The organism is Streptomyces sp. NPDC126499, assembly GCF_040302485.1.
Lineage (GTDB): Bacteria > Actinomycetota > Actinomycetes > Streptomycetales > Streptomycetaceae > Streptomyces.
On sequence record NZ_JBEOUO010000015.1, the window covers coordinates 110,090 to 199,558 of the forward strand.

Annotated in this window: 85 protein-coding genes and 1 pseudogene (1 of these 86 running past the window's edge); 37 read left to right on the plus strand and 49 right to left on the minus strand. The window is 73.7% G+C overall.

From position 1 onward, the window contains the following. From ABTZ91_RS22780 to ABTZ91_RS22790, 3 genes are all read left to right on the plus strand, one after another. Positions 1-1,850, plus strand: the 3' portion of a protein-coding gene (locus tag ABTZ91_RS22780; RefSeq protein ID WP_407078008.1) for a SpoIIE family protein phosphatase. It extends 691 nt beyond the left edge of the window; 1,850 of the gene's 2,541 nt are visible here — the last part of the coding sequence; its start codon lies off the left edge, out of view; it ends in the stop codon at positions 1,848-1,850. A 112-nt stretch (positions 1,851-1,962) separates the two neighbouring features. Then, positions 1,963-2,217 (plus strand): type B 50S ribosomal protein L31, encoded by a 255-nt coding sequence (locus tag ABTZ91_RS22785; RefSeq protein WP_352079034.1) that lies wholly within the window; start codon positions 1,963-1,965, stop codon positions 2,215-2,217. An 87-nt stretch (positions 2,218-2,304) separates the two neighbouring features. Further along, on the plus strand, positions 2,305-3,066 hold the full coding sequence (locus ABTZ91_RS22790) for an alpha/beta fold hydrolase (RefSeq protein ID WP_352079035.1): 762 nt from the start codon (positions 2,305-2,307) through the stop codon (positions 3,064-3,066). Positions 3,067-3,152: 86 nt separating this feature from the next. Here ABTZ91_RS22790 and ABTZ91_RS22795 read toward each other — a convergent pair whose 3' ends face one another. Beyond that, positions 3,153-3,653 carry a peptidylprolyl isomerase gene (locus tag ABTZ91_RS22795; protein ID WP_352079036.1) on the minus strand — a complete coding sequence of 167 codons (501 nt, stop codon included), beginning with the start codon at positions 3,651-3,653 and terminating at the stop codon, positions 3,153-3,155. Between the two features lie 97 nt (positions 3,654-3,750). Then, positions 3,751-3,972 carry a hypothetical protein gene (locus ABTZ91_RS22800; protein WP_352079037.1) on the minus strand — a complete coding sequence of 74 codons (222 nt, stop codon included), beginning with the start codon at positions 3,970-3,972 and terminating at the stop codon, positions 3,751-3,753. 193 nt (positions 3,973-4,165) lie between these two features. On the opposite strand from ABTZ91_RS22800, the gene ABTZ91_RS22805 reads away from it, so the two are divergent. After that, positions 4,166-4,690, plus strand: a complete 525-nt coding sequence (locus tag ABTZ91_RS22805) for a hypothetical protein (RefSeq protein ID WP_352079038.1) — start codon at positions 4,166-4,168, stop codon at positions 4,688-4,690. A 49-nt stretch (positions 4,691-4,739) separates the two neighbouring features. Here the strand turns inward: ABTZ91_RS22805 and ABTZ91_RS22810 are convergent, their stop codons facing one another. Together ABTZ91_RS22810 and ABTZ91_RS22815 are read right to left on the minus strand one after the other, a co-directional pair. Further along, a complete protein-coding gene (locus ABTZ91_RS22810; RefSeq protein WP_352079039.1) occupies positions 4,740-5,630 on the minus strand; it encodes a YhjD/YihY/BrkB family envelope integrity protein in 891 nt (296 codons plus the stop codon). Positions 5,631-5,702: 72 nt separating this feature from the next. After that, positions 5,703-6,185 carry a helix-turn-helix domain-containing protein gene (locus ABTZ91_RS22815; RefSeq protein ID WP_352079040.1) on the minus strand — a complete coding sequence of 161 codons (483 nt, stop codon included), beginning with the start codon at positions 6,183-6,185 and terminating at the stop codon, positions 5,703-5,705. 112 nt (positions 6,186-6,297) lie between these two features. Between ABTZ91_RS22815 and ABTZ91_RS22820 the strand changes: the two genes are divergently transcribed. Continuing rightward, entirely contained in the window at positions 6,298-6,786 is a 489-nt protein-coding gene (locus ABTZ91_RS22820; RefSeq protein WP_352079041.1) for a PaaI family thioesterase, read from the plus strand. A 22-nt stretch (positions 6,787-6,808) separates the two neighbouring features. On the opposite strand, the gene ABTZ91_RS22825 is transcribed toward ABTZ91_RS22820, so the two are convergent. Then, on the minus strand, positions 6,809-7,186 hold the full coding sequence (locus ABTZ91_RS22825) for a luciferase family protein (RefSeq protein WP_352079042.1): 378 nt from the start codon (positions 7,184-7,186) through the stop codon (positions 6,809-6,811). A 321-nt stretch (positions 7,187-7,507) separates the two neighbouring features. On the opposite strand from ABTZ91_RS22825, the gene ABTZ91_RS22830 reads away from it, so the two are divergent. From ABTZ91_RS22830 to ABTZ91_RS22845, 4 genes are all read left to right on the plus strand, one after another. Next, positions 7,508-8,029 (plus strand): SMI1/KNR4 family protein, encoded by a 522-nt coding sequence (locus ABTZ91_RS22830; RefSeq protein WP_407078012.1) that lies wholly within the window; start codon positions 7,508-7,510, stop codon positions 8,027-8,029. A gap of 105 nt (positions 8,030-8,134) precedes the next feature. Beyond that, positions 8,135-9,004 (plus strand): MoxR family ATPase, encoded by an 870-nt coding sequence (locus ABTZ91_RS22835; RefSeq protein WP_352079044.1) that lies wholly within the window; start codon positions 8,135-8,137, stop codon positions 9,002-9,004. Beyond that, positions 9,001-10,404, plus strand: a complete 1,404-nt coding sequence (locus ABTZ91_RS22840) for a VWA domain-containing protein (RefSeq protein WP_352079045.1) — start codon at positions 9,001-9,003, stop codon at positions 10,402-10,404. Before ABTZ91_RS22835 ends, ABTZ91_RS22840 begins: the two co-directional genes overlap by 4 nt. Before the next feature lie 78 nt (positions 10,405-10,482). Beyond that, complete coding sequence (locus tag ABTZ91_RS22845) at positions 10,483-11,067, plus strand: nucleosidase (protein ID WP_352079046.1); 585 nt, start codon at positions 10,483-10,485, stop codon at positions 11,065-11,067. 402 nt (positions 11,068-11,469) lie between these two features. Here the strand turns inward: ABTZ91_RS22845 and ABTZ91_RS22850 are convergent, their stop codons facing one another. The 4 genes and pseudogenes from ABTZ91_RS22850 to ABTZ91_RS22865 all read right to left on the minus strand — a co-directional run bounded on the left by ABTZ91_RS22850 (position 11,470) and on the right by ABTZ91_RS22865 (position 15,323). Continuing rightward, entirely contained in the window at positions 11,470-12,615 is a 1,146-nt protein-coding gene (locus ABTZ91_RS22850) for a PP2C family protein-serine/threonine phosphatase (RefSeq protein ID WP_352079047.1), read from the minus strand. Positions 12,616-12,654: 39 nt separating this feature from the next. Then, positions 12,655-13,569, minus strand: a complete 915-nt coding sequence (locus ABTZ91_RS22855; protein ID WP_352079119.1) for an MFS transporter — start codon at positions 13,567-13,569, stop codon at positions 12,655-12,657. Between the two features lie 495 nt (positions 13,570-14,064). Next, positions 14,065-14,652 (minus strand): annotated as a pseudogene (locus ABTZ91_RS22860) (MFS transporter); the annotation flags it as partial. Next, on the minus strand, positions 14,649-15,323 hold the full coding sequence (locus tag ABTZ91_RS22865) for a TetR/AcrR family transcriptional regulator (RefSeq protein ID WP_352079048.1): 675 nt from the start codon (positions 15,321-15,323) through the stop codon (positions 14,649-14,651). The pseudogene ABTZ91_RS22860 and the gene ABTZ91_RS22865, both read right to left, overlap by 4 nt. A gap of 339 nt (positions 15,324-15,662) precedes the next feature. Here ABTZ91_RS22865 and ABTZ91_RS22870 point away from each other — a divergent pair, with 339 nt between their 5' ends. From ABTZ91_RS22870 to ABTZ91_RS22900, 7 genes are all read left to right on the plus strand, one after another. Beyond that, a complete protein-coding gene (locus ABTZ91_RS22870) occupies positions 15,663-16,247 on the plus strand; it encodes a TMEM165/GDT1 family protein (protein WP_352079049.1) in 585 nt (194 codons plus the stop codon). A 180-nt stretch (positions 16,248-16,427) separates the two neighbouring features. Beyond that, a complete protein-coding gene (locus ABTZ91_RS22875; RefSeq protein ID WP_352079050.1) occupies positions 16,428-17,045 on the plus strand; it encodes a TetR/AcrR family transcriptional regulator in 618 nt (205 codons plus the stop codon). After that, positions 17,029-18,681 (plus strand): acyl-CoA dehydrogenase family protein, encoded by a 1,653-nt coding sequence (locus ABTZ91_RS22880; protein ID WP_352079051.1) that lies wholly within the window; start codon positions 17,029-17,031, stop codon positions 18,679-18,681. Before ABTZ91_RS22875 ends, ABTZ91_RS22880 begins: the two co-directional genes overlap by 17 nt. 241 nt (positions 18,682-18,922) lie before the next feature. Then, on the plus strand, positions 18,923-20,248 hold the full coding sequence (locus ABTZ91_RS22885) for an amidohydrolase (protein ID WP_352079052.1): 1,326 nt from the start codon (positions 18,923-18,925) through the stop codon (positions 20,246-20,248). A gap of 69 nt (positions 20,249-20,317) precedes the next feature. Further along, positions 20,318-20,623: a polyprenyl synthetase gene (locus tag ABTZ91_RS22890; RefSeq protein WP_352079053.1), complete on the plus strand. Its 306-nt coding sequence runs from the start codon at positions 20,318-20,320 to the stop codon at positions 20,621-20,623. Continuing rightward, a complete protein-coding gene (locus ABTZ91_RS22895; protein ID WP_352079120.1) occupies positions 20,616-21,659 on the plus strand; it encodes a polyprenyl synthetase family protein in 1,044 nt (347 codons plus the stop codon). Before ABTZ91_RS22890 ends, ABTZ91_RS22895 begins: the two co-directional genes overlap by 8 nt. 89 nt (positions 21,660-21,748) lie before the next feature. Continuing rightward, positions 21,749-22,915 carry an oxygenase MpaB family protein gene (locus tag ABTZ91_RS22900; RefSeq protein WP_352079054.1) on the plus strand — a complete coding sequence of 389 codons (1,167 nt, stop codon included), beginning with the start codon at positions 21,749-21,751 and terminating at the stop codon, positions 22,913-22,915. Here the strand turns inward: ABTZ91_RS22900 and ABTZ91_RS22905 are convergent. Then, a complete protein-coding gene (locus ABTZ91_RS22905; protein WP_352079055.1) occupies positions 22,912-23,796 on the minus strand; it encodes an EamA family transporter in 885 nt (294 codons plus the stop codon). The genes ABTZ91_RS22900 and ABTZ91_RS22905 overlap by 4 nt on opposite strands. Positions 23,797-23,933: 137 nt before the next feature. Between ABTZ91_RS22905 and ABTZ91_RS22910 the strand changes: the two genes are divergently transcribed. Both ABTZ91_RS22910 and ABTZ91_RS22915 read left to right on the plus strand, forming a co-directional pair. Continuing rightward, positions 23,934-24,266, plus strand: coding sequence for a cupin (locus ABTZ91_RS22910; RefSeq protein WP_352079056.1), 333 nt, complete (start codon positions 23,934-23,936; stop codon positions 24,264-24,266). A 232-nt stretch (positions 24,267-24,498) separates the two neighbouring features. Then, positions 24,499-26,190, plus strand: coding sequence for a PHB depolymerase family esterase (locus tag ABTZ91_RS22915; protein ID WP_352079057.1), 1,692 nt, complete (start codon positions 24,499-24,501; stop codon positions 26,188-26,190). Here ABTZ91_RS22915 and ABTZ91_RS22920 read toward each other — a convergent pair. From ABTZ91_RS22920 to ABTZ91_RS22930, 3 genes are all read right to left on the minus strand, one after another. Further along, entirely contained in the window at positions 26,187-26,756 is a 570-nt protein-coding gene (locus ABTZ91_RS22920) for an MBL fold metallo-hydrolase (protein WP_352079058.1), read from the minus strand. The genes ABTZ91_RS22915 and ABTZ91_RS22920 overlap by 4 nt on opposite strands. Positions 26,757-26,896: 140 nt before the next feature. Beyond that, positions 26,897-27,544, minus strand: a complete 648-nt coding sequence (locus ABTZ91_RS22925) for an SRPBCC family protein (RefSeq protein ID WP_352079059.1) — start codon at positions 27,542-27,544, stop codon at positions 26,897-26,899. Positions 27,545-27,588: 44 nt separating this feature from the next. After that, the gene (locus ABTZ91_RS22930) at positions 27,589-28,095 is read right to left on the minus strand and encodes a TetR family transcriptional regulator C-terminal domain-containing protein (RefSeq protein ID WP_352079121.1); all 507 of its coding nucleotides are present in this window, start codon (positions 28,093-28,095) and stop codon (positions 27,589-27,591) included. 201 nt (positions 28,096-28,296) lie between these two features. On the opposite strand from ABTZ91_RS22930, the gene ABTZ91_RS22935 reads away from it, so the two are divergent. The 4 genes from ABTZ91_RS22935 to ABTZ91_RS22950 all read left to right on the plus strand — a co-directional run bounded on the left by ABTZ91_RS22935 (position 28,297) and on the right by ABTZ91_RS22950 (position 31,952). Beyond that, the gene (locus ABTZ91_RS22935; RefSeq protein WP_352079060.1) at positions 28,297-29,475 is read left to right on the plus strand and encodes an FAD-dependent monooxygenase; all 1,179 of its coding nucleotides are present in this window, start codon (positions 28,297-28,299) and stop codon (positions 29,473-29,475) included. 40 nt (positions 29,476-29,515) lie between these two features. Continuing rightward, positions 29,516-30,103, plus strand: coding sequence for a PadR family transcriptional regulator (locus tag ABTZ91_RS22940; RefSeq protein WP_352079061.1), 588 nt, complete (start codon positions 29,516-29,518; stop codon positions 30,101-30,103). Between the two features lie 144 nt (positions 30,104-30,247). Then, positions 30,248-30,706, plus strand: coding sequence for a peroxiredoxin (locus ABTZ91_RS22945; RefSeq protein ID WP_352079062.1), 459 nt, complete (start codon positions 30,248-30,250; stop codon positions 30,704-30,706). Positions 30,707-30,848: 142 nt separating this feature from the next. Then, positions 30,849-31,952, plus strand: coding sequence for a nuclear transport factor 2 family protein (locus ABTZ91_RS22950; RefSeq protein ID WP_352079063.1), 1,104 nt, complete (start codon positions 30,849-30,851; stop codon positions 31,950-31,952). A 70-nt stretch (positions 31,953-32,022) separates the two neighbouring features. On the opposite strand, the gene ABTZ91_RS22955 is transcribed toward ABTZ91_RS22950, so the two are convergent. The 3 genes from ABTZ91_RS22955 to ABTZ91_RS22965 all read right to left on the minus strand — a co-directional run bounded on the left by ABTZ91_RS22955 (position 32,023) and on the right by ABTZ91_RS22965 (position 33,892). Then, the gene (locus ABTZ91_RS22955; RefSeq protein ID WP_352079064.1) at positions 32,023-32,394 is read right to left on the minus strand and encodes a peptidase inhibitor family I36 protein; all 372 of its coding nucleotides are present in this window, start codon (positions 32,392-32,394) and stop codon (positions 32,023-32,025) included. Further along, positions 32,391-33,101 (minus strand): hypothetical protein, encoded by a 711-nt coding sequence (locus tag ABTZ91_RS22960; RefSeq protein WP_352079065.1) that lies wholly within the window; start codon positions 33,099-33,101, stop codon positions 32,391-32,393. The genes ABTZ91_RS22955 and ABTZ91_RS22960 overlap by 4 nt, the downstream gene beginning before the upstream one ends. Positions 33,102-33,481: 380 nt before the next feature. Then, entirely contained in the window at positions 33,482-33,892 is a 411-nt protein-coding gene (locus ABTZ91_RS22965; protein WP_352079066.1) for a hypothetical protein, read from the minus strand. A gap of 102 nt (positions 33,893-33,994) precedes the next feature. On the opposite strand from ABTZ91_RS22965, the gene ABTZ91_RS22970 reads away from it, so the two are divergent. Then, entirely contained in the window at positions 33,995-34,528 is a 534-nt protein-coding gene (locus tag ABTZ91_RS22970) for a DUF6328 family protein (protein ID WP_352079067.1), read from the plus strand. Between the two features lie 50 nt (positions 34,529-34,578). On the opposite strand, the gene ABTZ91_RS22975 is transcribed toward ABTZ91_RS22970, so the two are convergent. The 8 genes from ABTZ91_RS22975 to ABTZ91_RS23010 all read right to left on the minus strand — a co-directional run bounded on the left by ABTZ91_RS22975 (position 34,579) and on the right by ABTZ91_RS23010 (position 43,323). Beyond that, positions 34,579-36,126: an ATP-dependent DNA ligase gene (locus ABTZ91_RS22975; RefSeq protein WP_352079068.1), complete on the minus strand. Its 1,548-nt coding sequence runs from the start codon at positions 36,124-36,126 to the stop codon at positions 34,579-34,581. 130 nt (positions 36,127-36,256) lie between these two features. After that, the gene (locus ABTZ91_RS22980) at positions 36,257-37,420 is read right to left on the minus strand and encodes a DUF6397 family protein (RefSeq protein ID WP_407078009.1); all 1,164 of its coding nucleotides are present in this window, start codon (positions 37,418-37,420) and stop codon (positions 36,257-36,259) included. A 108-nt stretch (positions 37,421-37,528) separates the two neighbouring features. Then, positions 37,529-37,942 carry a roadblock/LC7 domain-containing protein gene (locus ABTZ91_RS22985; RefSeq protein WP_352079069.1) on the minus strand — a complete coding sequence of 138 codons (414 nt, stop codon included), beginning with the start codon at positions 37,940-37,942 and terminating at the stop codon, positions 37,529-37,531. Between the two features lie 40 nt (positions 37,943-37,982). After that, entirely contained in the window at positions 37,983-38,666 is a 684-nt protein-coding gene (locus tag ABTZ91_RS22990; protein ID WP_352079070.1) for an ATP/GTP-binding protein, read from the minus strand. After that, on the minus strand, positions 38,647-39,063 hold the full coding sequence (locus ABTZ91_RS22995) for a DUF742 domain-containing protein (RefSeq protein WP_352079071.1): 417 nt from the start codon (positions 39,061-39,063) through the stop codon (positions 38,647-38,649). The genes ABTZ91_RS22990 and ABTZ91_RS22995 overlap by 20 nt, the downstream gene beginning before the upstream one ends. Beyond that, positions 39,060-39,509, minus strand: a complete 450-nt coding sequence (locus ABTZ91_RS23000; RefSeq protein ID WP_352079072.1) for a roadblock/LC7 domain-containing protein — start codon at positions 39,507-39,509, stop codon at positions 39,060-39,062. Before ABTZ91_RS23000 ends, ABTZ91_RS22995 begins: the two co-directional genes overlap by 4 nt. Further along, on the minus strand, positions 39,506-42,253 hold the full coding sequence (locus ABTZ91_RS23005) for a nitrate- and nitrite sensing domain-containing protein (RefSeq protein WP_352079073.1): 2,748 nt from the start codon (positions 42,251-42,253) through the stop codon (positions 39,506-39,508). Before ABTZ91_RS23005 ends, ABTZ91_RS23000 begins: the two co-directional genes overlap by 4 nt. Positions 42,254-42,393: 140 nt before the next feature. After that, entirely contained in the window at positions 42,394-43,323 is a 930-nt protein-coding gene (locus ABTZ91_RS23010; protein ID WP_352079074.1) for an MHYT domain-containing protein, read from the minus strand. Between the two features lie 191 nt (positions 43,324-43,514). Between ABTZ91_RS23010 and ABTZ91_RS23015 the strand changes: the two genes are divergently transcribed. From ABTZ91_RS23015 to ABTZ91_RS23030, 4 genes are all read left to right on the plus strand, one after another. Continuing rightward, positions 43,515-44,117, plus strand: a complete 603-nt coding sequence (locus ABTZ91_RS23015; protein ID WP_352079075.1) for a methyltransferase domain-containing protein — start codon at positions 43,515-43,517, stop codon at positions 44,115-44,117. 128 nt (positions 44,118-44,245) lie between these two features. Beyond that, positions 44,246-46,585 (plus strand): InlB B-repeat-containing protein, encoded by a 2,340-nt coding sequence (locus ABTZ91_RS23020; RefSeq protein WP_352079076.1) that lies wholly within the window; start codon positions 44,246-44,248, stop codon positions 46,583-46,585. Positions 46,586-46,699: 114 nt separating this feature from the next. Further along, the gene (locus ABTZ91_RS23025) at positions 46,700-47,629 is read left to right on the plus strand and encodes a hypothetical protein (RefSeq protein WP_352079077.1); all 930 of its coding nucleotides are present in this window, start codon (positions 46,700-46,702) and stop codon (positions 47,627-47,629) included. Positions 47,630-47,959: 330 nt separating this feature from the next. Beyond that, a complete protein-coding gene (locus tag ABTZ91_RS23030) occupies positions 47,960-49,309 on the plus strand; it encodes a tannase/feruloyl esterase family alpha/beta hydrolase (protein ID WP_352079078.1) in 1,350 nt (449 codons plus the stop codon). Between the two features lie 33 nt (positions 49,310-49,342). Here ABTZ91_RS23030 and ABTZ91_RS23035 read toward each other — a convergent pair whose 3' ends face one another. Both ABTZ91_RS23035 and ABTZ91_RS23040 read right to left on the minus strand, forming a co-directional pair. Next, positions 49,343-49,888, minus strand: a complete 546-nt coding sequence (locus ABTZ91_RS23035) for an MOSC domain-containing protein (RefSeq protein WP_352079123.1) — start codon at positions 49,886-49,888, stop codon at positions 49,343-49,345. A 186-nt stretch (positions 49,889-50,074) separates the two neighbouring features. Then, a complete protein-coding gene (locus ABTZ91_RS23040; protein ID WP_352079079.1) occupies positions 50,075-51,202 on the minus strand; it encodes an acyl-CoA desaturase in 1,128 nt (375 codons plus the stop codon). A 266-nt stretch (positions 51,203-51,468) separates the two neighbouring features. Between ABTZ91_RS23040 and ABTZ91_RS23045 the strand changes: the two genes are divergently transcribed. Next, positions 51,469-54,504, plus strand: coding sequence for a DEAD/DEAH box helicase (locus ABTZ91_RS23045; protein WP_352079080.1), 3,036 nt, complete (start codon positions 51,469-51,471; stop codon positions 54,502-54,504). Beyond that, on the plus strand, positions 54,501-55,880 hold the full coding sequence (locus tag ABTZ91_RS23050) for an SWF or SNF family helicase (RefSeq protein WP_352079081.1): 1,380 nt from the start codon (positions 54,501-54,503) through the stop codon (positions 55,878-55,880). The genes ABTZ91_RS23045 and ABTZ91_RS23050 overlap by 4 nt, the downstream gene beginning before the upstream one ends. Positions 55,881-55,938: 58 nt before the next feature. Here the strand turns inward: ABTZ91_RS23050 and ABTZ91_RS23055 are convergent, their stop codons facing one another. The 8 genes from ABTZ91_RS23055 to dnaK form a co-directional block, all read right to left on the minus strand. Next, positions 55,939-56,751 (minus strand): hypothetical protein, encoded by an 813-nt coding sequence (locus tag ABTZ91_RS23055; protein WP_352079082.1) that lies wholly within the window; start codon positions 56,749-56,751, stop codon positions 55,939-55,941. A 120-nt stretch (positions 56,752-56,871) separates the two neighbouring features. Further along, positions 56,872-57,726 carry a bifunctional 5,10-methylenetetrahydrofolate dehydrogenase/5,10-methenyltetrahydrofolate cyclohydrolase gene (locus ABTZ91_RS23060; RefSeq protein WP_352079083.1) on the minus strand — a complete coding sequence of 285 codons (855 nt, stop codon included), beginning with the start codon at positions 57,724-57,726 and terminating at the stop codon, positions 56,872-56,874. Between the two features lie 201 nt (positions 57,727-57,927). Then, positions 57,928-58,383, minus strand: a complete 456-nt coding sequence (locus ABTZ91_RS23065) for a CBS domain-containing protein (protein WP_352079084.1) — start codon at positions 58,381-58,383, stop codon at positions 57,928-57,930. A 126-nt stretch (positions 58,384-58,509) separates the two neighbouring features. After that, positions 58,510-61,182 carry an ATP-dependent chaperone ClpB gene (clpB, locus tag ABTZ91_RS23070; protein ID WP_352079085.1) on the minus strand — a complete coding sequence of 891 codons (2,673 nt, stop codon included), beginning with the start codon at positions 61,180-61,182 and terminating at the stop codon, positions 58,510-58,512. A 6-nt stretch (positions 61,183-61,188) separates the two neighbouring features. Further along, a complete protein-coding gene (locus ABTZ91_RS23075) occupies positions 61,189-61,503 on the minus strand; it encodes a chaperone modulator CbpM (protein ID WP_352079086.1) in 315 nt (104 codons plus the stop codon). A 42-nt stretch (positions 61,504-61,545) separates the two neighbouring features. After that, entirely contained in the window at positions 61,546-62,550 is a 1,005-nt protein-coding gene (locus ABTZ91_RS23080; RefSeq protein WP_352079087.1) for a DnaJ C-terminal domain-containing protein, read from the minus strand. Positions 62,551-62,668: 118 nt separating this feature from the next. After that, a complete protein-coding gene (locus ABTZ91_RS23085) occupies positions 62,669-63,412 on the minus strand; it encodes a nucleotide exchange factor GrpE (protein ID WP_352079088.1) in 744 nt (247 codons plus the stop codon). 49 nt (positions 63,413-63,461) lie between these two features. Beyond that, complete coding sequence (gene dnaK / locus ABTZ91_RS23090) at positions 63,462-65,381, minus strand: molecular chaperone DnaK (RefSeq protein ID WP_352079089.1); 1,920 nt, start codon at positions 65,379-65,381, stop codon at positions 63,462-63,464. Between the two features lie 164 nt (positions 65,382-65,545). On the opposite strand from dnaK, the gene ABTZ91_RS23095 reads away from it, so the two are divergent. Further along, positions 65,546-65,971 carry an Hsp20/alpha crystallin family protein gene (locus tag ABTZ91_RS23095; protein WP_352079090.1) on the plus strand — a complete coding sequence of 142 codons (426 nt, stop codon included), beginning with the start codon at positions 65,546-65,548 and terminating at the stop codon, positions 65,969-65,971. A 222-nt stretch (positions 65,972-66,193) separates the two neighbouring features. On the opposite strand, the gene ABTZ91_RS23100 is transcribed toward ABTZ91_RS23095, so the two are convergent. The 3 genes from ABTZ91_RS23100 to ABTZ91_RS23110 form a co-directional block, all read right to left on the minus strand. After that, positions 66,194-66,556, minus strand: a complete 363-nt coding sequence (locus tag ABTZ91_RS23100; RefSeq protein WP_352079091.1) for a DUF5335 family protein — start codon at positions 66,554-66,556, stop codon at positions 66,194-66,196. Between the two features lie 13 nt (positions 66,557-66,569). Then, entirely contained in the window at positions 66,570-67,043 is a 474-nt protein-coding gene (locus ABTZ91_RS23105) for a hypothetical protein (RefSeq protein WP_352079092.1), read from the minus strand. A 171-nt stretch (positions 67,044-67,214) separates the two neighbouring features. Then, positions 67,215-67,610, minus strand: a complete 396-nt coding sequence (locus ABTZ91_RS23110) for a hypothetical protein (RefSeq protein WP_352079093.1) — start codon at positions 67,608-67,610, stop codon at positions 67,215-67,217. 207 nt (positions 67,611-67,817) lie between these two features. Between ABTZ91_RS23110 and ABTZ91_RS23115 the strand changes: the two genes are divergently transcribed. Continuing rightward, on the plus strand, positions 67,818-68,195 hold the full coding sequence (locus ABTZ91_RS23115) for a J domain-containing protein (RefSeq protein WP_352079094.1): 378 nt from the start codon (positions 67,818-67,820) through the stop codon (positions 68,193-68,195). Positions 68,196-68,242: 47 nt separating this feature from the next. Here ABTZ91_RS23115 and ABTZ91_RS23120 read toward each other — a convergent pair whose 3' ends face one another. From ABTZ91_RS23120 to ABTZ91_RS23130, 3 genes are all read right to left on the minus strand, one after another. Continuing rightward, entirely contained in the window at positions 68,243-68,647 is a 405-nt protein-coding gene (locus ABTZ91_RS23120) for a ChaB family protein (protein ID WP_352079095.1), read from the minus strand. Positions 68,648-68,689: 42 nt separating this feature from the next. Beyond that, a complete protein-coding gene (locus ABTZ91_RS23125; RefSeq protein WP_352079096.1) occupies positions 68,690-69,481 on the minus strand; it encodes a VOC family protein in 792 nt (263 codons plus the stop codon). A 389-nt stretch (positions 69,482-69,870) separates the two neighbouring features. Beyond that, positions 69,871-71,652, minus strand: a complete 1,782-nt coding sequence (locus ABTZ91_RS23130) for an FAD-dependent oxidoreductase (protein WP_352079097.1) — start codon at positions 71,650-71,652, stop codon at positions 69,871-69,873. A 287-nt stretch (positions 71,653-71,939) separates the two neighbouring features. Between ABTZ91_RS23130 and ABTZ91_RS23135 the strand changes: the two genes are divergently transcribed. Continuing rightward, positions 71,940-73,055 (plus strand): AI-2E family transporter, encoded by a 1,116-nt coding sequence (locus ABTZ91_RS23135; RefSeq protein ID WP_352079098.1) that lies wholly within the window; start codon positions 71,940-71,942, stop codon positions 73,053-73,055. Between the two features lie 24 nt (positions 73,056-73,079). Here the strand turns inward: ABTZ91_RS23135 and ABTZ91_RS23140 are convergent, their stop codons facing one another. The 6 genes from ABTZ91_RS23140 to ABTZ91_RS23165 form a co-directional block, all read right to left on the minus strand. Then, on the minus strand, positions 73,080-73,766 hold the full coding sequence (locus ABTZ91_RS23140; protein WP_352079099.1) for a hypothetical protein: 687 nt from the start codon (positions 73,764-73,766) through the stop codon (positions 73,080-73,082). Between the two features lie 156 nt (positions 73,767-73,922). Then, positions 73,923-75,461, minus strand: a complete 1,539-nt coding sequence (locus ABTZ91_RS23145) for a DHA2 family efflux MFS transporter permease subunit (protein WP_352079100.1) — start codon at positions 75,459-75,461, stop codon at positions 73,923-73,925. Positions 75,462-75,715: 254 nt separating this feature from the next. After that, the gene (locus ABTZ91_RS23150) at positions 75,716-76,258 is read right to left on the minus strand and encodes an ATP-binding protein (RefSeq protein ID WP_352079101.1); all 543 of its coding nucleotides are present in this window, start codon (positions 76,256-76,258) and stop codon (positions 75,716-75,718) included. A 183-nt stretch (positions 76,259-76,441) separates the two neighbouring features. After that, positions 76,442-76,864, minus strand: a complete 423-nt coding sequence (locus tag ABTZ91_RS23155) for an STAS domain-containing protein (RefSeq protein WP_352079102.1) — start codon at positions 76,862-76,864, stop codon at positions 76,442-76,444. A 38-nt stretch (positions 76,865-76,902) separates the two neighbouring features. Then, positions 76,903-79,407, minus strand: coding sequence for a SpoIIE family protein phosphatase (locus ABTZ91_RS23160; protein WP_352079103.1), 2,505 nt, complete (start codon positions 79,405-79,407; stop codon positions 76,903-76,905). A gap of 44 nt (positions 79,408-79,451) precedes the next feature. Then, positions 79,452-83,744, minus strand: coding sequence for a HAMP domain-containing protein (locus tag ABTZ91_RS23165; RefSeq protein ID WP_352079104.1), 4,293 nt, complete (start codon positions 83,742-83,744; stop codon positions 79,452-79,454). Positions 83,745-84,230: 486 nt separating this feature from the next. On the opposite strand from ABTZ91_RS23165, the gene ABTZ91_RS34170 reads away from it, so the two are divergent. The 3 genes from ABTZ91_RS34170 to ABTZ91_RS23180 all read left to right on the plus strand — a co-directional run bounded on the left by ABTZ91_RS34170 (position 84,231) and on the right by ABTZ91_RS23180 (position 86,351). After that, positions 84,231-84,404: a hypothetical protein gene (locus ABTZ91_RS34170; RefSeq protein WP_407078010.1), complete on the plus strand. Its 174-nt coding sequence runs from the start codon at positions 84,231-84,233 to the stop codon at positions 84,402-84,404. Further along, positions 84,401-85,330, plus strand: coding sequence for an anti-sigma factor RsbA family regulatory protein (locus tag ABTZ91_RS23175; protein ID WP_352079106.1), 930 nt, complete (start codon positions 84,401-84,403; stop codon positions 85,328-85,330). The genes ABTZ91_RS34170 and ABTZ91_RS23175 overlap by 4 nt, the downstream gene beginning before the upstream one ends. 418 nt (positions 85,331-85,748) lie before the next feature. Beyond that, the gene (locus tag ABTZ91_RS23180; protein ID WP_352079107.1) at positions 85,749-86,351 is read left to right on the plus strand and encodes a TIGR03086 family metal-binding protein; all 603 of its coding nucleotides are present in this window, start codon (positions 85,749-85,751) and stop codon (positions 86,349-86,351) included. A gap of 107 nt (positions 86,352-86,458) precedes the next feature. Here ABTZ91_RS23180 and ABTZ91_RS23185 read toward each other — a convergent pair whose 3' ends face one another. Continuing rightward, a complete protein-coding gene (locus ABTZ91_RS23185) occupies positions 86,459-86,827 on the minus strand; it encodes a PRC-barrel domain-containing protein (protein ID WP_352079108.1) in 369 nt (122 codons plus the stop codon). 227 nt (positions 86,828-87,054) lie between these two features. Between ABTZ91_RS23185 and ABTZ91_RS23190 the strand changes: the two genes are divergently transcribed. Next, positions 87,055-87,312: a WhiB family transcriptional regulator gene (locus ABTZ91_RS23190; protein WP_352079124.1), complete on the plus strand. Its 258-nt coding sequence runs from the start codon at positions 87,055-87,057 to the stop codon at positions 87,310-87,312. A gap of 108 nt (positions 87,313-87,420) precedes the next feature. Here ABTZ91_RS23190 and ABTZ91_RS23195 read toward each other — a convergent pair whose 3' ends face one another. Next, positions 87,421-88,233, minus strand: coding sequence for an RNA polymerase sigma factor SigF (locus ABTZ91_RS23195; RefSeq protein WP_352079125.1), 813 nt, complete (start codon positions 88,231-88,233; stop codon positions 87,421-87,423). A 210-nt stretch (positions 88,234-88,443) separates the two neighbouring features. Between ABTZ91_RS23195 and ABTZ91_RS23200 the strand changes: the two genes are divergently transcribed. Beyond that, on the plus strand, positions 88,444-88,617 hold the full coding sequence (locus tag ABTZ91_RS23200; protein ID WP_352079109.1) for a CsbD family protein: 174 nt from the start codon (positions 88,444-88,446) through the stop codon (positions 88,615-88,617). 177 nt (positions 88,618-88,794) lie between these two features. Here ABTZ91_RS23200 and ABTZ91_RS23205 read toward each other — a convergent pair whose 3' ends face one another. Beyond that, the gene (locus tag ABTZ91_RS23205; RefSeq protein ID WP_352079110.1) at positions 88,795-89,193 is read right to left on the minus strand and encodes a hypothetical protein; all 399 of its coding nucleotides are present in this window, start codon (positions 89,191-89,193) and stop codon (positions 88,795-88,797) included. Positions 89,194-89,469: the final 276 nt, after the last annotated feature.

The following is an 89,469-nucleotide window of genomic DNA, read 5'->3' on the forward strand; positions in this document are numbered from 1 at the left end:
AGGACGCGCCGTCCCCGTGGACCGTCGAGGCGCTGACCGCCCGGCTCGTGCCCGAGGACACCTACGCCCTGTGGGCGCTGGCCCGGCAGGCGGCGGGCTCGGGCGGCCCGGCCGCGCGCAGGATCAGGCTGAAGGGGCCGGACGGCGGCCTGCACCTGCTCGAGGTGACGGCCCGCCCGGTCGCGCACGGGCAGAACGGGAACGTGCTGACCGGCTCCCTGGTCGACCTCGGCACCGGTCTCCTCGGCTCCGACGCCACCGACCGGCTGCCCCGCGCGATCCTGGCCATCGACCGGCTCGGGCGGATCACGTACGTCAACGCGCGTTCGGAGTCGCTGCTCGGCCTGCCGCGCGACACACTGGCCGGACGGCCCCTGTGGGAGGCCCTGCCCTGGTTCACCCACCCCTATCACGAGGAACAGTTGCGCGGGGCGCTGCTGTCCGACGAGCCGATCCACTTCCTGGCCCATCCGGGGCACGGCGCGTGGCTGTCGGTGTCCCTGTATCCGGGGCAGGACGGGGTGACCCTGGTGCTCGTCCCGGAGGACGACCCGGCGGGCCGGCCGCCCGGCGCCGGGAGCGTGACGCGGGCCGACGAGGCCGACGGGCTGTCCTCGCCGGAGGGCAGGGCCGCGGCGCTGTACCGTCCGGTGGCCCTCGCCATCGCCCTGTCGGAGGCGGTGACGGCGCGCCAGGTGTCGGCGGTGGTCACCGAGGAGCTGCTGCCGGCCTTCGGCGGCCGGCAGCTGGCGATCTATCTGCTGAGCGAACGGCATCTGTACCTGGCGTGGGAGACGGGTTTCCCGCCGGGCTTCCTGGAGCCCTTCGACGGGGTCGGCCTGGACGCGCGGCTGCCCGGTGTGGAGACGCTGACGTCGGGCCGGCCGTTGTTCTTCGAGTCGATGGACCAGCTCGGCGCCGCGTATCCGGGGCTGCCGCTGGACGCGCACAGGGGGGCGCGGGCGTTCCTGCCGCTGATCGCCTCGGGCCGGCCGGTGGGCTCGTGCATCCTCGGTTTCGACGGGCCGCGCGGCTTCACCCCGGAGGAGCGCACGGTGCTCACCGCGCTCGCGGGCCTGATCGCCCAGGCGCTGGAGCGGGCGCAGCGCTACGACTCCGAGTCGGCGCTCGCCCGGGGGCTGCAGGACGCGCTGCTCCCCCACCGGCTGCCGGTGCACGAGGGTGTGGAGACGGTCGGCCGCTATCTGCCGGGCACCCAGGGCATGGACGTGGGCGGCGACTGGTACGACGTGATCGAGACGGACCACGGCCGGCTGGCCCTCGTCATCGGGGACGTGCAGGGGCACGGGGTGGCCGCGGCGGCGACCATGGGCCAGCTGCGCAGCGCGGTGCGGGCCTTCGCGCTGGGCGGGCACGCGCCCGAGGAGGTGGTGCGGGGCACCAACCGGCTGCTGATCGACCTGGATCCGGGGCAGTTCGCGAGCTGCTGCTATGTCGTCCTCGATCCGGAGACGGGTGTGGCGTGGGCGGCGCGGGCCGGCCATCCGCAGCCGCTGCTGCGCAGGACGGACGGCTCGACCGTCGGGGTGGACCTCGCGGGCGGGGTGGTGCTCGGGGTGGACGCCGGCGCCACGTATCCGGTGACCCGGCTGCGGCTCGGGCCGGGCGAGGTGCTCGCCCTGTTCACGGACGGTCTGGTGGAACGGCCCGGCACGGACATCGACGAGGGCGTCGAGCGGCTGCGCCGCGCCCTGGCCGCCACCGGCTCGGCGCCGCTGCCGGAGACCGCCGACCGGCTGATCCGCGAGGCCCGTCAGTCGACGGACCGGCCGGACGACATCGCGCTCCTCCTGGCGGCCCGGTGGGGGACGCGCGGGCACCGGGCGTGACGCAGGGCGGGGTGGCGTCACCCGGGTGGGTGTGCGGCGCTGGTCGTGGGGGCGGCGCGCGGGGAGGCTGGTCGCACCGGGGGAAGACTGGCAGGCCGTCCGAGGAGGACATGTGCAGCAGGACAAGCAGCCGGACTACGGGCCCGTGGTGTTCCGCGACCGGTCGGCCGGGTTCGCGTTTCTGACCCGGTCCACGGCGAGCAGTGACCAGACCATCGAGTGGGACGACGGCAACACCTATCCGGTGGTGGACGTCGAGATCTCCTCGGAGAGCCACCCGTTCTACACGGGCAAGGCGCGGACGGTCGACAGCGAGGGCCGGATCGCGAAGTTCGAGCGGCGCTACGGCGAGGGCGGGGGTTCGTAGCGGGGGGGCGTTGTCAGTGGTGCCTCGTAGGGTGATCGGGACCGGTGGGGAGCCGGTCTCACGGGGTGTCACGGGAGGCGAGCGGTCGTGCGGGAGCTGTTTCTGGCGGAGGCGCGGGGGTGTGTCCGGTGGATCGATCTGCCGGGCGGGGCGACGGGGCCCGCGCGGGTGTACGTGCACGGTCTGGGCTGCACCGGTGCGTCCGACTTCGCGCACGTCGCGGTGCGTCCGGAGCTCGCCGGACGGCGTTCGCTCCTCGTCGACCTGCTGGGCTTCGGTCTGAGCGACCGGCCGCGCTCCTTCGACTACCGCATGGAGTCGCAGGCTGCGGCGGTGGCCCGGATCCTCGATCACGAGGGGTTGTCCGGGGTCGAGCTGGTCGGGCATTCGATGGGCGGGGCGGTCGCGATCCATCTGGCCGCCTCGCGGCCGGACCTGGTGGACCGTCTGGTGGTGGCCGAGCCCAATCTGTACGCGGGCGGAGGCGCGTTCTCCTCTCCCGTCGCCGCCCAGGACGAGGATTCCTTCGTACGGGAGGGCTTCGCTGCCATGGTCGCCGGTCAGGACCGCGCGGACTACGCGGCGCGGCTGCGGCTCGCCGATCCGCTGGCCGTGCACCGCAGCGCGGTGGCGCTGGTGGAGGGTTCGGTCCCGGCTGCGGCGGAGCTGTTGTTCGCCCTCCAGCGGCCGCGGGCCTTCCTGGTGGGCGAGTTCAGCCTCCCGGACGCCGACGCCGAGAAGGTGGCGGCCCAGGGCATACCGGTGTTCGAGGTCCCGGCCGCCGGGCACAACATGACGATCGACAACCCGGACGGCTTCGCCCGGGCCCTCGCCCGCGCCCTGGCCTGAGCCGGGCCCCGGCCGTGCCGCCGCCCCCGGGCCGGTGGTGCGGCCGGGGGCGGAGGGCGGTGTTCGGCGCGGGCCGTACGGGCGGATCAGGCCTCGACGACGCCGGACTTGGCGACGCGGATGTCGGCCTTGGTGCGGCCGGAGGGGGAGCCCAGCTTCTCGATCCGGTCGACGACGTCCTGGCCCTTGACGACCTCGCCGAAGACGACGTGCTTGCCGTCGAGCCAGCTGGTGACGATGGTGGTGATGAAGAACTGGGAGCCGTTGGTGTTGCGGCCCGCGTTCGCCATCGAGAGCAGGTACGGGCGGTCGTGCTTCAGCTGGAAGTTCTCGTCCTCGAACTTCTCGCCGTAGATGCTCTTGCCGCCGGTGCCGTTCTCGTTGGTGAAGTCACCGCCCTGGAGCATGAACTCCGGGATGACGCGGTGGAACGGGGAGCCGGCGTAGCCGAAGCCGTTCTGGCCGGTGGCGAGCTCGCGGAAGTTGCGGGCGGTCTTCGGGACGACGTCGTCGAAGAGCTTGAACTCGATCCGGCCGGCCTCTGCGCCGTCGATGGTGATGTCGAAGTAGACGTTGCTGTTGCTCATGGGGACATCCTGTCATTCCCCGCGGACCGCTCGCACACGGGCGTGCCCCGCACGCCTGGGGAGGGGGCCGTACGGGGCACGGGCGGGGAGCGGAGGGTCAGAGGAGTCCGCCGGCCTGCGGGGCCTGGAGGCCGCCACCGGCGCCCTCGACGGTCTCGCCCACGAGGGAGCCGACGCCCTGGTCCTCCTGGAGGAGGCCGGTGACTCCGCCGGCGGGGCCGCCGGACTCGGCGGCGGAGGCGTCCTGGGGCGGGCTGACGAGGGCGGTGACGACGCCTGCGGCGAGGGAGGCGATGGCGAGCATGCTGCGCTTCTTCATGCCCTGGTCAACTACCGAGGGGCCGCGAGGTTACGGCGTCGGCGGCACCGATTCCGTCCCCTCACCCGGCGCATGATGAAGCGGCTCCGGAATTTCCCATAAGGGAGCATTTCGGGCGGAACCATCCGGTCGAGGCGGATGTCTCTCCCAGTGACACCCCTGTCCCCATCACAGAACGAGTCCGGGGGACGCCATGTTCCATCGCCAGACCCTCGCGGCCGCGGCCGCGGGCATCCTTCTCACCGCCGGGATCGGCGCCACGGTCCCCGCGGGCGCCACGGCCACTGCCTCCCGTACGACGACCGCCCCGGCCATGGCCCAGGTCGTCGACGTCCGGTGGGGCGGCCACTCCACCTTCGACCGGCTCGTGATCGACGTCCGGGGCACGATGCCCCCGGTGAGCGTCGAGCCGGTGAAGGAGCTGCGCTACGACGGCTCGGGCAACAAGGTGCCGCTCGCCGGGAAGTACTTCCTGGAGATCCGGCTCTCCCCCGCCGTGGCCCACAACGAGGCCGGCAAGTCCGTCTACCAGGGACCCCGGCTGCTCAAGATCCACCTTCCCGCGCTCAAGGGCGTCGCCCTCACCGGCGACTTCGAGGGCGTGGTCACCGTCGGAGCCGCCTTCGCCACCAAGCCCGTCTACAAGACCTTCGTCCTGCACCAGCCCGAGCGCTTCGTGCTCGATGTCGCCCGTCCCGCGCCCGTCTGCCGCGGGTGATCCGTCCGCCCACGGGGCGGTGACCGTCCTCGCGGCGGCCACCGCCCCGTCAGTGCGGGCCGGTGGCCGGCGGCCCGGCTTCCCAGGGTGCGCGGTCGAGCCGGCGCAGGACGAGTCGTTCGTGGACGAGCCGCCCGACCAGGGCGGCGCCGTAGACGACGAAGCCGACACCGACGAGCCAGGACTGCAGGACGAGGACGGTGCCGAACTGGCCGTAGGTGACGGCGTTGGAGGCGATGAGCGGGGAGAAGACGAACTGGGAGAAGATCCGCAGGCCGAGCAGCCCGACGGCGGTGAGCAGCGAGCCGGGCAGCAGGGCGCGCCAGCGGATGCGGCCGCAGAGCAGGAAGCGTTGCGACCACCAGAAGAACAGGAAGGTGCCGGTGACGTCGCCGAGCGCGACGAGGACGGTGAGGCCGGGCGACAAGCGCCCGGGGGCGGTCGTGGCGACGAAGAGCAGGAGGGCCGCGACGAGGACGGCGAGCCAGACGACGTGCCGCCACATGGTGTGCCAGCGCGCGGTGGGCAGGTCCCAGACGCGCTCGTAGCCGGTCTGCACGGCCGACCCGAAGGTGACGCCGAAGGCGGCGAGCGCGGCGAGACCGAAGGCGGTCGTGCGCTGCAGGGCCTGTCCCGGCTTCCCGAAGAGCTGCTCGACCTCCTCCTGGGAGACCTGGGAGACGCCGAGGCCCTGCACGAGCCAGCGGGCGAAGCCCTGGCCGCTGGCGAGGTCGGCGGCGGCGACCACGATGAGGAGGGGCACGAGGGTGAGCAGGCTGAGGGCGGCGAACCCCATGGCGCGGTGCATGAGTTCCATCTCGCGCCCCCGGTTCCAGGTGAGTCCGACCGGTGAGGACATGAGGCGCGTGTGGAGCCGGTGGAACCAGTGTCCGTGCTCGGCGGGGGCACCGTCGTGCGGCGCACCGGAAGTGGGGGGCATGCCTCGTCGAGTACCCGCCGGTGGGCCGATTGCGTCCGGCGTGCGGCCGAACGGGTGCGGGGGCGGGCCGCGTCAGTGCGCGCGGGGCCTGGCACCGGGGCCCGGGCGGACGGTGACCTCGTACGGGGTCAGGGTCGTGTGGTCCTCGCCGCCGCAGACGACCTCGACCCGGACCGGGGCGCCGCAGTGCTCGTGGCGGATGTCGAGCGGGGTGCCGGCCGGATCCGCGGCGTGCGTGTCGCCCCACTGCTTGAGGGCGAGGAGGACGGGCCAGAGGTCGCGGCCCTTGGGGGTGAGGCGGTACTGCGAGCGGGTGCGGGCGCCGGGTTCGCGATAGGGCTCGACGCACAGGACGCCGGCGGCGACGAGTTTGCGCAGCCGGTCGGCGAGGACGGCCTCGGAGAGTCCGAGGTGGCGCCGGAAGTCGTCGTAGCGGCGCACCCCGTTGAAGGCGTCCCGCAGGATCAGCAGGGACCACTTCTCGCCCACCACGTCGAGCGTGCGGCGGACCGGGCAGTTCTCGGTGTCCGTCTCCAGGTACTGCGTCAGCTGCATCGTCCCACTGTAGCCAGCTGACTTCGGCGTTGACAGTCAGCCGACGAGCCCTCTAGCTTCGATCTTCGAAGTCAGATCGAGGGGCGCGGGCCCCGGGCGGAGGGAAGCGGCGATGGAGCGGTCACGGACGGTGCACTGGCAGGACGCGGCGGCCACCGCCGGCGCGGCGGGAACGATGGCGGGTCTGGACTTCCTCCGCGAGATCGCCGCGGGCCGGCTGCCCGGCGCCCCCATCGGCGCCCTGCTCGGCTTCACGCTGGAGGAGGTGGAGGACGGCCGGGCCGTGTTCGTCTTCGAGCCGGGAGAGGAGCACTACAACCCCATCGGCAGCGTGCACGGCGGGATGTACGCGACGCTGCTCGACTCGGCGGCCGGGTGCGCGGTGCACTCGACCCTGCCGCAGGGCATGGCGTACACCTCGCTGGATCTGTCGACGCGCTTCCTCCGCCCGATCACCCTGGAGACGGGCAAGGTCCGCGCGATCGGAACGGTCCTGAGCCGGGGACGCCGTACGGCCATGGCCGAGGCGGGTCTGTACGACGCCCAGGACCGGCTGCTCGGCCACGCGACCAGCACCTGCATGCTGTTCCCGGCGGCCTGACCGGGCGGGTGCGGGAAGCCGTTCAGGAGCAGGCGAAGGGGCGGCCGGTGCGGGTGCAGTGGTCGGGGGCCTGGTCGCCGGCGGGGTAGGGCTCGCCGGTGGCCTGGAGGGCGGCACTGACCAGGGTCGCCAGCAGGTCGATGTCCGAGCCCGTGTCCAGACGGACCGTCACCCAGCCGGAACCGGCGCGCAGTCGCAGCGCGCTCGAGCCGAGGAGGGCGGGCCGCAGCCGGGCGATCATGGCGCGGGTGAGGTGGACGTCGGCTTCGTGTTCGCCGTGGAAGTGCACGATCTGCTGCGTCGCGGTGCGCAGTCCGAGCTCGGCGCCGCAGGCCGCGCGGTCGGCGATCAGCGAGGGCCAGCTCATCAGGCGTTCACTGGCGTGCCTGGCTGTGTTCATACCGAGGAGCCTGCCGCTCCTGGGGGACCTGCACAAGCGTCCTGGCGAAAGAATCCCGCCGAGGCCGGAAATCGTCGATGAGCCTCGGCTCACGGGGCGTTCACGGACGCGCGCGGCCGGCACGGCGACGTCGTCCTCCGCCGTGTGCGCGTCGAGCCGCCGCAGCACCTCGTCGACGACCGCCTCCGGCCCTGATCCGGCCGGAACTCGCGGCTCGGCGAGCCGTACGGCGTGGTCGTTCCATCAGCGCTCCGCCCGCCCCGCGCGCGGCACCCCTGGTCAGGGGGCGTTGTCAGTGGGCGGCGTTACGGTTTCCGCGTGATCGATTCTGACGACCGTACCTTCCCCGAGGCCCTTGTCGCGGTGGCCGCGATTCCCTTCGCCTTCGACGGCGGTGACGGCGCCGACTACGAGCCGTACGCCGCTTTCCCGAGCGCCGAGGAGACCACCGAGTGGATACGGGCATGGACGGGCAACCAGGAGCTCGACGGCGACGCGTTCCTCCCCTTCGGCATGGACGGCACCGGCGGCCAGGTCGCCTTCCGGCGGGTCCGCCCGGGACGGCCCCTGGTGGAGCAGCCGGTGGTGTTCCTCGGGTCGGAGGGCGAGGTGCGGGTGCTCTCCCAGGACCTCTCGGGGTTCCTGTGGCTGCTCGCCGAGGGTTTCGGCCCGCTGGACTTCGTCTGGTCCCAGGAGCGGTCCCCGCGCCCCAGCGCCGAGCTCGCCGCCATCGCCGAGCGGCATGGCGGCGCGGCCTCGCGCCGCCCGGCGGCGGAGATCGTGGCGGCCGCCGCGGCCGAGTTCCCCGGCTTCGAGGACGAGATGTGGGAGATGTGCCGCTGAGGGCGTCCCGCGCGAGGGCGGTCACACGGAACCGTGGCAGGGCGGCGTACCGGTCGGTAGGCTGCCCCTACTGACGGGTAACACATGGAACTCGGGGGGACGGCCATGACGACCGGGTACTTCAGCTCCGTGGACGAGGTCGCCGCGCGGCTCGCCGGCACCGGCTATCTGGCCTCGCCCGCCGTCGCCACCACGGTGTTCCTCGCCGACCGCCTCGGCAAGCCGCTGCTCGTCGAGGGACCGGCGGGCGTGGGCAAGACGGAGCTGGCCAAGGCGGTCGCCGAGGTCGCGGGGGCACGGCTGGTGCGGCTCCAGTGCTACGAGGGCGTCGACGAGGCCCGCGCGCTGTACGAGTGGAACCACGCCAAGCAGCTGCTGCGGATCACCGCGGGCCGGGACGAGAGCTGGGACGAGACCCGCACCGACATCTTCGGCGAGGAGTTCCTGCTCTCCCGCCCGCTGCTGACCGCGATCCGCTCCGACGAGCCGACCGTGCTGCTCGTCGACGAGACCGACAAGGCCGACGTGGAGGTCGAGGGGCTGCTCCTGGAGGTGCTGAGCGACTTCCAGGTGACGGTGCCCGAGCTCGGGACCATCACCGCCACCCGCCGCCCCTTCGTCGTGCTCACCTCCAACGCGAGCCGCGAGCTGTCCGAGGCGCTGCGCCGCCGGTGTCTCTTTCTCCACATCGGTTTCCCCGACGAGGATCTGGAGCGCCGGATCGTACGGAGCAAGGTGCCGGGCATCGACGAGGCGCTGGCGGCGTCGGTGGTGCGGGTCGTCGGCGCGCTGCGCGCGATGGACCTGCGGAAGGCACCCTCGGTCGCGGAGACCGTCGACTGGGCCCGCACGCTCCTCGCGCTCGGCGCCGGCACGCTCTCCGAGGAGGTCGTGCGCGACAGCCTCGGTGTCATCCTCAAGCACCAGGAGGACATCGTGACGGCCTCGGCCAAGCTCGACCTGGACGCGGTGTGACCGCGGCGCCAGACGGGGTCGCGGACCGGATCACCGGCCTGGTCGGGGCCCTGCGGGCGCACGGCCTGGGCATCGGCACGGGCGAGACCGTGGACGCCGGCCTCGCCCTGGAGGCCGTCGGCTTCGACGACCGGGAGCGGATGCGCGAGGCGCTCGCCGCGACCCTCCTGCACGGCGAGGCGCAGCGACGCGTGTTCGACCGGGTCTTCGACCTCTACTTCCCGCTCGGCGAGGGGCGGCCACAGGAGCCGGGGCCGCGGCCGGGCGAGGATCCGGCGGCGGATCCGGCGGCCGAGCTCGCCCGGCTCCGCGACCGGCTGGCGGTCGCGCTCGCCGCGGGCGACGGCGCCGCCCTGAACCTGCTGGCGGGCGAGGCCGTGGGCGCGCTCGGTGGCTACGGCGCCTCGCCCGGGTCCGACGGCTGGTCCTCGTACCGGACGCTGTCCCGGCTCCGGCCGGAGACGCTGCTCGCCCGGGTCCGCGCGATGCTGCGGGAGGGCGGCGCCGGGTCGGAGCCGGAGTTCACCGACCGGCTGACGGACGACGGGATACGGCGGCGCATCGAGGACTTCCGGGAACGGGTGCGGACCGAGGCGCGCCGCCGGGTCGCCGAGCGGCAGGGCCGTGACCGGGTGGCCCGGCGCGCCGTCGCCGCGACCCCGGACCGGGTGGACTTCCTTCTGGCCGGGCGGGCGCAGCTGGACGAGCTCCGGCGTACGGTGCGGCCCCTCGCCCGCCTGCTCGCGACCCGGCTCGCCGCACGCCGCCGCCGGGCCGCGCGCGGGGAGATCGACCTTCGGCGCACCCTGCGGCGTTCGCTGTCGACCGGGGGCGTGCCGGTGCGGCCGGTGCTGCGGCGGCGCCGGCCGGGACGGCCGGAGCTGGTGCTGCTGTGCGACGTGTCGGGCTCGGTGGCGGGCTTCGCCCAGTTCACGATGCTGCTGGTGCGGGCACTGCACGATCAGTTCAGCCGGGTGCGGGTGTTCGCCTTCGTCAACCGGGTCGACGAGGTGACGCATCTGGTGGCCCGCGGCGGGGCCGATCCGGCGGGGCTCGGCGAGCGGATCCTCGCCGAGGCGACGCTCACCGGCTGGCACGGGCAGAGCGACTACGGGACGGCGCTCGGCGAGTTCGCCGAACGGTATGCCGACGCGCTGGGCCCGCGGACCGTCGTGTTCGTGCTCGGCGACGCCCGCACGAACCACAGCGACCCGAACCCGGCGGCGCTGAAGCGTGTCGCGGACCGGGCCCGCCGGGTGTACTGGCTCAACCCGGAACAGCCCGCGCTGTGGTCCACCGGCGATTCGGTCGCCCACGCCTACGCGGAGCTGGTGGACATGCGGCCCTGCCGCAACGCGCGGCAGCTCGCCGAGCTGATCGGCCGGCTGCTCCCGGTCTGACGGACTCCCGGCGGGTGCCTTGTCGATCATGGCCTCCTCAGCCGGGTGGCCCCTGGCGCACCGGGTAGCGTGGCCCGCATGGAACTTCTGGGTGAGATCACGGCCGGCCGTCCCCTGCTCGTCCTCGCGGTCAAGGAAGAGGCGCAGCACCTCGACACCGACCTGCCGGTGCTGCTGACCGGCATGGGCAAGGTCAACGCGGCGACCGCGCTCGCCACGGCCCTCGCCCGCGGGCCGCGCCCTTCCGAGGTCGTCAACCTGGGCACGGCGGGCGCGCTGCGCCCCGGCTGGACGGGCACCCATGTGGTCGGCACGGTGCTCCAGCACGACCTGGACGGCGAACTGCTCGCCACCCTCACCGGCGAGACGTACGGGGCGCCGCTCACCCTGCCGGACGGCGGCGACGTGGTCCTCGCGACCGGTGACGCGTTCATCGCGGACGAGGCGGCCCGGGAGCGGCTGGCGCTGCGGGCCCCGCTGGTCGACATGGAGGGATACGCGCTGGCGACCGCGGCGGCGCTCGCCGGGGTGCCGCTGCGGATGGTGAAGCACGTGAGCGACGAGGCCGGCGAGGGCGCGGCCCGCAGCTGGCGCGAGTCCGTCGCGGAGTGCGCTCGGGCCCTGGCCGACTGGGCCGAGGCGAACACGCCCTACCGCGGCTGAGCCGGGTCCGCCCCTCGGGCCCGTCCGACGGGGCCCGTCCTACCGGGCCTTCCTGCCGGGCCCGTCCCCTCGGGGGCCCCAGGGCCCGTCTGCCAGGCCGGTCCCACGGCCCGTCCGACGGGGCTCCTCCCCGGGGCCCGTCTGCCAGGCCCGTTCCCGTAGCCGGCCGCCCCGTGGCCCAGGGCGCGCGTCCGCCGGAGCGGGGTACCGGCACGCTCCCCACGGAGCCCACGGAGCCCACGGAGCCCACGGCGCCCTTGGGACCCGCGGGCCCGTGAGCCCCGCACCCGCGCCCCGCCCCGGGCAACCGGCACTCCCGCCAGCCAGGCGTACGCCTCCTGCAACCGGAGCAGGAGCGACACCGGTTGCCCGGTTTCGCATGTGTGGAACGGGCCGGGTGCCCTACGTCCGGGGTGCCGGAGCGGCCGGCTCGCGCGCGGCGGCCGGTTCCGGTGGTCGTACGACGAGCAGGGCGGCCACGTCGTCGTCGAGACCGTTCACCCCATAGGCGGCCAGGTCGCGGTGGAGCAGCGGCAGGACCCGGTCGCCGGGTTCCCCGGCCCAGCCGAGCATCCGCTCCTCCAGGGGGTAGAACGCGCCGGTCCGGTCGCGGGTCTCGCTCACCCCGTCGGTGAACAGCAGGAGCCGGTCCCCGGGGCGGAAGGGCACCTCCTCGACGTGGTGCCGGGAGGCACACAGTCCGGCGAGGTTGAGCGGCAGGGAGGGGTCGGTGAGCGGGACGGTGCGCACCCGGCCCTCGTGCTGGAGCAGCGGGGCGGGGTGGCCGCAGCTGAGGAGCCGTACGGCGTCCCGGTCGTCGGGCAGTTCGAGGAGCAGGACGGTGGCGAAGCGCTCGGCGGCGTCGGAGTCGGGGTCCCAGGCCCCGTACCGCTCCAGGCCCTCTTCGAGGCGGTCGGCGAGGGCGGCGAGGTCGGGGGCCTCGGTGACGGCGGCGCGGTAGGAGCCGAGCAGCACGGCGGCGGTCTCGACCGCGCCGAGGCCCTTGCCCTGGACGTCGCCGAGCATCACGCGCACGGCGCCGGGGATCCGTACGGCCTCGTAGAAGTCACCGCCGATGCGGGCCTTGGCGGCCGCGGAGACGTACAGGAGGTGGAGGTCGACGCCGCCGAGCCGGGGTGGCAGCGGGCGCAGCAGCACCCGCTGGACCACTTCGGCGACGGCGGTGACCTCGCGCAGGTCGCGCTCGTAGCGGGTGCGGACCTGGCTGACCCAGAGGGCGGCCGCGGTGACGGCGGCGAGCACGAGCTCGGCGGCGACGGTGTCCTGGGCGGGGTCGCCCTGCGCCGCGGCGAGCAGGAGCCGCAGCCCGATCGCCAGCAGGCCGACGGCGAGGGTGCCGCGGACGCTCCAGGTGATGGCGGCGAGGGCGGGCCCGATGACGAGGAGCCGGTCGAAGTGCTGCCCCTCCGAGGTGATGAGGTCGGCCACCACCACGAGGACGAGCGCGAGGAAGGGCAGCGCGAGGCCGAGGTTGAACTGGGCGCGCGTCCCCGTCGCGGCGGGGAGGCGGGAACCACCGGTGGGCATTTCGTGATCGTACGTACGGGGTGGGGCGGACCCCGGGCGTTACGGCCCCGCTGGCGTGTCCGCGCCCCGCGGCGGCCCCGGCAGGCCGAGGGCGGCGGGCACCGCGAGCGCGGCGACGGCGGCGAGGGCCGGCAGGGCGGTCCCGGCGGGGAGCAGCGGGCTCGCCAGGGCGACGCCGAGGACGGGCCCGGTGTTCATGGCGGTCTGCTGGAGCCCGCCGGCCACCCCCGCGTGCTCCTCGGGGGCCTGGTGGACCACGACGGAGGTCGCCGTCACCATGACGGCCCCGAACCCGGCGCCCATGAGGCCCGCGCAGGCGCCGGTGGCGAGCGCGGAGGCGGTCACGGCGGGCCAGGCGAGCAGCAGCACCCCTGCCGCGAGCAGCACGGCCCCGCCGACTGCGGTACGGCGCGCCCCGACCCGCCCCTTGACCACGGCACTGACCGGCGCCCCGACCACCATGAGCAGCGGGAGCGGCACCATGCGCTGGGCCGCGTCCAGGGCACCTTGGCCGAGGGTGTCCTGGAACAGGTAGGTGGCGGTGAAGAGGGTGCCCGACAGCGCTGCCGAAGCGGCCACCAGCGCCCCGAGCCCGGCCACGACCGGCCCCCGTCGCACCATTGCCATCGGCACCAACGGCCACACCGCCCGCCTCTCGTGCCGCACGAACACCACCCCGGCGACCCCGGCGGCGACGAGCGCGGGCACGGCCCCGACGACGGCCCCGTGAGCGAGCCCTTGCACGAGACATGCGAGTGCGAGCCCGAGCAGACAGGCCCCCGGGAGGTCGAGGGATCGGGCCGGCTGGGGTGGGTTGACGGTGATGTCGGGCCCGGGAGCGAGCGCGGGCGCGGCAGCGGCAGCGGTCGTCGCGGACACGGGCTGCGGCCGGGTCGACGCCCCGGCGACGGCGGCTCCCGACTCGGCCCCGGCCCCGGCCGGTGACCCGATCATGGGAGCAGCGCCGGTCTCAACGGCCACGGGCTCGGCCCCGGTCCCGGCCGGTGACCCGATCGCGGGGGCAGCGCCGGCCTCGACGGCCACGGGCTCGGCCCCGGTCCCGGCCGGTGACCCGATCGCGGGGGCAGCGCCGGCCTCGACGGCCACCGGCTCGGCCCCGGTCCCGGCCGGTGACCCGATCACGGGAGCAGCGTCGGCCTCGACGGCCACCGGCTCGGGCGCGGGCGCGGGGCCGTCGGCGGTCGCCGGGCTGGTGGCCCCAGGCCGGCCCGCGGTCCCGGTGTCGGCGGCGGGGTGGGGCACGGGCGCTGACACGGCAGCGGACCCGGTGACGGCGCGGCCCCGCCCCGCAGCCCGGCCCGCGACGGCAGCCGCCGCCGGCCGGCCCACCGGGCCGGATCCCGGGGTCGCCGTCCCCTCCGTCCCCGAGGTCGCCGTCCCCGACGGGTCGGCCCCCCGCGCGGACGGAAGCCCGGGAGTCGCCACCGCCCCCTGGGCAGGCCCGCGCGGGGTCCCCGCCCCCGATGCGGCCAGGCAGAGCAGGGCGATGGCCAGGGTCGGGGGAACGCCGATCAGGAAGACCGCGCGCCAGCCGTACGTGTCGACGAGGACGCCGCCGACCAGCGGGCCGGCCACCGCCGCGAGGCCGATCGCGCTGGTGCGCAGGGCGATGGGCATGGCGAGCCGTTCGGGCGGATAGGCGTGTCGCAGCATGCCCAGGGTGGCGGGCTGGAGGAGGGCGCCGGCCACGCCCTGGGCCACGCGGAGGGCGATGACCCAGCCGACGCCGGGGGCGGCGGCGATCCCGGCGGAGGTGGCGGCGAAGGCGAGGCAGCCGACGGCGAAGAGCCTGCGGTGCCCGTACCGGTCGCCGAGCCGCCCGCCGAAGACGAGCAGACTCGCCACGGCGACGAGGTAGCCGGTGCTGGTCCACTGCACCTGTCCGGTGCCGGCGCCGAGGTCGTGCTGGAGCGCGGGCTGGGCGATGGTCAGTACGGTGCCGTCGAGGGCGACCACGGCGGCACCGACGACGCTGCAGGCGAGGGTGAGGGGACGGCGGAGGGCGGGGCCCTTCATCGGCGGTCCTCCGTCGTCGGTCCGAGGTGGGCGTCGAGGGCGGCGGCGAGCAGCGGTGCCACGTCGTCCGCGCCGGTCGCGAGGCGCAGGCTGCCCCAGCGCCAGAGCTGGGCGATGCCGTGGAGGTTGGCCCACAGGGCGCCTGCGGCCGTGGCGGGGTCGGGAGCGTCGGGGCGGGCTCGGGCGACGAGCTCGGCGAACCGGCCGAAGAGCGGCAGGCTCGTGTCCCGCAGGCCGAGTCGTCCGCTCTCCAGAAGGTCGTGACGGAACATCAGCTCGTACATGCCGGGACGGCTGCGCGCGAAGTCGAGGTAGCCGCGGGCCAGGGCCGCGACCCGGGCTCGGGGCTCTTCTCCTTCGCGGTCCAAGGCCGCCGTGCGCGTGGCGAGCTCGCGAAAGCCCTCGCGGGCGATGGCGGAGAGCAGGTCGAGGTGGGTCGGGAAGTGCCGGCGCGGCGCGCCGTGGGAGACGCCGGCGCGGCGGGCGATCTCGCGGAGGGAGAGGGCCTGCGCGCCTTCGGCGTCGACGAGCTCGACGCCGGCCCGGACGAGCCGGTCACGGAGTCCGGCCTCCGAGGCGGGCCGCCCCGCGGCATCCGGCCGAAGTGAGTCGTCCGCGGGATGCGGGACTTCGGAGGTCGTGGGCTCTGAGGGGCGCGGCTGGTGCGTCATGGATCCGTCCGTCCGGTCGAGCGTTCGTAGACACTGTCTACACCGTTCTACCACGCCAGTAGACACTGTCTACCAAGATGGGCCCCCACCGTCCGTTACACTGGACCGCAGCGAAGGGGAGTAGCCCTGCGAACCGGTCGTCGACACACTGGAGCCCCGGGCTCCCGGTGGCCGGGTCCGCCGCCGTACGGGCGCGGACGGGCGAGACCTTCGGCCAGGCAGTAGCGCCACGTCCGCATCCCTGTGGGCGTGGTCCGTCATGCCGGGCCGAGTGGTCCTCCCGTCGCCCACCGAGGCGCCGTGTCGGTCCCGGCCCGGTCCGAGCAGAGAGCCCCCGGTATGCATCTCGACCCCTTGGCGATCGTCACCGCCTTCGGGCTGATCTTCCTCGCCGAACTACCCGACAAGACGATGTTCGCGTCCCTCGCCATGGGCACGCGCATGCGTCCGCTGTACGTCTGGTTCGGCACCTCGACCGCGTTCGTCGTCCATGTGGCCATCGCCGTCGGCGCGGGCAGCCTGCTCGGCCTCCTCCCCGGCTGGATCGTCAAGCTCGTCTCGGCCCTCCTGTTCGCCTTCGGCGCCTTCATGCTGCTGCGCGGCGGTGGCGACGACGACGAGGAGGACGCGGGCGGCGCCACCGTGACCGGCTTCTGGCCCGTGTACTCCACCGCCTTCATGGCCGTCTTCATCAGCGAGTGGGGCGACCTGACCCAGATCACCACGGCCAACCTCGCCGCCACCAACGGCACCTGGTCGACGGCGATCGGCTCGGCCGCCGCCCTGATGTCCGTCTCGGCGCTCGCGCTCGTCGCCGGCCGGTTCATCGCCAAGCGCGTCCCGCTCAGGATCGTGCAGCGGATCGGCGGTCTGTGCATGGCCGCGCTCGCGCTCTGGTCGCTGATCGAGGTCTTCACCGGCTGACGCGCCCGGCGGTGCCCGGCGGTCGGCCGTCACCCCCGGCAAGCGGCCGACCGCAGGCCGCCGGCCGCAGACCGCCGGCCGCCCGCCGCTTGAAGCGGCCGCCCGCACCGCCTCCACCGACCGTCACCGGCCGCCGCGCACCCTCTTGCTGAAGAAATGAATCACTGCTTCACTCCTTCCATGCCCTACCGACGCACGCCCGCCGTCCAGGCCCGACTCGACGCACAGCGCACCGCCGTCGTCGAGGCGGGCCTCGGGCTGCTCGCCGAGCACGGCTACGCCGGCTGCACCATGGCGGCGGTCGCCGCGCGGGCCGGGATCGCCACCGGAAGCGTGTACCGCCACTTCCCCAGCAAGGCGGAGCTCTCCGTCGAGCTGTTCCGGACCGTCGTCCGGCGCGAGGTCGCCGCGGTCATGGAGGCCGCGGCGCTGTCCTCGCACCGGACGGCCGCCGACCGGGTGGTCGCGGTCATCGAGACCTTCGCGAGCCGGGCCCTGAAGGCACCGCGGCTCGCCTACGCCCTGCTCGCCGAGCCGGTCGACCCGGCCGTCGACGCCGAGCGTCTCGTCTTCCGGCGCGCGTTCCGCGATGTCTTCGCCGCACGGATCGACGCCGGCGTGCGCGCCGGCGAACTGCCTCCCCAGGACGCCGTGCTGACCGCCTCCGCGCTCGTCGGCGCGGGCGCGGAGGCGCTCGTCGGCCCCCTCGCCGAGGGGGCCGTCGGGCCCGGCACCGTCCCCGCCCTGGTCACCTTCACCCTGCGAGCCCTGGGAGTACCCGATGCCGACCACGCATGAGGTCACCAACCAAGTTCCGCCGCTCACCGGTCACGACGTCTCGGCCGATCCGGCGCTCCTGGAGGCGCTGCGCCGCGAGGGCGCGGGCTGGGCGGAGGCCGACGTCCGGGAGCTCGGCCTGCGGGCGGGCGGCCACGAGGCCCAGGAGTGGGGGCGGCTCGCGGAGCGCCACTCCCCCGTCCTGCACACCCACGACCGGTACGGTCACCGCGTCGACGAGGTGGAGTTCCACCCGTACTGGCACGAGCTGATGAACGTCGCCGTGCGGCACGGTCTGCACGGCGCGCCGTGGGCCGACGGCCGGCCCGGCGCGCACGTGGCGCGCGCCGCGAAGGTGTTCGTGTGGGGGCAGGCCGATCCGGGGCACCTGTGCCCGATCTCGATGACGTACGCGGCCGTGCCCGCCCTGCGCGCCGAGCCGGAGCTGGCCGCGGTGTACGAGCCGCTGCTGTCCTCCCCGTACTACGAGTTCGGCCTGAGGGTGCCCACGGAGAAGCGCGGGATCATCGCCGGGATGTCGATGACGGAGAAGCAGGGCGGTTCGGACGTCCGCGCCAACACCACCCGCGCCGTCCCGACGGGCGAGGCGGGCATGTACGCGCTGACCGGGCACAAGTGGTTCACCTCGGCGCCGATGTCGGACGTCTTCCTGACGCTCGCGCAGGCGCCGGGAGGGCTCTCCTGCTTCCTGGTGCCCCGCGTGCTGCCGGACGGCTCGCGCAACGCCATCCGCTTCCAGCGCCTGAAGGACAAGCTCGGCAACCGTTCCAACGCCTCCGGCGAGATCGAGTACGAGGGGGCCCTCGGCCGGCTCGTCGGCGAGGAGGGCCGGGGCGTCGCCACCATCATCCGCATGGTGAACATGACCCGGCTCGACTGCGCCGTCAGCTCCGCGTCCGGAATGCGCCAGGGCCTCGTGCAGGCCGTGCACCACGCCGGCCACCGCAGCGCCTTCGGCGCCCGCCTGGTCGACCAGCCGCTGATGACCAACGTGCTCGCGGACCTGGCGGTCGAGGCGGAGGCCGCGACGATCGCCGCGCTGCGGCTCGCGGGCGCCGTGGACCGGGCTGCGGCCGGGGACGCGCAAGAGGAGCGGCTGCGCCGGCTCGGTCTCGCGGTCACCAAGTACTGGGTGTGCAAGCGGGCGCCCGCGCACGCGGCCGAGGCCCTGGAGTGTCTGGGCGGCAACGGCTACGTGGAGGACTCGGGCCTGCCCCGGCTCTACCGCGAGTCCCCGCTCCCCTCCATCTGGGAGGGTTCGGGGAACGTGGCCGCGCTCGACGTGCTGCGGGCGATGGGCCGTCAGCCCGAGGCGGTGGAGGCCTTCTTCGCGGAGGTCGACCTCGCGGCCGGTGCCGACCGCCGCCTCGACGCGGCCGTCACCCGCCTGCGCAAGGACCTCGCCGACGTCGCCGACCCGGCCGCGCTCCAGTACCGTGCCCGCCGCCTGGTCGAGCGGCTCGCCCTCGTCCTCCAGGGCTCCCTGCTGGTCCGGCACGGGCACCCGGCCGTCGCGGACGCCTTCTGCGCCTCGCGCCTCGACGCCGACTGGGGCATCGCCTTCGGCACCCTCCCGCCGGGCGTGGACACGACGGCGATCATCGAGCGCGGCACCCCGGTGTTCCCGGGGGCGTAACTCCGGGGTGCCGGGGCGTAACTCCGGTGTTCCCGGGGGCGCGGCTCCGGTGTTCCCGGGGGCGTAACTCCGGTGTTCCGGGGGGCGCGGTTCCGGGGGGCCGAAAGGCGGGCCTCCCGGGCCGGGAGGCCCGCGTGAGCGGTGGACGTCCCGGTGGCCGGTTCCGCGCGCGGGCGGGCCCGCCGTGCGAATCTGGGGGCGCACGTCCTTCCCCCGAGTCGAGACGAAAGGCCCGTCCGTGGTGAGCAGCGAACCGCTCCACGAGGAGGTCCGCGCGGAGCTGGACCGGAGTGCGGAGAAGACGGCGTCGCAGGTCGTCGCCTGGCGGCGGCATCTGCACCGGAATCCCGAGCTGTCCAACCGGGAGGAGCGGACGGCCGCGCTGGTGGCCGGCCATCTGCGCTCCCTCGGTCTGGACGAGGTCCGCACCGGCATCGCCGGGCACGGGGTGGTCGGGGTCCTCAGGGGCGGGCGACCGGGGCCGCGTACGGTCGCGTTGCGGGCGGACATCGACGCCCTGCCGGTGCCGGATCTGTGCGGCGTCGACTTCGCGTCCGGGACGGTCGACGCGGACTACCCGGGCGGCCCCTTCCCGGTCTCGCACGCGTGCGGGCACGACTGCCACACCGCGATGCTGATGGGCGCGGCGAGCGTGCTGGCCGGCGTGCGCGAACGGCTCCCGGGCACCGTCCTGTTCGTCTTCCAGCCCGCCGAGGAGGGGCCGCCGGTCACGGAGCGGGGCGGGGCGCTGGCCATGCTGGAGGCGGGCGCGTTCGCCGGGCCGGTGCCGACGATGGTGTTCGGGATGCACGTCACGCCGTATCCGAAGGGGTACGTGGGCTACCGCGTCGGCAACCAGTACGCCGCCTCCACCCTCGTCCGGATCGTCGTCACCGGCAAGCAGGTGCACGGCTCCACGCCGTGGCAGGGCATCGACCCGATGCCGGCGGCCGGGGCGATCCTCACCGGGATCGGGCAGATCTACCGTCAGGTGTCCGCCTTCGACCCGGTCACCGTGACCATCGGGCACGTCGAGGACGTCGGCCGCTTCAACATCATCGGCCAGACCGTCACCCTGTGGGGCACCGTCCGGTGCGCGGTGCAGTCGGACATGGCGGAGGTCCAGCGGCGCCTGACGACGCTCGCCGAGCACACGGCCGCCGCGTACAACGCCACGGCCGCGGTGGACTACCTCCAGCCGGTGCCGCCGGTGCGCAACACGGCGGAGTGGGTGGCGGCGGGCCTGCCGACCCTGCGCAGGGTCGTCGGCGCGGACCGGGTCGTGGAGACCGGAGCGACGCTCGGCTACGACGACGTGTCCGAGTTCGTGAACCGCTTCGGCGGCCTGTACGTGATGCTGGGCGTCCAGGACGCGACCCTGGACGGGGGCGGGCGCCCGGTACCGGTCGACGGCGGGCGCGGTCTGGTCACCAACCACAACCCGCACTTCTACGCGGACGACGACACCCTGGTCACCGGCGTCCGGCTGCACGCGCACGTGGCGTACGACCATCTGGCGGGCACCCTGACGGGACCTCAAGACGGCCTGCGGGCCGAAACCGGATGACCGGATCCGGCTTCACTCGTTCGTGAGTTTGCGGGGTGCGGGCGGGCGCGGCTGGCCACCCTGGCTGCCATGACGTCGGGGAACGATCAAGACAACGGGCATCCCAGCGGGCAGGACCGGGCGGTGCTGCTGGTCGCCGGGCTCGCGGATCTCGCGGTGAGCACGCTGGGTTCGGCGCTCGGGACGGTACGGGGGCTGTTGCGGCGCTCGGACACCGCGCAGCTGGTCGAGGAGGCCGAGCGGGACCTGGTCGCGCGCGGGCGGCTGGCCCTGGACCGCCGTACGGCGCCGCCGCCCGCCCACCTGGAGGTGCTCGCCCGGCATGTGCTGGACCGGCGCGCACGGCAGGACCCGCGGGGCCGTGACGATGACTGAGGTCTGGGACCCGGCCGCCTTCAAGGCCCGTGTCGACGAGGTGCTGCACCGTTTCGTCGCCCGGGAGGCGGACGATCTGACCGCCGTCGACGCGTCCCTGGGGCCGGTGGCCGAGCAGCTGGAGTCGGCGGTGGCCGACGGCAAGCGGCTGCGGGCCGCGTTCTGCTACTGGGGCTGGCGCGGCGGCGGCCAGCCGGACAGCGACGCGCTGGTGCGGGCGGCGGCCTCGATGGAGCTGGTGCACGCGGCGGCGGTCGTGCACGACGACCTGATCGACGACAGCCCTCTGCGGCACGGGCGGCCCACCGCGCACCGGGCGCTGCGTGCCGCCGTACCGCGTCATCCGCGGGCCGCCGGTGCCGCGCGGTCCCTCGCGATGCTGGTCGGCGACCTGCTGATGTCCCTGGCCGGGCAGCTGTTCGTCACCAGCGGGCTGCCCGCGGCCTACCTCGGCCGGGCGCGCCCGCTGTGGGCTTCGCTCGCCCGGGAGCTGGTCGCGGGCGAGTGCCTGGAGATCCTCCACACCGGCGCCGCACCGGACACGGCGGCCTCGCTCAAGGTCATCCGCTACAAGACGGCCAAGTACACGGTGGAGCAACCGCTGCTGATCGGGGGCGCGCTGGCGGGTGCCCCGGCCCGCCTGGGCGAGGGCTACTCCGCGTACGGGCTCCCGCTCGGTGAGGCGTTCCAGCTGAGGGACGACCTGCTCGGCCTGTTCGGGGACCCGGAGCGCACCGGCAAGGCCACCGGCGACGATCTGCGGGGCCACCGGCCCACCGCGCTGCTCGCGGAGACCTGGCGGGTCGCGGACGCCGCCCGGCGGGAGCGGCTGCGCGCCCTGCTCGCCGACGGCGAGGGCGGTGCGGAGGAGGTCCGCGCGCTGATGCGGAGCCTCAAGGCGCCCGAACGGGTGGAAGGCATGATCGCCGCCCGGGTCGAGGAGGCGCTGCGCGCGCTGGACGAGCTCGACGCGCCGCCGGCGGCCGTCGCCGCGCTCACCTCGCTGGCGCACTCCGCCTCGACCCGCCTGTCCTGACCTCCCGCTCATGAGCCCTGCAGCCCCGTAGCTCCCGTAGCTCCCGTACTCCTATATCCCGCAGCTTCGAAGTCCCGAAGGAAGCACGCATGATCCCCACCGAGGCGTCGATGGACGCCCTGCGCCGGGCCGGCGACGAACTCGCCGACGCCACCGTCGCCACCCTGTTCGAACGCGGAGAGGTCGGCACCTTCAACACGCTGATGCGTTACGTCTCCACGTCCGGCTCGCCGCTGCCGGACGGGCTGCCGGAGGTGGCCCGGGAGTACCTCCGGGTCACCGCCGCGCCACCGAGCTGGGTGGACTGGGGCGAGATGGAGAAGGCGCGGCTCTTCTTCACCGACAACGACGTGCACATCACGACCGCGCTGTCCTTCGCCGCCATGCCCGCCTGCTATCTGGTCCCGCACGTGGCGCGGCTGCTGTCCGCGACGCACGGGCTGCGGTACCCCGCCAAGCGCATGGCGGAGACGGGGCAGTTCACGGTGTACCTGATGCGGCCCGACGCCTTCGAGGCGGGCGGCCGGTTCGTGCCGGCCGCGCAGAAGGTCCGGCTGCTGCACGCCTCGATCCGCCACCATCTGCGGCGTGACGGCCTGTGGGACACGGCGGAGCTGGGGGTGCCGATCTGTCAGGAGGACATGATCGGCGGGCAGATGTTCTTCTCGATGCTGGTCCTCGACAGTCTGCACCGGCTCGGCGTCCACATGTCGACGGAGGGGGCGGAGGCGTACTTCTACGCCTGGCGGGTGGTCGGCGCGATGCTCGGCGTCGACCAGGAGGCCGTGCCGAAGGACCTCGACGAGGCGCGCCGGTTCCTCGACCTCTACATGATCCGGCACATGGGGCCCTCGCAGGAGGGCGCGGAGCTGACCCGGCAGCTGATCGAGCTGTACGAGGAGGTGGTGCCGGGCACCCTGTTCGATCCGATCGTCTCGGCCCTCATCCGGCATCTGGTGGGCGACACGTGCGCCGACTGGCTCGAGGTCCCGCGCACCGCGTGGGACACGGTCGTGAAGGCGGTGCCGCGTCTGCTGGGCGTCCTGGAGACCGTCGAGGACCGTTCCCCGCTCGGCGCGTGGCTCCTCGACCGGCTCGGTCACCTGACGACCGTGTTCGAGCTGTCCTCCCTCACCCGGGGCCGGGTCATGCACTACGCCATCCCGGAACACCTCAGGAAGGACTACGGCCTGTCGTCGGCGGTCTCCCCCAAGCGCAGGTGGACCCCGCCGCCGCCCGTCCTGGACGCCCGCTAGCCGGGCGCCGGGGGCCGACGCCGGAGCGCGCCCACGTGGACGCCGGCGAGGATCAGCGGGGTGCCCAGGAGCAGGGCGGCGGTGAGGGGTTCGTCGTCGAGCCAGGCGGAGAGCACGAGGGTGACGACGGGGACGACGACGAAGACGTACGCGGCGCGGGACGCGTCCCAGCGGTGGACGACGTACAGGTAGAGCACGAAGGTGAGGACGGAGCCGGCGACGACCAGATAGGCGAGCGCCCACCAGGTGGCGGCCCGCTCCGGGAGGCGCCAGGTGTCGCCGGCGGCGGCCGAGCCCGCGAAGAGGAGCACGGCGGCGACGGTCATGCCGACGGCGTTCATGGTGACGGGATGGACCTTGGGCAGCCGCCGGACGAGGACGGTCGCCTGCGCGAAGCACAGCGTGCTGCCGAGGATCGCGAGGAAGGACAGCAGGGGCACGTCGCCGCTGAGCGGGGCGCGGGAGATGACGGCCACGCCGGCGGTGGCGAGGACGGTGCCGACGGCGGCGGCCGCGCGGAAGCGTTCCAGGCCCTGGGCGACGGCGAGCAGCAGGGTGGCGAGCGGGGTGAGGGACAGGATCGTCTGTCCGAATCCGGCGTGGATGCGGACGAGGGCGTAGTAGGCGAGGGCGAACGTCACGCCGAAGTTGAGGATGCCGAAGAGGGCGGCGCCGGCGAGGGCCCGGCCGCGCGGGACGGGCATCCGGCGCGCGGCCATGAGGGCGAGGAGCACCAGGGAGGCCGCGCCGAAGCGGAGGGCGGCGCCCCACAGGGGGTCGAGTTCACGGTTGCTGAAGCGGACGCCGACCGCGTTGCCGCCGGCGAGGAGGGCGGTGGCGGCGAACGCGCCGAGCGTCAGCCGGTCGTCGGCGCGCTGCATCGCCTCACCGTAGCCCCGGGGCCCGCGCCTGCCCGGCGGGGACACGCGTCGTGGCGAGTCGGGGCGGTCCCGAGTTGCGTGGCGGCCGGTACGCGCAAGGCTGGGGGTACCGGTCCGCCACCCCGCAGGGAGAGACGATGCAGCAGCCCGAACCCTTCGACCTCGGTGCCCTGGTCGACGAGCACCTGGCGAACGCGCGTTCCGACGCGCACGGCCGCAGCGCCCATCTGATCGTGCACGACGGGGTGCTCCGGCAGAGCGTGATCGCGCTGATCGCCGGGATGGCGCTGGACGAGCACAACACCCCGCCGGCCGCGAGCCTGCAGGTGCTGCGGGGCCGGGTCGAGCTGACGGCGTCGGGGCGGACGCGGGAACTGGGGGCGGGGCAGCTCCAGATGCTCCCGAAGGAACGGCATGGCCTGACCGCCCTGGAGGACGCGGTCGTGCTGCTGACCGCCGTCAACGACTGAGATCCGGCGACCACTGAGATCCGGCAACGGCTGAGACCCGTCAGCGGCTGAGAGTCGTCGTCGGCCGAGAGTCGTCGTCGGCCGCGATCCGCCGGTCCGGCCGGGCGCTGCCAGGTCGTGGCGCGCCATACTCCGACCGGTCGTTTGTGGCTTCCCGGCCCATAGGGGTGCGGGGTGCGCCGCCCCTACCCTCCGGCGCATCCCCACCCGTCCGAGCCGCACGGGAGTCCTGATGCGACCTTCCAGAGCCCCCCGCACCCCAGCACCACACACCACAGCACGCCGCACCCGAGCCTCCCGCACCGCGGCACCACGCGTCCGACGGCCGAGGCGCCTCGCGGCGCTGCTGCTGTCCGTCGTCAGCGCCCTGGTCCTCGCCGCGCCCGCGTCCCCCGCCACGGCGGCGGCCACGGCGGCGGCGCCCTCGCCCGTGCCCGGCACCCTGACCCCGTACCACATCGGTTCCGTGTACTCCGCCGGGATCTCCTCGGGCGGCTACATGGCGACGCAGCTGCATGTGGCCTACTCGGGTACCTTCTCCGGGTCGGCCGCCTTCGCCTCGGGCCCGTACTACTGTGCCCAGAACGCCCTGGCCACCGCGCTCAACGCGTGCATGGACACCGTCCAGGACCTCCAGTTGAACAAGCTGGAGCAGACGACCCGGGACTGGTCGGCACAAGGGGCAGTGGATCCACTGTCCAATCTGGCCGGGGATCCTGTGTACGTCTTCAGCGGGACGAACGACGCGACCGTGAAGCAGCCGGTGGCGACCGCGCTCGCCGACTACTACGGCCGTTTCGGAGCGCGGGTCCGCTATCAGCGCACCACGCCGGCCGGCCACGCGTGGATCAGTCCCCTGGGCCCGAACTCCTGCGGGGTGACGCAGACGCCGTTCATCAACGACTGCGGTGTGGACGCCGAGCGTGAGCTGCTCGGACATCTCCTCGGCTCGGTCGCGGCGCCCGCCCCGGCCCCGTCCGGCGACCTGATCCGCTTCGACCAGAACGCGTACGCGCCCGGCGGTTCGGCGGCGGCCCTGTCGATGGGGAACGAGGGCTTCGTGTACGTGCCGAAGTCGTGCGCTGAGGGGGCGGTCTGCACGCTCATGGTGGCGCTGCACGGCTGCAAGCAGGGCTACGCGTACCAGGGTTTCGGGACCCGGTTCGTCGAGAACGCCTATCTGAACGAGTACGCCGACACCAACGCGATGATCGTGCTCTATCCGCAGGCGGCCCCGACCGCCACCCTGGAGAACCCCAACGGCTGCTGGAACTGGTGGGGGTATCTCGGTGACGCGGCCTACGCGCGCCACGGCGGCAGGCAGATCGAGGCCGTGATGGGCATGGTCCGGGCGCTGCGCGGCACCACCACTCCCCCGCCGGCCGGCGGCGGCTCGGTGACGCTGCCGAGCGTGGACGCGCAGGACGGGTACGCGAAGGCGGCGGCCGACGGTTCGGGGGCGGCGGTCGGGACCCTGGAGGACGTGTACGGCTTCGCGCTCGGCCGGGGGTCGGACGGCAAGGTGAACCGGACCCTGCTCTCCTTCGACACGTCGCGGATCCCGGCGGGCGGGGAGGTCACCCGGGCGTACCTGACGGTGACCCGGTCGAGCGGTTCGGGCGACCCCTGGGCCTCGCCCCCGGGCAACCGGCTGCTGGTGGACGTCCGTACGGGCTGCTTCGGCGGCTGCGCCGTGGAGGCCGGGGACTGGGCGGCACCGGCGACCGCGGCCGGCGCGGCGCAGATCGGCCCGTTCGGGTCGGGCGGCGCGGTGTCCACCGATCTGTCTCCGGCCGGACTCGCCGCCCTGGACCGCAGCGGGACGACACAGATGCGCCTGGGCTTCGCGTCGGCCCCGGCCGGGACGGCGTACCTCTTCGTCAACCAGGCCGCGCCGGTGACGCTGACGGTCGAGTACCGCTAGCGCGGGGTCGCGGCGGTCGGCGCGAAGGGGGCCCCGTGGCCGGGCACGACGAGGACCGGCGCGAGGTCGAGGATCGCGCGGCGGGAGGCGTGCAGGGCCTCGGGGTCGGTGGCGTACGGGTCCTCGACGGGGCCGTCGGCGGACCACCACAGGTGGGTGAGGACGACGAGCCCCTCGGCCGTGTCGACGAGGGTGCTGATGTCCTCGGGCGTGTGGCCCGGGGTGGCGGCCAGCCGGATCGCGGGCGAGAGCGCGAAGCCGTCGGCCGGGCGGTCGGTCCACAGGTCGTCCTGGTAGATCGCCCAGTGGTCGTGGTAACGGGCGGCCGGGAAGAGCGCCGCGTTGAGCGTGTGGTCCGGGTGGTGGTGGCTGAAGACCACGTCCGTGACCTGTTCGGGCGTCACGCCCGCCTCGGCGAGCGGTCCGAGGATCAGGGCGCGGTCGGCGACCATGCCGGGATCGACGACCACCACCGTGTCCCCGTCGCGGAGCAGGGTGACGGTGGAGGCGGTGCGCGGTCCGACGTATCCGGCGGTCAGAACGGTCACGGTGGCGGTGGCGGTCATGCGCGCACGCTAGCCTGCCACGCTCACTCGATTAGACGATTTCCGGCCAGAGTCCGGGGGCGAATTTCGGCCGAAATTGATCACGCGAGGGGCGTGAGGGTCGGGAGGGGGGTGAGGGGATGAGAGGGCGGACCGTGGGGTCAGCGAGGAACCTCGGGGAGTTCTTCCCCCGTCTCCAGGAGCGACTTCAGGCTGGAGATCAGCGCCGGCCAGCCCTCGGCGACGAGACGGCGGATGGTGCCGTCGGGGTCCAGGTCGTCGTGGACGACGGTCAGCTTCACCATGTCCCCGGCCGGTTCGATCCGGTACGTGACCTTGGAGCGGCCCTCCTGGGCGAGCCGGGCGTACACGTCCTCGCCGATGCCGACGGCCTGGGCCCACTCGGGCGTGAAGGTGTGCCAGGTGTACGACAGGAGCCGTCCCGGGTGGGCGGCGAGGACGACCTGGGCGGGGTCGGAGGTGGTCCGTCCGCCTTCCTCCCAGACCATGGCGGACCCGGGCGTCCAGTCGGTCTCGAAGGCCACGCCCCAGTAGCGGCGGGTGAAGACCGGATCGGTCAGCGCCTTCCACAGCTCGTCTGGCGTGGTGCGGATGTACGTGGTGTAGACGAAGGCACCGCTGTCGTCACCGGCCGAGCCGGTGACGCGGCCCGTCCCGCCCTTGGGGTCCGTGGCGGCGTTGCGGTCTGTGGCGGCGTTGCCGTCTGTGGTGGCGCTGGCGCCTCTGTCGGCGCTGCTGGCGTTGCTGCCCGTGCTGGCGTTGCTGGCGTTGCTGGCGTTGCTGTCCATCGGAGCCTGCTCCCTTGCTGACGTCCGCGTGCCCGCCCGTGTGCTCACGGGCGGAGGGCCGCCGCCACGAGACCCTCGATCTCGTCGGTCCCCCGGCTCACCGCCTGCTCTCCGGCGACCACCCGGTCGAGGACCAGGCCGTCCACGCAGGCGAGCAGCGTCAGCGTGCGGGCCTCGGGATCCGCGACGCCCCGGGCGGCGAGGAAGGTCCGGACCGCTTCGCGCCCGGGATTCTCCCTCGGCACCAGGATGTCTCGCAGTTCGGGGTCTCGCACGCTCTCCAGGACGCAGGCGTAGCGGGCGAGGGTGCGCCGTCGCCCCTCACCGGCCGTCCGGGCGGCGACCAGGGCGGCAAGGCCCCGCACGAGGTCGTCGGGGGTGCGGAGTGCCGGAGCGTCCTCGGCCGCCGCCGCCAGCTCGGCCTGGTCGAGTTCGACCAGACGGCGGACCAGGCCGGTGAGCAGGGCCGAGCGGGTGCGGAAGTACGCGGAGGTCGTGCCGGCGGGCAGGCCCGCGGCGGCGTCGACCGCCCGATGGGTCAGCCCGCGCATGCCCGCGTCGGCGAGGACGCCGAGGGCCGCATCGGCCAGAAGGGTGCGGCGGGCGGGGGCGGCGGGCGCACTGCGGTCGGAGGAGGTCACCCCCTCTTTCTACACCTGTAGAGACGGGGGTTAGGCTTCTCCGCGTCTTCTACATCTGTAGAAAGCAGATGGCAGGACGGAACCGGACGGAACACGAGAGGGGCACGGACCATGGGCCACACCGCCGTCGTCGTCGGCGCGGGAATCGGCGGGCTCGCCGCCGCCGTCGGACTCCAGCGCATCGGCTGGGAGGTGACCGTCGTCGACCGCTCCCCCGTCCTCGCCGACGCGGGCGCCGGCATCTCCCTGGCCGCCAACGGCATCCGCGCGCTCGACGTGCTCGGGCTCGGCGCCGCCGTGCGGGCCGCGGGGCGGGGACAGTACACCGGCGGCACCCGCACGCCGAGCGGCTCGTGGCTCGCCCGGATGGACGGCGCCGTGCTCGAACGCGCCCTGGGCTCCCCCATCGTGGGCATCCCGCGCGCCGAACTGCACCGGCTGCTGCGGGCCGCCCCGAGGCCGGGCACCCTGCGTACGGACCTGACGGCCGAGGCCGCCACGACGCTCGCGGGCGGGCGCGCCCGCGTGGAGTTCGGTCCGGGGAGCGAGCCGCTGGAGGCGGATCTGGTCGTCGCCGCCGACGGGATCGGAAGCCGTCTGCGTACCGCGCTGTTCCCCGGCCATCCGGGTCCGGTCCACAGCGGCTCCACCGTGCTGCGGGCGATCACCCACCGGCCCGTGGACCTCCGTACCGACTTCGAGATCACCTGGGGGCGCGGGGCCGAGTTCGGGCACATCGCCTTCGCCGACGGCCGGGCCGAGTGGCACGCGGTCCTCAACGCGCCCGCCGGCGTACGCCATGACGACCCGCTCGCGGTGCTGCGCCGGCGCTTCGCCGACTGGCACGCCCCGATCCCGGAGCTCCTGGCCGCGACCCGCGCCGAGGACGTCCTGCACCACGACGTCGGAGAACTGGCGACTCCGCTGCCGTCCTTCGTCTCCGGCCGCGTGGTGCTGCTCGGCGACGCCGCCCACGCGATGACCCCGAACCTGGGTCAGGGCGCCTGCCAGGCGCTGGAGGACGCCGTGGTCCTCGCCGCGGAGCTCGACCGTACGGCGGACGTCGACGCGGCGCTCGCCCGGTACGACGCCGAGCGGCGCCCGCGCACCACGGCCGTGGCCGCGGCGGCCCGGCGGGCCGGCCGGATGGGACAGCAGCTCAGCCATCCGCTCGCCGTGCCGCTTCGCAACACCCTGCTCCGCCTCGCGCCCTCGGGCGCGGCGGTGCGGGCGATCCTGCGTCACGCCGCCTGGACCCCGCCTCTCACCAGGTCTTTCGCGGGTGAATAGGTGCCGAGGAAACTATTCAACGAACTGCTAGTTTGTCCGGATGTCTCTCAAGCACGCTGTCCTGGCGGCTCTCCTGGAGGGAGAGGCGTCGGGGTACGACCTGGCCAAGCTCTTCGACGTGTCCGTGGCCGACTTCTGGGCGGCCACGCCGCAGCAGCTCTACCGGGAGCTGGAGCGGCTCTCCGAGGCCGGTCTCATCGCCGCCCGGGTGGTGCAGCAGGAACGCCGCCCCAACAAGCGCGTGTTCACCCTCACCGAGGCGGGCCGCCAGGACCTCGTGGCGTACACCGCGCACCCGCCGAGGCCGACGGCGGTGCGCGACGAGCTGATGGTGCAGGTGCAGGCCTGCGACGAGGGCGACACGGCGGCGGTCCGCACCCATGTGCGGGAACGGATGGAGCAGGCCAGGGCGAAGCTCGCGCGCTACGGACGGATGCGTGAGCGGATGCTGGACGGGCGGGACGAGGACGTCTACCTGCGCGAGGTCGACCGGGTGGGACCGTATCTGACGCTGCTGCGCGGCATGGCCTTCGAGGAGGAGAACGTGCGCTGGGGCGAGCGGGCCCTGGTGATCCTCGCCGAACGGGAGGCCGCCCGGGGGAACGACCGGGAGGCGACTCGGGGATAGGGGGCGGGCGCCACCCGAGGCACGGCCGGGACCCCCCGGGGCGGGGGCGGGCGCCGGGCCCGTTGCTGACGCTCGTACGGGACGAGCCCCGGGCCGCACAGGGCTGGTGACGTCCGTGGCTACCGTGGGGTAGCGTCCGTGCGCATGAACGTCGGTGACATCGTCGAGGACTTCACGCTTCCGGACGAGACGGGGCGACCCCGCTCGCTCTCCGGGCTGCTGGCCGAAGGTCCTGTCGTCCTCTTCTTCTATCCGGCGGCACTCACCCCCGGCTGCACGGCCGAGGCCTGCCACTTCCGCGACCTCGCGGGCGAGTTCCGCGCGGTCGGCGCCCGGCCCGTCGGCATCAGCACGGACGGGGTGGCGCGGCAGCAGGAGTTCGCCGACCGGCACTCGCTCGGCTACCCCCTGCTGTCCGACCCGTCGGGGGCGATCCGCGACCGGTTCGGGGTGAAGCGCGGATTCTCGCTCGCGCCGACGAAGCGGGTCACCTTCGTCATCGACGAGGACCGCAGGGTCCTGGAGATCGTCCGCAGCGAACTGCGGATGAGCGCACACGCGGACCGGGCGCTGGCGGCGCTCCGGGCCCGCGTCAGGGACTAGGCACCCCGCGGCGGTCCCTGCCCCCGGCTCACCCGGGCTCTCCCTCCCTCGCGCCACCTCACATTCCGGAGCGCTGCGGCGTCATCACGGTGTCGCACCGACGAGGGCGACGACAAGATCGAGAGATCGGGAGAGGACGTCGATGAACGACTTCCAGGCCATCGCGGACCGCGTCGAGATCGAGGCGCTGCGCGGCGAGTTCACGGACGCGGTGATGATGCGCGACCGGCCGCGCCTGGCATCGCTGTTCACACCGGACGGTGTCCTGCGCATGCCGAACATTCCGGCCGTGCACATCGGCCGCGAGGAGATCCTCGCCGGAGGCGAGCGGCTGCAGAGCCAGTGGGACTTCTTCGTGCAGAACACCCACCCGGGCTCGATCCACCTCGACGGTGACACCGCGACCGGCCGCGCCTACGTCCAGGAACTCGCACGCACCCTGGACGGCCGCCAGGGCCTGAACTACGCCGTCTACCACGACCGCTACCGGCGCACCGAGGAGGGCTGGCGGTTCGCGGAGCGGCTGTACGAGGTCAGGTACCTCGACACCTCCCCGCTGGCGGGCGCGGCGCCCGGCGCCGCGCGGGACGACGCACAGGGCGGCGCGCGGGACGGCGCTGCCCGCCCGGCTCCCGGCGCGTCCTTCACCGAGCCGGCGACGGACGAGCGGCTGGAGCGGGTGGCCGCCGCACTGCGCGCAGGCGGCTTCGCCGCCGAGATCCTCGACGACGCCGCGGAGGCGCGGGTACGGGTGAAGGACCTGCTGCCCGAAGGCGCCGTCGTGCTCACCGGGGCCAGCGAGACCCTGCGGCTGTCCGGCATCGACGAGGACATCAACGACAGTGGCCGGTACGACGCCGTCAGGCCGCGCATCCTGGCCATCGACCGTGCCACCGGCGCCGACGAGATCCGCAGGCTGGTGGCCGTCCCGGACTACGTCGTCAACAGCGTGGCGGCGGTGACCGAGACCGGCTCGCTCGTCCTCGCCTCGGGCAGCGGCAGCCAGCTGCCCGCCAACGCGGGCGGAGCGGCGCACGCCGTCTGGATCGTCGGGGCGCAGAAGGTGGTGCCCGATCTGAGCACGGCCCTGCGCCGCCTCGAGGAGCATGTCCTTCCGCTGGAGGACGCCCGCGCCCGGCGCGTGTACGGGGTGCCCAGCGCCGTCAACCGTCTGCTTGTCCTCAACGCGGAGCCGCGCCCGGGGCGTGCCACCGTGCTGCTGCTCAGGGAGGCCATCGGCTACTGACGCGTGCGGCCCGCCCGTCCGGCCCGCGGTCGCGGGCCGGACGGGCGGGTGGTTCCGTGGGCGGCCGGGATCAGCAGCCGGTGGCCCAGGTGTGGGAGTCGCCCCGGTCGTTGGCGGCTCCGTTGTAGCCCACCTCCTGGCCGGGGGCCAGACAGATCGTCATGGAGCCGCCCTGCCAGGCGGACTCGTAGACCCGGACGTAGTCCTTGACGCCGGGTCCCGAGATGCCGTGGTTGGCCCAGGACGAGTCGGTGTCGGAGATCCAGCTCTCCCACCAGCCGTCGTCGCCGCTCCAGTTGGCCCGCTGCCCGCCGAAGTTGGCGTCCTGCCAGACGCAGAAGTGCCCGGAGGGGCAGTCGGCGGCCGCGGCCGGGGCGGTCAGGGCGAGACCGCCGGCGAGCGCGAGGAGCGCGGCGGTCGTGGGGCCGAGGAGTCGCTTCATGAAGCGTCGTTGCCTTTCTTCTGGGTGGAGGGTGCGGACAGCTCGGCTGCCCGCAGCAGTGCGCGGGTGCGCAGCTGCTCGTAGGTGGCGACCTGGTCGCGGTGCAGGGCGCGTACGGTGGCCAGTTCGGCGGGTTCGAGCCGGGCCCGTACGGCGGCGAGTCCGCTCTCGCGGGTGCAGCGGTCGGCGACGGCCGGGTCGGGGCGGCCGGTGCGCGGGTCGCCCGAGGGGGCGGCGCACCTGGTCCAGCGGTCGAGGGCGGCCCGGTGCGCGGGGTCGTCCTTCATCCGGGCCTGGGCCTCGGCGCGCAGGTTGTCGACGGTGACCTGGGCCCGGAACCAGCGGGTCTGGTCGCCGTACAGGTGCGCGCGGGCGGCGGCGACGCAGCCGTCGCTGTTGGCGGTCACCGTGTGGCCGGTGGCGAGGGTCAGCGAAAGTTCGCGGGGGTCCTTGCCGAAGAGGGCGGTCTGCAGGCGGCTGTCGTCGGCGGGGGCCCTGGCCTTCGAGACCGGCCTGAGGGTGAGGCCCTGGGCGGTGAGGCAGTCGACGACGAGCCGGTGCTCGGCGGCCTTGAGGATGCGGTCCTGTTCCTGCCGGGACGGTGGCGCGGCGGCGGGTGGAACGGGTGCGGGGCGTACGGTGGCGCAGCCCGCGAGGACGAGGGCGGCGGCGGTCGCGAGGACCGTTCGGCGGGTGGCGTGGCGCATGGTTCCCCCTGGTGGCGGGCCCGGCGGTGGTGACCGGCGGGTGTGACGCCGCCGGTTTTGGGGCGATCAATGCCCGGTGCCGGACGGGCCATGCGGGGCGACACGGCGACTCACCCGAAGGGGTCCAACGCGCCGGAGCGTGCGCCGCCAACAGGGTGTTCGGGGGGTGCGCGGTAAGCCGTGGCCGGCGGGGCCGGGGACGACAAAGCCCCGGTTGGACGGGGGATTCCAACCGGGGCTGTTTGCCGTGACGCTAGAAGGGCGGTCACCTCGCGGTGGGGGGAACCTCGGGGACCGGGCCCCTTCGCCGTCACATACAGATGAACGATAAACCTTCACCCATTGTTCCGGCATGTCCTGTGTGCCGCATGTGAGCCATCTCACCCCGTTTGGTCGCCGCCCGGCCCGGCCGAGACCGGGGACGCGAGGAGGAGCCGTGCCTCGGTCTCCTGGTCGCCGGAGACGGACTGGAGGGACTGGATCTCGAACGTGCGGGCCAGGACCTTCTCCACCTCGTCGACGGCGTGATAGCCGCCGGTGAGCAGCGCTCCGACCTTTCCGGTGAGCCGGACGGGAGGGGACTCCTCGTGGCGGCCGCCGGCCGTGTCGAAGGTGGCCATCCAGACGGTGGGGGCGGGCCCGCCGGCCGCCTCCGGGCCCGGTGCCGTCACGTCCTCCAGTTGGTAGACGCGGTCGAGGACGTCGAAGACGGCCTGGGCGTCCTCCCGGCAGCATTCGCTCAGCTGCACGGTGACATCGGTGTCGATGTGCAAGTCGTACACGGCGCTCATCTCCTCGCGTGTGCAGCTTCCAGCATCCCTCGCGGCGGCGCGTCCCGCGAGGTTCATGGCACCGTGGAGACAGGTGGACGGAGCGCGACCCCGGGAGGCGGCGTGGCCGGAGGCGGAGAGGGGCCCACGAAGAGCGACGGGTGGGATGCCGACGGCCTGTACCGGGGCCGGCACGAGACGCCGGAGGAGAACGCGGACCGGCGCTGGACCGAGCTGATGCAGGAGATCCGGGTCGCCCAGACGGGTGTACAGATCCTCTTCGGTTTCCTTCTGACGGTCGTCTTCACTCCGCGCTTCCCCGAGCTTCCGCAGAGCGACCGGGTGATCTACATCGTCACGGTCTCGCTGGGTGCGGCCGCGACCGGCGCGCTGATCGGCCCGGTCTCCTTCCACCGAATCGTCACGGGCCGCCGGATCAAGCCCCGGGCGGTGGCCTGGGCCTCCCGGCTGACGTTCGTCGGCCTTCTGCTGCTGCTCGCCACCCTGGGCGCCGCGCTGCTGCTGGTCCTGCGCGTGGCCACCGGGGCGGCCTACGCCCCCTGGCTGGTGGCCGCGCTCCTCGTCTGGTGCCTGCTGTGCTGGTTCGTGCTGCCCCTGTGGGTGCGGCACCGCCACACGAGCCGCCCGCGCGACTGACGGCACGGCGGGCGCTCGGCCTCCCGCGCGCCTGACGGCACGGCGGGCGTTCACCCTCCGGCGAGGACCCGTTCGACGGTGTCCGCCTCGGCGGCGGGCTTGTCGGGGCGGTGGCGTACGACCCGGGCGAACCGCAGTGTCACTCCGGCCGGGTAGCGGGTGGAACGCTGGAGTCCGTCGTAGGCGATCTCCACGACCAGCTCCGGACGCACCCGGACGGTGAAGCCGTCGTCCTCCACGGCGAGTTCGCCCAGCCGCTCGGTCTGCCAGCGCAGCATCTCGTCGGTGAGCCCCTTGAACGTCTTGCCGAGCATCACGAAGCCGCCGTCGGCGGCGCGGGCCCCCAGGTGGAGGTTGGACAGCAGCCCGGTGCGCCGCCCGTGGCCCCGTTCCGCGGCGAGGATCACCAGGTCGAGGGTGTGGACGGGCTTCACCTTCAGCCAGGTGCGTCCCCTGCGCCCGGCGACGTAGGGCGCGTCGAGCGCCTTGACGAGGACGCCCTCGTGGCCACGGGCCAGGGTGTCCCGGAAGAAGCGCTCGCCCTCGTCGACGGCGGCCGGGTCCCCGGGGTCGCCGACCACGGTGCGGCGCACGCGCAGCGGCTCGGGCAACAGCCGGGCGAGGACGGCGTGCCGCTCGTGCCCCGGCCGGTCCACGAGGACCTCGCCGTCCGCGGCGAGGACGTCGAAGAACACGGGTGACAGCGGCACGGCGGCCCGGGCGGTGGTCACGTCGAGGCGGGAGCCGACGCGTGAGGCGATGTCCTGGAAGGCCAGGGGCCGGCCGGTCGCCGGGTCGAGCGCGATCACCTCCCCGTCCAGGACGAACGCGTCGCCCGCCGTCTCCCGGGCGGTGGCGACCACCTCGGGGAGCCGGTCGGTGATGTCGTCGAGTGAGCGGGTGTAGACACGGACCTCGTCGCCGCTCCGGTGCACCTGGATGCGGATCCCGTCCAGCTTCTCCTCGACCACGCACGGCCCGAGGGCCGCGACGGCCTCGGTGACGCTGCCCGCGGTGTGGGCGAGCATCGGCTGCACGGGGCTGCCCACCCGGAGGGTGAACCGCTCCAGGGCGGCCGGCCCCTCGGCCAGTACGGCCCGGGCGACCCTGGGCAGCGACCCTTCGAGCATGACGGCCCGCCGCAGCTCCCCGGGCGGGACGGCGGCCGCCTTGGCGACGCCTTCGAGGGCGACGGCGTCGAGGGCGCCCTGCCGGACCTCCCCGGAGAGCAGCCGGAGCAGGAACTCCTGCTCCGGCAGGGTCGCGGCGGCCAGCAGGTCCCGCACCAGACCGGTCCGCCGGGCCTGCGCCCCCGCCCCGGCGACAGCCGCCAGTGCCGTCATCGCCGCGTCGGTGTCGGCCAGGGTGAGGGCGGGCCGCGCCGCCGGAGGCACGGCCGGCGGGAGGACGTGCTTGATGACGCTCCAGCCGACGCCGATCCGGCCCTGCGGAAGCCGCCCGGAGAGATAGGCGATGACAAGCGGAGTCTCCTCGGGCTCGGCCTCCGCGAACAGTTCGGCGAGCAGTCCGGTCTTCCGCGACCGCGCCGACGTTGCGGCGACCTGCCCCGACACCTCCGCGACTCGGGCAAGGAGCATGCGCCCATCCTGCCCGCGCGCCCGGCACCCCGCACCCCGGCCGGCCGCACGCACGCCCCGGGGGCACGCCTCCTGTGTCACCCGCCCCCGGCAGGCCCGCGAGCCCACGCGGTCGAGGTGGACCGGACGGCTACCCCGGCCTGGCCTCCTTCCGCCTGCGCAGCCGGTCGAGCAGGCTCCGCCGGATCCGCCGCCCGGGCGGGCGCGTGACGGCCACCGCCCGCGCGGGCCCGGTAGCCGGTCGGGGCCACGGAGCGGGCCCGCCCTCACCGGCGGGTGCGGGCGGGCCCTCCGCCCGTACGACCGACGCGTCGGACCGGGGCGGAACGAGCCGCGCGACGGGCCGGGGCGGGACGAAGGACGCGACGGGCCGGGGCGGGACCAGCCGCGCGACGGGCCGGGGCGGGACGAAGGACGCGACGGGGACCAGAGGCGGGGTCAGGAGTGTGGTGGCGCCCGGGTACGGGGCCTGGCGGTCGACTCGGGCCTCGTCCAGGGCGAGGGCGAGGCTCATCCGGTGCCAGAGGACCTCGTCGGGGTCGTCCGCGAGCAGCAACCGGTCGGCGATCTCCCTGGCGGCCGGGGCGCTCGGCCGCCAGCTGGGCGGCCCGGGACGGAGCCGGTCCAGGTAGGCACGCTCATAGGGGTCGTCGACGACCTCGGCGACATGGGCCGGGTCGAGGAGCGAGGCGATGGCGGCCGTGCGCGCCCACGGGTCGTCGTCGGCCCGCAGCAGCATCCCGAGGCGTCGGGCCCGCCAGTTCCGGGGCCGCCAGTCCTCGCCGCCGTCCGCCCGGGTGCGGACGTCCAGCGGCAGCCGGCCGGAGAGCAGTCCGGGATGGGTGAGGGCGAACTCGCCCAGCTCGGCGGCCGGGTAGAGCCAGACGACGGCCCGGTAGCGGTTGACGTAGAACCGCACGGGACTGAAGTGGCCCGTCCGGGCCAGCCGGGCGAACCGGTCACGGGTGACCGAGAGCAGCCGCGCGCCCTCGGTCGTGCCGACGGCCCTGACCCGTTCGCGCAGTCCGTCCGGGAAGTCGGGAGCCGCTCTGAGCCGTGCGATCTCGCTCCGGGCCACGCGCCGCCGGGTGACGTCCCTCAGGACGTCCCCGCCGCCGGGCCCGGGTCCCGCCCCTGGTCCGGGAGCGGGGCCCGGCACCGTACGCACGATCCCCAGGTGGACCGCCAGCCGGAACTCCTCGCGCTTCAGCTCCAGTTCTCGCGCGGCGCGCCCCGGAGCCACCGTGCCCCCGTCGTCCGTCGCGGTCTTCTCCGTCGTCCCGTCCATGGTCATGCGATCGGTCCTCCCCCGTGTGTCGTTCGGCTCGAACACTTCCGGTGATGACCGTAACGCACAGTGACGACACCGCGCCCGCCCTGTGGATAACTCTCCGAGCGAGGGTCAGAGCGCGCTCGCGCCCCTGCCTCCGGGCTGCCGCGCCGCCACGCCCAGGTGCTCACCGACCCGGTTCACCAGCAGCGTCATCTCGTAGGCGACCTGGCCGACATCGGCCTCGGCGGCGCTCAGCACGCACAGGCAGCTGCCCTCCCCCGCGGCCGTCACGAACAGCAGTGCCTCGTCGAACTCGACCATCGTCTGCCGCGCCCGGCCCGCCTTGAAGTGGCGTCCCGAGCCGCGGGCCAGGCTGTGCAGACCGGAGGAGACCGCCGCCAGGTGCTCGGCGTCCTCCCGCTCCAGGCCGCTGCTGGCTCCGGTCACCAGCCCGTCGTTCGACAGCACCAGTGCGTGCCGTATCGAGTCGACCCGCCGCGTCAGGTCGTCCAACAGCCAGTCGAGTTCCTTGTCGAGCGCCATGCGTGTCCTCCCCCTTGGTGATGCATGCTTCGCCTCAGCCTTACGCACTGTCGTGGACAGGGCAAGCACCCGCCACGGCCGCCGTGTCCCCCGCCGCGCCCGCCCCGCCTCGGCCCACGGAGTCCAGGAGCCGCGCCGTGTGCACGCGACCCGCGTACTCGACGAGCCGGATGAGCACCTCCTTGCCCGAGTCGCGGTCGCGGGCGTCGCACAGCACCACCGGAGTGCCGCGGTCCAGATCCAGCGCGCGCGAGACGTCGTGCGCGCCGTAGGCGCGGGCGCCGGGGAAGCAGTTGACGGCGACGACGAACGGGATCCCGCGGTGCTCGAAGTAGTCCACGGCGGGGAAGCAGTCCTCCAGGCGCCGGGTGTCGGCGAGGACGACCGCGCCGAGCGCCCCCTGCGACAGTTCGTCCCACAGGAACCAGAAGCGGTCCTGCCCCGGCGTGCCGAAGAGGTAGAGGGAGAGTCCAGGCCGGATAGTGATCCGGCCGAAGTCCATGGCGACGGTCGTGGTCGTCTTCCGCGCGACTCCCCCGGTGTCGTCCACCGACTCCCCCGCGCGGCTGAGCTGTTCCTCGGTCCGCAGGGGCCGGATCTCGCTGACCGCGCCGACCAAGGTGGTCTTCCCGACCCCGAAGCCGCCGGCGACCAGGATCTTCAGCGCGAGGGCCGTGGTGTCCACGCCGCCCGCCGGGGTGCTCTCAGAGCGCTCGTAGGCCATCGATGACTTCCCTCAGGATCCGTTCGTCGGGGAGCTGTGCGGGCGGGACGGGACGGCTGACCTTCACGAAGCCCGCGTCCAGGAGGTCGCCCAGGAGGACCCGGACCACTCCTACGGGGAGGTCGGCGTCGGCGGCCAGTTCGGCGACCGACTGCGTCTCGGCCCGGCACAGTGCGAGCAGGGCCCGGTGCTCGGGGCCGAGGAGGGACTCCTCGGCGGGGCCGGGCGGGGCGTCGTCGACGACGACGAGCGCGATGAGGTCGAACCGTACGTTGCTCGGTCCGGGCTTGGTGCGGCCGCCGGTCATGGCGTACGGCCGTACGAGCGGCCCGGCTTCGGCGTCGTACCACCGACTGCCCGGGACGGTCTGCGCGTCGCCGGTGCTGTCCTCGTTCATGGGATCTCCGGCCAGCCGGCGGCCGGCGGGGGCACCGTGAGGCGCGGCGGGGTGTGCAGGTGCTCGCCGACCCTCTTCACCAGACGGGCCATCTCGTAGGCGACGAGACCGATGTCGGCGTTGACCGCGCTGAGCACGGCCAGGCACGAGCCGTCCCCGGCCGCCGCCACGAAGAGGAAGCCGTCGTCCATCTCGACCATCGTCTGACGCACACCGCCGGTGTGGAACTGGCGTCCGGCGCCCTTGGCGAGGCTGTGGAAGCCGGAGGCGATGGCGGCCAGGTGCTCGGCGTCCTCCCGGCTCAGACCGCTGGAGGCGCCGACGGCGAGGCCGTCGTTGGAGAGCACGACCGTGTGGCGGACCTCGCGGACCCGCGCGACGAGGTCGTCCAGGAGCCAGTCGAGCTCTCCGGAGCGGTGGTGGGCCGCCCTCCCGTGGTCGATCATGCGTCGTCTCCTTCGCTGTTGCCGGGTTCGCTGGACGCCTGCGGGCCGCGACCGGTGCCCAGCGGGCGCCGATGGACGACCGGGGTGCCGGGTGCCGGACCGCCGCCGCGCCGCCAGCCCTCGCGGTAGGCGGACATCCGGTCCCTGACCTGCTCCGGGGTCCGCTCGCCCGCACCGCCGACGGGCGCGGGAGGGGCGTACGGGCCGGGGGCCGGCGCCTCGCGGAGCTGCGGTACGAGGCTCGCCTGCCGTACCCGGCGGGGCAGGTCGGCCTCGGCTCCGGCGTCCTCGGCCGAGGTGGCCGCCACGCCGGACGGTCCGGTTGTGTCGGCTGTGTCGGATGTGCCGGCTGTCTGCGGTGGCTGGGGTTCGGGCGAGGGTGCTGGTACGGGAGGGGCGGATAGTGCGGGCGGGGCCGACGGGAGGGGCTGGGTGCACCGGCGCAGGGCGGTGACTCCGGCCGGCGGACGAGCGGGCGCGCAGGACGCTTCGAGGTCCGGGGTGCCGGGAGGAGGTCCGGGTACGGAGGGCTGCTCGGCGTGCGCGGGTGCGGGCGCGGACAGGGGCGCGGGTGCGGGCGTGTGGGCGTGCTCGGGGCCCGCGGTGGGCGCCGTACCGGCGGAGCCGCGCCCGAGTGGAAGGGTGCTCTGCAGCAGGTCGGTGGGGAGCAGGACGACGGCCGTCGTGCCCCCGTAGGGCGAGGTGCGCAGGTGGACCTTGATGTCGTGCCGCGCGGAGAGACGGCTGACGACGAAGAGACCGAGCCGGTCGCTGTCGAACAGGTCCAGGGCCTCGGACCGGGCGATACGGGCGTTCGCCTCGGCGAGGCTCTCCTTGCCCATGCCGAGTCCCCGGTCCTCGATCTCCAGGGCGTAGCCGTTGCCCACGGGTTCGCCGCTGACGCGCACCTTGGTGTGGGGCGGGGAGAACTGGGCGGCGTTCTCGATGAGTTCGGCGAGCAGATGGGTCAGGTCGGCGACGGCGCCGCCGACGACGGAGGTCTCGGGGAGCCGGCGCACCTCCACGCGCGCGTAGTCCTCGATTTCGGAGACGGCGGCGCGGACGACGTCGGTGAGGGGTACGGGCGTGCGCCAGGCGCGGCCGGGGGCGGCGCCCGAGAGGATGATGAGGCTCTCGGCGTGGCGGCGCATCCGGGTCGTGAGGTGGTCGAGCCGGAAGAGGTCGCCGAGCTCGTTCGGGTCGTCGGCGCGGCGCTCCATGCTGTCGAGCAGGTTCAGCTGGCGGTGCACCAGGACCTGGCTGCGCCGGGCGAGGTTGACGAAGACGCCGGAGATGCCGCTGGCGAGCTCGGCACGCTCGACCGCGGCGGAGAGCGCGGACCGGTGCACGGTGGTGAGCGCCTCGCCGACCTGGCCGATCTCGTCCTGCGGTGCGGGTCTTGGCGGGGCCTCGGCCAGGACGTCGATCTCCTCGCCGGCACGCAGCCGACGCATCGCGGCGGGAAGTTTACGGCGGGCGATCTCCAGAGCACCGTTGCGGAGGCTGACGAGTTCGACGACGAGCCCGCGGCCGATGCGCACGGAGATCACGAGGGAGGCGGCGACGGCGGCGAGGCCGAACAGGACGGCGGCGCCACCGGCGCTGAACACGCCCCCGCCGAAGGGCTCGTAGCGGGCCGCGGCGCCGGTGCGGGCCGCGTTCTCGACGGCGGCGATGCCCTCCCGTACGACGGAGTGGGCGGCGTCCCAGTCGGCGGAGGGCACGACCTGGGCGGCACGCCGGCCGGGGGCGGCGGCGCGGATCCGTTCCTCGGCCGCTTCGAGCTGCCGGTAGGCGGGCTGGGCGGTGAGGCTGCGCCACGCGGTGCGCTGCGGCGCGGGCAGGTCCGCGGTGGCGGACTCGATCAGGGCGCGGCGGGCCTCGACGGCCCCGCCGAACTCGCGGAGCCGTGCGGCGGCGAGCTGTCCGGTGAGATGGGCGGAACCGAGGAGTGCGTCCTCGCGGGCCAGCATCTCCCCCGCGCGGCCGAGTTCGAGCAGGACGCGTGCCTCGGCGCCGCCGGTGTCCTCGATGCCGGCGAGGGCGCCGACGACGGCGAAACCGGCGGAGACGGCGGCGGTGTACTCCTCGTAGAGCCGGTCGCCGTCGGCCCGTCCGTCGACGGCCGCGGTGCGCAGCATGCCGAGGCCCTCGGTCCGCATGACGAACGCGGCCACGCGCGTGGCGACGTCGGCGGGGAGGCTGCCGTTGTCGCCCACCGTGTACCGGTCGCCCAGGCGGAGCCGGGACACGGCGGAGTCGGTGGCCCTGACACGCTCCTTCAGCTCGGCGGCGCGCCCGGTGCCGGGAGCCGCCGCCTGCCGTACGGCGGCGCGCCGTTCCTCCTGAAGGGTGGTGATCGCGGCGGCGACGGGCTGCCGGACCTCGGCGTCCACGGCCCGCAGGAGGCGCAGCCGGGCGACGTCCTGAGCGGTCGTGACCGTGGCGAAACCCCACAGGGCGAGCAGGGAGACGACCGGGACCATGAGCAACGAGACGATCTTGGCGCGCACGGTCCGCGGCCGCAGCCCGCGGCCCCTTCCTCCCCCGCGCCCCCGGTCGTCCGCCGGGGCGGCCGACCGGGCGGCCGACGGGACGGACGTGGTGGGGTCCGTCTCCACCGGCCGCGCGCGGGACGCCGTCTCGTCGGCGGCGGGACCGGCGTGCGCGCGGCGCCCGCGGGCCGCCAGGGGCGGCTGGGCCGGGGCCCCGGCGTCGTCCGGGGTCCTGCGGGGAGTTCGCATGGCCTCCTCGTTCCTTCGTTCACGGCCCGTGGGAGCGGCGGGGCCCGTCGGTGCCGGCGGCTCTACGGGGGTGGCCTCACGGGAGATGACGTACGGGTGGTGCGGTACGGGTGGTGCCGTACGAGTAGCGACGTACGGCCTCAGGTGCGGGCGTCGCGGGCGGCGGTGGCGCCGGCGGTGCGACCGCCGCCGGCCGGGGCGTGCACCGGCCCCGACGGGTGGGCGCGGGCGGGTGCGACGGTCCGCTCGCGCGGGGGTGCCGCCTCGGGGCGGAAGCCGGGCGGTGCGACGTCCACGGCCCGCTCGTCGGGTTCGCCCAGGCGTCCGGCGGAGGCGTAGGCGGCGCGTTCGTCCGCCGTGGGCGAGAGGGCGACGAACGCGGAGGTGATGAAGAGGTAGGAGCCTAGGCCGACGGCGAGCGGGAAGACGAACTGCATGACGGTGGCGCCGGCGAGGGGAGCCGGAGAGGGGGCGACCTCGACGCGTACGGCGAACATGCCGGTGTAGTGCATGCTGCTGACCGCCGCGCCCATGACGAGGGAGGCGAGGGCGACGGCCGCCGGGGCGTGGATGTTGAGCGCCGCCCACAGGGCCGCGGTGGCGGCCACCACCGCGATGAGGACCGAGAGGCCGACGAGCAGCGGGTCGTACCGCACCTGGCCGTGCAGCCGCAGTGCCGCCATGCCCGTGTAGTGCATGCTCGCCACCCCGACGCCCGTCGTCAGACCGCCGATCAGCAGCGAGCGCGTCCGGTCCCGGCCGTAGCCGACGGCGAAGACGCCGGCGCCGACCACGGCCATGGCGATGAACAGGCTGAGGAGGGTGAGGGGGACGTCGTAGCGGATGTCGGTGCCGGTGACGCCGAAGCCGAGCATGGCGACGAAGTGCATCGTCCAGATGCCGGTACCGAGGGCGGAGGCCGCGGTGAGCAGCCAGTTGCGTCGCGAGCGGCCGGTCGCGTCGAGGGCGCGTACGGTGCAGCGCAGTCCGAGGGCGGCGCCGATGCAGGCCATCGCGTACGACAGCACGGGTGTCAGCCAGCCGTAGGCGGCGTGGTCCAGGTGTCCCATGACTCGGGGACGCTAGGCGCCGCCGGGGCGCATCAGGGGCGCATTTCGAAAGCTGATGGAATATGACAGAGAGATTTCCCCAACGATCAGCACTGGCTCGAACATGTGCACAGATCGTTCACTCACACGAGGTGATCCGCGCGGGAGGACTCACGCCTGCGAGTGACCCGCTCTGGGGGATCATGGGGCGCATGAGCGATGACCCCACACGTGTACGGGAGTTCTTCGGCGCCCGCGCCGCCCGCTGGGACTCCAGGTTCCCCGACGACGGGCCCGCCTACGCCGCGGCCGTCGCCGACCTCGGCCTGCGTCCCGGCGACGCCGTGCTCGACGCGGGCTGCGGCACCGGTCGCGCACTTCCTCCGCTGCGCGAGGCGGTCGGCCCGACGGGCACGGTGATCGGGGCCGACCTGACGCCCGAGATGCTGGCCGAGGCGGCGAAGGCGGGGCGCGACCGGGCCGGGACACTGATCCTCGCGGATGTCGCGCGGCTGCCGCTGCGCGACGGCGCCCTCGACGCCGTGTTCGGAGCAGGGCTCGTGTCGCACCTCGCCGACCCGGCCGGCGATCTGCGCGAGCTGGCCCGCGTGGTGCGGCCGGGCGGACGACTCGCGCTCTTCCACCCGATCGGCCGCGCCGCCCTCGCCGCCCGCCACGGGCGGCGGATCACCGACGACGACCTGCGGGCCGAGCCGAACCTCCGCCCGCTGCTGGCCGGTTCGGGCTGGGAGCTGCGCCGTTACGTGGACGAGGACCAGCGCTACCTGGCGGTGGCCGTGCGTCGTACGGAGTGACCGTCCAGATGATCCGGTGATCATACTTAGGCCGCGAGGAAGCCTTCTGACGGTCCGACAGCACGACCGGATCGGACACCCGGCCGCGTCGGACGACGACCGGGGACCGGACGAGAGGAAGGCGACAGATGGCCCGCAACAGACGGACGGGCGTGGCGACACTCGGGGCGATGGTCCTCGGGGTCACCGCGATCACCGGTTTCGCACCCCCTCAGGGCGCCATGGAACGGGAGGGGGCGGGTTCGGGACCGGCCCGCGAGCGGGCCGTCCGGGCCGCCGTCGCCGCGGGCGTCTTCAGCCGCGACCACAGCGCGATCACCGCGGGCCACGCGGCCGAGGCCGGTGACGCGCGGGACGCGGGGGGCGCGGGGGACGCCGGCGAGGACTTCGGGGCCGAGTACGTGCGCCACCGGGTCGCGCGCGTGCTGCCGGGTGCGCTGGCCCCGATCTGCGGTGACGGTTACGGCCACGAGGTCACGTTTCCGCTCTTCGACGGCGTGATCGTGCAGGCGGTCGAGACGAAACGCAGCACCGTCGGCTCCACCCTCGTGTGGCACGGCACCGTCACCGGCACCGCCGACCAGGACGTGATCGTGACCCTGGAGGGCGGCTGCGACCGCGCCCCCGGCAACGAGGTGCTGAGCGCCCAGTTCCTGACCGGAGGCGATCTGTACGCCGTCGAACCGCTCGGCAAGGGCCGGGTCCTGGTCACCCAGACCACCCCGCTCACCGACGAGGACGAGCCCGCCCGTCTCGTGCCGCCCGCGACCCGGCCCGTCCCGGCGGACCGGCCCCCGGCGCCGGCTGACCAGACGGCCCATGCGCACCACGCGGACCAGGCGCATCACGCGGACCACCAGGCGGCCCGTGCGCACCACGCGGCCCTGACGGACCAGGCGGACCAGGTGCATCACGCGGCCCGTACGGACCAGGCAGGCCACGCAGGCCAGGCGGCGCCGGCTGCCCAGGTGGCGCTCGCCGGCGCGGTGCTCTCCTCCCCCGAGGCCGAGCGTGCCGCCGCGGCCTGCAAGGGCGGCCAGGGCTACTCCCTGGTCGACGTCCTGGTCGGCTACACCCCCGGGGCCCGGACCGAGGCGGGAGGCGACGCCCAGGTCCGGGCGGCCGCCGCACGGGGCGTCGCGCTCGCCAACGAGGCCTTCGCCGAGAGCGGGGTGAAGGTGCGGGTGCGTCTGGTCGGCACGGCGCTGGCTAGCGTCCCCGCCTCCCTCGACGGGGTGACGGGCTCCCTCCTCTCCGCCGTCGCCACGCCCGACGACGGCGTCGCCGACAGCATCCCCCAGCTGCGCGACCAGTACGGCGCCGACCTCGTCTCCGTCCTCGCCGCGGGCCGCGCCGCCGGCGGCCTGGGCTACACGCCGTCCGACCCCGGCCCGTCCACCGCGGCCTGGGGCTACTCGGTGGTGGGCCGGAGCGCCGTCTCCCGCTTCTCCCTGGGCCACGAGATCGGGCACAACCTCGGTGCCGACCACGACCGGGTGACCCAGCCGGTCCAGAACGAGAACGGCGCCACCGGCTACTTCCCGGCCAAGGGCGACTGGTCGTCGGTCATGGCGTACGAGTCCAGCTGCCGCAAGGCCACCAAGGGCACCTGCACCCGCATCAACCGCTTCGGCAACCCGCACCGGACCTACCGCGGCGAGCCGCTCGGCGTCCCGCTCGGCAGACCCGGCCAGGTCGACAGCACCGACGTGCTGACCGGGACCGGAAAGGCGGTCGCCGCCTACCGCGCGGCGAAGACCTCCGACGCGCTCTGCGCGGTGACCGCCTCCGTCGCGCCCAGGGGCGCCGGCACCGTCACGGCCGGCGCGCCGGGCCCGTACCCGCAGGGGACCACCGCGACCTACGACGCCGAGGCCGCCAAGGGGTACGTGTTCTCCGGCTGGAAGCTGGACGGCAAGGCGGTCAAGGGCGGTGCCACGGGCTTCCGCGTGCCGGCCGGCGACCACACCCTGGTCGCCGAGTTCAGGAAGGGCACCACCCCCACCTCCACCGTCACCACCCGGACCTCCGGCAGCGGGACGGTCAGGAAGGCGCCCGCCGGGCGCGCCGAGCCGGCAGGCGCCGACGTGCTGTACGAGGCGGTTCCCGCGCCCGGCTGGGACTTCGCCGGCTGGGTGCTCGACGGCTCGCACGCGGGTGACCACGTCTCCCTCGCGATCGACGTCGGCGCCGACGACATGCCTCTCACCGCAGTGTTCGAACACCGGCGTCACCGGCTGACCGTGGTCGAGCGCGGGCGCGGCACGGTCCGGCTCTCGCAGGACGGACCGTACTCCGACGGCGACACCGTCATCGCGACGGCGGTCCCGGCCCCCGGCTTCGTCTTCAAGGACTGGCTGCTGGACGGCGAGCCGTACGGCGGCGACGAGGAGCGGCACCAGGGGGAGACCTCCGTCCTCTTCGACGAGGAGGGACACACCCTGACGGCGGTCTTCGGGCGGGCCTGATCCGCTCGGCGTGTCGTAGCTCTCACCCGCCCGTCGGGACGTTCCCGCGGCAGCTCTCGACGGGCGGGTTACTCACTGGTTAGGGTGCGCCGACGACCAGATGGGGAGGCTCACGTGGGTGGACCGGAATCCGCCGCGAGCGGCACGGAGGAAGGCGACGACGACGCGCTGTTCGTGCTGACGGCTGCGCTGCTCACGCCCGCGCGGTTCCCCAGCGTGCTCGGTGACGACTACCCGGCGGCCTGTGCGGCGCTGCGGCTGGAACCGTACGCGGAGGGGTACGGGCTCGTGCTCGGCCAGGACGGCACGGGGGCCCGCTGGACGGTGGTGGTCGACGACGTGTCCCTGGTCGCGGTCGCCATCGCGTCCTGGGACTGCGGCATGGAGTACGACCTCTCCCCCGACGAGCGGTCCGTGGTGTCGGCGCTGCCGGGCTGGCCGCTCGCCGTCGCCACCTCCGCGCCCGGTCTTCCGGCGCCTCACGACCCCGTACCGGAGGCCGGCGACCTCGCGCCGCTGTCCCCGCCGGACGGGGCCGCGTGGGGGCCGGCCCAACGGCGCCTGGGCGCGGACATGGTCGCGCTGCAGTGGAGCGAGTGGCGGGCCCGGATGGGCGACGACACCGCCGGGAACGGACAGGGGCAGGGAACCGCGGCCGGAGGCGGCGCGGGAGCCGGGGACGGGGCAGGGGCGGCGGCCGATGGCGGGGCCGGGAATGGCGCAGGGGCGGCGGCCGATGGCGGGCCCGACACGCCGGAGAGCGGCCGCCCCGACCCGTACGACGGTGTGCGGCGGGCCCTGAAGGAGCTCGGCGAGTATGTGGTGCAGGCGCCTCCCGTGGGACGGGTGCGGTCGAGCTTCGCCGGGGACGAGGCCCGGATGCTCCGGGCCGACGGGCCGGGCTGGTCGCTGGTCGCGCGGACCGACGACATGGCGTTCGTCCTCCTCGACGACGAGCCGCACGAGGTGCTCCCGGTGACGCGCGGCCCGAAGCTGCCCGCGCTCCTCGAAGCGCTGGACGCCATGGCGGTACGGCCGAGCTGAGCAGGGCCTGGCTGAGCAGGGCCTGGCTGAGTACGGCCGAGCCCAGTACGGCCCGGCTGAGTACGGCCGAGCTGAGCGCGCACCACACAGGGGGGACCTCCGAGGTGTGGTGCGGGCCCGTGGCTTGGTGATCGTGTCACCCGGAGGATGTGGCGACGCGCCGAGATGTCAGCCGACGCATCACGGCGTGCGCCCGGCGCACTCGCGCGCCGGCCCCGTACCGCCGTCCCCCGGAGGCCCCTCATGCGCCCGTTCCGAGGCGTTCCGCTGCCCGACCGCGGTGTTCCCCCGCGACGCGCCCGAGGCGTTCCCCTCGTCTCCGCCCGAGGCGTGCCTCTGCTCGCCGCCTTCCTGGCGGGTCTCGCCGTCCTCGGTCCGACCGCGCCCGCGGGGGCGCGGGACGCCGGTCCTTGCGCGCGCCAGGACCGTCTGGACGTGCCGGGGGCCGAGCACCAGGAAGCCGCGTGCCTGCCCGATCTGACGACGGTGGGGCTCGCCGGCACGCGGTACACGGACATGGCCGACCAGGCGGGTCTGTCGGCGCAGGGCACCGTCAACCCGTCCGGGGTGCCCGGCATCCAGATCGACGGGTACTTCCCCGACCGCTCGCGGCTCAACACCACCCACGGCTGGGCGCACGACGCCCAGTTCGTGATCCGGCTGCCCGACCGCTGGAACGGCGGCCTCGTCGTCACCGGGGCCCCCGGCACCCGCCGGCAGTACTCCACGGACACGATCATCTCCGACCACGTTCTGGCGCAGGGCTTCGCCTACGCCGCCACCGACAAGGGCAACACCGGGCCGGACTTCTTCACGGACGGGCGGGAGCCCGGTGACGCGGTCGCCGAGTGGAACCACCGGGTCACCGAGCTCACGAGGGCCGCCAAGCAGGCCGTGCGGCAGCGCTACGGGACCACGCCGCGGCGGACGTACATGACGGGCATCTCCAACGCCGGCTATCTGACCCGCTGGCAGCTGGAGAACCGGCCCGAACTGTACGACGGCGGCGTGGACTGGGAGGGCGTGCTGTGGACCACCCGCGGCCCCCACCTCCTCACCAGCCTGCCGGTCACCGTCGCCCGTCACTTCGGCACGGCCTCCGACCAGGACCTGATCGACGCCGGTTTCGCACCCGGCTCGCGCTTCCTGTGGCCGTACCACGACAAGGCCTACTGGGGGCTGACGCAGAAGATCTTCCGGGCCGAGTTCGATCCCTCCTACGACCCGAAGTGCCCCGGCACGACGGCCGGTTCGACGCTGGAGCGGATCCTCGCGCCCTGCGCTTCGGACGCCTCGTACGACTACGCCTCCCGGCCCGCCTCGGTACGGCGGGCGGTCGCGAAGGTCGCGCTGACCGGGCGGATCGGCAAGCCGCTGATCACGCTGCACGGCGATCTCGACGCGCTGCTGCCCATCGCCACCGACTCGGACGTCTACGCGCGGATGGTCGACGACCGGGGCCGGGGCGCCCTGCACCGCTACTACACGGTCCAGGACGGCACGCACACCGACGGCCTGTACGACACCCACCCGGACCGGCTGCGGCCGATCCTGCCCTGCTACCGCTCGGCGTTCACGGCGCTGACACGGTGGGTGGAGGCGGACGTGGCGCCGCCCGCCGACCGTGTGGTCGCACGGCCGGCGGGCGGTGACGTGGTCAACTCCTGCGCCCTGCCCTGACGGCAAGCGCGCGGACGTGGTCCTGCGCCGGCGTCAGACCTTCTCCAGGGGACGGTGCGGGCCGGCCGGAAGCTCGACGCGGATGGTGTCGCCCGGCCGCACCTCCCCTCCGGTCAGCACGATCGACATGATGCCCGCCTTGCGGACGATCTGTCCGTTCTCGTCGCGGCCGAGCACCTGCTTGAGCAGTCCGTGACGGAAGTTGTCGATCTGCGCGCAGGGATTGCGCAGGCCGGTGACCTCCACGACGGCCTCCGCGCCGAGGTGCAGCCGGGTACCGGTCGGCAGACCGAGCAGGTCGATGCCACGGGTCGTGATGTTCTCGCCGAGGTCGCCGGGGGCGACGTCGAAACCGGCGCCGGCCACGTCGTCGAAGAGCTCGGAGTGGATCAGGTGGACCTGGCGCAGGTTGGGCACGGTCGGATCCTGGGCGACGCGGGAGCGGTGCTTGACGGTCACCCCGGCGTGGACGTCGCCCTCGACGCCCAGGCCGGCGAGGAGCGTGATGCTCTGCCGGTTGGGCTTGGTGAACGAGTAGACGCCGTTGCTGCTGACCGTGGTGACGGTGCCGGTCTCGATGCCGGTGTTCGTCTCGATGCCGGTGTCGATGCCGGTGCCGGTCTCGGTCTGTGTGCCGCGTTCCGCCGCGTCCGCCGTGTCTGCCAAGCCCGCCGTGTTCGCCGTGTCCGCCGTAGCCGCCGTGTCCGCACTCATGACGTGGAGCTCCCCTTCCCCCGGGTGCCGATGTGTCGCGCCCCCTCGACCCTACGCGACCCCCTCCGCGCGCAGCGGTGCCCCCACCTCGTGGAGGTGGCCGAGCGCCTGCCGGTAGGAGTCGACGAAGCCGGTCTCCGTGTACGGGATGCCGAGCGCGCGGCAGTGGGCGCGCACCGCCGGCTGGGCCAGGCGAAGATGGGGCCGCGGCATGCTCGGGAACAGGTGGTGCTCGATCTGGTAGTTGAGCCCGCCGAGGAACCAGTCGGTGAGGGCCCCGCCCCGGATGTTGCGGGAGGTCAGCACCTGGCGGCGCAGATGGCCCCAGGAGTCGCCGTCCGGGTGGGCGTCGGGCGTCTCCATGCCCTTGTGGTTGGGGGCGAAGGCCATGCCGAGGTGGACGCCGAGCAGCATCTGGTGGAGGAGGGCGAAGACGAGGGCCTGGAGCGGGGTCAGCAGGGTCAGGAGGAGCGCGGTGTAGCCGGTGATGTGGGCGAGGAGGAGGGCGCCCTCGACGAGGCGTTCGCGGTGGGTGCGGTAGGGGCCGGTCCGGGAGAGCAGGGCCTGGATCCCGTACACCTTGAGCGCGATGCCCTCCAGGGTGGTCAGCGGGAAGAAGAGCCAGGCCTGGTGGCGGGTGAGCCAGCGGCGCGGGCCGGTGCGGTCGGCGGTCTGGTGGGCGGCGAAGACGAGGACGTCGGCGGCCACGTCCGGGTCCTTGTCGAGGTGGTTGGGGTTGGCGTGGTGGCGGTTGTGCTTGTCGTTCCACCATTCGCGGCTCATGCCGAGGAGCAGGTTGGCGTGGACCAGCTGGACGATCCGGCCGAGCCGGCGGCTGTCGGTGATCTGCGCGTGGCCGGCGTCGTGCCCGACGAAGGCGACGCGGGCGGAGAACAGGGCGAGCGGCAGGGCGAGCGGCAGCGCCCACCAGGTCGGGCCGAGGAGCGCGAGTCCGGTCACGACGGCGGCGATGCCGAGGAGGTTGGCCGCGATGCCGCGGGCGTACCAGCCGTGGCGGCGCTCCAGGAGCCCCTGTTCCTTGACGGTGCGCAGGAGCGGGGCGAACTCGCTGCCGCCGCTCTTGCCCCGGCCGCGCGCCGGGCGGGCCGGGCGGCGGGGGTCGGGTGTCGTGGGGTGGGCCGCGGAGGGCGCGGGGAGCGTCGCGGTGGCCTGGGACATGGCGGTCTCCGGTGTCCTGGAAGTCCTTGGAAGCGGCCGTCGCGCGGGCCGCGCCGGCTATCCGAAACGTACGGATCGGTGATCGTCGGCGGCCATGACGTCACCACCCGGACCCGCTCGGGGGTCGGCCCGGGGGCGGGGGGTGGGGCCCTCCCCACCCCTGACGGAGAGGCGTGACGTGGATCACCGCAGCAGGCGGCGCACGCGGGCGGGGAGTTGGGGTATCCTCGGCCGCTCGACCCCAGTAGTCAAATTTGAGGAATGCGTTGTCGCAGTCTCCAGCCGGTGCGTCACAGGCGCCCGGCATCGATGAACTCGTCCGCTGTTCGACCCTCTTCCTGCCCGCCGACCCGCCCCGCGCGGGCCGGGTCGCCTTCTGGTCCCCCGACGCCCCGGATGCAGTGGTTCTCCCTGACCTGGACGGCGTCCGCGCCGAACTGACGGTCGTCGACGACGACGTCCAGGAGCGGACCGTCCCCGCGCTCCTGCTGTCCGTACGGGAGGCCCTGCCCGCCCTCGCGCGCGCCCGGTTCGATGCGGGCGCTTCCGCGTCCGCCGCCTTCTGGGGCGCGGCCTCGCTGTTCTCGCTCGACCTCGTCGCCCGGGGGCTGCTGCTGCCCGGCCTCACCGCCACCGACCTCGACGCGTGGCGGGTCGGCCCACTCGGCCCCGAACAGCTGGCCGCGCTGCGCGACCTCGCCGCGTCCATGCCGCCGTCGGCCCACGCCGTACCGCTCGCCGCGGCGCCGGAGCACGCCGACTCGCCGCTGCTGCTGCCCGAACCGGAGCAGCTGCTCCGGGCGTTCGCCGACGCCGTCGCCGACATCATGCCCCGTACCCCGGCAGCCCCCCTGGCCGTCGGCGGACCCGCGTTCGCGGCCGACGAGCACCAGGAACCGCAGCAGCTGCCGCACCAGCGGGTCTGGGCCGCGGACGTGGCCGCCGGGCACGACGCGGGGGTACGGCTCTCGCTGCGCGTCGAGCTGGTCGGGGCGGTCGAGGGGGACGCGTCCGGAGAACCCGGCGAGCCGAACGGACCGGACGGCAGTGGGGCCGGTCCCTCCTTCCGTGCCGTGCTGCAGATGCACGGCGCGGCCGACCCGGCGCTCGTCGCGGACGCGGCCGAGGTGTGGGCCGGTACGACCGCGGCGGGCGGCGCCTTCGGCGCCCGGGCCCGGATGGACGCGCTGCTCGCGCTGCGGAGGGCGGCGCGTGCCTGGCCGCCGCTCTCCCGGCTGCTCGGCACGGCCGTGCCCGACGCCGTGGACCTCGACGACGAGGAGGTGGCCGAACTCCTCGGTCCGGCCGCCCGCGCCCTCGCCGCCACCGGTGTCCGGGTCCACTGGCCGCGTGAACTCGCCCACCGGCTCACCGCCCGCGCGGTGATCGGACCGCCCGACAACTCCGGCGGCCGCGACACGCCCGGCACCCTCGACGGCCTCGACGGCCCCGAGGGTCCCGGGCGCGGTGACGCGCGCGGCCGGGACCGGGGCGACGCGCTGCCGTCCTTCCTGTCCGCCGACGCGCTGCTCGCCTTCAACTGGCGTTTCGCCATCGGCGATCAGGAGCTGACGCGGGCCGAACTCGACCTCCTCGCCGAGGCCGGACGCCCGCTCGTACGGCTGCGCGACCAGTGGGTCCTCGTCGACCCCGAGGAGGTGCGGCGCGCCCGGGACCGGCAGGACCGCAAGCTGACCCCGGTCGACGCGCTCGGCGCCGTACTCACCGGCACCACCGAGGTCGACGGGCGACAGGTCGAGGTCCAGGCGACCGGCTGGATGGAGCGGCTGCGGGCCCGGCTCGCCGACCCGGAGGGCGGCGACCGGGAGATCGGGCAGCCCGCCGCGCTGGCCGCGACGCTGCGCGACTACCAGCTGCGCGGCCTCGGCTGGCTGCACCGGATGACCTCGCTCGGGCTCGGCGGCTGCCTCGCCGACGACATGGGCCTCGGCAAGACCATCACCCTGATCGCCCTCCACCTGCACCGGCAGACCGACCCGGCCACCGCCGGTCCGACGCTGGTGGTCTGCCCCACCTCCCTCATGGGCAACTGGCAGCGGGAGATCGAGAAGTTCGCCCCCGGCACGCCCGTACGGCGCTTCCACGGCGCGTCGCGGACGCTGGAGGGCCTGGGGGAACTAGAGGGCGTGGAGGGCCTGGCGGGACGCGCCGACGGGGGCTTCGTCCTCACCACGTACGGCACGATGCGGCTCGACGCGCCGCGGCTCGCCGAGCAGCCCTGGGGTCTGGTCGTCGCGGACGAGGCCCAGCACGTCAAGAACCCGTACTCGGCGACCGCCCGGGCGCTGCGCACCCTCGGCGGGAAGGCGCGGGTCGCGCTCTCCGGCACGCCCGTCGAGAACAACCTGTCCGAGCTGTGGGCGATCCTCGACTGGACGACACCGGGACTGCTCGGCGGACTCGGCGCGTTCCGCGCGCGGTACGCCTCCGCCGTCGAGAGCGGCGCCGACCCGGCCGCCGCGGCGCGGCTCGCCGCGCTGGTCCGGCCGTTCCTGCTGCGCCGCCGCAAGTCGGACCCGGGGATCGCGCCCGAGCTGCCGCCGAAGACGGAGACCGACCACGCGGTGGCGCTCACGACGGAGCAGGCGGGCCTGTACGAGGCGGTGGTGCGCGAGACCCTCGCCGCCATCGCCGAGGCGGACGGGATGGAGCGACGCGGTCTCGTGGTGAAGCTGCTCACCGGGCTCAAGCAGATCTGCAATCACCCCGCGCAGTACCTGAAGGAGGAGCGGCCGCGGACCGGCGGGCGCTCGGGCAAGCTGGAGCTGCTCGACGAACTCCTCGACACGATTCTCGCGGAGGAGGCGAGCGTGCTCGTCTTCACGCAGTACGTGGCGATGGGACGGCTGTTGGAGGAGCATCTGGCGGCGCGCGGGGTTGCGACCCGGTTCCTGCACGGCGGCACGCCGGTCGCCGAGCGGGAGGCGATGGTCGCCCGGTTCCAGGCCGGTGAGGTGCCGGTCTTCCTGCTGTCCCTCAAGGCGGCGGGCACCGGCCTCAACCTGACGCGGGCCGGTCATGTGGTGCACTACGACCGCTGGTGGAACCCGGCCGTCGAGGCGCAGGCCACGGACCGCGCGTACCGGATCGGGCAGACGCAGCCGGTGCAGGTGCACCGGCTGATCGCCGAGGGCACGATCGAGGACCGGATCGCGGACATGCTGGAGCGCAAGCGGGCGCTGGCCGACTCGGTGCTGGGCTCGGGCGAGGCGGCGCTGACCGAGCTGACCGACGCCGAGCTGGCGGAACTGGTGCAGCTGCGCGGGGAGGACGGACGATGAGCGGACACGGCGTGAACGACGTGAACAGCGGGGCGGGTGCGAACGGTTTGACCGGTGCGCATGGTGGGACCGGTGGGGACGAGCGGACCTTCGCGGCGCTGCCGCCGGTACGGGGCGCGGCCTTCGCCCGGACCTGGTGGGGCCGGGCGTGGCTGAAGGCGCTGGAGGACACGGCGCTCGACGGGCAGCAGCTGAAGGCGGGGCGGCGACACGCGCGGGCCGGGGCGGTCGGGGCGGTGTCGGTGCGACCCGGCCGGATCACGGCCGTGGTGCAGGACCGGGACGGCACGGCGTACCGGAGCGACGTGCTGTGCCAGGAGCTGTCCGAGGAGGAGTGGGACCGGCTCGTCGAACTCGCGGTGGACAGCGCGGGGCACATCGCGGCCCTCCTCGACCGGGAGATGCCGCCGCACCTGGTCGAGGACGCGGCGGCGGCCGGGCTCGAACTGCTGCCGGGCATCGGCGATCTGGAACCGGAGTGCGGCTGCGAGGCCTGGGACCACTGCCCGCACACGGCGGCCCTCTGCTACCAGGTGGCGCGGCTGCTCGACGAGGACCCGTTCGTGCTGCTGCTCCTGCGGGGGCGGGGCGAGCGGGCGCTGGTCGAGGCGCTGCAGGAGCGGAGCGCGTCACGTGCGACGGCCGCGCGGAGGACGCGCGGGGCGCGCTCGGCCACGGCCGGCGTGGAGGGCGTTTCGGCCAGGGCGGGCGGGTCGGGCTCGACGGACAGCCCGGCCATGGCGGGCGTGTCGGCGTACGAGGCCTTCGCCACGCGGGACATCCTGCCTCCGTTGCCCGCGCCGCCGGTCCCGCCCGCCGTCCCGGGCGAACCGCCGTCTCTCGACACGGAGGTCGCCCCCGGGCCGGGCATCGACCCGGCGGCCCTCGAGTTCCTCGCGGCGGACGCGGCGGCCCGGGCGCAGCGCCTGCTGTCCGGTGCGACGCCGTTCGGCGCGCCGCCTCTGACGGCGGGCCAGGACGCGGTGCGGCTCGCCGCCGGCTCCCCCGCGCCGGGGATCGCGGCGCGACTCGCCGAGGGCTCGGGCCGCGACCGGGCCGAACTCGACCGCGCGGTCCGCGCCTGGCGATCCGGGGGACCGGCCGCCCTCGCGGTCCTGGAGGACGATTGGCTCCCCGACCCCGAGACCCTCCGCCGCGCCGAAACCCGGCTGGCGGAGGCCTGGGACACCGCGGACCGCCCCACCCTCCACCCGTCAGGACCCGGCCGCTGGACGGTCACCGGCACGCCCACCCAGCTCCGCCTGGGCCCGGACGGCCGCTGGTGGCCGTACCGCCAGGAGGACGCCCACTGGATCCCGGCGGGCCCGCCCGAGCAGGACCCGGCGGCGGCCCTGGCGGGAGCGGAGGTGTCGTAAGGCGGGACCCCGCGGCCCTGACGGGCGGAGGCTCCGTAAGGAGGGGGCGGGGGCGCCGTCAGTGCAGCGGTGCCGTGAGCTTCCGGTCCGAGTCGGAGGGCGCGGCGAGGCTGCACGCGACGACGTCGGTGCCGAGGAGGTAGCTGGTGCGGTAGGGGTACTGCACGAAGGTGGCCCAGCGGGTGCCGAGCGGCTGGTCCGCCGCCTTGGCGCGCAGCGGCGCCCGGCACAGGGCGGCCGCCGCGTCCCGTACGGCACGGTCGTCGGCGTAGCTGCCGGTGAGGCGGAGCCGTGCGACGAGCTCGGCGTCGTGCGGTGTGTCGCAGGCGCGGCGGACGACGGTGCCCGGCGCGTCGCGGACGATGTCGAAGCAGTTGCCGACGCGCAGCGTGTCGTACGGCGTGCGCGGCGCGGCGCTCGCGGACCGGCGGCCGGCGCTCGGGCGGGGCCGGGGGCTCGCGGTGCCGGGCGGGACGGCGGAGTCGCTGGACGCGGCGGCGGGCGGCCTGCCGGGGCTCCGGTCCGTGCGCGAGGGCGCGGGGCGCTTCGTGGTGGGCGCGGGCAGCGGCGAGGCGCTCTCACCCTGGGCGGAGGGCCCCCGGCCCGGCGTGGAGGTGTCGCTCGACGTTCCGCTCGGCCTGTCGCCCGCCGTGTCGCCGTTCCCCGCGCGCCGCGACGACGTGTCCGCTCCGGTCGCGGCGGGAGCGGGCGGCGTGGCGCGCGGATCGCCGCCGTCCGTGCCGCCGCGTGCGGTGACGGCCAGGGAGACGAGGAGGACCGCGGCGAGCGCCGCGAGCGGCAGCACGACGACGCCCGGCCGTCTCGGTGGCCGGGCGTCGCGGGACGGTGATTCCGTCGGCGGGTGGAGCATGGGTATCAGGGTCGCCCGCGCTCGTCGCTGTGGCGAGCGATATCGGCCGCCCGGGCGCCGCTCGTACAGAACCGTGACGAATTCGCGGCTCGCGCGAGACCCTCGGCCGGTCGCACGGCGCTACAGGCCCAGCTGACGCTCGGCGGCGTCGACGGTCTGCGCGAGGAGGACGGCGATGGTCATCGGGCCGACGCCACCGGGCACGGGGGTGATGAGGGAGGCGCGCTCGGCGGCGCTCTCGAAGTCGACGTCGCCGACGTTGCCCGGGTTGTAGCCGGCGTCGATCACGACGGCGCCGGGCTTGATGTCCTCGCCCTTGATGAAGCGGGGTTTGCCGACGGCCGCGACGAGGACGTCGGCCTCGCGGACGGCGGCGGACAGGTCGGTGGTGCGGGAGTGGCAGTAGGTGACGGTCGCGTCGCGGCCCAGGAGCAGCAGGCCGGCCGGCTTGCCGAGGATGGCGCTGCGGCCGACGACCACGGCCCGCTTGCCGCTGAGCTGGACGTCGTACGCGTCGAGCAGGCGCATGATGCCGCCGGGGGTGCAGGAGACGAAGCCGGGCAGGCCGAAGCCCATGGCGGCGAAGGAGGCCATGGTGACGCCGTCGACGTCCTTCTCCGGGGCGATGGCCTCGAAGGCGGCACGCTCGTCGATGTGCGGACCGACCGGGTGCTGGAGCAGGATGCCGTGGACCTCGGGGTCCTGGGAGAGCGCGGTGATCGCCGCGACGAGCTCCTCGGTGGTCGTCTCGGCGGGAAGCTCGACGTGCCGGGAGCGGATTCCGGCCTGCGCGCAGCGGTTCTGCTTCATCTTGACGTAGGTGACGGAGGCCGGGTCGGCGCCGACGAGGACGGTCGCGAGGCAGGGGGTGGCGCCGGTGCGGCGGGTGATCTCGGCGGCGCGCGCGGCGGTCTCCTCGACCGTGCGGCGGGCGAGCGCGGTGCCGTCCATGAGGCGGGCGGTGCTGGTGGACATGGGCCACTCCTGGGCGTCGTCGAGAACGGTGGATCGCCCAGGCGCACGGCTGCGACACGGCCGCGCGGGATGCGCGCCGCCGCCGGGCCGCTCCCCGGTGGTGATCCACCTCAAGCGCCAGTCACGGCCCGGGGCCCACTCTACGTGACGGTGGCGTACGGCTACGGGCCGGGGCGCACGCGGCCTCCTCCGGCCACGGGCTCACCGGTCCAGGAAGCAGCTCATGAGGCGGGCGGCCGTGACCGTGCCGATGAGGCGCACCTGGCCGCCGTGGCGTTCGATCACCGCCACGAGCGGGCTGTGGGTGCGGGCCATCAGGGCCGCGACCTCGACCGCCGTCGCGTCCGGGCCCACGTACGGCGGCGGGAAGAGGCGGCGGGGCAGCCATTCGGCGACGGTACGCCCCGCGAGCCGTTCGGCGATCTCGGCGTCGATCGCCTCTCCGGCCGCGGATGCCAGCAGCGGATCGTGGATCACGTACTCCGGGAGTGCCTGCCGCAGGACCTGCGAGCCGGGCACGATCGCGTGGGGCTGCCCGTCCGCGTCCAGCACGAGCAGGGCCGGCAGCGAATCCCGGGCCAGCAGTCGGGCCGCGTCCATCGCATCGTCGTCGGTCGTGACGTAGGGATACGACTCGGCCAGGTCACGGGCACGCACGGCGCTCTCCTCAACCCCGCTGTGCCGCCGGCGGCATGCGCGGGGACCGCCAACGTGGACCCCGGCATGGAGCGGCGCGGACGGTCCCGGCCGGCGACGGCAGCGCTTCACGCCACTCTCACGTTCTCACGCTCTCACGTTCCACTCTAAGCTCCGCTCGTTCTCCGCGGCCGCGTCGTGTACCGCGTCGTGGGCCGCCCAGGTGACCGTGAGGTGGTCGTCGTCGACGTCCACGGTGACCGTCGAGCCGTCGGCGACGTCGCCGGCCAGCAGGGCGCGGCCGATGCGGGTCTCGACCTCGCGCTGGATGAAGCGGCGCAGGGGCCGGGCACCGTAGACGGGGTCGAAGCCCTCGGCGGCGATGTGGCGGCGGGCCTCCTCGGTCAGCGTGAGGTCCATGCGCCGGTCGGCGAGCCGGTGGCGTACGTCCTCGCTCAGCAGGTCCACGACCCGCTCGATCTCGGGCAGCGTCAGTGGCTTGAAGAGGACCACGTCGTCGACCCGGTTGAGGAACTCCGGCCGGAAGTGGGCGCGGAGCTCGGCCATGACGGCCGCCCGCGTCTCCTCCTTGATCTCGCCGTCCGGTGTCACCCCTTCGAGGAGGTACGGGGAGCCGATGTTGCTGGTCATCACCACCACGGTGTTGCGGAAGTCGACCGTGTGGCCCTGGGCGTCGGTGAGGCGGCCGTCGTCCAGGAGCTGCAGGAGGGTGTTGAAGACGTCGGCGTGGGCCTTCTCCACCTCGTCCAGGAGGACGACCGAGTACGGCTTGCGGCGCACGGCCTCGGTGAGCTGGCCGCCCTCCTCGTAGCCGACGTAGCCGGGCGGGGCGCCCATCAGCCGGCTGACCGTGTGCCGTTCCTGGTACTCGCTCATGTCGAGGCGGATCATGTTGTCCTCGGTGTCGAACAGCGCGGCCGCGAGGGTGCGTGCCAGCTCCGTCTTGCCGACGCCGGTCGGGCCCAGGAAAAGGAAGGAACCGATGGGCCTGCGGGGGTCCTTGACCCCGGACCGGGCGCGGATGACGGCGTCCGCGACCAGCTGGACGGCTTCGTCCTGGCCGATGACCCGCTCGTGAAGGATCTCGTCGAGCCGCAGCAGCTTCTGCCGTTCGCCCTCCAGCAGGCGGCTGACGGGGATGCCGGTCCAGCGGGCGACGATGGAGGCGATCTCGTCCTCCGTGACGACCTCGCGCAGCAGCCGGCGCCCGCCCTGCTTGGTGGCGAGCTGCTCCTCCTCCGCCTGGAGGCGCCGCTGGAGTTCGGGCAGGCGGCCGTGGCGGAGTTCGGCGGCGCGGTCGAGGTCGTACGACCGCTCCGCCTCCTCGGCCTCGTACCGTACGCGTTCGAGCTCCTCGCGCAGCGTCTGGACCTTGCGCAGCGCCTGGCGTTCGGCCTCCCACCGGGCGCGCAGCGCGTCGGCCTCGGCGCGGGTGTCGGCCAGTTCCCTGCGCAGCTCCGTCAGGCGGGCCCGGCTCGCGGGGTCTTCCTCCTTGGCGAGGGCCGCCTCCTCGATCTCCAGGCGGCGCACGCGGCGGGTGAGCTGGTCCAGTTCGGCGGGCATCGAGTCGATCTCGGTGCGGAGCATGGCGCAGGCCTCGTCGACGAGGTCGATGGCCTTGTCGGGGAGGAACCGGTCGGAGATGTAGCGGTGCGAGAGGGTGACGGCGGCGACCAGGGCGCCGTCCTGGATCTTGACGCCATGGAAGACCTCCAGGCGTTCACGCAGGCCGCGGAGGATGGAGACGGCGTCCTCCTCGCTCGGCTCGTCGATGAGGACGGGCTGGAAGCGGCGTTCCAGGGCGGCGTCCTTCTCGACGTGCTTGCGGTACTCGTCGAGGGTGGTCGCGCCGATCATGTGCAGCTCGCCGCGCGCGAGCAGCGGCTTGAGCATGTTCCCGGCGTCCATGGCGCCCTCGGCGGCTCCCGCGCCGACGACGGTGTGCATCTCGTCGACGAACAGCAGGATGCGTCCCTCCGCCGCGGTGACCTCGTGGAGGACGGCCTTGAGCCGTTCCTCGAACTCGCCGCGGTACTTGGCCCCCGCGACCAGGGAGCCCATGTCGAGGGCGAAGACGGTCTTGTCGCGCAGGCCCTCCGGCACGTCCCCGTGCGCGATGCGCTGTGCCAGTCCTTCGGCGATGGCGGTCTTGCCGACGCCGGGGTCGCCGATGAGGACGGGGTTGTTCTTGGTCTTGCGGGACAGGATCTGCACCACCCGCCGGATCTCCGTGTCGCGCCCGATGACCGGGTCGAGCTTGCCGGCGCGTGCCTCCGCGACCAGGTCGCGGCCGTACTTCTCCAGGGCCTCGTAGGTGGCCTCGGGGCTCGCGGAGGTGACGCGCTGGTGGCCGCGCACCGAGGTGAGCGCGCCGAGGAAGTTCTCGCGGCCAAGGCCCTGCTCGTGCAGGATCCGCCCGGCCGCGCTGCCGGAACCTTCCTCCAGGAGGGCGAGCAGCAGGTGCTCGACGGAGACGTACTCGTCCTTGAGCCGCGTCGCCTCCTGTTCGGCCGCGTCGAACAGGCGGGCCAGCCGCTGGGTGACGTAGACCTGGCCGGGCCCGGCACCGGGGCCGGACACGCTCGGGCGCCGGCCGAGCACGTCCTCCACGGCGGCCCTGGTCCGGTCGGCGTCCGCGCCCGCGGCGGTGAGCAGGCGGGGAACGAGTCCCTCGCTCTGGTCGAGCAGGGCGAGCAGCAGGTGCTCCCCGTCGACCTCGACGTGGCCGCATCGCAGCGCCTTGGTCTGGGCGTCCCGCAGTGCTTCCTGCGACTTCTGCGTCAGCCGGTTCATGTCCACTTGGGTTCACCTCCTGCGTACACGGACGGTGGTGGCGGTCCGCCCGGCGAGGGCGGCTTCGAGTTCCTCGATACGGTCCAGCAGGTCCAGGACGACCCCGAGGGCGGCGTAGTTCAGACCCAGGCCCGTGCGCAGCCGGTGGATGCGGGCCACCCGCGTCAGATGCGCCGTGCCGAACCGGAGCCGGCCGTCGGGGTCGGTGTCGGGTTCGATCAGTCCCAGCGTGACGTAGCGGCGTACCAGCTCGGGGTGCAGGCCGGTGGCCGCGGCGAACTCCTCGATCGTGACGCCGGCCCGGTAGGTGCCGTAAGCGCCGACCACGCGGACGAGAGGGTAACGGCTGGGGTGTTGCGCCACGTCTGCTCATCCCCTTCCGGTGCGGTGACGGGGGTCGAATCCGGACTCTTCGGCGAGGCGCTGGAACAGCTGCCGTTCCGTGGGCGTCGGATCGGCCGGTACGACGATCCTCACCTCGGCGTACAGATCGCCGTCAGGGCCGCGGCGGTTGGGCATGCCGCGTCCTCGCAGCCGCAGCCTGCGCCCGCTGGAGGAGCCCGCCGGCAGGTCGACCGTGGCGGTGCCGGCGGGGGTCTGAACGGGGACGGACGCGCCCAGCGCGGCCTCCCAGGGAGCGACCGGGAGGTCGACGGTGATGTCCCGTCCGTCGACCCGGTAGCGCGGGTGGGGGGCCAGCCGCACGACGAGGTACAGGTCGCCGGAGGGGCCGCCGCCGCTGCCGGAGCCGCCCTCTCCGGCGAGGCGGACGCGCTGGCCGTCGGTGACGCCGGGCGGGATGTTCACCTCGTAACTGCGCTGCCCGGCGGACGTGTTCAGCGTGATACGGCGTCGGCCGCCGGCGTAGGCGTCCTCCACGCTCAGGGTGATCTCGGCTTCCTGGTCCGCGCCCGGCATCCGCCCGAAGCCGCCCCGGTCCGCGGTGCCGCGGCCGAAGAGGCCGCCGAACAGGTCCTCGAAACCGGCGCCTCCCAGGCCGCCGAGATCACCGAGATCACCGAGATCGCCTGTGCCGAACCCGCCGAAGCCGCCGGAACCGGGGCCGCCGCCGGTGTTGACGTACACCCGTCGGCCGGCGCCCGCCCCGAAGGGGCCGCCCGCCCCGCCTGCCGTCTCCTCGCCGGCCTGCCGCCAGGCCCGTCCGAAACGGTCGTAGCGGGCCCTGCTCTCGGGGTCGGCGAGGACCTCGTACGCCTCGCTGAGCTCCTTGAACCGCTCCTCGGCCCCCGGGTCCTTGTTGAGGTCGGGGTGCCAGCGGCGGGCCAGGTTGCGGTACGCACGCTGGATCTCCTCGGCGCTCGCGTTCCGGGAGACGCCGAGTACGTCGTAGTAGTCACGGTTCGAGGTCTCCATCGACTGCTCCCGAGGTCTCCGTCCCCTACTCCACCGATCTCCGTCGTCGTCCTTCTGACGTCCCGACTCCGTCCTTGCCGGCACCGGTTGCCGCCACCGGCCGTCCGCCGTAGCGGAATCACTCCTGGGATCCGGCCGCCTCGGGTCTCGCCGCCACCGACACCACCGCAGGGCGCAGGAGTCCCCGGTCGCTGCCGTATCCGGCGCGCAGCACCTGGACGACGCTGCCGGGCGCGGCGGCCGGGTCCTCGCGGACCTGGGCGGCCTCGTGCAGGCGGGGGTCGAACGGCTCCCCCACCTCGGCGATCCGCTGGTAGCCGAGCTGCGCGAGCACGGCGAACGCCTGCTGGCAGACCGCCTCCACGCCCGCGACGATCGCCCGGGGGTCGGCCGCCGCGTGCTGGAGAGCCAGCTCCAGGTGATCGACGACCGGCAGCCATGCGGCGGTCACGCGGTCCCGCTCGGCGCCGCGCGCGTCCGCCAGCTGCCGGTCGTGGCGCTTGCGGAGGTTCTCGTTCTCCGCCACGGCCCGCTGCCAGCGGTCCCGCAGCTCCTCCACGTCCAGCTCCGGAAGCCCCGGCGCGTTGCCGGGGCCGGCGGCTGCGGCGGCTCGGGTGGTGTCGGTGGTTGCGGCGACGTCGGCGGCTCGGGTGGCTCGCGCGGCCTCCGTGGCTGCGGCGGCTTCGGCTGCTTCAGTGGATTCGGCTGCTTCCGCTGCTTCGGCTGCTTCCGAGGCTGCGGCGGCGCGTGCCTCCGGGGCGGCCTCGGTCGCTGCGGCCGCCGCTTCCTGGACGACGCGCCGCGCCTCCTCCTGTGCCCGTTCTTCCGCCGGGCGCCTGGCTTCTGGATGTTCCTGGCTCATGGTTGCTCATCCCGCTGTCCGCTCGTCCTGTCCGTGCCGAACCGATGGGTCAGCCGGGCCTGAACTCCGCGTCGATCACGTCGTCCCCGCCGCCGGACCCGGTTCCCCGAGGTCCGGGGGCGCCGGGTCCGGGACCACCGGGTCCGGGACCACCGGGCCCAGGCCCGCCGACCGGTCCGGCGGTCGCCGCAAGGCCGTGCAGCATCTGCTGCAGGTCCGCGGTCAGGGACCGCACACGGTCCAGCGGCGCCTCCTCCTTGACGGCCTGCCGGGCGTCCGCGATCAGCGACTCGGCACGGGCCTTGTCGTGGACGGCTACGGAGTCGCCGAGTTCTCCCAGCCGTCGCTCGACCTGGTAGGCGACGCTGTCGAGTTCGTTGCGCGCCTCGACGAGTTCGCGTATACGGGCGTCCTCGGCCCGGTTGCGTTCGGCCTCCTGGACCATCCGCTGGACCTCGGACTCGTCCAGGGTGCCGCTGCCGGAGACGGTGATGCTCTGCTGGGCGCCGGTGTCCTTGTCCTTCGCGGACACGTTCAGGATGCCGTTGGCGTCGATGTCGAACGTCACCTCGATCTGTGGCGTACCCCGGGGCGCCGGACGGATGTCGTCCAGTCGGACCCGGCCGAGGACCCGGTTGTCCGCGGCCCGCTCGCGCTCGCCCTGGAGCACGACGACGTCGACGGCCGGCTGGTTGTCCTCAGCGGTCGTGAACGTCTCGCCGCGCCGGGTGGGAATGGTGGTGTTGCGCTCGATCAGCCTGGTCATCAGCCCGCCGAGGGTCTCGACGCCCAGCGAGAGCGGCGTCACGTCGAGCAGCAGGACGTCCTTGACCTCCCCCTGGAGCACGGCCGCCTGAACGGCCGCGCCGAGGGCGACCACCTCGTCGGGGTTGACCGACATGTTGGGGTCCTTGCCGCCGGTCAGCCGTCGCACCAGCGCCTGCACCGCGGGGATGCGGGTCGAACCGCCGACGAGGATCACCTCGTCCAGGTCGTCGGCGGTCACCTTGCCGTCCGCCATCGCCTGCCGGACCGGCCCCATGCACCGCTCGACCAGATCGCCGGTGAGCTGTTCGAAGGTCGCCCGTGTCACGGTGGTCGTCAGGTGCTTCGGACCTGAGGCGTCAGCGGTGACGAAGGGAAGGTTGATCTGCGTCTGCGCGGTCGTGGACAGCTCGACCTTCGCCTTCTCCGCCGCCTCGTACAGCCGCTGCAGCGCCTGGGGGTCGCGGCGCAGGTCGATGCCGTTGAGCCGCTGGAAGTCGTCGGCCAGGTGATCCACGAGGCGCCGGTCGAAATCGTCACCGCCGAGGTGGGTGTCGCCGGCGGTGGAGCGCACCTCCACCACGCCGTCGCCCACGTCGAGGATGCTGACGTCGAAGGTGCCGCCGCCCAGGTCGAAGACGAGCACCGTCTCGTGCTTCTTCTTGTCCAGTCCGTACGCCAGGGCGGCCGCGGTCGGCTCGTTGATGATGCGCAGCACGTCGAGACCGGCGATGCGGCCGGCGTCCTTGGTGGCCTGCCGCTGTGCGTCGTTGAAGTACGCCGGGACCGTGATCACCGCCTGGGTGACCTTCTCGCCGAGCTGCTTGGCGGCATCGTCCACGAGCTTGCGCAGCACTGCGGCGGAGATCTCCTCGGGGGCGTACGACGTGCCGCGTATCGAGAACCGCGCCGCGTCGTCCGGTCCCGCGACCACCTCGTAGGAGACCTGTCCGGCCTCCGCGCCGATCTCGTCGTACCGCCGGCCGACGAACCGCTTCGCCGAGTAGACCGTGCCCTGGGGGTTGAGTACGGCCTGGCGGCGCGCCATCTGACCGACGAGCCGCTCGCCGGTGTCGGTGAACGCCACCACCGAAGGTGTCGTGCGACCGCCCTCGGTGTTGGTGATCACCTGCGGATGGCCGCCTTCGTAGACCGCGACCACCGAGTTCGTCGTCCCCAGATCGATACCCACAGCCTTGGCCATCGCCGTTTCCTCCGATCTGGCCGTGACCTGCTTGCTTCACTCGCGTCTCATACACCTTCCGGGATAAAAGTTGAGTCATCTCTTGTCAAGAAGTCTGGTGGGCTCTATATAAGAGATATCGGACGAATCAGTTCGAGAGCACGCAGCGAGGAGGCGATGATCAGATGCTGATGCGGACCGATCCCTTCCGTGAGCTGGACCGACTCGCTCAGCAGGTCTTCAACACCGCGCCGCGCCCTGCGGCCATGCCGATGGACGCCTGGCGCGAGGACCGTGCCGTCTGGGTCAAGTTCGACCTGCCGGGCGTCGACCCCGCATCCGTGGACGTGAGCGTCGAGAAGGACACGCTGACCGTACGGGCCGAACGCAAGCCCGACATCAAGGAGGGCGCCGAGACGGTGATCTCCGAGCGGCCCACCGGCACGTTCAGCAGGCAGCTCTTCCTCGGCGAGACGCTGGACACGGAGAACATCGAGGCGACGTACGACGCCGGTGTCCTCAGTCTGCGGATCCCGGTCGGCGAGCAGGCCACGCCGCGCAAGATCCAGATCGGTACCAGCAGGCGCACGGAGAACGAACTGCGGTCATGAGTCATGACCGGGGACTGCGGGCCTTGCGGTCACCACGGGGTAAGGAGTGCCCGCCGGGCCGGGCCCGGGCCGGCGGGCACTCCTTCCCGCATGTCCTACGGCGGCCCGCCACCCCCTACGGCGGCACTCGGCCGGGCCCCACGGCGCCACGACGCCGTGGGGCCCGGCCCTGCTGACGCGGCCCCGGCGGCCTGAGGACTCCGCGCTCTCGCGGACTCGCCCTCAGGACTCCGTTCCGGACTCGGCCGGGAAGAAGGTGATCAAGGTGGCGGCATCGTCCCCGTCCAGGACCCGCACGGCGGGCTCGGGGACGCCCACCGTCGAGATGTCGATCTCCTTCGGGTGCCGCACCATGTGCCGCAGCGCGACGGGATCACGCGGAGAGCGGCCGCCGACGGCGACGATCACCACGTCGTCCTTCGGATCGTAGGTGAGGTACGAGAAGGGCAGTCGCTCGGCTGCGTACTGGTGCCCGATGGCAGGGTCCAGCACCTCGATGCTGACGAGTTCCCCGCCGTGCGCCTCGGTCAGCTCGTCCAACGCGGTCGTCCAGGTGCCGCGGTCGAGAACGCGGGTGTAGGCCATGCCGGATCCTCCTTCACACGCTGCGGGTGGATCGCTCCTCCCCTTCCGTGTCGTCCTTCTTCTCCAGCGGCCTACGCGCCGACCGCGAGGGGCCCGTGACCTCTCGCGCCGCCGGGCGGCCCTCCTCCCGGGCCCGCTGGGCGGCGAGCCGCACCGCTTGCACGGCGCCCTCGGGATCGGGGGTGGAGACCGAGAGGCGGGCGAATCGGCCGCCCGGGAAGAGATCCACGACGGCCACCGGCCCGGGAGCCCGCACGGCGACGAAGTCGACGCCGCCCGCATGCCGCCACGTGCCCATGCAGAAGCGTTCCGCCCGCCACTTCCCCCGCTCGGCGGCCCCTCGCATGGCCCGCCACCAATCCGACTCCACCCTCGCCTCCTGCACCTCCGCGAGGGGAACGCGGACGCCTTTTCGACGTGCCAGCAGCGCCTCACGCCATGACAGCCGTACGACCACGTCATCGTTCTGAACCAGCAGGCGCGCCACGACCGCAGCCCTCCTTCCGAAATCCGGAGACCTCCTACGCACCTACGCGCTCGGGGAGCATCCGACTTTCCCCGTATCACGATATGGATAAATACCGCTTCCTATCAATGCGCCTTCGAGGCGGACCGGCGCGCCGCATCAGGGGGCCGGTCGGCCGGCCCCCTGATGCGGTCAGTCGGCCGCCACGACGGCGGCCCGCTCGGCGGGCGGCCCGGGCGGCTTCGGCTGGCTGTGCGCGGTGGCGCCGAGCAGCGGAGCACCATGCCGCTCGGGCCGGTGCCCCGTGGCGTCGGCGATGCTCTCGCGCGGCGTCTCGGCAGGTCCGGGGGCTGTCGGAATGCGCCTGCGGGCAAGGATGCGGCCGACCCATCGGCGACCGCAGAGGGGGCACGGCACGGCACCGGCCGGGGTGTACGGCGAGGGCACGGACGTACCGTCGCGGGAGAAGTACTCCCAGTCGCTGCCCTGATCGTCCCGGTACTGCTGAACGTCGTAGTCGATGCTCCATTCGTGCCAGCAGCGCCCGCAGGCGAAAAGCACCCGCTCGAGTGCGAGTTCGGTGATCATGCCTCTCACCTCTTCCCTCTGCGTAGGTTCCGTCGCCGGGTATTCCCTTCCTTCTTCCTCGAATCTTCCTCGAACCAATGATGACGACAACACGTGGTGCGCGTTTATGCCTCGACGCATTCAGCACGCCGGATCCCTTGAATATCCGCCGAGAGAGTTCTATGAACGTGTCAGGGAACGCGCATTCCGCCGCGGGAGGTGAGCGTCGTGACCGCGCCCCGTCAGCCGGACCACTACGCGGTGCTCGGTGTCGACCCGACGGCTTCGCTCCAGCAGATCACCAGCGCCTACCGGGCTTTGCTCCGTGCCCTGCATCCGGACGCCCATCCGGGTCGGCCGGCTCAGCCCGAAAAGCTCGCCGAGGTGATCACCGCCTATGCCACTCTGCGCGACGGTCGACGGCGGGCGGAGTACGACGCGGCGAGGCGTACGACCGCGGTGCCCGTACGGCGGCGTTCCGGGTTCCCTCGCCCGCCCGAGCGCGCGTACGTCGTCGTCATCGGCCCGCGGCCGGCGCCGGCGCTTCGCCCCCGCGGTGCATGGCTGCTGCGCGCGGGCCCCGTCATCGTCGATCCCTCTCGATAGAGCTCGATCGGACGGACGCCGACCGGCGGGCCGGCGTGGGCGTGCCCTCACGCCGAGCGGGCTCGGCGTGTCCTGGAGCGGTTTTCCCTGCGTATCGCCTCCAGCAGTTCGGCCCTGCTCATCCGTGACCGCCCGCCGATGTCGAGCCGCTGGGCCAGCTCGTACAGGTGCTGCTTCGTCGCGTTCTCGTCGACGCCCTCGCCGCTGCGGGCGGGCTTGTCGCGCGGTGTCGCGGCGCGGGGGTCGGACGGGCCTTTACGGCCGTGCTCCTTGCGCTCCCAGTGGTCCGCGACCTTCTCGTACTTGTGCTTGAGCGCGCTGTAGGCGACCCGATGGGCCCGCTCGCCCTCCCCGTACTGCTCGACGGCCGAATCATGAGCCTTGATCCATGTGCGCTGTGCGTCCTTGGGGGAACGTTCCAGCGTGGAAGGAAGCTCTTCACGTCCTGGCATGATGCCCTCCCGTGTGACGAGGTGTGTGCCGACGTCGTGTCCTCACGGCGTGGCGTCGAAGTGGTCGAGTGTGAACAGACCGCCGTCGGGGTCCCGGAGCGTCACCTGGCCGCCGCCGCCCCACTCGGGGCCCGTGACGGTGCTGCCGCCGTGCTCCAGCGCGAGCGCGACCGCTCTGTCCAGGTCCCGGACCCTGAAGTGGACGAGCCACCGGGGCCGCAGCTGCGGCTTGGGCGCGGCCTCTTCGACGGGGCCGCTGTTCAGCCTCGCCACCGGCTGCCCGGACCGGCGGAGGACGACCTGGTCCTCCTCGTAGGCGACGTCACAACAGCCGTCGCCTTCGCGCTCGCCCCAGCGCAGGACCTCGCCGTAGAAGAGGGCCGCGTCGAACGCGTTTCCCGTGTGGAGTTCCAACCAGGCCGGGGACCGCGTCAGGCCGACGCTCCATTCCGTGAGGACGTCCCCGTCCCAGACGCCGAACACGGCACCCTCGCGATCGGCCACGAGCGCCGCTCGCCCGCCGGCCGGGAAGGAGACGGGGCCGACCCCGACGGTCCCGCCCCGCTCGCGGACACGCGCCACGGCCTCGTCCGCGTCGCCGACGGCGAAGTACGGCGTCCATGCCACCGGCACGGCGAACTCGCCCGCCACCGCGCCGATGCCGGCGACCGGCACCCCGTCGACCTCGGCCACCGAGAAGGCCCGGCCGAAGCGGCCCTGCCGAAACGTCCATCCCAGCACCGCCCCGTAGAAACCCTCCGCGGCCTCCCGGTCGCGCGCCGCCAGGCTCAGCCAGCAAGGAGCGCCGATCACATCGGCTGCCACCAGCGTCACGGCACTCTCCCTTCATGGGGGACACGGGGCCCGGCGGTCGCCCCGGGGCCCACGCTTGCGCGTATGCCCGGGGGCCGCTCCCCCACTCGGCCCGCCCGCGATGTCTCGCGCGGACGGTGTCGGTGACGGTGACGGGTGTCGGCGCTGTGACGGTGCCGGTGCCGACGTGGGGCTCGGCGTTTCGGCCATCCGGGGTGCCGGTGACGTACCCGCTGCCGATCCGGGCCGCAGCGGCCTTCCCCTCCTCTCCCACTGCTCGCCTCCTCACCCGCGAGCTTCTGACATGCCGCCCTCGACCCGGACCTTGCTGGAGCGCCACGCCGCCGAGCACGCGGCCGCGGGGACGACGTCGCCACCGGCGCCGTCCCGACCCGGCCGCCTGCCCCGGCTCAGCCCACGTCGAGCGCGTTGCGCAGGCCGAGTCGGTGGCGCAGTCGGTCGTGGCGCTTGTGGCCCTCCATCTCCGGAGCCCGGAAGAGCGGCCGCACCGTGCAGCGGCGGGCGGTCGAGCCCGTCCGGTCGAGCAGGGCGTTGACGGCCTGGCGGGCCGAGGCGTTGGCGCCCTCCATCGTCGCCAGGTCGATGTCGACGGCCACGTAGTCGCCGGCCAGGAACAGGTTGGGGATCCTGGTGGCGGCCCGCGGCCGGTTGTGGAAGGTCCCGACCGGGTGGATGAGGAGCTGGTCCTCGTTGGTCGGGTGGGGTGTGCCGAGGCCGTCGACCCCCGGGTCGAGGAACCAGGAGTGCAGCGCGGAGTCCTTGAGCACCGTGCGGCCCGCGTCGTTGAACGCGGCCTTCAGCTGGGCCCACACCTCGCGGGCGACCTCGGTGGGAGTGCACTGCTTGGCCGTCTTGCCGTAGAGGATGCCGGGCCGGTCCCACTCGGAGATGTCCACGGAGAGGCAGTCGACGGCGGCCCCGTCGCCGTAGTCGGCGGGGAAGTCGCGGGACGGCCAGTGGCGCGCCTGCTGGATCGCCGTCAACGACCAGGGAGAGTCGATGCAGTTGGCGTGTCCGGCGATCAGCGGCGCGTGCTCGGTCAGATAGAACTGGATGCCGGTCATCCAGTCCGTCTCCAGCTTGTCGCACCGCGCGAGCTGCGGGTCGGCCGCCCGCAGCGCCGCGCCCCAGGTCCGGCGGGCGTGCTCCACCGGGATCGCGGAGATGTAGTGATCGGCGGTCACCGAGCGGCGCAGGCCCTGCGGGTCCTCGACGACGGCCGCCGCGACCCGGCCGGTTCCGGGGTCGTAGGCCAGCTCCCGCAAGGTCCAGCCGATACGGAACTCCACGCCCAGTCCCGTGAGATGAGCCACCCAGGGGTCGATCCACGCCTCGTTGGTGGGCAGGTTCAGGATCCGGTCGAGGGGGCCGTCGGCGCCGCGTCCCAGGGCGTTGAAGACGAAGGCTTCCAGGAGGGTGGCGACCGTACGGGTACTGGCCTCCTCGGCCTTCGTCGCGACGATGTTGCGGGTCAGTCCGACGGCCAGGATGCGCTGGTAGTCGTAGCTCATCCGCTCGGCTCCCAGGAAGTCCCACCAGGGCGTCCGCTCCCATTCCTCGTCGCGCCGCTCGTCGCAGCTGGTCAGGAAGACGAGGAAGCGGTTGACGAAGTAGGCGGTCTCGTGGAGCGGGATGGAGTGGGCGGTGTCCAGGACGGCGGTCACGGCGCGGCGGATCTCGTCGAGGGTGAGTTCGGCGGGCCGGTGGCCCGGCCAGGGGAGCGGGATGCGCAGGTCTTCCCGGCCGGTGCGGGCGAAGGACATCTCGGCGGGCGCGACGAGGTTGTCCCAGACGCCGTTGGCGTTCCCGGGGAAGGGGATGCGCCGCATGGTGTCGGGGAGGTTGTGGTAGATGCCGGGGATGAACCGGAAGCCGTGTTCGGCGGGGAGCGGGCGGCGGCCTCCGCGCGCGCTGTCCGGTACGTCCATGGAGCGGGCCTTGCCGCCCAGCGCCCGGCGCTCGTAGACGGTGACGCGGAAGCCGCGTTCGGCCAGTTCGTGGGCGGCGGTCAGGCCCGCGACACCGCCGCCGAGCACGGCCACGGAGTGCGGTGCGGGCGAGTCGGCGGCGGCCGGTGCGGCGCCGAGGGCGAGGCCGCCGGTGGCGACCGCTCCGGTCACGGCGGCCGCGCCCGCCACGAAGGTACGTCGTGAGTTGCCCATGCGGTCCATGCCCCAGCCCCTTTACCGGCGGTAACTCCACGTCCGGCGCAGGAGCATAGGGCGGTCCCGCCGACGCCGGAAGGTGCGTGCGGCTACCGGCGCTCACATGGCGCGATCCCGCCCCTGCCGCCCCTGTCGCCCCGTGGTGGGCCTCCAGCACCCGCAGGGCCTGGTCGACGTCCCGCTCACGCCGGGCGAGCGCGCGGTACGGCGTGGTCGCCGTGCCGGTCCCGGGCGGTGGCGCTGTGGGCGACCCGACTGGCGGGCCACGGCGTGTCCCTCCATAGGGTGGGCGCATGTCTGCCACGTTGAGTTCGACGAAAGCCGCCGGCGCTCTGCGCACAGCGGCTCGTGTGTCCGCCGAGTCGTTGTTGGTACTGCTGATGGCCGGGGTGACCCTGTGGATCGTGGGTCGCATGTGGTCGGTCGTCTGGCCGCTCGTCGTCGGGCTGTTGCTCACGACCCTGACCTGGCCGCTGACGCGTTTCCTGCGGCGGCACGGCTGGCCTCCCGCGCTGGCGGCGGCGGTCGTCACGGTGGCGTTCGTGCTGGTCGTCGTCGGCATCGTCGCGCTCATCGCGGTACCGGTCGCGTCCCAGTCGGGCGAGCTTTCCAAGGGAGTGGTCGAGGGGATCCAGCGGCTGCGGGAGTGGGCGGCCGGGCCGCCGCTGAACATCGGTGACGACCAGATCTCCGGTGCTCTCGACACGGCCATGGCCCGCGTCCAGGACAGCATCGGCAGCATGGTCACCGCCGTCGCGACCGGCGTGGGCACCGTGTTCAACGGCGTGGTCACGGCCTTCCTGGCGCTCTTCCTGATGTTCTTCTTCCTGAAGGACGGTCCCCGGTTCCTGCCGTGGCTCGCCCGTCAGCTCCCCGGGCGGCTCGCCGTCGACGTTCCGGCCGTCGCGGAGCGGAGCTGGGAGACGCTGGGGGCGTTCGTGCGCAGCCAGGCGTTCGTCGGTCTCCTGGACGCCGTGTTCATCGGCCTGGGTCTGTGGATCCTCGGCGTGCCCCTGGTCCTTCCGCTCGCGGTGCTGACCTTCGTCTCCGCGTTCGTGCCGATCGTGGGCGCGCTGTTCGCCGGCCTGGTCGCGGTCCTCATCGCGCTGGTGTCGAACGGAATCACCGACGCGCTGATCGTGCTGGCGATCATCGTCGTGGTACAGCAGCTGGAGGGCAATGTGTTCCAGCCCATGATCCAGAGTCGTGGACTCGGTCTGCACGCGGCCGTCGTCCTGCTGGCGGTGACGCTCGGCGGCAGCCTGGCCGGCATCGTGGGCAGCCTGCTCGCCGTCCCGCTGGCCGCCATGATCGCGGTGTTCTGGAAGTACGTGCGTGAGCAGCTCAGCGAGGAAGGGCCGGAACCGGAGCCCGCTGAGGCCCCCGCCCCGGTCCCCGTCACGTCCTGACGACGGGGGCGAGCCGCCCGCCCGTCAGTCCCGCCGTGCGGGGCCGAAGGCGGGCGGCCTCTGGTCGTCCCCGGCGGGACCGACGTCGCCGTTCCTCCACTCCGGGTCGTAGGCACAGGGCCCAAAGGCACCGCCGGTGAAGTACGCGCGGTCCGGGTACCAGGTGAAGGACATGCGCTCCTCGCCGTCGTCCCGCTGCGCGAACAGTTCCCAGGCCCTGCTCTGATCGCCTTCGCGGTAGGAGGTGACCTTCCAGCCCTCGTCCTGGAGGTAGCGGTGCAGCCGGCGGAGACCGTGGACCGCCTGGCTCGCCGGCACGTGGTCGAGTGCCCACCTGTGGCCCATGGAGTAGGCGCCGTCGACGGTCTCGTCCGCGAGGCCCAGCAGGCCGCCGTCGTAGCAGTAGTCGGAGCCGAGCGTGTTCTCCGTGCTGACGCCGATGTCCTCGACTCCGGGTGGGATGGTGCGCTCGAAGCCGAGGACCGTGTAGGCCTCCTGGGAACGCTGGAGGGCGCGGTTCGCCATCTCCTCGGGTGCGACACGGGGGAAGTCCTTCGACGCCCATGAACCCCACGCGAGCGTGCCGGCCAGGAGGAGCACGCCGACGAGCGCGGCGCCCGCGCATCCCAGAGCCCCGAGGGAACGGGAAGAGGCCCTGGGCTCGGGCGCGTCGGGGGCGGTGGCGGGACTGGGCACGGTCTCATCGGGCATACGCGCACCCTATGCGGGCGTGGCGGCGCGGCGGATGGGTGCGCTGACCGGCCCGGCGTGAGTACGCGTACTCACGTGGCCCGGGCCCGTACGGCCGCGAAGGACAAAGGCGCCGCAGCGGAGGGCCGCTGCGGCGCCGGGCGATCGGCCAGGACGTCAGCTGGGCGTCTGGGCGGTCTTGTCCGGCGTGGTGCCGTGCGTCGTGCCGTCCGTGGCGCCGTCGTCCTCCTGGGTCTCGGACTCGGCGGGCTGCGGCGGCGCGGGCGGGGTGCGGACCAGCAGGGCGAGCAGCACGGCAAGTCCGCCGAGCACGGCGCCGATGCCGAAACCCCATCGGATGCCCGTCGCCAGGGCGCCGGTGGCGTCGGCGCCGTCCGCCGCCGCCGTGGCGGCGCGTCCCGACATCACGCTGATGACCAGCGCCGTGCCGGCTGCGGCCGCGACCTGCTGCAGCGAGCCGAGGATGGCGGAGCCGTGCGGGTAGAGGTGCGGCGGCAGTACGGAGAGGCCGGAGGTGAAGACGGGAGTGAAGACGAACGCCATGCCGGCGCTCAGGGCCACGTGCAGGGCCAGCACCAGCCACGGCGAGGTCTCCTCGCCGGTCAGGGCGAACAGGCCGAGGCAGAGCGCGGTGAGCACCGCTCCGGGGACGACCAGGCGGGGTGCGCCGAGCCGGTCGTACAACTTGCCGACCTGCGGTCCGAGCAGGCCCATGGTCAGGCCGCCGGGGATGAGGAGCAGTCCGGTCTGCAGCGAGGACAGGCCGAGCACCTCCTGCAGATAGATCGGCATCAGGATGAACGCACCCATGAGGGCCATGAAGGACAGGCACATCAGGGCGAGTGCCACCGAGAAGTGGCGGAAGGTCAGGGTGCGCAGGTCGAGCAGTGGCGTGGACGAGCGCTGCAGGGACAGCTGTCGCCAGGCGAACACGGCGACCAGCACGGCGCCGACCAGGGTCGTGACCGCCGGGGGGACGGGGGCCTCGGCGGCGTTCGCGGCGCCGAGCTCGCTCAGGCCGTAGACCAGGGCGCCGAAGCCCGCCGCGGCGAGGGGGACGGACGGCCAGTCGATCGGACCGGCCTGCGGTTCGCCGATGTTGACCAGCCGGCTCCGGCCGAAGAGGGCCATGGCTCCGGCGATGGGCAGCACGGCCAGGAACAGCAGGCGCCAGCTGCCCAGTTGCAGCAGCACACCGGAGACGGCGGGGCCGAGGGCGGGGGCGACGGAGATGACGAGGGTGATGTTGCCCATGACACGGCCGCGGTCCTGCGGGGGCACGAGGGTCATCAGCGTCGTCATGAGCAGCGGCATCATGACGGCGGTGCCGCCGGCCTGGATGACGCGAGCGGCCAGCAGGACGGGGAAGGCGGGCGCGGCCGCGGCCAGTGCCGTGCCGGCGAGGAACAGCGTCATGGCCAGACCGAAGGCGGTCCGCGTCGTCACGCGCTGGAGGAACCATCCCGTCACGGGGATGACGACGGCCATGGTGAGCATGAAGGCCGTGGAGAGCCATCCCGCGGCTGCCGCGCTGACCTCGAACTCGCGCATGAGCCGCGGGATCGCGTTGACCATGATCGTCTCGTTGAGGAGGACGACGAACGTGGACAGCACGAGAATCCGCAGCACGGCTGTGACGCGGGCGGGTGGCAGGGTGGGTGTTGCGTGGGGTGCGAGCATGGTGCCTTCCGTCATGTGAGTGCCCTCCGCACGTGGCAGGTCACACGAACAGACCTCGGTGCCGGGAAGAACTCATCGGTGTTCCCCGATCCTCCCGGTGCCGCCGCCCACGCTCAACCGATTTTGCCGCTGCCGGAGCGGCCGAGTGCCGGCCGGTGCGCCGGGCGGGCTCGTCGGCGCGGGAGCGGGCTCAGGTCCGGCGGCTCAGGTCCCGGGCCACGCCCGGGTCTGGCGGCCCGAAGGCCGGGCGTCAAGCAGGGCCCGGCGGCTCAGGTCCCGGGCGCCAGGCGCTTCGCGTCCACCTCGGCCCACACCGTCTTGCCCCACGCGTGCCGCTCGACGCCCCACCGGTCGGTGACCCGCTCGACGATGAACAGTCCGTGGCCGCCGGGCAGCTCCGGGTGGTGGGACCGGCGCGGAGCGGGCAGGAGCGTCCCGCTGTCGCTGACCTCGATCCGCAGGCGGGTGCCGGTGGCGTCGAGGACGAGCTCCAGCGGTCCTCCCCCGTGTGCCACGGAGTTGGCGACGAGTTCGGCCACGACCAGCACGACGTCACCTGCCACGTCGGCGTCCACACCCGGGGTGGTCGCGGACCAGGACCAGTCGGCGAGCGTCTCCAGGGTGAAGGCCCGGGCCCGGCCGGCGGGCGAGGCGAGCCCCGCCAGTCGCAGCCGGCGGCGGGTGTCGCCGGGTATGGCCGGGCGGTCCCGGCCCGTCGGACGGGGGCGACGAGCCGTCTCCGGCCCCTCCCGGCATTCCGGTGCGTCGGCCCGCGGTGGTGCGCCGTCCCGGGCGCCCCTGCCGATCGTCATGTGGTGGGTTCCCTTCGGCGTCGGTGAGGCGATCTTCCGTCAGTCGATGTTTCGGTCGGTCGATGTTTCGGTCGGTCGATGTTTCGGTCGGTCGATGTTTCGGTCGGTCGATGTTCGATCCGTCGATGGCGATCCGTCGATGTCCGGTGCGGCGATGTGACGGGCGGGCTCGCGGGGAGCCCGTCACGCCGCGAGTGCGTCCGCCACGGAATCGTAGAGGGAGAAGACGGTGTCGGCACCGGTCAACTCCAGAACGCGCATGACGGCGGGGGCGACCCCGGCCAGCCGCAGCTCCGTCCCAGCGGCGACCGCCGCGGCGCGGGTGCGCAGCAGCAGGTTCAGGCCCGAGGAGTCGCAGAAGCCGACCTGGGCGAGGTCGACGACGAGCGCGGGCGGGCGCTCGTCGACGAGGTCGGTCAGCCCTTCCTGGACGGCCGCCAGCGTGTCGAAGTCGAGGTCACCGACGATCGTGCACACGGCCGCGCCCGTCTCGGTGTGGTGCGTTCGCAGCGTCACCGCGGTCTCGGCGCGCGGTGCCGCGTCCCGTGGCGCCTGTGCCCCGGATGCGCCCTGCGTCGCGGTGTCCTGCCCGTTGTCGGCTCGCATCGTGATGGTGTTCTCCTTGTGTACGGACGGAAAGGGGTCTACCCGCGCTCCGGGCCCTGAACCGAGACACCGACGAGGCAGGTGTCGTCGTCCGTGTCCGAGCCGCTGTAGCGCAGCAGGTGGTCCAGGCGCGCCTCAAGGGGGTTGGGGCGCTCCGCGGACTCGCTGTCGGCCCTCTCGGTCAGGGCGACCAGGTTCGCCAGGGAGGTCTGCAGGCCCTGGTCGCGGCGTTCGATGAGGCCGTCGGTGTACATCACGAGGACGTCGCCGGGCTGGAGGTGGACCTCGTCCTCGTCGTACTCCGCCTGTTCCAGCACGCCGAGGAGGATACCGCCGAGCTGGGGAAGGGCGGTCGCGTGCCCCTCGCGCAGGAGTACGGGCGGCAGATGGCCGGCGCGTGCCCAGCGCAGGCGGCGGGTCGCCGGGTCGTACAGTCCGCAGGCGGCGGTCGCGGTGAGGTTCTCGGTCAGCCGGTGCGTGATGCTGTTGAGCCAGGTCAGCAGCTGGGCGGGGCCCGCGCCGGTGGCGGCGAGGCCGCGCAGGGCGTTGCGCAGCGCGACCATGCCGGTGGCCGCGTCGATGCCGTGGCCGGCGACGTCCCCGACGCAGAGCAGGACCTCGCCCGAGGGCAGGATCAGGGTGTCGTACCAGTCGCCGCCCACGAGGTGTTCCTTCTCGGCCGGCCGGTAGCGGACGGCCACCCGCAGGTCGTGGAGGTTCATGGTGCCGCGGGTCGGCGGCATGATGGCGTGCTGCAACTGCAGGACGAGGCGGTTGCCTTCGGCTGCCTGCTGTTCGGTCTGGACCAGCTGGTCCCGGGTCGCGGCGAGGGCCACTTCCGTCCAGTGCTGGGCGGAGATGTCCTGATACGCCCCGCGGACGATCCGCAGGCCCTCGTCGGGGTCGCGCACCGGTTCGGCGACGATACGGATGTGGCGGGCGACGCCGTCGGGGCGCTGCAGCCGGAACGCGGTCGACGCGGGGCGCTCGTGGTGCAGCAGGGTGCGCAGGAACCGGCCGATGCTGTGCTGGTCGTCGGGGTGGGCGTGCTCGGCGAGCTGGTCCAGCGGGATCGGCTGGGCGGTGGGCGACAGGCCGTGCAGCTCGTAGACCGTCTCGTTCCAGGCGATCTCTCCGGTCCGCAGGTTCTCCTCGAAGCCGCCGATCCGTCCGAGCCGCTGCGCGTGCTGGAGCAGCCGCGCCACGCGGGGCGTGCCGTCGTCCAGGCGCCAGACGACCACCAGGCTGTCGCCGTGCCGGCTGATGCTGACCCTGGCCCGGGCGCTGAGCGGAACTCCCTCGACCATGGCGGTGAGCTTCATGTCGGCGGCGCGGAACGGTTCGCCGGTGACGAAGACGTGCTCGACCTTCTCCATGAGGCCGCCGGTCTCGGCCGCGAGCGGGTACGCCTCGAGGAGCCGGGCGCCCAGGATGGCGCCGGCGGGGCGGCCGGCGAAGTCGACGAAGGCCGGGTTGACGTACCGGATGGTGAACTCCAGCGGCAGCTCGGCGCTGTCCGGCGCCACCTGGAGGACGAGGCAGGGGTCGGAGAGGCCGTCGACGAGCCGGCGGAGGTCCTCCAGGCGCGCGTCCGGTTCGGCCGGTTCGGCGGGGTCGTGGTCGGCCCAGGTCTCCAGGGTCGCCGCCGCGAGCTCCGCGAGTGCCTCGAACTGCCGCTCCAGCGACTGGGACAGTACGGGCAGCTCGTCCGGCCAGCAGATCTCCAGGGCGCCGGTGAGACGGCCGCCGATGCCGGCCGGGACGGCGAGGCGTCCGCCGCGTACGTCGTGCTGCCCGATCGACGGCAGGGCGGCCTCGGCCAGCGTGGCGTAGCCGACCGCCGCCCGCTCGTCGAGCGCACGGCGGGCGGGCGTGGGCACGCCGGGCGGCACGTGCCGCCAGCGGGTGGCCTCCTGGGCGCTGAAACCGGCGCTGCCGGCGAGGGACAGCGACTGGTCGGGGTGGGCCGCCCAGATGGCGACGGCGACCGCGCCGAGGGGGCGGAGCGCCTGTTCGAGCATCGAGCGGGCCGCCGCCGCGGTGTCCCCGCCCGCGAGCGCGTGCGCTTCGGCGCAGCGCAGCCGCAGGGCGGCGGAGTCGGCCGCGGGCTCCGCCGAGGACTGGACGAACTCGCGGGCGATGGCGGAGATCCGGTCCGCGGCCGCCTGGTTGACGAGATCGGCCGCGAGTTCGAGGACGGAGACGTCGGCCTGGGCGGCCAGATCGGACAGCTGGACGGCGGCCTCGGCGGGACCGCAGCGCAGCCGCTCGATCAGCATGCCCACGGCCATCTCCACCAGGGCGCGGCCGGCGGCATCGGCGTGGGCCCGCTGCAGCTCCTGCCGCAGCCGCTCGACGGTGGTCGCCAGCCGGCCGACGGCGGAGGCGTCCGCGCCGTGGCCGGTCGCGGGCTCCGCGTCGTGGCCGGAGGCGGACGCCGGACGCACGACCGCGCCGCGCTGGTGTCCGACCCTGAGCCCGTCGGCGGCGGGGACGGCCTGCACGCGGTCGTGCGTGCCGGGCGGTTCGGAAGTCTGGTGCACGTCAGGAGCTCCTCGGATCCGTGGGATGGTCGCCGGTGCGCCTGCTAGAGCGCCAGATGGTGCTTGATGCGGCTGATCAGCTCCCCGGAATCGACCGGCTTGGTGATGTAGTCGGTGGCCCCCGAGGCCAGGCTCTTCTCCCGGTCGCCGACCATCGCCTTGGCGGTGACGGCGATGATGGGCAGCCGGGCGTGTTCGGGCATCGCCCGGATCGCGGCGGTGGCCGTGTAGCCGTCCATCTCCGGCATCATCACGTCCATCAGGATCACGTCGGTCTCCGGGTGCGCCTGGAGCGTGTCGAGTGCCGCCCGCCCGTTCTCCGCCTGCATGACGCGCATCCCGTGCAGTTCGAGGATGCCGGTGATCGCGTACAGGTTGCGGTCGTCGTCGTCGACCACGAGGGCGGTCCGGCCCGCGAGGGACGTGTCCACGTCCGACTCCCACACGGCGCTCGCGCTGTCCGTGCCGCGCACCAGCGGTACGACGTCTCCGGGCCGGTCGGCGCTCATGTGCAGGGCGATGCGCTCGCGCAGCTCGTCGAGGCTGGTGATCAGTTCCAGGAGCCGTGCGCCGTCCTGCCGCTTCAGCAGGCGTTCGTCCTCGGACGCGACGCCGCGGCTGCTGTGGACCAGGACGGGCACCGTCTGCAGGGCCGGGTCGCGTTCCATCCCTTCCAGGAGGGCGAGGGCGGCGCCGTCGGCGTCCAGTTCGAGGACGACGCAGTGGCAGGGGTGGGTGGCCAGCGTGGCCGCCGCCTCCTGCGCGCCGACCGCGGTGATGACCTCGACCCCGCGCCGGCCGGGTGCCTCGGCCTGACGGGGCAGGTCGCCGAGGGCGCTCTCCGCCACGAGGGACAGCAGACCGTTGGGCCGGGCCTCGACCACGAGGAGGCGCCGCTGCTGCGCGGGCGGCGTGGTGCCCGCCGGGTCCTCGCCGGTCCGTCCGGTCCTCGCGATGGCGGCCCGCTCACGCGATTCCAGGGGTCGTACGGGCTCGGCGTCGGCGAAGTCCGTACGGGCGGCCGGGAGGTAGAGGGTGAAGCTGCTGCCCTTGCCCAGGGTGCTCTCCGCGGTGATCGCGCCGCCCAGGAGGTAGGCGATCTCGCGGCTGATGGACAGGCCGAGCCCGGTGCCGCCGTACTTGCGGTTGGTGGTGCCGTCGGCCTGCTGGAAGGCGCCGAAGACGGTCTCCAGGTGCTGGGGCGCGATGCCGATCCCGGTGTCGCTCACCCGGAACGCCAGGACCAGGCCGTCCCGGCGGACGATGTCGGGGATCCGGGACTCGTCGGCGGGCTCGATGTGCAGCTCGACGCCGCCCTGTTCGGTGAACTTGACCGCGTTGGACAGCAGGTTGCGCAGGATCTGCCGCAGCCGGTAGTCGTCGGTGAGGATCTCGTCCGGCACGTCCGGCGAGGTCCGGACGGTGAACGAGAGGTTCTTCTGGCCGGTCAGCGGCCGGAAGGTGGCCTCGACGTAGTCGAGGAGCCCGGCGACGGGGACGACCTCGGGGTTGACGTCCATCTTCCCCGCCTCGACCTTCGACAGGTCGAGGATGTCGTTGATCAGCTGCAGCAGGTCGGAGCCGGCCGAGTGGATGATGCCGGCGTACTCGACCTGCTTCGCGGTCAGGTTCCGTGACGGGTTCTGGGCGAGCAGCTGCGCGAGGATGAGCAGACTGTTGAGCGGGGTCCGCAGTTCGTGGCTCATGTTGGCCAGGAACTCGGACTTGTACTTCGAGGCGAGCGACAGCTGGTGGGCGCGCTCCTCCAGTTCCTGGCGGGCCTGTTCGATCTCCAGGTTCTTGGTCTCGATGTCGCGGTTCTGGGCGGCCAGCAGCGCCGCCTTCTCCTCCAGCTCGGCGTTGGAGCGCTGCAGTTCCTGCTTCTGGACCTGCAGTTCCTCGGAGCGGGCCTGGAGTTCGCCGGCCAGTCGCTGGGATTCGTCGAGCAGCTCGTCGGTGCGGGCGTTGGCGACGATCGTGTTCACGTTCACCCCGATCGCCTCCATCAGCTGGTCCAGGAAGTCCCGGTGGATCTGGGTGAACCGGTGCACCGACGCCAGCTCGATGACACCGAGGACCTGCTCCTCGACCACGATGGGCAGGACGATCAGCGACAGTGCCTCGGTCCGGCCGAGGCCGCCGGACACCGGCAGATAGCCGGCCGGCAGGTCGTCGACGGCGATGGGGCGCCTGCTGCGCGCGGCCTGGCCGACGAAGGACTCGCCGAGCCGGAAGCGGGACGGCCGGGCGCCGTCCGGGAAGGCGTAGGAGGCGACGAGCTTGAGCACGGTGCCGTCCGGCGTGTCCTCGGCGAGGTAGAAGGCGCCGCACTGGGCGGAGACCAGCGGTGTCAGCTCGTCCATGATGGACTCGGCCACCACCGTGAGGTCGCGCCGGCCCTGCATCAGGGCCGTGATGCGGGCGAGGTTGGTCTTCAGCCAGTCCTGTTCCTGGTTGGCGCGTGTGGTCTGCCGCAGGGACTCCACCATGAAGTTGATGTTGTCCTTGAGGTCGGCGACCTCGCCGGAGGCGTCCACGGTGATCGACCGGGTGAGGTCACCGGCCGCCACGGCGCTGGTGACCTCCGCGATCGCCCGGACCTGCCGGGTCAGGTTGCCGGCCAGCTCGTTGACGTTCTCCGTCAGGCGCTTCCACGTGCCGGAGACGCCCGCGACCTCCGCCTGGCCGCCGAGACGGCCCTCGCTGCCGACCTCGCGGGCGACGCGGGTCACCTCGGCGGCGAAGGAGCTCAGCTGGTCCACCATCGTGTTGATGGTGGTCTTCAGTTCCAGGATCTCGCCGCGCGCGTCGACGTCGATCCTGCGCGTCAGGTCGCCGCGGGCCACCGCCGTGGTCACCTGGGCGATGTTGCGCACCTGACTCGTCAGGTTGTGGGCCATGAAGTTGACGTTGTCGGTCAGGTCCTTCCAGGTCCCGGCCACGTTCGGCACACGGGCCTGGCCGCCGAGGATGCCCTCGGTGCCGACCTCCCGGGCCACCCGCGTCACCTCGTCCGCGAACGCCGACAGGGTGTCCACCATGGTGTTGATCACGCCGGCGAGCGCGGCGACCTCGCCCTCCGCCTCGACCGTGATCTTCTGGGACAGGTCACCGCGGGCGACGGCGGTGGCGACCTGGGCGATCGAACGGACCTGGCCGGTCAGGTTGAACGCCATCACGTTGACGTTGTCGGTCAGGTCCTTCCAGGTGCCGGAGACCCCTCGTACGGTGGCCTGGCCGCCGAGGTTGCCGGCGGTGCCGACCTCCCGGGCCACCCGCGTCACCTCGTCGGCGAAGGCGGAGAGCTGGTCGACCATCGTGTTGATGGTGGTCTTCAGCTCCAGGATCTCGCCCCGGGCGTCCACCCGGATCTTCTGGGTCAGGTCGCCCTGGGCCACCGCCGTGGTGACCTCGGCGATCGCCCGGACCTGCGCGGTGAGGTTGTCGGCCATCACGTTGACCGACTCCGTCAGGTCGCGCCAGGTGCCGGAGACGCCCTTGACGTCGGCCTGACCGCCGAGGATCCCCTCCGTGCCGACCTCGCGCGCCACGCGCGTCACCTCACCGGCGAACGCCCCGAGCTGGTCCACCATCGTGTTGATGGTCTCCTTCAGCTCCAGGATCTCGCCCCGGGCGTCGACCGTGATCTTCTGCGACAGGTCGCCGTCCGCCACGGCGGTGGCCACCTGGGCGATCGCCCGGACCTGGCTGGTCAGGTTCCCGGCCATGAAGTTCACCGAGTCGGTCAGGTCGCGCCAGGTGCCGGAGACACCCTTGACATCGGCCTGACCGCCGAGGATCCCCTCCGTGCCGACCTCGCGCGCCACGCGCGTCACCTCGCCGGCGAACGAGCCGAGCTGGTCCACCATCGTGTTGACGGTGTTCTTCAGCTCCAGGATCTCGCCCCGGGCGTCGACCGTGATCTTCTGCGACAGGTCGCCCTTCGCCACCGCGGTCGCGACCTGTGCGATGTCACGCACCTGGGTGGTCAGATTGCCCGCCATCGCGTTGACGGAGTCCGTCAGGTCCGCCCACGTGCCGGAGACGCCCGGCACCTGGGCCTGCCCGCCGAGCCGGCCCTCGGTGCCGACCTCGCGGGCCACCCGCGTGACCTCCGAGGTGAACAGCGACAGCTGGTCGACCATGCCGTTGAAGACCATGGCGATCTCGCCCAGCAGGCCGTCCGCGTCGGCGGGCAGTCGGGTGCCGAAGTCACCGTCCCGCACCGCCGTCAGGCCCGCCAGCAGCAACCGCAGCTCCGACTCGCCGACCTGAGCGGCCGGGGACTCCGTGTCCTTGCCCGTCCCCGCGGTTCCGGGCGCTGTAGAGCCAGCCATCGAACGTCGCCTCCGTAGATCGCCGGGCCAGTCCCGACACACCCGATCCTCCCCCGTCCATCACCTGACATTCCGACAGATGCCGGGGCGCATACCGCCCCGGAGGCTATCCCACCGTTCGCGCGCGTCGGCACCCTCCCCCGGCCGCCCAGGACGTCCCACGGGCGGCGGTCCGGGTGTCGGCGGGCCTGAGAGCGGTTGGGACCGGCGGCTCGGGATAGGGTGTACAGGCGGAAGGCGTTGCCTGCCGGCCCGGCGCGCAGGCGCCGACGGGCCGCGGGCGGATCGTGGAGGAGTCCGAGCGTAAATGTCCCGCATGTGGTGGGCGGGCCCGGCGTGACGGCGTCAGCGAGGGCCGCGTTGGAGGTGAGCCCCTTGCCCGGTCGTTCCGGGATATGTGCCAGCGGTGAGATCAGCGAGGTCACCCGCCGGTCCTGGGAGGAGGCTCTGTCCGGGCTGGCGCGGCAGCACAGGGGTGTTTCCTATGTGGAGCTGTCGAACGTCTCCTTCGTGGACGTGGCCGGGGTGACGGCGCTGGCCGTCACCGCCATGGGCTTGACCGAGGGACGGATGGTGGTGGAGCACCCGCCGCCCCAGCTCCCCCGGGTCCTGGAGATGTTCTGGCCGGACCTCCCGCGGATCGAGGTGGTGCGGCGATGAGCACCGTGAGCACCGACGAGAGGTTCGTGCACCCCGCGCTGTTCTACCGCGGCGACGAGGAGTACACACGGCAGACGGTGGGCTTCCTGCGGGAGGGCCTGGCGAGTGGTGAACCGCTGGCCGTGGCGGTGCCGGGTCCGAACCTGGAGCTGATCAGGGACGGGCTGGGCGCCGAGGCCGAGGGCGTTCTGTTCCTCGACATGACCGATGTGGGCCGTAACCCCGGGCGGATCATCCCCCGGGTGCTGCGCGGCTTCGCCGACGCCCACCCGCGGGGCCGGGTGCGGATCATCGGCGAGCCGATCTGGGCCGGGCGCAGCACCGTGGAGTACCCGGCGTGCGCGCAGCACGAGGCGCTGATCAACGCGGCCTTCGAGGGCCGCGCGGTGACGATCCTGTGCCCGTACGACGAGGCGCGTCTGGACCCTCAGGTGATCGCCGACGCGCGCATGACCCACCCCACGCTCATCAGCGGCGGCCGCGAGGAGAACAGCGATTCCTACGACTGGGAGGCGGTCGTCGCCCGGTACAACGAGCCGCTGGCGTCCGTGGCCGGGGCCGCCGTCCTTCCCTTCGGCGGTGACGACCTTCCGGCGGCCCGCCGGTTCGCCGTCGCCCAGGCGCAGCGGCTGGGCCTGGCGGGGCAGCGGCTGAGCGACGCGGAGCTGGCCGTCGCCGAGCTGACGACGAACAGCGTGGTCCACGGCGGCGGGCGCGGGACGCTGGCGCTGTGGAGCGAGGCCGGCCGGCTCGTGGGCGAGGTCCGCGACGGCGGCCGGCTGACCGACCCCCTCGCGGGCCGCCGCCCCCCGGAGCCGGGCCAGATCGGCGGCCGGGGCCTGATGCTGGTCCACTACGTGGCCGACCTGGTGCGCGTGCACACCGGCGACGAGGGCACGACGGTGCGCTTCTACTTCGGCCTGTAGGCCGGGCGGGGGCGCGGGCGCGGCGTGATCGCCCGGTGGGAGGGGCGTGCCGCGTCTTGTGCCGGTGCCGGGCGAGGGCCGCGGGCTGCTCGTCCGGGAGGGGCCGGAGGCCGCTGGTTCGGGGCAGGAGGCTGCCGGTGCCGGGCGCGGGACCGAGGCTGCCGGTCCGGGAGGGGCCGGAGGCCGCTGGTTCGGGGCAGGAGGCTGCCGGTGCCGGGCGCGGGACCGAGGCTGCCGGTCCGGGAGGGGCCGGAGACCGCTGGTTCGGGGCCCGAGGCTGCCGGTCCGGGGTGAGCCGCAGGCTGCCGACTCGGGAGGGGCGGTGCACGCCCCGGGGCGGATCCACCGCCCGCCGAGCGATGAGTACGGGTCCCGCCGCCGGTCTACCCCTCGACCCATCTCAGCCAAGGAGCGGTGGATGACCGGTACGACGCCTCCTCTTGACCTCATGCCCCAGGCCCGGATCGTGGCCCGCCTCGCGGCGGAGGTCCCCGACGCGCGACTCGACGACCGGACGCCCTGCCCCGCGTACACGGTCCGCCATCTGCTGGGCCACATCGCCGGCCTGGCCGTCGCCTTCCGCGACGCCGCCCGCAAGGACCTGGGCGCCACGACGGACACCGCCCCCGACTCCGGCACGCCCACGCTCTCCGCCGCCTGGCGCGACGAACTGCCCCGGGTGCTCGACGAACTGGGCGAGGCGTGGCGGGAGCCGGCCGCGTGGACCGGGATGACCCGTGCCGGTGGCGTGGACCTGCCCGGTGATGTCGCCGGGGCGGTGGCGGTCGACGAACTCGTGGTGCACGGCTGGGACCTCGCCCGGGCGACCGGCCTGCCTTACACGCCCGACGAGACCGCCCTGCGTGCCACGTACGCCTTCCTCCTGGCGGCCGAGAACGACGAGAGCCGGGGCGACATCTTCGGGCCCGTGGTGCCCGTACCGGACGGTGCCCCGCTGCTCGACCGGACGATCGGGCTGAGCGGCCGCGACCCGGGCTGGGCACCGCCGACGCCGGGATGACGGGACCGGCCGTCACCATGGAGGAGGGCCGAACTCGACGAGTTCGGCCCTCCTCACGCCCGCTCACGCCCTTCACGCGGGCTCCGCTCGCGCGATCGCGGCACCCTTCAGACCACCGGGCCTCCGAAGGGGCCTCCCATTCCGTAGTACGACCCCAGCTCCTGGCGGTACTGCGGGTCGTGGAGATGCTTCTCACGGACGAACTCGGGGGCGTCCTTGATCTGCTCCTTGGTCCGGTCGACGTAGATCTTCTGCTCGTCCACGTCGATCCGCACCACGGCGCTCGCCGGCAGCAGGACCTCCTTGCCGAAGATCCAGACCCCGGTGTCCACCACCAGATAGGCGTCCCCGGCCTCGTCGGAGTGCTTGTCCACCTTGCCGATGCTGCCGTCGACCGCCTCGACCTTGTAGCCGGTCAGTTCGGTGCCGGCCAGATGACCCGCGGTCGACTTGTAGCTCCACACGTGCTCAGTCACGCGTAACCACTCCTCCGGTAGCAAGGACGGCGTGCCCTTCGCAGCGGGTGTCTCCCGCCTGGACTCCGCCTGCCCCGGCCCCGGCGACGCATTCCCCCGCCCTGGGGGATGCGTGAAATCCGCGTCCGGGGTTACGAGCGGAGGAACGGCGCCGTACGGCCTCGGCCCGTCGCGCGGCCCGCGCGGCGGGCGGACGAACTGATGCTGATGCCAAGGAGGAACCGATGCTGGACAGCTGGCGCGCACGCGCGGCCTGCCAGGATGTCGACCCCGACCTCTTCTTCCCGGTGGGGACCGGCGCACCGGCGCTGATCCAGGCCGAGGAGGCCAAGGAGGTCTGCGGGCGCTGCCCGGTGCGTGAGGAGTGCCTGCGCTGGGCCATGGACGACTCCCGCCAGGTGACGGGCGTGTGGGGCGGTCTGCGCGAGGACGAGCGGCAGGCGCTGAAGCGGAAGTGGCGCCGCCGCGCGGACCGCACGCGATGAGACCCCCGCGCACGGACGCGCACCTGTCGGACGCACGGACGCACGGAACGGCCTCACCAGAAGGGTCTGGTGAGGCCGTTCCGCCGGTGGGGAGGCGTCCGGCCTTCCCTACGACTGGTCGAGCATGCCCTTGCGCAGGCGGGCCAGATTGCGGGAGAGCAGCCGGGAGACGTGCATCTGGGAGATGCCGAGCTCGTCGCCGATCTCCGACTGCGTCTTCTCCTCGACGAACCGCAGGTGCAGGATTCTCCGGCTGCGCTCGTCGAGTTCGACGAGCAGCGGCGCGAGGGTGTGGAAGTCCTCGAAGAGTTCCAGCGCCGGGTCCTCGACCCCGATGAACTCGGCGAGCGCCGCGGCGTCGTCCTCGCCGTCCGGGCCGATGGCCGCGTCGAGCGACGCGGAGTTGTATCCGTTGGCGGCGATCCGCGCCTCGATCACCTCGTCCTCGGAGAGGTTCATCAGGCTCGCCAGCTCCGCCACCGTCGGGGACCGGCCGAGCCGGGAGCTCAGCTCCTCCGTCGCCTTGGCCAGCTCCACCCGGGCCTCCTGCAACCGGCGCGGCACGTGGACCGCCCAGGAGGTGTCACGGAAGAAGCGCTTGATCTCACCCACGATGTAGGGGACGGCGAAGCTGGTGAACTCCACCTCCCGGGAGAGGTCGAACCGGTCGATGGCCTTGATCAGACCGATGGTGCCGACCTGGACGATGTCGTCCATCTCGTCGCCACGGGTGCCGCGGAACCGGCCGGCCGCGTAGCGGACGAGCGACATGTTCATCTCGATGAGCGTGTTGCGCACGTACTGGTATTCATGGGTCCCCTCCTCCACCACCGCCAGCTTGTCGAAGAACACCTTCGACAGCTCGCGCGCGTCCTTCGGAGCGACCTTGCGGGGAGACTCGAGTACGGGCAGGTCCTCCATACCCGTCTCGACACCAGCCCTCGTCTCCGTCGTCACCTCGGTCGGCACTGTGATGACCTTCTCTCGTCCGTCGGTAGCGGTTGCCCCGTGAGAGCTTCGCTTACCCCCACTTCCGCGACTCATGTCAGAAATTTTTCGAGGGTTTGGTGTCGCGGTTCGCGGTCAGGCGTCCTTGCGTGAGATTGCCGAGCGGACGAGGAGTGATCGACTGTGTCCGGTGAGCAGAAGAGCAAGGCCAAGACCGAGCAGGCCAAGGGCAAGATCAAGGAAGCGGCCGGGCGGCTGACCGGCGACGAGCGCCTTGAGGCCGAGGGCCGGGAGGAGCAGGTCAAGGGCGACGCGCGCGCGGCCAAGGAGAAGGCGAAGGACGTGTTCAAGCACTGACGCTCGGTCCTTCTCCGGCCAACGCAGGGGGCGGCTCCGCGACAGCGGGCCGCCCCCTCGGCGTGTCCCTCCCGAGGGCAGGGGATTCCCCGGGCCCGGCAGGGCCGGACGGCAGAGGCCCCCTCGGAGTCCGAGGGGGCCTCTGCCGTCCGGTGCGGCGGAACCGTGCCGGGTCAGTCAGGCCCGGAGCAGCCGTTCCGTCACCTCGCGGTAGGTCCTCAGGGTGAGGCGCAGCTGCTCGGTGTCGGGCCCTGGGCCCTCCGGATCGCCGTTCTCCTGCCAGCCCGCCCGCAGCGCGGCGCGGCGGTCCCTGAGGGAGGCGATCAGCTGCCGCTCCGTCGCTTCGAGGACCTCCGCCGCCTCGGCGACCGAGTCGCGGGGCGAGTCGACGAACGCCGTCAGCGCGTGGTGCAGGCGCTCGCCGAGACGGTCGCGTTCGCCGTCACCGAGCAGCGGTCCGGCCGGGCCGCCGCCGGCGGCACCGGGTCCGTGTCCCGGGCCGCGGCCCTCGCCGGGGGCGGGGCCGCCGCCCGGCCGGTCCGCCGTGTCCCGTCCGCGCGGTGCGGCGGGGGTCACGGCGGGAGCGTGGCTCTGGCTCCCGCCGCTCCGGCCCGTGGCACTGGGGTCCTCGGACGGGACGGCGGACTGCGGCGCCTGGGACAGCGGTATCGCCGGCGGCGGGGCGGGTGTGGTGGTGGCCGGCGGGGGTGGCGCGGCGACCGGTGGTGCGGTGGGGGGCGGCGCGGGAGGGCCGGGGGGGACGGCAGGTGCGGCCGGGGCGGCGGGTGCGGCCGGGGCGGCGGGTGCGGCCGGGGCGGCGGGGGCAGCGGGCCGGGCGAGGGCGGCCGGGGC

Coding starts and splice junctions, on each gene's coding strand:
- ABTZ91_RS22795 (WP_352079036.1), bottom strand. CDS start 3,653: ATGAGCAACAGCAACGTCTACTTCGACATCACCATCGACGGCGCAGAG.
- ABTZ91_RS22800 (WP_352079037.1), bottom strand. CDS start 3,972: ATGAAGAAGCGCAGCATGCTCGCCATCGCCTCCCTCGCCGCAGGCGTC.
- ABTZ91_RS22805 (WP_352079038.1), top strand. CDS start 4,166: ATGTTCCATCGCCAGACCCTCGCGGCCGCGGCCGCGGGCATCCTTCTC.
- ABTZ91_RS22810 (WP_352079039.1), bottom strand. CDS start 5,630: ATGCCCCCCACTTCCGGTGCGCCGCACGACGGTGCCCCCGCCGAGCAC.
- ABTZ91_RS22815 (WP_352079040.1), bottom strand. CDS start 6,185: ATGCAGCTGACGCAGTACCTGGAGACGGACACCGAGAACTGCCCGGTC.
- ABTZ91_RS22820 (WP_352079041.1), top strand. CDS start 6,298: ATGGAGCGGTCACGGACGGTGCACTGGCAGGACGCGGCGGCCACCGCC.
- ABTZ91_RS22825 (WP_352079042.1), bottom strand. CDS start 7,186: ATGAACACAGCCAGGCACGCCAGTGAACGCCTGATGAGCTGGCCCTCG.
- ABTZ91_RS22835 (WP_352079044.1), top strand. CDS start 8,135: ATGACGACCGGGTACTTCAGCTCCGTGGACGAGGTCGCCGCGCGGCTC.
- ABTZ91_RS22845 (WP_352079046.1), top strand. CDS start 10,483: ATGGAACTTCTGGGTGAGATCACGGCCGGCCGTCCCCTGCTCGTCCTC.
- ABTZ91_RS22850 (WP_352079047.1), bottom strand. CDS start 12,615: ATGCCCACCGGTGGTTCCCGCCTCCCCGCCGCGACGGGGACGCGCGCC.
- ABTZ91_RS22855 (WP_352079119.1), bottom strand. CDS start 13,569: ATGATCGGGTCACCGGCCGGGGCCGGGGCCGAGTCGGGAGCCGCCGTC.
- ABTZ91_RS22865 (WP_352079048.1), bottom strand. CDS start 15,323: ATGACGCACCAGCCGCGCCCCTCAGAGCCCACGACCTCCGAAGTCCCG.
- ABTZ91_RS22870 (WP_352079049.1), top strand. CDS start 15,663: ATGCATCTCGACCCCTTGGCGATCGTCACCGCCTTCGGGCTGATCTTC.
- ABTZ91_RS22875 (WP_352079050.1), top strand. CDS start 16,428: ATGCCCTACCGACGCACGCCCGCCGTCCAGGCCCGACTCGACGCACAG.
- ABTZ91_RS22880 (WP_352079051.1), top strand. CDS start 17,029: ATGCCGACCACGCATGAGGTCACCAACCAAGTTCCGCCGCTCACCGGT.
- ABTZ91_RS22890 (WP_352079053.1), top strand. CDS start 20,318: ATGACGTCGGGGAACGATCAAGACAACGGGCATCCCAGCGGGCAGGAC.
- ABTZ91_RS22895 (WP_352079120.1), top strand. CDS start 20,616: ATGACTGAGGTCTGGGACCCGGCCGCCTTCAAGGCCCGTGTCGACGAG.
- ABTZ91_RS22900 (WP_352079054.1), top strand. CDS start 21,749: ATGATCCCCACCGAGGCGTCGATGGACGCCCTGCGCCGGGCCGGCGAC.
- ABTZ91_RS22905 (WP_352079055.1), bottom strand. CDS start 23,796: ATGCAGCGCGCCGACGACCGGCTGACGCTCGGCGCGTTCGCCGCCACC.
- ABTZ91_RS22910 (WP_352079056.1), top strand. CDS start 23,934: ATGCAGCAGCCCGAACCCTTCGACCTCGGTGCCCTGGTCGACGAGCAC.
- ABTZ91_RS22915 (WP_352079057.1), top strand. CDS start 24,499: ATGCGACCTTCCAGAGCCCCCCGCACCCCAGCACCACACACCACAGCA.
- ABTZ91_RS22920 (WP_352079058.1), bottom strand. CDS start 26,756: ATGACCGCCACCGCCACCGTGACCGTTCTGACCGCCGGATACGTCGGA.
- ABTZ91_RS22925 (WP_352079059.1), bottom strand. CDS start 27,544: ATGGACAGCAACGCCAGCAACGCCAGCAACGCCAGCACGGGCAGCAAC.
- ABTZ91_RS22930 (WP_352079121.1), bottom strand. CDS start 28,095: ATGCGCGGGCTGACCCATCGGGCGGTCGACGCCGCCGCGGGCCTGCCC.
- ABTZ91_RS22935 (WP_352079060.1), top strand. CDS start 28,297: ATGGGCCACACCGCCGTCGTCGTCGGCGCGGGAATCGGCGGGCTCGCC.
- ABTZ91_RS22940 (WP_352079061.1), top strand. CDS start 29,516: ATGTCTCTCAAGCACGCTGTCCTGGCGGCTCTCCTGGAGGGAGAGGCG.
- ABTZ91_RS22945 (WP_352079062.1), top strand. CDS start 30,248: ATGAACGTCGGTGACATCGTCGAGGACTTCACGCTTCCGGACGAGACG.
- ABTZ91_RS22950 (WP_352079063.1), top strand. CDS start 30,849: ATGAACGACTTCCAGGCCATCGCGGACCGCGTCGAGATCGAGGCGCTG.
- ABTZ91_RS22955 (WP_352079064.1), bottom strand. CDS start 32,394: ATGAAGCGACTCCTCGGCCCCACGACCGCCGCGCTCCTCGCGCTCGCC.
- ABTZ91_RS22960 (WP_352079065.1), bottom strand. CDS start 33,101: ATGCGCCACGCCACCCGCCGAACGGTCCTCGCGACCGCCGCCGCCCTC.
- ABTZ91_RS22965 (WP_352079066.1), bottom strand. CDS start 33,892: ATGAGCGCCGTGTACGACTTGCACATCGACACCGATGTCACCGTGCAG.
- ABTZ91_RS22975 (WP_352079068.1), bottom strand. CDS start 36,126: ATGCTCCTTGCCCGAGTCGCGGAGGTGTCGGGGCAGGTCGCCGCAACG.
- ABTZ91_RS22980 (WP_407078009.1), bottom strand. CDS start 37,420: ATGACCATGGACGGGACGACGGAGAAGACCGCGACGGACGACGGGGGC.
- ABTZ91_RS22985 (WP_352079069.1), bottom strand. CDS start 37,942: ATGGCGCTCGACAAGGAACTCGACTGGCTGTTGGACGACCTGACGCGG.
- ABTZ91_RS22990 (WP_352079070.1), bottom strand. CDS start 38,666: ATGGCCTACGAGCGCTCTGAGAGCACCCCGGCGGGCGGCGTGGACACC.
- ABTZ91_RS22995 (WP_352079071.1), bottom strand. CDS start 39,063: ATGAACGAGGACAGCACCGGCGACGCGCAGACCGTCCCGGGCAGTCGG.
- ABTZ91_RS23000 (WP_352079072.1), bottom strand. CDS start 39,509: ATGATCGACCACGGGAGGGCGGCCCACCACCGCTCCGGAGAGCTCGAC.
- ABTZ91_RS23005 (WP_352079073.1), bottom strand. CDS start 42,253: ATGCGAACTCCCCGCAGGACCCCGGACGACGCCGGGGCCCCGGCCCAG.
- ABTZ91_RS23010 (WP_352079074.1), bottom strand. CDS start 43,323: ATGGGACACCTGGACCACGCCGCCTACGGCTGGCTGACACCCGTGCTG.
- ABTZ91_RS23015 (WP_352079075.1), top strand. CDS start 43,515: ATGAGCGATGACCCCACACGTGTACGGGAGTTCTTCGGCGCCCGCGCC.
- ABTZ91_RS23020 (WP_352079076.1), top strand. CDS start 44,246: ATGGCCCGCAACAGACGGACGGGCGTGGCGACACTCGGGGCGATGGTC.
- ABTZ91_RS23040 (WP_352079079.1), bottom strand. CDS start 51,202: ATGTCCCAGGCCACCGCGACGCTCCCCGCGCCCTCCGCGGCCCACCCC.
- ABTZ91_RS23050 (WP_352079081.1), top strand. CDS start 54,501: ATGAGCGGACACGGCGTGAACGACGTGAACAGCGGGGCGGGTGCGAAC.
- ABTZ91_RS23055 (WP_352079082.1), bottom strand. CDS start 56,751: ATGCTCCACCCGCCGACGGAATCACCGTCCCGCGACGCCCGGCCACCG.
- ABTZ91_RS23060 (WP_352079083.1), bottom strand. CDS start 57,726: ATGTCCACCAGCACCGCCCGCCTCATGGACGGCACCGCGCTCGCCCGC.
- ABTZ91_RS23080 (WP_352079087.1), bottom strand. CDS start 62,550: ATGGAGACCTCGAACCGTGACTACTACGACGTACTCGGCGTCTCCCGG.
- ABTZ91_RS23085 (WP_352079088.1), bottom strand. CDS start 63,412: ATGAGCCAGGAACATCCAGAAGCCAGGCGCCCGGCGGAAGAACGGGCA.
- dnaK (WP_352079089.1), bottom strand. CDS start 65,381: ATGGCCAAGGCTGTGGGTATCGATCTGGGGACGACGAACTCGGTGGTC.
- ABTZ91_RS23095 (WP_352079090.1), top strand. CDS start 65,546: ATGCTGATGCGGACCGATCCCTTCCGTGAGCTGGACCGACTCGCTCAG.
- ABTZ91_RS23100 (WP_352079091.1), bottom strand. CDS start 66,556: ATGGCCTACACCCGCGTTCTCGACCGCGGCACCTGGACGACCGCGTTG.
- ABTZ91_RS23110 (WP_352079093.1), bottom strand. CDS start 67,610: ATGATCACCGAACTCGCACTCGAGCGGGTGCTTTTCGCCTGCGGGCGC.
- ABTZ91_RS23120 (WP_352079095.1), bottom strand. CDS start 68,647: ATGCCAGGACGTGAAGAGCTTCCTTCCACGCTGGAACGTTCCCCCAAG.
- ABTZ91_RS23130 (WP_352079097.1), bottom strand. CDS start 71,652: ATGGACCGCATGGGCAACTCACGACGTACCTTCGTGGCGGGCGCGGCC.
- ABTZ91_RS23135 (WP_352079098.1), top strand. CDS start 71,940: ATGTCTGCCACGTTGAGTTCGACGAAAGCCGCCGGCGCTCTGCGCACA.
- ABTZ91_RS23140 (WP_352079099.1), bottom strand. CDS start 73,766: ATGCCCGATGAGACCGTGCCCAGTCCCGCCACCGCCCCCGACGCGCCC.
- ABTZ91_RS23145 (WP_352079100.1), bottom strand. CDS start 75,461: ATGACGGAAGGCACCATGCTCGCACCCCACGCAACACCCACCCTGCCA.
- ABTZ91_RS23150 (WP_352079101.1), bottom strand. CDS start 76,258: ATGACGATCGGCAGGGGCGCCCGGGACGGCGCACCACCGCGGGCCGAC.
- ABTZ91_RS23155 (WP_352079102.1), bottom strand. CDS start 76,864: ATGCGAGCCGACAACGGGCAGGACACCGCGACGCAGGGCGCATCCGGG.
- ABTZ91_RS23165 (WP_352079104.1), bottom strand. CDS start 83,744: ATGGCTGGCTCTACAGCGCCCGGAACCGCGGGGACGGGCAAGGACACG.
- ABTZ91_RS23175 (WP_352079106.1), top strand. CDS start 84,401: ATGAGCACCGTGAGCACCGACGAGAGGTTCGTGCACCCCGCGCTGTTC.
- ABTZ91_RS23180 (WP_352079107.1), top strand. CDS start 85,749: ATGACCGGTACGACGCCTCCTCTTGACCTCATGCCCCAGGCCCGGATC.
- ABTZ91_RS23195 (WP_352079125.1), bottom strand. CDS start 88,233: ATGGAGGACCTGCCCGTACTCGAGTCTCCCCGCAAGGTCGCTCCGAAG.